Origin of the sequence: Ensifer sp. LBL, assembly GCF_050435225.1 — a bacterium.
In the GTDB taxonomy this organism is placed as follows: domain Bacteria; phylum Pseudomonadota; class Alphaproteobacteria; order Rhizobiales; family Rhizobiaceae; genus Ensifer.
The window spans coordinates 1,289,180-1,396,740 of the sequence record NZ_JBNDJY010000001.1 but is presented as its reverse complement, the minus strand read 5'-3'; the positions used below and the strand labels follow the sequence as shown (position 1 = coordinate 1,396,740).

Below are 107,561 nucleotides of genomic sequence, written 5' to 3'. Positions count from 1 at the left end.
GCCGGATGCATAAGATCCAGGCCTTTGGCGTTGTCGTGGCGCTCTTCGGTCTTGGCTGACGGCATGGGTTGTGTCTCCTCTTGGTCAAATTAATGCCAAAAAAATACCAATTGTCCAGCAGAATTTAAGTTTTGGCGTCTGAAAAAACTAAACAGCTAAATTAGCCCTTAGATTTCAATGTATTGCAACGAAATCGAAACGGTGGGCGGATTCAGGCTTGGATATTGGTATTTTTTTGGTATCCTCAATGGGCGGAGGTGCTCATGACAAATTACCTGATCGGAATCGATGGCGGCGGAACGAGCTGCCGGGCTGCCGTGGCAACGGCGGACGGGCGCATTCTCGGGCGCGGCAAGTCCGGCGCCGCCAATATCCTGACGGATCCGGAAACCGCGCTTGCCAATATCGGTGAGGCCGCACGCGCCGCTTTCGTAGAGGCGGGCCTTGATCCCCAGGGTATTAGCGCCGCCAAGGCGATCGTCGGTGTCGCCGGGCACAATGTCGGTGACGCCGTGCATTATGTGAAGCGCCGCCTGCCGTTCGCCGCCGCCGACATCGAATCCGATGGCTTGATCGCCCTCCAGGGCGCGCTCGGCAATCGTGACGGCGCGGTCGCCATTCTCGGTACCGGCAGCATCTATATCCTGCGCCAGGGCGAAACCGTCAGCTATGTCGGCGGTTGGGGCTTCACAATCGGTGACCATGGCAGCGGCGCCCGCATCGGCCACGCGCTTCTGCAGGAAAGCCTGCTTGCCTTCGACAATATTCATGAAGCCTCGGCGGTGACGGAATCGGTCCTTGCCGAATTCAACAACGACGCGCGGGACGTCGTCGATTTCGCCCGCCTCGCCAAGCCCGGAGAATTCGGTCGCTATGCGCCGCGCGTGTTCGAGGGGGCCGCATCCGGTGATCCGGTTGCCGTGCGCATCCTGAAAGCCGCTGCGCTTACAGTGGACGAGGCACTTGATGTCGTCGTCGCAAGGGGCTGCGACAGATTGTGCCTTCTCGGCGGATTGGCGCCGCTCTATCGCCCCTGGCTTGCCGATCGGCATCAGGCCTTGCTTGTCGAGGCGGAGGCCGACGCACTGACCGGATCAGTCGCCGTTGCCGCCCAGCGTTTCGGCACCCAGGCGAGGGCAGGCGCATGACGCACCAGCTCGCTTCCATTCTGCCGCTCGAGGGCCTGCAGTCCGGAGGGTCGGGGCCGCTCTATCTCAAGCTCAGGCAATCGCTCGAAGACGCGATCCAGTCGGGCAAGCTCAACCACGGCGACGCTCTGCCGCCGGAACGCGACCTTGCCGACTACGCCAACATCAGCCGCGTCACCGTGCGCAAGGCCGTGGACGACCTTGTGCGCGACGGGCTGCTGGTTCGCCGCCACGGCTCCGGCACCTTCGTCGTCAAGCCGGTCTCCAAGGTACAGCAGTCGCTGTCGCGACTGACCTCTTTTACCGAGGACATGGCCCGCCGCGGCTTGAACACCCACGCGCGCTGGCTGGAGCGCGGCCTGTTTCATCCCTCGCCGGACGAAATGATGGCGCTCGGCCTGCCGGCCGACGCGCTGGTCGCGCGCCTTGGGCGCCTGCGTATCGCCGACGACATGCCGCTCGCGATCGAGCGCGCCAGCATCTCGGCGGAGTTCCTGCCGGATCCCCAAGCCGTCACCTCGTCGCTCTATACGGCCCTCGACAAGACACGCTCGCGCCCGGTCCGTGCGGTCCAGCGCATCTCCGCCTGCAACATCAAGGACCCGGATGCCTCGATGCTTGGCGTTGCCGTCGGCTCAGCCGGCCTTTCCATTGAACGCGTCTCCTATCTGGCATCGGGACGCGTCGTCGAATTCACCCGTTCGCTCTACCGGGGCGACGCCTATGACTTTGTCGCGGAACTGACGCTGTCGGAATCCTAAAGCGACGGCTCCGCCAAGAAAGGGAATTGACCATGCAGACCAATATGCGCCGAGAAATCGACGAGATCCCCGAAGCCGCCCAGCGTCTGCTGGAACGCTCCGCCGACCAGCTCAAGGCTGCCGGTGCGGCACTCCGCGCCAAGGATCCGGCCTTCCTCGTCACCATTGCCCGCGGCTCTTCCGACCATGCGGCGCTGTTCCTCAAATATGCGATCGAGCTGCAGGCCGGCGTGCCCGTCGCTTCGCTCGGCCCGTCGCTGGCCTCGATCTACGGCGCCAAGCTGAAGCTCGGCGGCGCGGCAGCGATCGCGATTTCGCAGTCGGGCAAGAGCCCGGACATCGTCGCCATGGCGAAGGCTGCAACCGATGCCGGCGCGGTCTCGATCGCGCTTACCAACACGCTGCCCTCGCCGATTTCCGAGGCTTGCACCAACCCGCTCGACATCCTGGCCGGTCCGGAAATCGCGGTTGCCGCCACCAAGTCTTACGTCAACTCGATCGTCGCCGGCCTTGCCGTGCTCGGCGAATGGACCGGCGACGCAGCCCTTCAGCGCGCGGTCGCCGACCTGCCGAACCAGTTTGCCAAGGCCGTCAAGCTCGACTGGCAGGCCTTTGCCGACGATCTCGGCGAAGCCGAATCGCTCTACGTGCTCGGCCGCGGCCCGGCGCTCGCCATCGCCAGCGAAGCGGCGCTGAAGTTCAAGGAAACCTCCGGCATGCATGCGGAAGCCTATTCGGCGGCCGAAGTGCTGCACGGGCCGGTGGCGCTCGTCGGCGCCAAGTTCCCGGTGCTGACACTTGCCGCCCGTGATGCGGCCGAGACGTCGGTTGCCGGCATAGCCGACGGTATGGCGGAAAAGGGCGCAGTGGTTCATGCTACCTCGAACCTCGCCGCCAAGGCCAAGCGTCTGCCCTTCGTCGAGACCGGTCACCCGATCACCGACGCGCTGACGCTGATCCTGCCGTTCTACGGGTTCGTCGAGGCCTGGTCGCGTTCGCGCGGTCTCAACCCCGATGCGCCGGCAAGCCTCAAGAAGGTAACGGAGACGAGATGAGCGAGAGGAAGGCAATCACCGGCGCCCGCCTGTTCGACGGCGTCGAATGGCACGACGGCTGCGCCCTCGTGATCGAGACCGGCAGGGTCAAGGCGATCGTGGCGTCAGCCGACGTTCCCGCCGATGCCGAGCGGATCGATGCCCACGGCATGCTTTTGGCGCCGGGGTTCATCGACCTGCAGGTCAACGGCGGCGGTGGTGCGCTTCTGAACGAAGAGCCGACGGTTGAAGGCATCCGGCAGATCTGCTCGGCCCATGCCCAGTTCGGCACGACGGCACTTCTGCCGACGCTGATCACCGATACGCGCGAAATTAGAAGCGCCACCATCAAGGCCGGCCTTGAGGCCAAAGCTGCCGGCGTGCCCGGTTTCCTCGGGCTGCATCTCGAAGGCCCGCATCTTTCGGTCGCGCGCAAGGGTGCGCACGATCCGAAACTGATCCGCCCGATGGACGACACCGATCTCGCCGAAATGCTCGATTGCGCCAGGGCGCTCGGCGTCCTGATGGTGACCGTGGCGCCGGAAAACGCCACGAAGGAACAGGTGCGGGCGCTCACCGACGCCGGCGCCGTCGTCAGCCTCGGCCATACGGATGTCGGCTATGAAATTGCGGTCGCCTATGCCAAGGCGGGCGCACGCACGGTAACCCATCTCTTCAACGCCATGAGCGGCCTCGGCCATCGTGAGCCGGGCGTGGTCGGTGCAGCGCTTGCCACCGGCACGCTGCATGCGGGCATGATCGCCGACGGCTATCACGTCGAGCCGGCGTCGATGGGCGTGGCGCTGCGCGCCAAGGTGGGGCCGGGCCAGATCTTCCTGGTCACCGACGCGATGTCGCCGATCGGCACCGACATGAAGAGCTTCCAGCTCAACGGTCGCGAAATCCTGCGCGAGGGCGGCCGCCTGACGCTTGCCGACGGCACGCTCGCCGGCGCCGACATCGACATGCTGTCCTCGGTTCGTTTCGTGCACGAAAAGCTCGGCCTGCCGGTCGAGGAAGCGCTGCGCATGGCCTCCGCCTATCCGGCCGACGCCATGGGCCTCGCCACCCACAAGGGCCGGCTGAAGCCCGGAGCGGATGCCGATTTCGTGCTGCTCACGCCGGAACTCGGCATGGGTTCCACCTGGATCGGCGGCACTCAGGTTTACGCAGCCTGATTGCGACGTCACGGACAACAAAGACCTGACAAAAAGACCCGGAATGCGTTTCGCTCTCCGGGTCTTTTTCTTTGGGGCTTCTTTGTTAGCGCGGGCTATGGGCCGCAAGCTTCGCCTTCATCGCCCGCACCGTGTCCGCATCGGTGCGACGCCGGTCGGCGGAGACGAAGCCCATCTCCACCAGTCGCGGATCCTGAGCCGGCTCACGAACGGAGCAGGAGGAGTGAACCTCGCCGACAGCAAGATTGCCGAGGAGGGCGTCGACCGTGTCCAGCGTCACGCCCGACCCGGGCATGATCGACAATCGCCCGGCTGCGCGCTCGGTGATTTCCGTCAGGCGGTCGATCGCCTGCGGCGCGCTCTTCGCGCCGCCCGAGGTCAGGATGCGTTCGAAGCCGAGTTCCACCGCTGTCTCCATCGCCTCGGCAAAATCCGGCACGAGATCGAACGCCCGGTGCAGCGTCATGCCGAGCCCGGCCGCGTGGCCGGTGAGCTTGATGAGCATCGATGCGTCGAGCCGGCCATCGGCTAGCGACGCGCCGAGCACGACACCGGCCAGACCCGCGTCTCGCGCCGCGTCGATATCGCGGCGCATCACGTCGAGGTCGGCGATCGAGAAGATGAAATCGCCCGGCCGCGGCCGGATCATCGCGTAGACGGGCACGGGCGGCGGGCCAGCCAGCGCCATCAGACCGGGATTGGGCGTGAGGCCGCCGACGGAAAGGGCGGCGCAAAGCTCGATTCGATCGGCACCGCCTTCGATGGCCGCGTAAAGTCCGTCCGCGTCGTCGACGCAGACTTCGAGTTTGATGTCGCTCATACCTTGTCTCCTGAAAGCCCGAGCAGCGCCGCGCCGATCAGGCCGGGCTCGATCCGGCATTCGCCGCGCACGACCAGCGGCCGGTCGAACTGTCTCAGAATCCGGCTACGCACTGCCCTGTCGATCTCGGCTAGCAGCTCCTCGGCATTGGAAAGGCCGCCGCCGACGGGCACGATCGTCGCGCCGGTGATGTTGATGACCAGCGCGAGCGGCGAGCTGACGAGGTCGACGAGAAGGTCGACCGTGCGCTTGGCTTCGGCGTCGCCAGTCTTCCAGGCTTCGATGATCTCGTGGCTCGAAAGCGTCTTGCCGTGGGCGGTCTGGTGCAGGCGTTCCAGCCCGCGGGCACCGCCGACGGTATCGACGCAGCGCTTCTGGCCGCAGCCGCAGGCATAGGCGGGAATGGCGATGGGCGGATCGCCGGCTTCCGACGCGATCGCCGGACCATGGCCCCATTCGCCGGCAAAGCCGCCGTCGGCATTGATCAGCCGGCCGTCGATGACCAGGCCGCCGCCGACGCCGGTGCCGAGGATGGCGCCGAAGACGATGCGGTGGCCGCGTCCGGCACCCGCGCCGGCCTCGGCCAGCGCAAAACAGTCGGCGTCATTGGCGATCTTCACCGGAAGATGCAGCGCTGCCTCCAGCTCGGCGACCAGTTCGCGACCGTCGATGCAGGGGATGTTGGCGCATTTGATGCGCTGCGTCTCGGGATCGATGACGCCCGTGATCGAGATCGCCACGCAGGCCGGATGTCCGCCCGCTTCGTCCAGGACCGATTCGAGCGCCTGCACGAACTGGCGGAAATTGGTAAGTGGCGTGGTTCGGCGCGGCAACGGAAAGATCCGGTCGCGCGAATGCACGATCGCGCCCTTGATTGCCGAGCCACCGATATCGAAACAGACGATCATGCCTCACCCCGGATGATCGCCTCGGCCGAAAGCGCCACCGAAAGCAGCCTGTCGTCCTGATGATGTGGGGCCGCAAGCTGGAAGCCGACCGGCATTTCCGCCGCTCCGAGCCCGCAGGGAATGGAGATGCCGCAGAAATCCAGGAAGTTGCCGATCGACGTGTTACGCAGCGTCTTGCCGTTGATCTTGAAGAACAATTCGTCGTCTTCGAGAAGCGGCGCGATCGGCGGGGCGACATGCGGCAGCGTTGGGTGGGCGATGAGTTCGTTCGGCCTCAGGCTTTCGACCGTCTCGTGGATCAGCTGGTCGCGCGCGTCGAGGAGAGCGATGTAGTCGGGCATGGTGATCTTCTCGCCGAGCCGGGTGCGGGCTACGACGCGCGGATCGATCGCGTTTGCTTCAGGGCCGGCGAGACGCTCGCGGTGCAGCGCATAGGCCTCGGCCGTTACCAGGGCGCCGTGGCGGGCCATCAACCCGAACACCGCCGAGAAGGACGGGAAAGCGCGGCGGCTGACGGCAACGCCCGCCTTTTCGAGCCGCTTGATCGCGTCCTCGAAGGCTTCGACGACCTCCGGTTCCGCATCGTCGAAGACCACCGTTTCCGGGATCACCAGCGCGACGCCCGTAAGATCTGCGCGGCGCACGGTCGGCGCCGTCAGCCCATGCATGGCGGCGTCCACCCAGACGGCATCCTGCACCGTGTGGCAAAGGGGCCCGAGCGAATCCAGGCTTTCCGCCAACGGAAAGATGCCCTTCATCGCATAGCGGCCGCGTGTCGCCTTGTAGCCGACGATGCCGGTGAAGGCTGCGGGAATGCGGACGGAGCCGCCGGTGTCGGTACCGATGGCCGCCGGCACCAGCCCGGCCGCAACCGCGACCGCCGAGCCCGACGACGAGCCGCCGGGAATGCGCTCGACGTCGGTGGCGGCGGGGTTGCGCGGCGTGCCGTAGTGCGGGTTGATGCCAAGGCCGGAGAAGGCGAATTCGCTGAGATTGGTGCGGCCGACACTGACCATGCCGGCGGCGGAGACGGCGGCGACCACGGGCGCGTCGCTTGTTGCCGGCGCGTTCGTGCGTAGCACCGCCGAGCCGGCGTTCGTGACGCTGCCGGCGGTGTCGAACAGATCCTTCCAGGCGACCGGCAGGCCGTCGAGCAGGCCGAGCGACCGCCCGGCCCTCAGGCGCTTGGAGGCAGCCTCCGCATCCCGTGTCGCGCGCTCCGGTGTCAGCTCGACAAAGATGGCGTAATCGCCGTGGGCGTCGATCGCCGCATAGGTTTCCTTGGCGAGTTCCACCGGATCCAGCTTGCCGCTCTGCACCAGCACCGAAAGGCTGGCGAGTGTCTTTTGTTCTGTCATGTCATCCTCCGCGGAGCGCTGCTGCCGGCATCCCATATGTCTACAATATCGCCGCTCCCGGCGTTTTCCATGCTTCCCTTAGATGAGGTGCATGAATCTTGCATAAAGACGGGTGTCTGCCGGAACGATCTTGTCGCCGGTAGCGCCTCTGCCTACATGCACCATCGAACCTTGGCCCATGCTGGAGAGCGATGATGATCCTGGACGCGGCGCGGCTGTCGCTTGCCAACCTGTTTGCACCCGAGACCCGATCGGTCTTCTGGAAGGTGCTGGGCTTGACGATCCTTGCGCTTGTCGCCCTGTGGTTTGCGGTGCGCGAAGTGTTCATCTGGCTGGCCTTGCCGTGGGTCGACACGCTGATGCCGGGCACGCCCGTCTGGGCCGGCTGGCTGACCTTCGTGCTCGGCATCTTCGCAAGCCTTGGCCTGGCCCTTGTGCTCGCCTTGCTTCTTGCCCCCGTCACCGCGCTCATCGCCGGCTTCTTCCTCGACGACGTCGCCGATGTCATCGAGAAGCGTGACTATCCGAACGAGCCCCCGGGCCGGCCGCTGCCGCTCGGCGAGGCGATTGCCGGCTCGCTCAAGTTCCTGGGCGTCGTCATCCTCGGCAACCTCCTGGCGCTCGTGCTGCTGCTCGTTCCGGGCGTCAATCTCGTCGCCTTCTTCCTGGTCAACGGCTATCTGCTCGGCCGCGAATTCTTCGAGTTTGCGGCGATGCGCTATCGCGCGCCGGCGGAGGCGCGGCTCTTCCGGGAAAAGCATCGCTCGACCGTCTTTCTCGCCGGGCTGCTGCTCGCCGGCTTCCTGGCGGTACCCTTCGTCAACCTTTTGACGCCGCTCTTTGCCGCCGGCCTGATGGTGCATCTGCACAAGCGGCTCTCGGCGAAAGATCCCGGGTTCTCGCTGCATGTCGCGGCGAAGGCGTAAGGCTCTTGCTTGACATAAGTCCGGCGGTGGCCAATCTGCCGGCAAACGGCGCCGCGCGCCCATGGAGTTTGCAGGAATGAGCAACACGGACGAACGGATCACCCGCCTCGAGGAGACCGTGGCCCACCAGGCCAAAACTATCGAGGAGCTTTCCGATCAGCTTGCCGAGCAGTGGAAGGTGGTCGAGCAGACCCGCGCCAAGCTCGACCGGCTGACCGAAAGGTTCCTAACGCTCGAAGAGCAGTCGCTCGACGCGCCGGCCATTACGAAGCCGCCGCATTACTGATCGCCACGACAGCGCCAGGACAAACAAAAAGGCCGCCGGTCCAACGAACCGGCGGCCTTTTTCATGACGCAAGCGCTGCTCTTAGTAGGGGCAGGACTCGTCGCTCATGTAGTCGTGGACCTGGACCTTGCCGGCAATGATTTCGGCCTTCACCTTTTCCACTGCGTCGAGCATCTCAGGCGTGATCAGCGCCTTGTTGTTGTCGTCGAGCGCGTAGCCGACGCCATCTTCCTTGAGGCCGAGGTTGGAAATACCGAACTCGAACTTGTCGTTCTTGGCCGCCGTGAAGGCTTCGTAGACGGCGACGTCGACGCGCTTCAGCATCGAGGTCAGGACCTTGCCCGGCTGCAGGGCGTTCTGGTTCGAATCGACGCCGATGCCGAGCTTGCCCGCGTCCGCAGCTGCCTGCAGAACGCCGACACCGGTGCCGCCTGCTGCGTGGTAGACGACATCCGAGCCCTGGTCGATCTGGGACTTGGCAATTTCGCCGCCCTTGACCGGGTCGTTCCAGGCGTCCGGCGTCGTGCCGGTGTAGGCTTCCAGAACCTTGACATCAGCGCCGGTCGACTTGGCGCCGCCAACGTAGCCACAGGCGAACTTGTGGATCAGCGGAACGTCCATGCCGCCGACGAAGCTGACGGTCTTCGACTTGGAAGCGAGACCGGCGAGAACGCCGACGAGGTAGGAGCCTTCCTGTTCCTTGAAGACGACCGACTTGACGTTCGGCTTCTCGACGACCATGTCGATGATCGCGAACTTGATGTCCGGATATTCCGGGGCGATCTTTTCGAGCGAAGCCGCCCAGTTGAAGCCGGCCATGACGATCGGGCTGTTGCCGTCGCTGGCGAAGCGGCGCAGCGCCTGTTCGCGCTGGGCGTCGTTGGCGATTTCGAACTCGCGGTATTCGACACCCGATTCTGTCTTGAACTTCTCGGCGCCGTTAAAGGCAGCCTCGTTGAAGGATTTGTCGAACTTGCCGCCGAGATCGTAGATGATCGCCGGCTTGATGTCGGCGGCCAGTGCCGTCGCGGACATCATCGAAAAGGCAAAGAGACCGAGAATTGTTTTTTTCATCGTGCAGCCCTGTTGTCGCTATTGATCTTATTGGGTCCTCCCGCCGGCTCCCCGAAGGAAGCCTGTCTGCGGAACCCACCCCCTTCTCCTTGGGGCTAGGGTGGCGCATCCTTGCACGGTCACGGCAAAAAAACACTCAAAATTTTTCAGATGGTAAAAATTGAAGCCACGGATACCGGCACCCGTAAGGCACCGGTTCTGTTGCGTTTTTGAGATCCGGGCGAGGTGTCCAGACCGGTCCGGCGCGGCCTCAGGGTTGTGGGTATCGCGACCGCACGCGGGATACCACCCGGGGGGTATGCGTCTAGTGGCCGATCGGGCAGCTGACGCCGGTGCCGCGCAGGCCGCAATAGCCGCTGGGGTTCTTGGCCAGATATTGCTGGTGGTAGTCTTCGGCGAAATAGAACGGGCCTGCCATGCCGATCTCGGTCGTCACCCTGCCGCCGTGGTTGGCGTGCTTCAGCGCGGTCTGGAATGTGGCGCGCGCGGCCTTGGCTTCGGCCAACTGCTCGTCATCATAGGCATAGATCGCCGAGCGGTAGGTGGTGCCGATGTCGTTGCCCTGGCGCATGCCTTGCGTCGGGTCGTGTTCCTCGAAGAAAGTCCTGAGCAGGCTCGCGAGCTTCACCTTTTCCGGATCATAGACGACCAGGACCACTTCGGCATGGCCGGTAAGCCCGGTTGTCGTTTCCTGGTAGGTCGGGTTCGGCGTCAGCCCGCCGGCGTAGCCGACCGCCGTCACGTGGACGCCGGGGATGTTCCACAGCAATCGTTCGGCGCCCCAGAAGCAGCCCATGCCCAGAAGGATGCGCTTGGTGCCATCGGGGTAGGGGCCTTTCAACGGCCGCCCGGAGACGAAATGCGTCTCGGCCGTCGGGATCGCGGCGTCACGGCCCGGCAGCGCCGTCTGCGCGTCCGGCATGATCGTCTTCTTGTTGAACATGTCGATCAGGAACATCAGCATACTCCTTTCGGTGCGAAGGTGGCCCGCGCCGCGTCAGGCGGCGAACCGTCCAGCCGCCGGCCGCTTCTTGTATCCGGCCATCCACAGGATGAGGGCGATCAGCGCCAGCACCGCGAAGGCCGGCTGCTGCAGCAGCCAATGCAGCATCCCGTGCCAGATCGTCGGTGCTGTATCGGAACGTTGGGCAAACTGGACCCAGCTTGCCGTGTCGGCGCCAAGCGCCTCCAGGTCGTCGCCGAGCGACGTCATCACCAGTTCCGATGCGGCGACGGACTGGATCGCGTCGACGGCACCGGCAAGCACGGAGGCAAACAATACGACGGCGCTCGCCAGCCTCAATAGAAATCGCATCGCACGGCATTCCCTTCAATTCGCTGGCTGGCGCCCAGTCATCGGCCCGGCGCGTCAGCCCGCCGCATCTTCTCCGATCGCCCGTGCCTCGGACAAGGCCCGGCAATGAAAATATGCGGCAACCTGGCAGGCCGGAGGATGTGGCCGAGACCGGCCGGACGCATCGGGCGCGCCCTGACGCAAGAGATAAGCCCCTTGCCCGGAGTGCACAATGGGAACCGGAAACCCGCTCGCGTCACAAGATGTCAATAATCTGTCAGAAAGCAGTTGATCCCGGGCAAATCATCGGTATATAGACGCGCGTCCGCCGGTTCTAAGCTGGTTGACGCCGAAGGGCCCCGCCCTTCCCATCCAGCCGGATTGACCGTCGGCTGCTGACGGATGGACAGGTGGCCGAGTGGTTGAAGGCGCACGCCTGGAACGCGTGTATACGTGAAAGCGTATCGAGGGTTCGAATCCCTCTCTGTCCGCCATCTCCCCCTTGTTCTGCTTCCCGTGCCAATGCCTTCACAGCACTACCCATTCCTGTCTGCTGGCAGGTATCGATCTGCGGCGCCTTGACTGCATCTTGCGGCGCGCAAAAGCCCGATCCTTTCCTCCTGCTGAACAGTGCGCTTGTCATTGAGATAAGTACGTGCTTATGTGTTGGTCATGATCGAGAACGAGATATTCCGAGCTCTGGCTGACCCGACGCGCCGCGCCATCTTCGAGAAGCTTGCCGACGGAAGCATGAATGCCAGCGCCTTGCGGGAAGGCATGGACATCAGCCAGCCGGCGATGTCCCAGCACATTTCGGTGTTGCGGAGTGCCGGGTTGGTGAAGGAGCAGCGACAAGGCCGGTTCGTAAACTACGAAGTCGACCCGGACGGACTGGCCCAAATTGCGCAGTGGCTCGCGAAATACCGTGCCTACTGGCCGGCTCGCATCGAAGCGCTCAAGATCTTGCTGAAGGATATGGACCAATGAACCGTGAAAGCAGCGCCCCGAACGGAGACAGCCTCGAGCTGGAATACGAACTCGACGAGGCGCCGCAGAAGGTCTGGCGCGCGATCAGCATCCCGGCATTTCGCGAAAACTGGCTACCGAAGGAGGCCTTGGCTGATCCCGAAGGCGCCGTTGTCGTGCCTGGAGAGGAGGTCCGCTACAGGCTGCGCGAAACCGAGGCTCCGTATCTCGAAAGTACCGTCACCTTCCGGGTCGCGCCGATCGGTGCCGACAGAACCAGGCTGCGGATCGTCCACGAACTCCCGAACGTTCGCAGCGGTCGCGTGACCAGGACGGCCGCGAACAACAACGATACCCTCCTGCTCGCCGCTTAAGCCGACGGGCCTCCCCACAAACTCTGGATAAATGGAGTTCGCCGATGCGCGAAGCGATGCAACTCGTCCCTATGGTCGTTGAGCAGTCGAATGGTGGAGAGCGGTCGTTCGACATCTATTCCCGCCTGCTGCGCGAGCGAATCATCTTTCTCAATGGTGAGGTGAACGACGCGGTCTCCGCGCTGGTCTGCGCCCAGATGCTTCTTCTCGAAGCGGAAAACCCCAAGAAGCCCATCCATCTCTACATCAATTCGCCGGGCGGCGTCGTGACCAGCGGTTTCGCCATGTACGACACCATGCGCTACATCCGGGCACCGGTGCATACCTTATGCATGGGGACCGCACGCTCCATGGGTTCGTTTCTGCTGATGGCCGGTACGCCGGGACAGCGGGCCGCCTTGCCCAATGCCAGCATCCTCGTGCACCAGCCATCGGGCGGTTTTCAGGGTCAGGCATCCGACATGCAGATCCATGCCGAAGAGATCCTTCGCACCAAGCAGCGCATGACGCGCCTCTATGCGGAACATTGCGGACGGACCTACGAGGAGTTCGAGCGCGCCATGGACCGGGACCGTTTCATGACCGCCGAGGAAGCTCTGGAGTGGGGGCTGATCGACACCATCCTCAAGGTTCGCGACGACGGCGAGCCGGTGGACGCAGGCGGCTTTGCTCTCTGACGGTCGGTCTCTGTCGGGCGGGCTATCGGCCGATAACGGATGGTCTCCGCACAAGCCGTCTGGGAACACTGCTCCGTCGAGGGAGTATGTCTGTGTAGAGGGCGCGTGTCCTCTGTGGCCCGCAGATATGTAACATCCCGTATCCAAGATTTGGGTCAGCATCTCTCGGTCGAGGTTAGGCTCCGCCTCAGTTCGAGCTCACTCCGCCTGACAGCATCCCACCATCGCGCAGGCGCGCCCATAGAGCCGGTCCGTTACGTCGAGCCACCAATTGGCCACCGCCAGAACATCCCGTATGGTCTCTAGAAGCGGCCCCTCGATCTTTCCCATCACTTCTGCGAGGAGCGGATTAAGCGCATGGCTGGGGTCGGTCAGAGCCGTTGCAATCAAATCTTGATGTTCGGAGAGATTGATGGCGGCCGCGGCGTTTTCCGGATCAAAGTATGGAATGCCGAGATTCGCCAGAAGGGCTGATACAACGAGCTTGCACAATGCCTTGCAAAGTTTGCAGGAGAACTCTTCCTTGGCCTCGTGAAATGCCTTCTTGAAAAAGCCGACGGTGGCTCGAAATGCCGAGCCGGCATGGGATTTGATCGACAGTTTGAAGCTTTCGATCGCGGGCCCCGCCCGAAGAATATAGAGCTCCACCCTGTCTCGAAGCCGATCGCCCGCCAAATTTTCGGGAGTGTTGCGCGTGTAGACGAGGCCGCGCAGCTTCTCGATCAGGATGACAACGTAGCCGTCATCCTCCGTTATAAGGAGCTCACGGTTGTACAGATATTCCCCCTCGCCCTCGATTTGGATGATCTCAAGCGCGTTTTCCCGGAACGTACTCTCGCTCAGAAACATCGTTCAGCCTCCAATTCTCTCAGAGGTTGAGATTAGCGCATCGCAACTCTGGTCGAAATTCGCCTAAAAGTGGTATGAAGCATGGCTGGGGAAAATTCTTCGCGCGCGCGATCCGTTTCGCCTCTTCGCTTCGTCTTTGCTGCATCTGCAACGAAGGAGAAGCACCATGACCACTGCACCCGTCACTCTCGTCAACGTTCTGAAGGTCGAACCCGGCAAGCAGGCGCAGCTGATCGCGCTTCTGAAGCGCAACATCGACACCGTCATCCGCACGCTCGATGGCTGGCGGACGAGCCGGCTGATTGCCGCCAGGGACGGCACAAGTGTCATCATCTATTCGGAATGGGAGACGCCCGCGGCCGTCGAGGCGATGCGCGCTGATGCCAGGATGAAGGCCTATTTCCCGCAGATCCTCGAACTGGCGAGCCTCGAATCGGTCGTCGGCGAGGTGGTCCTCAGCGATAACAGGTGACGCTGCACGGTAGTCCGCTGCCAGGACCGGTCGCGATCGGTCAGGCAGCGGACATTCTCTTCCGTCCACGCTATCGTCCGAACCGGACGCCTGGAGATATCCCGATGGAACTCGATACCATGAATGCAGAAGACTTCGAGGATCGGCTGAGGGAACTCCGGCCGCGGCTGCACCGCTATTGCGCGCGCATGACCGGCTCGGCCGTGGATGGCGAGGACGTGCTGCAGGACACCTTGATCAAGGCCGTGCAGGCACGGGCGGATGGCGTGAAAGTGGACAATCTCGAAGGCTGGCTGCTGCGCATCGCCCACAACACCAGCCTCGATTTTCTGCGCCGACGGTCCCGGCACAAGATCGTCCCGCTTTTCGATGACATGGAAGACGCGCCGCTGCCCGAGGCGGACATCGTCGCGGTCGGCTTTCAAACCTTCCTGCAGCTGCCGGAACTTCAGCGCTGCGCCGTGATCCTGAAAGATGTCCTCGGCCATTCGATCGAGGAAATCGCCGGTATCGCCGACTGCACGCCGGCGGCGGCCAAGTCGGCGCTGCAGCGCGCCAGGGTGGCGCTCCGGCAGCTGGCCCAACGCCCGGAAGATATGCGGCTGCCGCTGATGTCCGATGCGAACCGGCAAAAAATGGCAAGCTTCGTGCGCTTCTTTCAGGGCGGAGACTTCGATGCCATCCGCGCCATGCTGGCTGATGATGTGAAGCTTGAGCTGGTCAACAGGCTGAAGCTGGAGGGCCGCGAGGGAATCGGCCGCTATTTCACCCGCTACGCGCAGGAGACGCGGTGGCGTTTTGCGCTGGGGGCGATCGAAGGCCGGCCGGCCATGCTGGTTTTCGACAGTGTCGGCCCGATGGAAAAGCCGGTGCACTTTGTCATTCTCGATTGGCGCGGCGACGAGATCGGCGCGATCCGCGATTTTCTCTTCGCCCCCTATGTGCTTGAAACCGTCGATTGGGTTCGGCTGGCTTGAGCTGAGGGAGAGCGGCTCTCTGCCGATTGAGGGGCGGTTCTTCGCCAAGTGTTGACGGTTCCGCGCTACTGCTGAACCTTCGCTGGTGTCGCTAGCCGTTGGGACTCGGCAAGTTTCTCTGGCCGGTGTGGCACCGGCTCCGAGCATCGCGAGGGGAACTGGTTGCGATCTGGGGAGAGGCAGCATGAGTTTGGCGAGCGACGCGCGTTTCTGGGACCGGACGTCGCGGCGATACGCCAAGGGAACGATCGCGGACCCGGCCGCCTATGAACACACGCTCGACCGCACCCGCGCCTTGCTTCTGCCTGACGACCGGGTGCTTGAACTCGGTTGCGGCACGGGAACGACGGCGTTTCGGCTGGCGGGCGATGTGCGCGATTATCTTGCGACCGATTTTTCGACCGAGATGATCGCCATTGCCCGGGAGAGATATGCCGTCGATCTGGTTCCGAACCTCGCCTTTCGCACCGCGACGGCCGAAACGCTTGCGGCCGAACGCGGACAGTTCGATGCGGTGCTGGGCTTCAACTACCTGCATCTCGTGCGCGACCTGCCCGCCACGCTCGACAAAATTCACACCCTGCTTGCCTCCAGGGGGGTGTTCATCTCCAAGACGCCCTGCGTCGGCGACATGAACCCGCTCGTCCGGCTCTTGCTGCTGCCGGCGATGCGGGCGGTCGGCTTGGCGCCCTATGCGGGAGCCTTCAGTGCGGCCGAGCTCAGCCGGCACATTGTCGCCGCCGGCTTCGAACTTCTGTCGGCGGAAAATCACGCATCGGCGAGCAACGACAACCGTCCCTACATCGTCGCCCGCAAGCGCTGAAGACCGGAGCGGCGGTGCGGCCCCGGTCTTGATGCGTCCTAGACGCGCGCAGCCGGTTCGGCGGCATGTGCCCGATGCAGCAGGCTGATAAACGCCTCCGCGTCCGGGATCGCCGTCGAGCCGATGGCGTTGACGGCGATGCCAGGCGTCCAGGAATTGAGCACCGCGGCGCCGGAGAGCGTCTGCAGCCGGTCGAGGGTGATTTCCTCCTGCCGCTGAGGAACACCGAGGCGCTCGAGTTGGCGCTGGACCGTGCCCATCATCGTACCGGTCAGCATCTCGGCTTTGGGCCAGATGACGGTTTCGCCATCCCAGAAGACCAGGTTCCAGATCGTCGCCTCACTGAGGTGCCCTCGACGGTCGATGAAGGCGGCGTCGTCGAAGCCCTGCCTGATCGCCTGATGCAGGTAATAGGTCTTGCCGGATTCTCCGACGTGCTTGATGGTCGCGAGCGGGCGTTCGTGCTCGACGACGGCGAGCCTGAGCGGTCCCTTCGGCCCGTTGGAGGGCGGGCCGCTGCGCACAAGAACCGAGAGGTCTCCCTGCATGCTGTCGGCGGTGAACTCGCCATCCGGCGAATACACCGTGACGGTCAGGGACTGGTCGGCCGGGCCGGCGTCGACCGCGGCCCGGATGCGGGCGCGCAGGGTTTCTTCGGGCACGGCACGGCCGAAAAATTCGATCGAGGCGCCGTGCAGGCGCTTGAGATGCAGGTCCAGGCCCTTGATCCTGTGGTCCCGGACCTGGATCGCCGTGAAGTGCGCGAAGCCGGCGAAGGCGAGCGCTGTCAGCTCCGCCGCGTCGGCCGGGCGGCCGTCGATTGTTGCCGGATAATGGTGGGTTTCGGTCGCCATGATTTTGCTCCTGGGTGCGGTTTGCATAAGGGAGCCATAGCTTTAAGGTCTGACAGCGCTGTCAGAGTCAAGGGTGTGTTGAAGGGTGATTGCATGAAGATCGGCGAGCTGTCGAAACGCACCGGCGTCAGCATCCGGATGCTGCGCTACTACGAGGCGGAAGGTCTGTTGAAGCCGGAGCGCACCGAAAGCGGCTATCGTGATTATGACATGGCGGAGGTGCGCACCGTCGAGCGCATCAAGCTGCTCGGGGCCGGCGGCATGACCCTTCCGACGATCCTGCAGTTCCTGGCCTGCGTGCGCGGCGAGGGGCCGATTTTCGAGCCCTGCGACGAGTTGCGCGTGACGTTGCGCCAGCAGATCCGCCTCGTCGAGGAAAGGACGGAAAAGCTGGCGCAGAACCACAATGTGCTGACGAGCTTCCTGGCCGAGATAGGCGAAGGTTGAGCCGCCCGACGAGCCGTCTTCGTTGACGTTCAACGTTTGCGCGACAGGATCGATACCAGCGCCAGACCGCCGATCACCGAGACGTGCTCCAGCGCCACGGTCATGTCGCGGAAGGCCTCTTCGCCTTGCTTCAGCCAGAAGGGATGGGCGATCGGGACCGTCAGCACCGTGAAGACGGCGAGCGCACCGGCGGCAAGCCAGACCCAGCGGTTGAGGATGATCAGGAGAGAGGCGCCGATCTGCAGGATCAGCGTCGCCGCATTGAACAGCCATCCCGGCGCCAGGCCGAAGCCTTCCATGACCGCGGCGTTGGCGTTGAAGTCGAAGAGCTTGGCAAGGCCGCTCGACCAGAAAACGAGCGTCAGCAGCACGCGGGCGAGGATGCCGAAGGCGCGCGAATCGAGAATGCTTGCGATAGGGCCGGACATCGGATCATTCCTTCCTTGCCGTGAGGAGGGAGGCGTTGCGCGCGCTTGCACTTGGCAATGCCGGCCCGGTGGCGAGGCCTGCGAGCCAGTCGGCGGCGTTCGATGCGCCGCCGGGCTCGGCGATGCCCGCGGATGCGGTGCCGGTCCCGGTATTTTCAGTCCTCATCTGGTTTTTGAATGCCACGTCGGCCCCCTTGTCCTATTGAACCGACGGGGTTTGTAGAAGCTCAACCACGCTTGAGGTCAAGAAAACGGCGATGTGACAAATTGGCTGCCGCCGGTGGCTTCGCGTCGATCAATAGTTAGCTCTTGCGCTAAGTATTTGCGCATGATACTTAGCCTTATGGAACAGTATTCAGACCGATTGGACGTGATCTTTCAGGCGCTCGCCGATCCGACCCGGCGTGCCGTGCTTTCGCGGCTCGGCGGCGGTCCGGCGAGCATCAGCGATCTCGCCAGGCCCTTCGACATGGCCCTGCCTTCTTTCATGAAGCACATCCACTTCCTCGAAGGCAGCGGGCTCATCCGCACGCACAAGCAGGGCCGGGTGCGCACCTGCGCGATCGAGAAGGCGCAATTCGCTGCAGTCGAAACCTGGCTCTCGGCGCAGCGCGCGCTCTGGGAAGGCCGTGCCGACCGGCTGGAAAAATTCGTCACTGAACACGAGGAGGAATGACATGACCCGCTCTCCCGATCCTGAACTCGACCTGACGATGGCCCGCGTCATCAAGGCGCCGCGCGCGACCGTGTGGCGCGCCTGGAGCGATCCCACGCGGCTCGAACAGTGGTGGGTTCCCGAGCCGGCAAGATGCAAGGTGATCGACATGGATCTCAGGCCCGGCGGCAGTTTCGTGACGCGGATCAGCGAAGGCGGCGGCGCATTCGTGCCGCATATCGATGCCTGCTTTCTCGCGGTCGACGAACTCTCGCGCATCGTCTTCACCGACACGCTGCTTGCCGGCTGGCGCCCGGCGGAAAACGCTTTCATGACGGCGATCATCACCCTCAGCGATCATCCTGGCGGTACGGAGTACGCCGCCCATGTGATGCACCGCAGTGGCGCGGACCGGAAGATGCACGAGGAGATGGGCTTTCACGACGGCTGGGGAACGGTCGCCGAGCAACTGGCCCGGTTCGTCGAGCAAACCCACTGAGGAGACGATCCCATGCGCAACATCGTGCTGCAGATGATGACGACGCTGAATGGCCGCCTGGACGATCCGCTTGCCTGGATGGGCACGGTGGTTGAGGAACAATACCGGGCGATCGACCGCCTTTACGCCGGCTACGATACGGTTCTGGTCGGCCGCACGACCTATGAGGAGATGGTCGGCTACTGGCCGGGCGCACTGAACGACGAGGCGGGCGGCGAGACCAACCGGGTGATGGCAGGGCGCATGCACGACTATCGCAAGATCGTGTTCTCCCGCACCGGTGAGCAGGCAATCAGCCCCTGGCACAACGCCGAGCAGGCGGTGGTTCCTGATGATGCGGCGCTCTCGCGCTTCCTGACCGACCTGAAGGCTGAGCCCGGCCGGGATATCCATCTGTCCGGCGGCGCGAGCCTGGCACAGACGGTGATCGGCCTCGGCCTCGTCGATCGCTACCACTTCTTCGTCTACCCGGTCGTATCGCCGGGCGAACCATGGTTCGCCCGGCTGCGCGACAAGAACGAGCTGCGGCTGATCGGCAGCGAACACTACGACAACGGCGTCGTCGGGCTCCACTACGAGACGGTGCGCGACGCAAAGTCGGCGCGACCGAAAAGCTTCTCGGAGCTCATTGCCTAAAAGCAATTCCAGGAAAAGTGCGCAGCGGTTTTCCGTCCGGAATTGCGCCCAGCAAGACAAGCGAATTCCAGGAAAAGTGCGCAGCGGTTTTCCGTCCGGAATTGCGCCAGCCAAACGAGCGAATTCCAGGAAAAGTGCGCAGCGGTTTTCCGTCCGGGACTGCGCGGCTTGTAAGTTCACTCCCCGGCTTGCAGGGCGGCGAGCAGCCGGTCGTAGGTCGGCGCCAGAAGGCGCAGGCTTTCGGCCGCCTCGGCATCCCTGCGCAGGACCAGCGGATACTGCAGCGCGCCGATCAGCCGCGCCTGTTCGCCGGCGATGGCGGCGGATTTCGCAAGGCCTGCCCGCGCCAGGCAGGACGCCGCGTCGCCGGCGCGGCGGGCACCGACACGAACGGCGAAGTGCACGAGGTGAGCCCGCAGGTTCTTGTCGCAATGGTCTTCGATCCGAGCGGCGAGCGCTTCGGCTGCGTCGGCATTGCCAAGGCTGCCCGTCGGCACCAGCCGGTCCGTGGTCATCGAGAGCCAGTGGATCGCGGCCGGCACCGAGGCGCGAATTGCCTCCACCTCGCTCACGTCGGCGACGCGGGAGAATCCCCATCGCATGGTGTAGGGGTCGCCGTAGCTCAGCGTCTCGGCGCCCCAGGCCGTCATGAAATCGTGAAGCGGCAGGGAGGCGTAGGGATATCCTTGCGGGTCGTGCATCAGCACGCGCGTCTCGTCGATCGCGAGGACCACGACGTAGTGATCGGCCTCGATCGGCCCGGTCATGCCGGGCTGGTGCCTCAGATGCCCCATCTCCACCGGGCCGACCCAGACGGGGCCATCCTTCAGCGCCGAACGCAGGCGGGAAAGTGCGTCCTCGGGCTCGCCGCCGCTGCTGACCTGCGACGTCCAGCCGAGCGCCTGCAGCGCGCCGTCGAACCCGGCCTCCGGATCCCAGCCATAGGGGTCGAAGAACGGCAGCGTGCCGCCGACGATCTGCATGCCGAAGGGGCTGCCGGTGGCAAGTTCGATGGTCGAGGTCGAGGGCGCGGCTTCGCCGAACATCATTGCAAACGAGTTGGCGTAGCAATAGGGGCCGGAGCCCACATAGGAAAAGTGCTGCATCGGTTGGTCCTTGAGTGATTGGGGCGTGCGGGGATTGGGTTAGCGCACGATGGGGTAGGCGACATCGAAGCGGGTACCGCCGCTGCCGGGATAGATTTCGTAAGGGCTGCCGAAGCAGCTGAGATCGTCGCTTTGCTCGAACCAGGCTTCGATCGCGTCATAGACGCGCAGCACGGCCGGAAAGGTTTCGAACGGTTCGGCCACGGCCAGGAACGCTTCGCGTCCTGCCGGCTGAAGGCGGATGCGCAGATCACCAGTGGGTTCGAGACTGCCGTCATAGCCGATCGCGACCTCGACGAGACCCTTGCCGTCGTGATTGACCGGCTCGTGGAAATGCAGCGTCATCGGCCCGTCGTCGCTCTTGCCCGATTGCGCAAGATAGCTGCGGATCTCCGTTTCGGCGCTTTGGGTGAAGGCGTCGAGCGCGTCCACCGTTACATGATGCTGGCGATAGACGATTTTCGAAGGCGCGACGTCGCGCACGGCAACGGCCCTAACCAGCGGATCGTCGCCACCGCTCGATTGCCGGATGATTGCCTCCACCAGCTCGCGCTGATCCTCGAGCCGTTTGCTCTGCACCTCCAGCCAGGCGCGCAGCTCCGCGAGGCGAACGTCGGGCTGAAGATCGATCAGCCGCGCGATCCGGGCGATAGGCAGACCCAGCTGCCGCAGCCGGGCAATCAGCCTGGCGCGGCTTGCCTGCGTGGCGGCGTAATAGCGGTAACCGGTCGCGGGATCGACATGGGCAGGCACCAGCAGGCCCTGCTCGGCATAAAGCCTGAGTGCTTTCGGCGACAATCGTGTGGCGGCGCCGAAGCGGCCTGCAAGGAAGTAGGAATCGGTCATGAAGGTAGTCTGGGGCCAGCCCCAGGGGCGAGGTCAAGGGGCACGTTGCCGTCTTTCCTGTTGAAGACCTCCCGGAGCAGGCGACCGCTCCGGGAGGGGCAAGGCTATCGATTTTCGCGCCGGTCGAGAAACGCCAGCGCCAGCAGCGTGATCGCCGCCATGCCGAGGCAATAGCCGACGAGCGGCCAGGCCGTATCGCCACCAAGCAGCAGCACGGCGCCGGTGCCGACAAGGCTGACGATCAGGCTCTGGATCGAGAAGTAGAGCGCGACCGCCGTCCCGGCGATGGCATCGAAGGCCTTGAGCGCTCCATTGGCGGTGACGGAGGCACTCATGACGATGCCGAAGGCGATCACCCACATCGGCAGCACGAAGCTCTGGAACGACGGAGCGGCCAAGACTTCGCCCGCGCCAAGCAGCAGCCCGCCGAGGATGATTAGGGCCATGCCGCGGGTCAGGCAACCGGCGGTCCCGTAGCGGGCGACGAAGCCCCTGGCGAAGCGCGTGGCGATGATCATCACGACGGCAGCGGTGGCGAAGGCCAGGCTGAAACCCAGCTGCGAATAGCCGGCGCGATCGATGAGCAGGCGTGGCGCCGTGGAGAAGAACACGAAAAACGCGCCCATCGCCGTGCTGAATCCAAGCGTGTAGGTCCAGAAGGCGCCACTTGCGAGCATGGGCATGAAGCTCGGCTTCGCGGGTGCGGCAGCGTCGGGCCGGGTTTCGGACCAGCGCGGCAAGGCCTGGCCGAGTGCCGCAAGGCCAAGCACGCCGAGCGTCACGAAGATCGCTTGCCATCCGAAAGCGCCTGATATCAGCGCGCCGGCGATCGGCCCGAGTGCCGGCACGAAGGAGAGCATGGCGCTGAAGAGGCCATAGATGGTCACGCCTTCCGGACGCGCGCCATAGACGTCGCGCACGGTCGCGAAGGTCGCGACCAGCGCGGCCGACGCGCCGGCCGCCTGGACGAGCCGCAAGGCGACGAAGACCGGCGCCGAGGTGGTTGCCGCCAGTCCCAGCGACGACAGGGCAAACAGCGTTGCGCCGCTGAGAAGCACGGGACGGCGGCCGAAGCGGTCGGACAGCGGGCCGAACAGCAGCTGGCCCAGGCCCAAAAGCAGCATGTAAAGGCTGAGCGTGAGCTGGACGACTGCCGGCGATGTGCCGAGAATGGCCGGCATGTCGGGCACGACGGGCAGATAGATGTCCATGGCGAGCGACGCCAGGATGTCGAAGGGCGCCATCAGCAGAAGGGCTGCCGGCAGCGCGTAGGACCAGGTGGGGGAATTACGATTGGGCATGATGAAACATCCGCGCAAATGAAAAACATTCGGCGGCGATCTGCCACTTCATCAATTGTTCTGAGAGTGAGCCGACAGACGCCGCAACAACTTATTCAACCGTTGTTGCGGCTTACCTGGTTGCTGACGGGTCGGTCCTCATCTGCGGCTCCTATGGCGGCTCTCTGGCGGTAACGCCAAGCCTGCCGAAATCTCATGCCGGCATGTCCTATCATCCGGATTTCCGCACGGCAACTGCTCGCTCAGCTATCAGCCTCGCCCGCGCCCGGCGTCACTGCCAGCCGGTTCTCGACGCTGGTGACGCCGATCACCGATGCTGCCGCGTCGCCGGCACAGGCGATGTCGGATGCCTGTGCCACATGGCCGGAAAGCACAACGACCCCGCCGAGCGCCATCACCGAGATGTCGCGCGTATCGATCATCGCCGCATACTGGATGTAGCGCAGCACCTTGTCGGCGAGCGCATCGTCGGTGAGATGCGGATCGTCGTCCCTATGTGCGTATATCGGCTTCTCTGTCGGCATGGCTCGTTCCTCATGCTGTTTCGGAACGCCTGCGGGCTGTGAATGTTCCCCTCTCTCTGCCGGCTGTTCGCGCGCTTGCGGCGCAGGTGCGAACAACGTTATTGCTGGCAGGACCACTCCAGGAGCGGGAAGAGGAAAGCATCTGCGGTCTTCCGCCCGGCTCCCGCTCACCTCATGACAACCGACCTCGAAGATCTTGGATCGATCCGCTCCAAGGCCATCGTGATCCAGGGCCCGCGCATGTCCGATATCTTCCAGAACGTCCTGCCCATCTTCATCCTGATCCTTGCCGGCTGGTTGCTGGTGCGCCTGAAGTACCTGAAACCCGCCGTCGGCGAAGCCTTGGGCGATTTCGTCTTTCGTGTCGCGGTGCCCATCCTGCTGTTTCGCACGATCGCCGACGCGGATTTCAAGGACGGTTCGCCCTGGCCGCTCTGGGTCGCCTATTTCTCGGGCGTTGCGGTCACCTGGACGTTGGGACACGTGGCGACGACGCTCGTCTTCAAGCGGGATGCGCGCATGGGGGTTCTCGCCGGCGTCTCCTCTGCCTTCGCCAACACGGTCTTCATCGGTCTGCCGCTGGTGTCGCGCATCGTCGGCGAGGAGGGCATCGTTGCGATATCGATCCTGCTTTCGGTGCATCTGCCGGTCATGATGATCGCGGGCACGTTGCTGATGGAGCGTGCGGAGCGGCGCGCCGGTGGCAAGCCGGGGCAGAGCCCGCTGCAGCTCCTGGCCGGGGTCGCCCGCAATCTGGTGCGCAACCCGCTGGTGATCGGCCTTGCCTGCGGTGCCGCCTTCCATCTTGTCGGCCAGCCGCTTGGCGGTCCGGTCAAGACCGTCGTCGATCAGCTGGCGTCGATGGCAGCACCGGCGGCGCTGATCTCGATCGGCATGGCGCTGGATAAATACGGCCTTGCCGGCAATCTCGGGCTCGCCTCGGTGACGAGCGCCTTGAAGCTCGTCGTCATGCCGGCGGTTGTCTATGCGAGCTGCCACCTGCTCGGCCTTAACGACAACTGGACGACGGCGCTGGTGCTGACGTCGGCCGTTCCGACGGGTGTGAACGCCTGGCTGATCGCCAATCATTTCAATGTCGGCCATGGGCTGGCGTCCTCGACGATCACGCTGACGACCGCGCTCGGCGTCGTCAGCGTTTCGGTCTGGGCCTATCTGCTGATGTGATTGTCGCACTTTCCGGCAAACTGTTTCGCCGGAGAGGGGGGGATCCGTCCCAACGGTCCGTGCGCACCATCCGTCGCGTCCCCGGATACGAAAAAGGCCCGGCGCGAGCCGGGCCTTTTAGCAAAAGGGTCGTTTCCGACCGCTGAACTTATTGCGCCGGTGCCGGCTGGCCTTCGGCCGGCTTGGTCTCGGTTGCCGGGGCTTCGGCCGGCTTTGCACCTTCGGCGCCAGCAGCCGGAGCTGCTTCGCCGGCAGCCGGAGCTGCTTCGGCAGAACCGGCGGATGCGTCCGGCAGTGCGGCCGGAGCGTCGGCCTGCTCGCGCAGCCAGGCAATCAGGTTGGCGCGCTCGTCGGGCTTCTTGACGCCGGCAAAGCCCATGGCGGTGCCCGGAACGTGCTTCTTCGGTGCTTCGATGAAGTAGCTGAGGTGGTCGTAGTCCCAGACGACCTTGCCGCCTTCGGCAAACGTCTTCATGCCGGCCGAGTAGCTGAAGCCCTCATGCGAAGCGATCGGGCGGTTGACGAGGCCCCAGAGGTTCGGACCGACTTTGTTTGCGCCGCCCTTGTCGGCGGTGTGACAGCTTGCGCATTTCTTGAACACGGCTTCACCAGCGGAAGCATCGGCCTTGAGCAGCAGCGGCTTGATGTCGACTTCGACTTCTGCGGCACCGCCGGCACCGGCTTCAGACGTGCCTTCTTCGGCGACGATCGTAAAGCCTTCCTTTTCGGGAGCTTCGGAATGGAAAATGCCTTCCGATGCAATGGACACGGACATCAGAACGAAGACCGTTCCCAGAAAGGCGCCCACGCCCATGTTCACATATGAATTCATCTGCAAACGCTCCCTTTGCCACCGGCGCAAACAAAAACCCGGCCTATCTTGAAATCGCGCGGAACCTATGTCTTTTGGCTCTGCGTTGCAACAGTGATTATCGGCCCCTAACTGAGACTTATTGACACTTTCGGCGGGGTTTTTGAAGGCCAGATCATGAATCGCGAAAATTCAGGTAAAGTCATCGTGCTCATTCCGGCGCGCATGGCTTCGACACGCCTACCCGGAAAGCCGCTCGCCGACATTTGCAGCCTGCCGATGATCGTCCAGGTAGCGACCCGAGCGCAGGAAGCGGACGTCGGCCGCGTCGTCGTTGCCGTCGACGACCAGCAGGTTTTCGACGTGGTGCGCGAGGCCGGCTTCGAAGCGATCATGACCCGCATCGACCACCAGTCCGGTTCCGATCGGATCTACGAAGCGCTGCAGAAGGCCGATCCGAACGGCGGGGCCGAGATCGTCATCAACGTCCAGGGCGACCTGCCGACGGTCGAGCCAGCATCGATCCGCGCGGCGCTGAACCCGCTCGAAAATGCCGCCACCGATATAGCGACACTGACGGTGGCGATCACCGAAGAGAGCGAGAAGACCAACCCGAACATCGTCAAGGTCGTCGGCTCGCCGCTTTCGGACACGCGCCTGCGCGCGCTCTATTTTACCCGCGCGACCGCGCCCTATGGCGAAGGCCCGCTCTATCACCACATCGGGCTCTATGCCTATCGCCGCCAGGCGCTGGAGCGTTTCGTCTCGCTTCGGCCCTCCGTGCTCGAGCGCCGCGAATCGCTGGAGCAGCTGCGTGCGCTCGAAGCCGGCATGCGCATCGATGTCGAGATCGTCGATTCGGTCCCGCTTGGTGTGGACACCCCGGTGGAGCTGGAAAAGGCCCGCCGCATCCTGTCCGCCCGTAACCGCTGATATCAGAACCTGAGAAGGACGCTACCGTGACCGCCAAGACCAACAGGATTTCCTTCCAGGGCGACTATGGCGCCAATTCCGACATGGCCTGCCGCGACATGTTCCCGTCGATGGAGCCGTTGCCCTGTCAGACCTTCGAGGATGCCTTCGTCGCGGTCGAGAACGGCGACGCAGATCTGGCGATGATCCCGATCGAGAACACGATCGCCGGCCGCGTCGCCGACATCCATCACCTCCTGCCGGAATCGCGGCTGCACATCGTCGGCGAATACTTCATGCCGATCCGCTTCCAGCTGATGGTGCTTCCGGGTGTCACCCGTGATGAGATCCGCACCGTGCACAGCCATATCCATGCGCTTGGTCAATGCCGCAAGATCGTGCGTTCCAACGGCTGGAAGCCAGTCGTCGCCGGCGATACCGCCGGCGCGGCAAAGCTCGTTTCAGAAAAGGGCGACCGCTCGATGGCAGCGCTCGCGCCGCGGCTGGCCGCCGATCTCTATGGCCTCGAAATCATCGCTGAAAATGTCGAGGATACCGAGAGCAACGTCACCCGCTTCGTCGTCTTGTCCCGCGAAGAGCAGCGCATATCCCGGACCAGCGACGAAGAGCTGATCATCACCACCTTCGTTTTCAATGTCCGCAACATCCCGGCAGCGCTCTACAAGGCCATGGGCGGTTTCGCCACCAACGGCATCAACATGACCAAGCTCGAGAGCTACCAGCTCGGCGGCCGGTTCGTGGCGACGCAGTTCTATGCGGATATCGAAGGGCACCCGGACGACGTCGGCGTGCGCCACGCCATGGACGAGCTGCGCTTTTTCTCCGAAAAGGTCCGCATCCTCGGAACCTATAACGCACACCCGATGCGCGGCGTTCTCTGAACAGATCTGCTCCAGCGCCAGACTTCTGAGAGAAAAGCCTGCGCAGGCAGGCTCCAACCGCCTCCGGCAAAGCCGTGGGGCGGTCGCTTTCGTTTGCCCGCAGCTTTGCCCTCAAGCTGGAGGCTGCAGGTCCCGAGTGCGCCTGATTTCTAGTCAAAATAAAGCCTATGGTTGCGGTCTTCTTGCGCCGCATATTCGCGGATCTGCCATCTGGCTAAGATTTTTACAGCATCACGCTTAATTCCTGCGCGTTCCGTCCGCGATGATTCTCCGAGAGAATCATTGGTTTCGCCACGCCCTACGGGGGCGAAAGTGGCAAAAGTTCGTTAACCGGCTACGCGTCTGGCGCATGCCTAGTTTGCAATCGTGGCGCTACACAAATTTTAGGCAAATGCCTATTTGACGCTCGTCAAGTAAGGAGTTTTAAAGATGAAGATCCGTCAGAAGATCATGGAATATGCGAAGACCCGCCGTGCGATCCGCGAGCTGAACGCTCTCGACGATCACGCACTGAGCGACATCGGTCTGTCCCGTTCGCAGATCCAGGCCGCCGTTTACGGCCGCTAATCCGCACCATTCGCGCATCCCGCCGCTTCAGGCTGGCGGGATGCGCGCTGCATACCCTCTCGCTTAAGAATCGTAGAGGCAGACGCGCAGCCGGTGACCATCCGGATCGAGCGCGACGAAAGTCGGACCGAAATCCATCTCGGTCAATTCCTGCGCAATCGGCAGGCCTTTCCCCTTCCAATCCTCGTAATGTGCGCGCACCGCGCTCTCGTCCTCCACCATGAACGCCAGTTCCGATCGGCTGCCCGATGCCGCCGGCTCCGGCGAGACCGTATGTTCGGCCCAGAGCCCGAGGGTGAAACCGCCCGGCAGCTCGAAGGACGAGAAGGTCTGGTAGGCGACCTGCGGTTCCTGCGCGAGAACCGCCCGGTAGAACGTCACGCTTGCGAGCGGATCCTTGACGTAGAGAACGATGAGATTTGCCTTGGCCATGGTTTTCCTCCTTGTTGCGGGAGTGCCAAGGCTAGGACTGGCCGCTGCCAGTTTCTGTCAGCATCAGCGCATGAGCGCCCGTCAGGAGCCGACCGTCTGGCGCTTTGATGCCGCCATGTTCTGGCTCGCGCGCCAATCCTTCATCAGCACCTGCCGGCGGCGGGGATAGCGCGCCTCGGTCACCGCCATCCGCTGCATGCGGTCGGCGCGAAAGTGCCGGAAGTCCAGGCGCAGTTCGCACCAGGCCATGACCATGCGCACGTTCTCGAAGAAGCCAAGTGCAAAGGGCCAGATGGTGCGCTGCGTCGCGCTGCCGTCATTGTCGACGTAGTCGAGTTCCACCTTGCGTTCGTTGCGGATCGCGCGCCGGAGCGCCGCGATGTCGATGCCGTTGGTGGCCGGCGGGCTCGGGCCGACGAGCAGGGTCGAACTGTCAAGTTCCTCGCGAAGCTCGGCGGGCAGCACGGCGGCGATCTTGGCGAGCGCGTTGGCGGCAGCACCGGCGAGATCGTCGTCGGTACGCTTGGAAACCCAGCGCGAGCCGAGCACCAAGGCTTCGATCTCCTCGGCGGAAAACATCATCGGTGGCAGCATGAAACCTGGCTTGAGCACGTAGCCGAGCCCCGGTTCGCCCTCGATATCGGCTCCTTGCGCCTGGAGGCTGGCGATGTCGCGGTAGAGCGTTCGGAGGCTGACGCCTGTTTCTTCCGCCAGCCGCTGACCGCTCACCGGCTGGCGGTAGCGCCGGAGCACTTGGAGGAGGTCGAGCAGCCGTTCGGAGCGGGACAAGGCCGGTCTCCTCTAGAGCGCGCCTACGCCCGCTCGCCCCAGGCGAGCCAGTCGCGCATCAACTGGTGTGCGATTGCGCCCTTGGGTGGCGGAATATGCGCGTCGCCGGTGTCTGCGACCCCGGTCGAGCGTTCGAGCATCGCGGTCGTTTCCTCGCGCGTGAACCAGCGCACGTCCTCCAGCTCCTGTTCGTCGCGCTTGATGACGGTCGATTTCGCCTCGGCATAGCAGCCGATCATCAGCGTGTGCGGCATCGGCCAGGGCTGCGAAGCATGGTAGCGCACCCGGCCGATATGAATGCCGGACTCCTCGAGCGTTTCGCGGCGCACGGCGTTTTCGATCGTCTCGCCCGGCTCGACGAAGCCGGCAAGGCAGGAATACATGCCCGGCGCGAAATGCGGGCTGCGACCGAGCAGGCAGAGGTCGCGCTCAAGGTCGATCGTCATCATGATGACGACAGGGTCGGTCCGCGGGAAGACCATGTGGCCGCAGGCGGTGCAGATCCGGCGGTAGCCGCCGGACTTGCCTTCCATCGGGCCGGCGCAGCGGCCGCAGAAGCGGTTGTTGGCGTTCCAGGTAATCAGGCTCGAGCCTTGCGCGAACTGGCCAAGCAGTTCCTCCGGCAGCATCTGCTGGCGATAGAGGGTGCGGCCATCGGCGATCTTGAAGGGCTCGGTGATCGTCTCTTCGGTGAGACCCGTCGGCACGGCCAGCCGGGGTTCGCCGTTTGCGAGGTAGCCGAGCAGGATCGTCTCGTCGAGAACGGGTTCGAGGCCTTCGAGCTCATAAGGCGCAAACAGCGGGTCGATGATCTTCTCGTCATGCTTGACGATGAGCTTCGGACCGGAGAAGGCGAGGAAGTGCGCACCCGGGTGCTTCAGCGCCACCTCGACGCAATCGTCGGCGCGGTGCTCCGACTGGCGATCCAGATGATTCTCCGAGAAGGCGACGAGGGTGCTTGGCTCTGGATGCGGGCTGCGAAGGTCAAAGATCGATTTCGTCATGTTCAGAGGTTTTCCAGAATGCGGGCTGCGAAGGCCTGATGTTCTTTCTCGTCCCACGGCTCCGCCTTGCCGAAGCCCCAGACCGGCCCAGGCCAGTTCGGGTCGCCGTCGCTGCGGGCGATGATATGCACATGAAGCTGCCGGACGATGTTGCCCAACGCGCCGATATTGATCTTCTCGGCGCCTGTGACCTTCTTCAGCGCCGTCGCCGCCATGGTCGTTTCGAAGGTCAGCATCGTCTGGTCGAGCGGGGTGAGGTCGAAGATCTCCGAAATGCCTTCACGCTGGGGAATGAGCACGAGCCAGGGCCAACGGCGGTCGTTCATCAGCCGCATCTGGCAAAGCCCGATCGAGGCGATCGGAATGCCGTCGCGTTCGAGCCGCTCGTCGAGGGTGAAGGTCGTCAACGGGTTCTCCTCGGCTATTGAGAATGGCGGATTCGCCTTGTTTTGCATATCGATATCAGTTTTTTGATGGCTTGGCTTGCATTTGCTTTCGATATTGCCGATATGGAAGCCGGGAGGTTGGTGGTGGACGAGCCACTCGCCAACCGGGTCAGGTCCGGAAGGAAGCAGCCCCAACGAGCTCCGGCACGGGTCATCGTGCCAGCCTCCCACCTTTTCCGTCCTGTCGGGACAAGAGTTCGAACAGCGGCAGGGTCGATGAGCGACGATACGTCCATTTCATCCGTTGAGAAACCAGCCGCCTACCGTGTTCTGGCGCGCAAATATCGCCCCAAGGATTTCTCCGACCTGATGGTCGGACAGGAACCGATGGTGCGCACGCTCACCAACGCGTTCGAAACCGGTCGCATCGCCCAGGCCTATATGCTGACCGGCGTGCGCGGGGTCGGCAAGACCACCACCGCCCGCATCCTCGCTCGCGCGCTCAATTACAAGACACCGGATATCGATCGGCCGACGATCGACCTGCGTGTTCCCGGCGAACATTGCCAGGCGATCATGGATGGACGTCATGTCGACGTCATCGAAATGGACGCCGCTTCGCACACCGGCATCGACGATATCCGCGAGATCATCGAGCAGGTCCGCTACCGCCCGGTTTCGGCCCGCTATAAAGTCTACATCATCGACGAAGTGCACATGCTCTCGACCCAGGCTTTCAACGGCCTGCTGAAGACGCTCGAAGAGCCGCCGGAGCACGTGAAATTCATCTTCGCCACCACCGAAATCCGCAAAGTGCCGATCACGGTTCTGTCGCGCTGCCAGCGCTTCGACCTGCGCCGCATCAGCGCATCGGATCTCGTCGGCCTGTTTTCGACGATCCTCGGCAAGGAAGGCGTCTCCTTCGATCCGGAGGCGCTCGCCATGGTCGCCCGCGCCGCCGAAGGTTCTGCCCGTGACGGCCTGTCGCTGCTCGACCAGGCGATCGCCCACGGCGGCGGCGCCGTCGAGGTAGAGACCGTGCGCTCGATGCTCGGCCTTGCCGACCGCGCCCGCATCGTCGACCTGTTCGAGCACGTCGTCAAAGGCGATGTCGCCGCGGCCCTCGAGGAATTCACGGCTCAGTATGAGGCCGGCGCCAACCCGACGGTCGTCTTGACCGATCTTGCCGATTTCACCCATCTCGTCACCCGCATGAAATACGTGCCCGAGGCGGTCAACGACCAGTCCTTGAGCGAGATCGAGCGCACCCGCGGTGCTGCTTTCGCCGAAAGCGTCGCGGTCACCGCACTGTCGCGCATCTGGCAGATGCTGCTCAAGGGTATTCCGGAAGCCGAAAGCTCGTCGCGCCCGGCGGGTGCTGCCGAAATGGTGCTGATCCGCCTGGCGCATGCGGCACATCTGCCGGCGCCGGAAGAGGCTGCGCGGCGCTTGCTGGAGCTTTCCGGTAATGAAGGCGGCGGCGCTCGTCCTGGCCCTTCGGGTGGAAACGGCGGCGGCGCTCAGGCCCAGGCTTCCGTGTCCGTGTCGGCCCAGGCATCGCAGCCGATGCCGGTGCAACGCCCGACGAGCAATGGCGCAACCATGCTGCGCGCCGTGCCGGACGTAGCGCCCCAGGCGGTTGCGGTCGGCCGCATCGAAGAACGCCCGATGCCGGCGCCTGCGGCCAAGCCGCAGCCGTCGGTGCCGGTCAATTCGATCGCCGACATCGCCGATCTCTGCGCCAAGAACCGCGACATCAAGCTGAAGACGCTCGTGCGCGGTTTCCTGCGGCTCGTGCGGATCGAGCCCGGTCGTCTCGACGTCAACGTCTCGGACGACGCGCCGAAGACCCTGCTTGGCGAAGTTGCGGTCAAGCTCAAGGAATGGACCGGTATCCACTGGATCGTCAGCTACAGCCGAGAGGCCGGCCAGCCGACATTGATCGAGGCGGAACAGCGGGCGCAGGAGCAGCGCGTCAACGACGCACGCCAGGATCCCGATGTCGCCGCCATTCTCGCCCGGTTCCCGGGCGCCAAGATCACCGACGTGCGCATTCGCGCCGTTGAAGAAGAGGTCGAGAGCCAGGCTCCGGCCACAGCCGAATCCGCCGACGGCGATATCGTCCCTGGCGACGACATCGAATAATCCCGTCTGCGAGCAGAAACAGAAGAACAGGAGACGACGATGCGCGACATCATGGGGATGATGGGCAAGGTCAAGGAAATGCAGGCCAAGATGGAGAAGATGCAGGCGGAAATCGCCGCACTCGAAGTCGACGGCACCTCCGGCGGTGGCCTCGTCACGGTTCGCCTCGACGGCAAGGGCACCCTCAAGAGCCTGAAGATCGACCCCTCACTGTTCAAGGAAGACGACGTCGAGATCCTCGAAGACCTGATCGTCGCCGCCCACAAGGACGCCAAGGACAAGGCCGAGGCCGTGCAGGCGGAAAAGACCCGCGAGCTGACCGCCGGCCTGCCGATCCCGCCCGGCATGAAGCTGCCGTTCTGATCGCTGCCAGGCGTTAAGTTCGGGAAGCGGGCGGTCTCGTCGGCCGCTTCCCTCGCATGCCGGCGGTGAAGGCCGCCGGATGCCGCGTTGACGGCGTTTCGAAGGCGATTCCGTTTCGGGCCGATATGGGCTAAAAGCGCCGCATGGCAAAACGAGTCACCGGCCCCGAAATCGAAAAACTCATCCAGCTCCTGGCGAAGGTCCCGGGGCTTGGGCCACGCTCCGCACGGCGTGCCGCCCTCCATCTCGTCAAGAAGAAGGACCAGTTGCTGGGGCCGCTCGCCGACGCGATGGGCGAAGCGCACCGCAAGGTCCGCATCTGCTCCTGCTGCGGCAATGTCGATACGATCGATCCCTGCACCGTCTGTTCCGACGAGCGTCGCGACCACTCCGTGCTCATCGTTGTCGAGGACGTCTCCGACCTCTGGGCGCTAGAGCGCGCCGGCGCGATGAACGCCGCCTATCACGTGCTTGGCGGCACGCTCTCGCCGCTCGACGGCGTCGGCCCTGACGATCTCAACATCAAGGGCCTGGTGCAACGCGTCGCCAATGGCGGTGTCCGCGAACTGATCATCGCCGTCAACGCCACCGTCGAGGGCCAGACCACGGCGCACTACATCACCGACCAGCTCGAAGGCATGGAGGTGAAGATCACCCGGCTTGCCCATGGCGTGCCCGTCGGTGGCGAGCTCGACTATCTCGACGAGGGCACGCTGGCAGCGGCCCTTCGCGCCCGCACGTCGATCTGAAGGGATGCCGATGCGTTTGAAGTCTCTGGTTCGTTCGCTGTTTTCCGGTCGTGCAGAGGGAGGCAAGCCCCGTGCACACCTCCTCGCCGCCGTCGCAGCGTTCCTCGCTCTCAGCCTCCCCGCCCACGCCGCCACCAAGGCCGATGTCGAGGCGCAGTTCCGCACCTGGTTGCAGAATGACCTCTGGCCGGAAGCGAAGAAGGCGGGCATTTCCGCCGGCTCCTTCAAGGCGGCGTTTTCTGACGTGAAGCTCAACTGGGATCTGCCGGATCTGGCGCCCCCCGGCTTCCCGAAGCCGAAGGAGCAGAAGCAGAGCCAGGCGGAGTTTTCCTCGCCCGGAAACTACTTCTCGGAAAAGCGCCTGCAGGGGCTCGCCGGCACCGGCCGCGGCCTGGCGTCCACCCATGCCTCGACGCTCAAGAAGATCGAGCGCACCTATGGCGTGCCGGGCTCGGTGGTCATTGCGATCTGGGGCCGCGAATCCGGCTTCGGCCGCGCCAAGATCCCCTATCCTGTGGTCGATGTGCTCGCGACCAAGGCCTTCATGTCGACGCGGCCGGACCTCTTTCGCCGCGAGCTGATCGCGGCGCTGCATATTCTCGATAGCGGCGATGTCGACGAGGCGGCGATGCGCGGCTCCTGGGCCGGCGCGATGGGCCAGCCGCAGTTTATGCCGTCGAGCTTCCTGCAATATGCCGTCGATTTCGATGGCGACGGGCGCCGCGACATCTGGAATTCGGTGCCCGACAGCCTGGCGTCGATCGCCAACTATCTCGTCAAGAAGGGGTGGCAGCGCGACCGCGACTGGGGCTTTGAGGTGTCGATCCCGGAAGCCGTCTCCTGTGCGCAGGAAGGCCCGGATCTCGCCCAGCCCCTGTCAAGTTGGGCAAACAAGGGCATTACCCAGATTTCCGGCAAGGCCTTCCCGTCGCACGAACTTTCGGCATCCTCGATGATGCTGGTGCCGGCCGGCCGGCACGGGCCGGAGTTCATCGTCACGCCGAACTTCTACGTGCTCAAGGAATACAACAACTCCGACCTCTACGCGCTGTTCATCGGCAACCTTGCCGACCGCATCGCCACCGGCGGCGGCGCTTTCCGTGGCACGTGGGGCGACGTCGGCAACATGCTGCGTTCGGATGTTCTCAAGATGCAGAAGGCGCTCGTTGCCAAGGGTTACGACGTCGGCAAGGTCGATGGCCTTCCCGGCTACAAGACGCGCCGCTCGCTCGGCGACTGGCAGGCAAAGAGCGGCCTTGCCGCCACCTGCTTCCCGGATGCCTCGCTGAAGGCGAAGCTGCGTTAACGTAATTCCGGCCGGTGCTTGCGTTGTGAACCGGCAAAACGAAAAAGGCCCCGGTGACGGGGCCTTTTTTTTGTCGCATGATCCCCATGTCGGCGCAAGAGCCGGCAACAGCACCTAGTGCATGTCCACATTCACCTGTCGCTTGTAGCGCTCGTAATGCGTCGGGACGATCGTCTGGCGCTCGATCATCCGGTGCACCCGCGGTGGCGTCTTGCCGCTATGCAATGCCGTCAGCCGGTCGCCGACGGCGGCGTCGGCCTGGGTGCGGCGCTGGTTGTGGCGCACATATTCGACCCAGGTCGGCACGTGATAGGTCTCGGTCCAGGTGGTCGGGTTTTCCAGATCGCGCATCAGCGCCCAATGTCCGGCGCCGTCGCGAATGCGGATGCGCCGGCGTTCCGCCATCGTCGTCAGGAACTCCGGGATATCGTCATCGGCGATCTCGTAGTCGATCATGATGACGATCGGGCCGCTGCGCGGCTTCAGGTCCAGTTCGAGCGGCGGCTCGTTGAAGCGGTTGAGCGGATCGAGGTTGAGCGAGGTGAACTCCGGCAAGGGCAGGCGGAAGCCGACCACGACCCCGGCGAACATCAGCAGACAGGAGCCCATCAACGCGTTGGCCGCGCCATATTGCTCGGCGGCCGTACCCCAGAGCCAGCTGCCGCCGGCGATGCCGCCGAAGGTCATGGTCTGGTAGAGCGACAGCGCCCGGCCGACCACCCAGCGCGGTGTCGAAAGCTGCACGGTGGTGTTGAACAACGACAGCGCCAGCACCCAACAGGCGCCGGAGATAAGCAGCACGAGACAGCTCAGCCAGGCATAGGTGCTCCAGGCCGTGATCGCGGCGCTGGCCGCAAAGCCGGTAAAGGCGATGCGCACGATCGCCTCGCTCGAAAGCTTCTCGCGCAGCCGGGCAGAGAGCAGCGCCCCGCCGATCGCGCCGAGGCCGAAGGCGCCGAGCATAAGACCGTAGGTGAGTGGCCCGCCCTGGACGAGGTCGCGGGCGACGAGCGGCAGAAGCGCGAGGATGGCGCTCGCCGAAAGGCCGAAGAGGAAGCCGCGCAAGAGCACCTTGCCGATGTTGGGCGACATCGCGACATAGCGCAGGCCAGCCGAAATGGCGCGACCCAGCGTCTCGCGCGGCAGCGTGTTCGTCGGCACCTCGCGACGCCAGCGCACCAGCGCAAAGAGGATGGCGAAATAGCTGAGCGTGTTGGCAAAGAAGGCCGCCGCCGCGCCGAGTGCCGCAACGATGGCACCGCCGATCGCCGGGCCGACGCTGCGGGTGATGTTGAAGCCCATGCTGTTGAGCGCGACTGCCGCCGGCAGGTCTTCGCGCGGGACCATGTCACCGACCGACGCCTGCCAGGACGGGTTGTTGAGCGCCGTGCCGCAGCCGATGAGGAAGGTGAAGAGCAGGAGCAGCCAGGGTGTGATCAGCCCCACATAGGCAAAGATCGTCAACAGCGCCGAGACGAAGAGCATGAAACACTGCGCCACCAGCATGATCCGCCGCCGGTCGAAATTGTCGGCAAGCGCGCCGGAGACGAGCGAAAAGAGCATGATCGGCAGTGAGGTGGAAGCCTGCACCAGCGCCACCATGTTCGCCGATGAGGAAATGGAGGTCATCAGCCAGGCGGCGCCGACCGATTGAATGAGGCCGCCGAAATTGGAGGCGAGGCTCGCGATCCAGATCGTGCGGAAGATGTCGTGCTTGAAGGGGGCAAGCGGCGAAATACGGGTGGGCACCTCGTCTTCTCTCTTCGTTTCTTGATTGTCGTCTCGAAGCGGTTCGTTACCTGTTATAGGCCGGACAACGCGAAGTGCCACCCGCTGAAACTGACCTTGTTGGCGAAGATGCTCGCCGGCGGACAGTCCGGCCATTTGCGGCGGGCGGCCCAACGCCTTGCAATTTGCGGCGATGGGGCGTATATGAGCCTCAAATTCTTGATCGGTAGATGAAGAGTGGGCCCGTCAGGACCCGCTCTTTTTTATTAGCCGGTCCGATGAGGAGATGATCGTTTGTCCGATACGACAACGGCTGAAAATGCACATGAACCCCGCCTGATCACCGAAACCGGTCTCGACCAGCGCGTCGCCGACATCATCGAGCCGGTCATCGTGCCGATGGGTTACCAGCTCGTGCGCGTGCGCATGTCCGGCCAGAACGGCCTGACGCTGCAGATCATGGCCGAGCGCACCGACGGCACCATGACCGTTGAGGACTGCGAAGAGATCTCCAAGGCCATTTCGCCGGTGCTCGATGTGGAAGATCCGATCGACAAGGCGTATCATCTCGAAGTGTCGTCGCCGGGCATCGACCGCCCGATGGTGCGCAAGTCCGACTTCTTCCGCTGGCAGGGTCACCTGCTGAAATGCGAGACGTCGGTTCTGGTCGACGGCCGCAAGCGGTTCCGCGGCAAGATCGTTTCCGTCGATGACGACGGTTTCCGGCTCGAGCGCGACCAGGTTGCCTATGGCGAGGAGCCCGTCGTCGTGATCCCGTTCACCACGCTTTCCGAAGCGCGGCTGATCCTGACCGACGATCTGATCCGTGATGCGCTGACCGCCGACAAGAAGGCGAAGGCGGCACGCGCTGCGAATGAAAATTTCGAAGACGAAGATTCACCTATTGAGGAATAAGTCGGGCGGAGCGTGAAGCCCCCTGCAACCCAACGGAGACAAGACATGGCAGTCAGTGCTAACCGGCTCGAGCTTCTGCAGATCGCGGATGCTGTCGCGCGTGAAAAGGTGATCGACCGTGAGATCGTTCTGGCCGCGATGGCCGACGCGATCCAGAAGGCCGCCCGCTCGCGCTATGGGTCGGAATCGAACATCCGCGCCGACATCAACTCCAAGACCGGCGAAATCCGCCTGCAGCGTCTTCTGGAAGTGGTCGAGAAGGCTGACGATTACTCCACGCAGATCCCGCTCGAGCTTGCTCGCGATCGCAACCCGGATGCCAAGCTCGGCGACTTCATCGCCGATCCGCTGCCGCCGATGGATTTCGGTCGCATCGCCGCCCAGTCGGCCAAGCAGGTCATCGTGCAGAAGGTTCGTGAAGCCGAACGCGATCGCCAGTTCGACGAGTTCAAGGATCGCGTCGGCGAAATCGTCAACGGCACCGTCAAGCGCGTCGAATACGGCAACGTCATCGTCGACCTTGGCCGTGGCGAAGGCATCATCCGCCGCGACGAGATGATCCCGCGCGAAAACATGCGCTACGGCGACCGCGTCCGCGCCTTCGTCTACGACGTTCGCCGCGAACAGCGCGGCCCGCAGATCTTCCTGTCGCGTACCCATCCGCAGTTCATGGTGAAGCTCTTCACCATGGAAGTGCCTGAGATCTACGACGGCATCATCCAGATCAAGTCGGTTGCCCGTGATCCGGGTTCGCGCGCCAAGATCGCCGTTGTCTCCAACGATAGCTCGATCGATCCGGTCGGCGCCTGCGTCGGTATGCGCGGTTCGCGCGTTCAGGCCGTCGTCGGCGAACTGCAGGGCGAAAAGATCGACATCATTCCGTGGTCGCAGGACCCGGCATCGTTCATCGTCAACGCGCTGCAGCCGGCGGAAGTCGCCAAGGTCGTTCTCGACGAGGATGCAGAGCGCATCGAAGTGGTCGTTCCGGACGAGCAGCTGTCGCTCGCCATCGGTCGTCGCGGCCAGAACGTTCGCCTTGCCTCGCAGCTGACCGGCTGGGATATCGACATCCTCACCGAGCAGGAAGAGAGCGAGCGCCGCCAGAAGGAATTCACCGAGCGCACCAACCTATTCATGGACGCGCTCGACGTCGACGAAATGGTCGGTCAGGTTCTGGCTTCCGAAGGCTTTGCCGCCGTCGAGGAGCTCGCCTATGTCGATCTCGACGAAATCGCCTCGATCGACGGCTTCGACGACGAGACCGCGACCGAAATCCAGACCCGCGCCCGCGAGTTCCTGGAAAAGCTGGAAGCCGAACTGGATGCCAAGCGCAAGGAACTCGGCGTTGCCGACGAACTGCGCTCGATCGACGGCCTGACGAGCCAGATGCTCGTTGCGCTCGGCGAAGAAGGCATCAAGACGGTCGAAGACTTTGCCGGTTGCGCCGCGGACGATCTCGTCGGCTGGAGCGAACGCAAGGACGGCGAGACCAAGCGTTTCGAGGGCACCTTCTCGAAGTTCGAAGTTTCGCGCGCCGAAGCCGAAGCCATGATCGTTCAGGCCCGCCTTGCGGCTGGCTGGATCACGGAAGAGGACCTGGCAAGCGACGAGGTCGAAGGTGAAGAGCCGATCGACGTTGCCGAAGGCGCCGAGCAGGACGCTTAAGGGCGATGACCGTCTCTGATGAGGCCGACAGCCTGTCTTCGGACACCCTGCCTGTAGATGGGGGTCCGAAGGATCGCAGCGGCAGCACGCGGACCTGCATCGTCACCCGCGAAAGCGGATCGCCCGACGAGCTGATCCGCTTCGTGGCCGGGCCCGACGGTCGCGTCGTTCCGGATCTGAAGCGTCAGCTTCCGGGGCGCGGCTGCTGGGTGAAGGCCGAGCGGGCGCTGATCGAGAAGGCGGTGGCGAAGAAGTTCTTCGCCCGCGCACTCAAGGCGGACGTCAAGGCTGACGCGACGCTCGCCGACGATGTCGACCGGCTGCTCGGTGAGCAGCTGGCCGGAATGATGAACTTGGCGCGCAAGGCGGCCCAGTTCATTTCCGGCGCGACGAAGACGGAGCAGGCCGTGCGCGGTCTGGCAGCGCTTGCCGTGTTCCACGCGGCCGATGCTGCCGCCGACGGCGTGCGCAAGATAGACCAGGCCCGCAAGGCGATGAGCTTCGTGGCCGACGACGAAACGGAAATACCTTCGTTCCGTCCCTTCACCGGGGCGGAAATGGAGGGCCTTTTAGGAAGTAATGCTTTTATCCATGCCGCAGCGCTTGCAGGGCAGGCGGGTGAGGGTGTAGTGAAGCGCGCAATCATGCTCGAAAAGTACCGAGGATCCGTCCCGGTCCGGGCCGAAGGCGGCGCTGGCAAGCCACAGCAATGACCCGAGTCACCGGCACAGTCTGGCATCGCGTACATTGTTTGAGACAATTTGGAAGACAGGGTCAGGTGATACGCATCCGGCCCTGATCGCTAGGAACGGAACGGAATGACCGACAACAACGACGACAAGACAGGCAGCGCAGCAGGCAAGAAGACGCTGACCCTGAAGCCCCACGGGGTTTCGCAGGGGACCGTGCGTCAGGACATGGGCCGTGGCCGCACCAAGGCGGTCGTGGTCGAAACCAAGAAACGCCCCTTCCATCGCCCTAAGGACGAGCGCCCGATCACGCCGGTTGCCGCGGCTCCCGCCGCACGCCCGGTCGAGCAGCGTCCGGCTCAGCCGCAGCCTTCCGGCCGCCCGGCCCCGCAGCCGCAGCAGCATTCGACGCGCCAGGAAGCCAACCAGGCCAACCGGCCGCGTGTGGGTGTCGTTCTGAACCAGCTTTCAGCCGGTGAGATCGATGCACGCCGCCGTGCTCTGGCCGAAGCGCAGATCCGCGACGCCGAAGAAGCGGTCATCCGCGCCGAGAACGAAGCGCGCCGCAAGCGCGAGGAAGAAGCCCGTCTCCTTCAGGAGAAGGAAGAAGCTGCACGCCGCGCCGCTGAAGAAGCCGCCCGTCCGGCAGTCGAGCCCGAAGCAAAGGTCGAAGAGGTTGTCGAAGAGCGCCCCGCGGCAGCTCGCGCACCCGCTTCCACCGAGCGTCGCGCCGACGGCCGCCCGCAGGCTGCACGGCCTGCGGAAGCTGCAACTGGACTTCCGACCCCGGCTCCGACCGGCGCTCTGCGCGGCCGCAAGGTCGACAACGAGAAGGATGAGGATCGTGGTCCGCGTCCTGGCGCAGGTCCGGTTCGCGGCAAGGTCGTGCGTCCGGAGCCGGCAAAGGTTCCGGCCCGCCCGAAGGGTGACGATGGTCGCCGCCAGGGCAAGCTGACGCTGAGCACCGCGGGCGATGAGGATGCCGGCCAGCGCGCTCGCTCGCTGTCGGCCATGCGTCGTCGCCAGGAGAAGTTCAAGCGCAGCCAGATGCAGGAAACCCGCGAGAAGATTTCTCGCGAAGTCATCCTGCCCGAAACCATCACCATTCAGGAACTGTCGCAGCGCATGTCTGAACGCGCCGTCGATGTCATCAAGTACCTGATGAAGGAAGGTCAGATGATGAAGCCCGGCGATCTGATCGACGCCGATCTGGCTGAACTCATCGCTGGCGAATTCGGCCACACGGTCAAGCGCGTTTCGGAATCCGACGTCGAGGAAGGCATCTTCAACGTTTCGGACTCGGACGAAGAAATGGAGCCGCGTCCGCCGATCGTTACGATCATGGGTCACGTCGACCACGGCAAGACCTCGCTGCTCGACGCCATCCGTCATGCCAACGTGGTTGCCGGCGAAGCGGGTGGTATCACCCAGCATATCGGCGCCTACCAGGTCGAGCAGAACGGCAACAAGATCACCTTCATCGACACCCCCGGCCACGCGGCGTTCACCGCCATGCGTGCCCGTGGTGCCCAGGCGACCGACATCGCGATCCTGGTGGTTGCGGCTGACGACAGCGTGATGCCGCAGACGATCGAATCGATCAACCACGCCAAGGCGGCGGGTGTTCCGATCATCGTGGCGATCAACAAGGTCGACAAGCCGACGGCAAACCCGCAGAAGGTTCGCACCGAACTGCTGCAGCACGAAGTCTTCGTCGAATCCATGGGCGGTGAAGTTCTCGACGTGGAAGTCTCCGCGAAGAACGGCACCAACCTCGACAAGCTGCTGGAAGCGATCCTGCTCCAGGCGGAAATCCTCGACCTGCGCGCCAATCCGAACCGGACGGCCGAAGGTACGGTGGTCGAAGCCGAGCTTGACCGTGGCCGTGGTGCGGTTGCGACCGTGCTCGTTCAGAAGGGCACGCTGCGTCCGGGCCAGATCATCGTCGCCGGTGATCAGTGGGGCCGTGTGCGCGCGCTCGTCAACGACAAGGGCGAACACGTCAAGGAAGCTGGCCCGTCGATGCCGGTCGAGGTTCTCGGCCTGTCGGGTACGCCGGCTGCCGGTGACAAGTTCGCCGTCGTCGAAAACGAAAGCCGTGCTCGCGAGATCTCCGAATACCGCCAGCGTCTCGCCCGCGAGAAGCAGGTTGCCCGTCAGTCCGGCTCGCGCGGTTCGCTCGAGCAGATGATGACCCAGCTCCAGACCTCCGGTCTCAAGGAGTTCCCGCTGGTCATCAAGGGCGACGTGCAGGGCTCGATCGAAGCGATCGCCGGTGCTCTCGAAAAGCTCGGAACCGACGAAGTGCGTGCACGCATCGTGCATTCGGGTGCCGGTGGTATCACCGAGTCCGATATCTCGCTCGCCGAGGCATCGAACGCCGCGATCATCGGCTTCAACGTCCGCGCCAACTCGCAGGCCCGTTCGGCCGCCGAGCGTGCCGGCATCGAGATCCGCTACTACAACATCATCTACGATCTGGTGGATGACGTGAAGGCGGCGATGTCGGGTCTGCTCTCGCCGGAGCGTCGCGAAACCTTCCTCGGCAACGCCGAGATCCTGGAGGTGTTCAACATCACCAAGGTCGGCAAGGTCGCGGGTTGCCGCGTCACCGAAGGCAAGGTCGAGCGTGGCGTCGGCGTCCGTCTGGTTCGCGACAACGTCGTTATCCACGAAGGCAAGCTCAAGACCCTCAAGCGCTTCAAGGACGAAGTCTCTGAAGTCAACGTCGGTCAGGAATGCGGCATGGCCTTCGAGAACTACGAAGACATCCGCGCCGGCGATACGATCGAGTGCTTCCGCGTCGAGCATATCACCCGGACGCTCTAATGGGGGCTGAAAGCCCGGCAAATCTGCACAACGGCGGCCTTGGCCGCTGTTGTGTCGTTTTGGCGGACGCCGGCTTTCGCGGAAGTCTGCGACAAGATCTATCCCGGATGGGATGGGCAGAATTTCTCGGTTTTCAACGAGGTGGCCGCTTTCCTGACCAATTGGGTCGGCCTGGCGGCGCTTTTCTGTCTGTTTATCGGTTCAGTGGTTTTGCGCCTTCGGGCGCTGCTTTGGGTCGGGAGTCTTCTCGGCGGCCTCCTCCTGATGATGGCCATCACATCCTGGGGAGATGCCGAGCACCAGGTATGGCAGTCGGCTATCAATGAGGGTTGCGCTCATCCGCAGTTCGAACTGATCCATCTGCTGTCCGCGCTCGTGTTGACCGCTACGGGCGTCTTTCTGGGGCTGCGTCAAAGAAAGCGGGCGCAGGCAATCAGGGCTACCCGTGGCTGAGGCAGGGACGCTATATTACGCTTAAGAATAAAACGGATTGCCGCCCCGGGCGGGCGCAATACCTTGGAAAGCCAACGACCATGACCAAAGCCACATCCTCTGCCCCTTCCCAGCGCATGCTGCGTGTCGGTGAACAGGTGCGTGCAGCGATCACGCAGGTTCTGCAGCGCGGCGAAGTTCGCGATCCCGTGATCGAAAAGACCGTCATCGCGATCTCGGAAGTGCGCATGTCGCCGGATCTGAAGATCGCCACCGCCTACGTGACCCCGCTCGGCGTACCCAACCATGACGAAGTCATCGACGCGCTGAACCGCAACGCCAAGTACATTCGCGGCCGCCTCGGCCCGCAGCTTCGGCAGATGAAATACATGCCCGACGTTCGTTTCCGCGACGATACGAGCTTCGACAACTACAAGAAGATCGATGAACTCCTGCGTTCGCCGGAAGTCAGCCGCGATCTCGACCAGACCGAAGACGAAGAATAGTAGATTTCATGTCCAAACCGCGTAAGCCCAAGGGCCGCCCGATCTCGGGCTGGCTGATCCTCGACAAGCCGCTCGACTTCGGCTCCACCGAAGCCGTCTCGAAGATCAAGTGGCTGTTCAAGGCCCAGAAGGCCGGCCACGCCGGCACCCTCGATCCGCTCGCCTCAGGCATGCTGCCGATTGCGCTTGGCGATGCGACGAAGACCGTCCCTTACGTGATGGATGGACGCAAGATCTACGAATTCACCGTCGCCTGGGGCGAGGAGCGCTCCACGGACGACCTCGAAGGTGAGGTCACCCATTCCTCGGCCGAGCGGCCGAACGAAGAGGCGATCCGCGCGCTTCTGCCGAAATATACCGGCGTCATCAGCCAGGTCCCGCCGCAGTTCTCGGCGATCAAGATCGATGGCGAGCGCGCCTATGATCTCGCCCGCGACGGCGAGACGGTCGAGATCCCGGCCCGCGAGGTCGAGGTCCACCGGCTGACGCTGCTGGGGGCTGCACCCAATCTCGCCCATTTCGAAATCGAATGCGGCAAGGGCACCTATGTGCGCTCGCTCGCCCGCGACATGGGCCGCGATCTCGGGTGTTTCGGTCACATCGCGTCGCTGCGCCGTACCTTCGTCGCCCCTTTCGGGGAAGAGGACATGGTGCCGCTTGCCGACCTGGTGGCTTTGGAAAAGATCGAGGACGACCAGGAACGTCTGGCGGCACTCGACGCCTATCTGATCGAGACCGGCGAAGCGCTTTCCAGCCTGCCGCACGTGCCTGTCAACGACGACCAGGCGCACCGTCTCAGAATGGGCAATCCCATCATCCTGCGCGGCCGCGACGCACCGCTGGCGACGCCCGAGGCCTATGCCACGGCGCGCGGCAAGCTGGTCGCTATCGGTGAGATCGCTGAGGGTGAATTCCGTCCCAAGCGTGTCTTCGCCGGAAGCTAAGCGCCCGGAACCATTTGCCTTTGCTTCATCCTTGACGCATGATCCCGGCATGGGTTCCCAGTCCATCCGAGGTGATTCCGTTTCCCTATCGCGTTTCGTTGCCGTTTGGCGGTTGCGCCATTTGCGGCGACGTGCGCCCAAGGCGTTGATGCCGCCAGGGAACGGAAAGGGACGTTGCAGGTGACCGGTGTGACGGAGGAAGGAAAACGCAGGGCAAGCAATGGCCTGGCGGCGATGGTCGATCGCGCCCGCCATGGGCTGACCCGCCCGTTCAGTTTCTATCTGACGTCGTTGCTGCTGGTCGCCATCGTTCCGGCCTTCATCTTTTCGCTCGTCGTGCTGAAGCGCAGCGTCGACGCGCAGGAGCAGGTTATCACCTCGCTGCTGCAGGCCTCGACCGGATCGGTGACGCGCATCGTCGAGCGCGATATCGAGGGGATGCTGACGACGCTGAAGGTGCTGTCGACCTCGCGGGCGATCGAGGACCCCAATTTGCAGGCCTTTTACGAGAGAGCCTCGACAGCGCTGGCCCAGACCGATTCCTACCTGATCGTCATCGATCGCAAGCACGAGCAGCGGCTCAACACCCGCGTTCCCTTCGGCACGCAGCTCGGCAAGGGATCCGACCCGGACTCCATCGAGCGCGCCTTCACCAACAACGGCGCGCCGCTCGTCTCCAATGTCTTCTTCGGCAAGACCGCCGGAAAATGGGTGTTCAACGTCTATCTGCCGGCCAAACTCTCGACCGGTGAGGAATACCTGCTGGCCTTGACGCAAAACGCCGAGAACATGGCCAAGGCCGTCAACCGTGATACGCTGTCGCCCGGCTGGAACGCGGCCCTCGTCGACGGCGCGGGAAAGGTCATCATCTCCTCGGATGCGGCGGTCAAGGCCGGCAAGCCGTTCTTTCTCGACAAGGTTCCAGCGATCAGCATCGGCGTTCGCAACATCAAGGAGAACGGCACGGAATATCGGGTGGCGACCGAATTCTCTGTCATCACCGGCTGGCGGATCATCGCCTGGGCGCCGCGCTCGATCGTCGATGCGCCCGCCGTCTGGTCGTTCCTGTGGCTTTCGCTCGGCGGCATCATCTTTGCCGGCATCGCGATCGCCGGTTCGCTGGCCATCGCGCGGCTCCTGTCGCAGGGTGTGAAGCTCGTGGCGCAGGATGCGCGCCGCCTTGGCGCCGGCGAGCGGATCGAGCCGCGCCCGCACATGATCGCCGAGGTCGAGCAGGTCTCAGCGGCACTGGCGCGGGCGGCAGCCGCACGCACCAAGGCGGAGAGCGAAATCCGGTTCCTGATGCGCGAGGTGGCGCACCGCTCGAAGAACCAGCTGACGGTGATCCAGTCGATGTTGAACCAGTCGGTCTATTCGGCCGAGAGCGCCGCCGATTTCGCCGACAGTTTCCGCAAGCGCATCGCCGGGCTCGCCCGCTCCACCGACCTGATGATCGCCAATGCCGCCCAAGGGGTGGATTTCCGGGAACTGGCCCAGAACCAGCTGCAGCCGTTCACGCCTGACGATCCGAGGCGGGTGATCCTGTCCGGTCCGCCTTTGCGGCTCGAAACCCAGATCGCCCAGACGCTCGGCATGGCGCTGCACGAGCTCGCGACCAATGCCACCAAATACGGCGCGCTCGCCAATACCACCGGCGTCGTCAAGCTGAGCTGGTCGCTGGAGGATGAGGGCATCGCCATTCGCTGGCGGGAGGAGGGGGCCGATCTCGCGGGCAAGCCGTCAGACCCGATCCGCAAGGGTTTTGGCACGCTCGTGCTCGAACGCATGCTCGGCATGGCCCTGAATGCGGTGCTGGAGCGGACGATGCATGCCGACGGTATCGAGTGGCGGATCACCGTGCCGCGACAGGCCGGCGAAGACGACGCGCCATGACCGGCCGCCGGCGGGTTTTCTCCACCGATCCGAGCCGCACAGCTGCCGATCGCGGCCGGATAAAATCGCCCCCGATGAAGCGGTGCCCGACCGGATATTGAGGCCATCCGCCGGCCTTCGCGAGCGCCGGTCCATGACCCTTTCCTTTTTCATCCAATTCGTTTATAGGCACGCCAGCAAAAGGCTAAATGCCCGTTGCATTCACGGCCGCAGCTGGACGACATCCCGGCTGACGGCGTCCCTAAATCCTCGAAATCGAAAGGATCATCCGATGTCGATTGCTGCAGAGCGTAAGGCTCAGCTCATCAAGGAATTTGCAACCGTTGAAGGCGACACCGGCTCTCCGGAAGTCCAGGTTGCTATCCTGACGGAACGGATCAACAACCTGACCGAACACTTCAAGGGCCACAAGAAGGATAACCATTCCCGCCGTGGTCTGCTCGCGATGGTTTCCAGCCGTCGTTCGCTCCTCGACTATCTGAAGAAGAAAGACGAAGCGCGCTACACCAAGCTGATCGGTGCCCTGGGCATCCGTCGCTAAGCGACTTATCCGGCGGGTCTTTGCGGCCCGCCGGCTTTTTTATGGAGCGTTGAACGCTCGACGATTAAACTCTCCAGCCGCATAGGAAACGTGGCTAAACGAGAGCGTCCAGCGAGCCGGATGGGCCGGTATCGCGGATCAACCGATGGCCCGTCATGGGGCAGGATTGCAGGATGCTTCGGCCCCTGCTTGCCGGAAACGCCGCTTCAAAGCGGGTGGACGGGCAAAGCGGAAACCAGCCGATTAAAGCGTGAAGCCTCCCGTTGTCTTGCCCGTGATGCGCCATTTCATGCGGCCCTTCGACCGCCCGCGCTGCAACAGCCGCGGAGAGGTCCGCCGCACACGAAGGACAGAACATGTTCGATACCCACAAGGTTGAAATCGAATGGGCTGGGCGTCCGCTCAAGCTCGAAACCGGCAAGGTCGCCCGTCAGGCTGACGGCGCCGTTCTCGCCACCTACGGCGAAACCGTCGTTCTCGCCACCGTCGTTTCGGCCAAGGCGCCGAAGCCGGGCCAGGACTTCTTCCCGCTGACCGTCAACTACCAGGAAAAGACCTACGCCGCCGGCAAGATCCCGGGTGGCTACTTCAAGCGCGAAGGCCGTCCGAGCGAAAACGAAACACTTGTTTCGCGCCTGATCGACCGCCCGATCCGCCCGCTGTTCCCCGAGGGCTACAAGAACGACACCCAGGTCGTCGTCACGGTCATGCAGCATGACCTCGAAAACAACCCCGACGTCCTGTCGATGGTTGCCGCTTCTGCTGCGCTGACGCTGTCGGGTGTCCCGTTCATGGGCCCGATCGGCGGCGCGCGCGTCGGCTACATCAACGGCCAGTACGTGCTGAACCCGCATCTCGACGAGATGGACGAATCGACCCTCGACCTCGTCGTCGCCGGCACCCAGGAAGCGGTGCTGATGGTTGAATCGGAAGCCAAGGAACTGGCGGAAGACGTCATGCTCGGCGCCGTCGTATTCGGCCAGAAGGGTTTCCAGCCGGTCATCGACGCAATCATCAAGCTCGCTGAAGTTGCCGCCAAGGAGCCGCGCGACTTCCAGCCGGAAGATCATTCCGCGCTCGAAGCCGAAATGCTCGGCATGGCCGAAGCCGAACTGCGCGATGCCTACAAGATCACCGAGAAGGCTGCCCGCTACGCTGCCGTCGACGCCGTCAAGGCAAAGGTGAAGGCACACTTCTTCCCGGAAGGCGCCGAGCCGAAGCACACTGCCGAAGTCATCGGCGCCGTCTTCAAGCACCTGCAGGCCAAGATCGTTCGCTGGAACATCCTCGACACCAAGAGCCGCATCGACGGCCGCGATCTCGAAACCGTTCGGGCGATCGTTTCGGAAGTCGGCCTTCTGCCGCGTACCCACGGTTCGGCCCTGTTCACCCGCGGTGAGACGCAGGCGATCGTCGTTGCCACGCTCGGCACCGGCGAAGACGAACAGTACGTCGACAGCCTGACCGGCATGTACAAAGAACGCTTCATGCTGCACTACAACTTCCCGCCCTACTCGGTCGGCGAAACCGGTCGCATGGGCTCCCCGGGCCGTCGCGAAATCGGTCACGGCAAGCTCGCCTGGCGCGCTATCCGCCCGATGCTGCCGGAAGCCGAGCAGTTCCCCTACACGCTGCGCGTCGTTTCCGAGATCACCGAGTCGAACGGCTCGTCCTCGATGGCTACCGTCTGCGGCACCTCGCTCGCCCTCATGGACGCTGGCGTTCCGCTTGCAAAGCCGGTTGCCGGTATCGCCATGGGCCTGATCAAGGAAGATGAGCGCTTCGCCGTTCTCTCCGACATCCTCGGCGACGAAGACCACCTCGGCGACATGGACTTCAAGGTCGCTGGTACCGACGCCGGTATCACCTCGCTCCAGATGGACATCAAGATCGAGGGCATCACCGAAGAGATCATGGGCATCGCGCTCAACCAGGCCAAGGGCGGCCGTCTCCACATCCTCGGCGAAATGGCCAAGGCCATCTCCGAAAGCCGTGGCCAGCTCGGCGAATTCGCCCCGCGCATCGAAGTCATGAACATCCCGGTCGACAAGATCCGCGAAGTCATCGGTTCGGGCGGCAAGGTCATCCGCGAAATCGTCGAAAAGACCGGCGCCAAGATCAACATCGAAGACGACGGCACCGTGAAGATCGCCTCCTCGTCCGGCAAGGAAATCGAAGCGGCCCGCAAGTGGATCCACTCGATCGTCGCCGAGCCGGAAGTCGGCCAGATCTACGAAGGCACCGTTGTGAAGACCGCCGACTTCGGCGCTTTCGTCAACTTCTTCGGCGCCCGTGACGGCCTCGTCCACATCTCGCAGCTCGCTTCCGAGCGCGTCGCCAAGACGACCGATGTCGTCAAGGAAGGCGACAAGGTCTGGGTCAAGCTCATGGGCTTCGACGAGCGCGGCAAGGTTCGCCTGTCGATGAAGGTCGTCGACCAGGCCACCGGCAAGGAAATTGCTGCCGAGAAGTCCGAGAAGAAGGGCGACGGCGAAGCCGCTGAATAAGCGCGCTTCACCCGAATGCATTCGGGGCGCGGGGCGGTTCGCTCCGCGCCCCTTTCTTGTAAGAAGATGACGGATAGACCGATGAGCCGAGATTCGTTGAAGACCCTGTTTTACCCGTTCGACAGCGGCGTGATCGACCCGCCGGGCGCGGGCGAGCGCGTGCTGTTCCTTGGCGCGGAAGCGGGCTACAGGCTGCCCCAAGGCTTCGAGGCGTCGATCTCTGCCGTGCAGCCGCTGCGGCCGCTCTATCGCGCCCTGGAGGCCGCCCGTGCCGACGTGGCGCCTGAAATCACCGGCGAGGACTACGACGTCACGCTGATCCTGTGCGGCAAGCACAAGGGCGAGAACGAAGACCGGATCGCCGAGGCGCTGAAGCGCACGCGCGAAGGCGGCCTGATCGTCGTTGCCGGCGGTAAGGAAGATGGCATCCAGTCGCTGAAGAAGCGCATCGCCAAGTTCGAATGGGACGGCGACCATCTGCCGAAATACCACGGCGTCGCCTTCTGGTTCACCCGTCCAGAAGATGTCACCGACGCCGTACAAAAGCTCGCCAAGGTGCCGGTGCGCGTCGATGGCCTGTTCGAGGCATCGCCCGGCATGTTCTCGCATGACCGTATCGATGCCGGCTCCGAACTACTGGCCTCGCGTTTGCCGATCGATTTCCACGGTCATGCCGCCGATTTCGGCGCCGGTTGGGGCTATCTCGCAGCCAAGCTCGCAGAAGCGTCGCCGGGCACCAAGGGGGTCGATCTCTTCGAGGCCGATCACGAGGCGCTCGAGGCGGCCCGCGTCAACATGATGGCGAACGCGCCGCGCATGCCGGCGCGCTTCTACTGGTTCGACCTGACGAGCGAAGAGCCGCGCGACAAGTACGACCTCATCGTCATGAACCCGCCCTTCCATGAGGGCCACGCGGCTGAGCCGGCGCTCGGCGTCGCCATCATCAAGACGGCGCTGAAGGCGCTGAAGCAGGGTGGCAAGCTGATGATGGTCGCCAATCGCGGCCTGCCCTACGAGCAGGTTCTGGCCGAAAATTCCAAGGAATATGGCGAGACCTGCCGCAACGCCCGTTTCAAGGTGCTCTGGGCCAAGCGCTAGGCCCAGTAGGGTCCATTTTGCACGAACCGAGAATGGAAAAGCCGGGCGAATGAACCGGCTTTTTTGCATCTGGCCGCACGCCAGACTTTGCCCGTTGCCTTCGCCGCAGATCCGGCTCACCATGTGCCCGGTTTTGCTGCCGGAGGATGAGATCCATGACGTCGGGAGTGAACAGGCCGCCCTTGAGCGAGGATGCGGCCGAAGCTATCGCCAAGGACATCAAGCAGGGCGAGGGACATGGCGCGACCTCCGAGGTGCCCATGTCGTTCCTGCAGAGCCTCTACCGTTCGCCGCTTGACCCCGCACGCCGAACCCATACGGGCTTCGTCGTCGCGGCGGTCATCGTGGCCTTGCTCGTGCTCTTCATCCTGGTTTGAGGCAGCCGGCAGGAAGCAGGCGGACCGGGTCCGTCAGCGGCGGCTTCCCTTGACGATCAACAGCCCAGCGAGGACGGCGCAGAGCAGGCCGAGAGACAGCGGCAGGCCGTGGTGTCCGGTCACTTGCATGGCAAGTCCCGTTGCCGGTGAGCCGACCATACCGCCAAGGCCCCAGGCAAAGGCAAAGGCGGCGTTGCCGGCGATCAGCGCCTGGCCGTTGAAGCGCTCGCCGAGCTGGATCAGCGACAGGGTATAGATCCCGAACGTCACCCCACCCCAGACAAAAACGAGCGGCCAGATGAGCCAGCTGTCGAACAGCCATGGCAGCAGAAGGCATCCGGCCAGGGATGAAAGCACGCAGAACAGCATGGTCCGCCTCGATCCCCTGCGTTCGGAGAGCCGTCCGAGCAGGACCTGCAGCGACGCATTGCCGGCAATGAAGCAGGTGATGAGCGGTTCGACGCGCGCTTCGTCGCTGCCAAGCGCTGCGCCATAGACCGCAAGCAGCGAAAGCAGGGTCTGCTCGAAGGCCGCAGCCGTCGCGACCGCAAACAGCAGCAACGGCGCCAGCGCGAAAAAGCCGGCGACCGAAGTCGCCTCCCCATGCTGCGGCATCTCCGGCAGGCGCGACACCAGGGCAAGCAGGATCAGGCCGCAGGCGAGGAAAGCCACGATGCCGATCAGGAATGGCGACCAGCCGGCCGTTCCGACCATCCCCAGTGACAGCGGCCCGATGGCGAAGCCGGCCGAGACGACGGAGGAATAGAGACCCATGATCCGGCCGCGGCGCGACGCGGGCGTAATCGCCACCAGCCAGGTCTCGCTGATCACGGATAGCGGATTGGCGAAGACGCCCAGCAGAAAGCGCAGAGGCATCCAGGCCCAGACGTCGGCGGTCCAGGCAATGGCGGCAAGCGTGGTGGCGGCCAGCACCGAACACAGGACCGCGAGCCGGGCACCGCCCAGCCGCCGTGAAAGCATCGGGATCAGAGGCGCCGACAGGATGAACCCAAGCGGCGTCATGGCCGCCGACAGGCCGATGAGGGCAGGTTCCGTCCGCTGCCGCTCCAGGATGAAGCTGAGCAGCGGATAGGTGAGCCCCTGCGCCACCGCAAACACGGTGACCGTCGCGATGATGCCCGCCATCGCCGCCCATGGGGCCCGATCTTCCCGGAGCGTTGTGATCGCCTCGCCAAGGGTCGGCGCCGGTGGTGGCTGCTGGTCCGATGTCATTGCGCGGCTCACCTCAAAGCACTTGCCAGAAGGGTCTGGCGAGTTCCTGCTCGACCTGGCGTCTCGTCAGGCCGATATCGTCGATCAAATGCGGATCACCCTTGAGCTTTCGCTCGAGCTCGACGTGAAACTGGTTCCGTTCACGCCAGGCGGCGACCACCCGTCTCAGCGTCTCGACGGGGTAAAGCGAACGCGTCGGGCTCCTCTGCGTCTTTGGCGCCGCTGGCTGAGGGGAAACGATGGGAGAAAAGGGGGCGTTGTTCATGACAACCTCGCTATCGGCTTTGAGGGATCCGGAGATCCTCGATCTGAAGGAGGTTGGATTCTGCGAAATAGGATCGACGCCGTACTTAAGCCCTTCCAAAAAGTTCTCAAAATCTTCCAAACGGGCTATAGATCGCCGCATGCAGGATACGCGTTTTGCCTTTGGTCCATTCGTGCTTGATCCGGGGGCGGGAACGCTCCTGCGGAACGATGATCCGGTTGCGGTCGGGTATCGTGGCGTGAAGCTGCTTGCGGCGTTCGTGGAACGGCCAGGCGAGATTCTTGCCAAGACCGAGCTGATGGACGCCGCCTGGCCGGGCACGGCCGTCGAGGAAGGCAATCTCACCGTACAGATCGCACAGCTCAGGAAGCTGCTCGGCCGGGCTGCCGACGGCGGCGAGTGGATTTCAACGGTTCCGCGCGTCGGATACCGTTTCATGGGCAATATCGAGCGGCTGGCAGGCGGGCGAAAGCCATTGCCGCTACCGGGCCGACCGTCGATCGCTGTGTTGCCCTTCGTCAATCTCAGCAACGATTCCGATCAGGATTCCTTTGCGGACGGGCTGACGGAAGACCTGATCACCGATCTCTCCCGGAGCGGTGGCCTTTTCGTCATCGCCCGCAACTCCACCTTTGCCTACAAGGGCAGGGCGATGGATGTGCGCGCGATCGCGGAGGATCTTGGCGTGCGTTACCTCTTGGAAGGAAGCGCACGGCGGGCCTCCGGACGCGTGCGCATCAATGCCCAGCTGGTCGATGCGCTGAGTGGAGAGCACCTGTGGGCCGAGCGCTTCGATCGCAATCTGGAAGATATCTTTGCCGTTCAGGACGAGGTGACGGCGAAGATCGTCGAGGCGCTGCTTGGCCGGCTGCGCACCCCGCCATCACGCAATCGCCCCAGGAGCCTCGAGGCCTATGATCTCTGCGTGCGGGCGCGCAAGTTGATCGACGATTCTCCACAGACCGCCCGGGAAGCGCATCTGATGCTCACCCGCGCCGTTTCGCTCGACCCCGATTATGCCGAGGCCTATCGCTGGCTCGCCATGAACCACTGGATGGGGTGGGTGCACTGGGGCGCGCCGATCGAACCGACCCGCGGCATCGCTCTGGAATTGGCGCGCAAAGCCGTCGCGATCGATCCTAGCGACGCCGGCTGCCGCTGGGTGCTGGCCAATCTGCTTGCCTACGAGCGCAACTTCGCCGAGGCCGACGCCGAGTTTGCCAGGGCCATCGAGCTTGATCCGAACGAAGCCGACACCTGGGCGACATTGTCCGACATCACGGTGCTGGCGGGCCGGGTCGAGGAAGGGCTGGAACACATTCGCAAGGCGTTCCGGCTGAACCCCTATCCGGCAAGCTGGTACTATCTGACCCTCGGCCAGGCGCAATATGCGGCCGGAGACTACGAAGCCGCGGTCGAGACTTTGCGCAAGGATGAGACCTACCGCACCAGCTCCCGTCGCTTCCTGGCGGCGAGCCTCGCGCAATTGGGGCGGTTCGACGAGGCGCGCGCCGAAGTCGACCTGTTCCTTGTCGCCAATCCCCATTTCACGACCGGTTTCTGGGCGACGACCGAGCCGTTTCGCGACGCAGCGACGCTTGCGCACTTCGTCGACGGCTTCCACAAGGCCGGCCTTCCGGATTGATGTTTCTCGAGCCTTACCGACCCCAAAACAAGAAACCCCGGCGAGATGTCTCGCCGGGGTTTTCGATAGAAGCTGGGTCGTTCGCCGCTGCCGTTACTCGGCGTCGGCGGTCCTGAGCGCATCGAGTGCCGGCATCGACGTAATGTTGTAGCCGGAATCGACATAGTGGATTTCGCCGGTCACGCCGCGCGAAAGGTCCGAAAGAAGATAGAGGGCCGAACTGCCGACATCGTCGATCGTGACGGTACGGCGCAGCGGCGAGTTCTTCTGCTGCCACGAAAGCATCGCCCGGGCGTCGGAAATGCCGGCGCCGGCAAGCGTGCGGATCGGGCCTGCCGAAATCGCGTTTACGCGGATGCCGCGAACGCCGTAGTCGGCGGCGAGGTAGCGCACGGACGCTTCGAGCGCCGCCTTGGCGACACCCATGACGTTGTAGTTCGGCATGACACGCATGGAGCCGCCATAGGTGAGCGTCAGCATCGAGCCGCCCTCATCCATAAGCTCGGCCGCCCGCTTGGCGATCTCGGTGAAGGAGAAGCAGGAGATCACCATCGTGCGGCTGAAATTGTCGCGCGATGTGTCGGCGTAGAGGCCCTTCAGCTCGTTCTTGTCCGAGAAGCCGATGGCATGGACGATGAAGTCGAGCTTGCCCCAGCGTTCCTTGATCGCATCGATGACCGCATCGACCGACGCAATGTCTTCGACATCGCAGGGAAGCAGGAAGTCGGAACCGAGTTCGGCCGCCAGCGGCTTGACGCGCTTGCCCAGCGCTTCGCCCTGATAGGTGAAGGCCAGTTCCGCGCCTTGGGCTGCAAGCGACTTGGCGATGCCCCAGGCAATAGAATGGTTGTTGGCCACACCCATGATGAGGCCACGCTTTCCAGTCATCAGTCCCGTCATGGTGTTATCCGTTGTAGCGCTGGAAGACGAGCGTTGCGTTGGTGCCGCCGAAGCCGAAGGAGTTCGAAAGAACCGTATCGATCTTGGCATTGTCGATGCGCTTGCGAACGATCGGAACGCCATCGAATTCCGGGTCGAGTTCGCTGATATGCGCGCTTTCACCGATGAAGCCGGCCTGCATCATCAGCAGGCCATAGATCGATTCCTGTACGCCGGCCGCACCGAGCGAGTGGCCCGTGAGCGACTTGGTCGACTGGATGTGCGGAATCTTGCTGCCGAACACTTCGCGGATCGCGCCGATTTCCTTGCTGTCGCCAACCGGTGTCGAGGTGCCGTGGGTGTTGATGTAATCGACATCGCCCTTCACGGTCGAGAGCGCCTGACGCATGCAGCGGATCGCGCCTTCGCCCGACGGAGCCACCATGTCGTAGCCGTCGGAGGTCGCGCCGTAGCCGACGATTTCGGCGTAGATCTTCGCGCCGCGGGCCTTGGCGTGCTCCAACTCTTCGAGAACGAGAACGCCTGCGCCGCCGGCAATGACGAAGCCGTCGCGGTTGGCGTCATAGGCGCGCGAAGCCGTCGACGGCGTTTCGTTGTACTTCGACGACATGGCGCCCATGGCGTCGAACAGGTTGGACATGGTCCAGTCGAGGTCTTCGTGACCGCCGGCAAACATCACGTCCTGCTTGCCCCACTGGATCATCTCGGCAGCATTGCCGATGCAATGGGCCGAGGTCGAGCAGGCCGACGAGATCGAATAGTTGACGCCGTGGATCTGGAACCAGGTGGCAAGCGTCGCCGATGCGGTGGACGACATCGCCTTCGGAACGGCGAACGGGCCGATACGCTTCGGGCTGACGTTCTTGCGGGTGATGTCGGCCGCTTCGACGATCGTGCGGGTGGACGGTCCGCCCGAGCCCATGATGATGCCGGTGCGCTCGTTGCGGGCGATGACGGCTTCTTCCAGACCGGAGTCGGCGATTGCCTGCTTCATCGCCACGTGGTTCCAGGCGCCGCCCTGCGACAGGAAGCGCATGGCACGGCGATCGACGAGTTCGGTCGGATCGAGCGACGGCGCGCCCCAGACCTGGCACTTGAAGCCGTTCTCGGCGAAATCGGGAGAAAACGTGATGCCCGACTTGGCATCGCGCAACGACGCCGTGACTTCGTCTGCATTGTTCCCGATCGAGGAAACGATGCCGAGGCCCGTGACAACAACCCGTCTCATGGTACTGACCTTTTCTTTATTTCGTTGGCTGCGGAAAGGCCTGGATCTTACTCGGCCTTATCCTTCGACAGGCCGACGCGGAGGTCGGTCGCCTGATAGATAGTCTCGCCATCGGCTTTCAGCCAGCCGTCGGCCGTGCCGAGCACGAGCCGTCCGCGCATGACGCGCTTGAAGTCGATGCCGTACTCGAGAAGCTTGGTGTGGGGACGCACCATGCCCTTGAACTTCACTTCGCCGGTGGAAAGCGCCATGCCGCGGCCGGGCTCGCCGAGCCAACCGAGGTAGAAGCCGGTCAGCTGCCACATGCCGTCGAGGCCGAGGCAGCCGGGCATGATCGGGTTGCCCTGGAAGTGGCAGGGAAAATACCAGTCGTCCGGCCGCACGTCGTATTCGGCGCGCAGGTAGCCCTTGTCGAAGGCACCGCCGGTTTCGGAGATTTCGGTGATGCGGTGGACCATCAGCATCGGCGGCAGCGGCAGCTGGGCATTGCCGGGGCCAAACAATTCTCCACGGCCGCAGGCCAGGATTTCCTCATAGTTGAAGCTGGATTGTCTGGTCGTCATGAATAGATGTTTCCCCGCGTAACAAATTGTGTTGTCCGACCTGCTTTAGAGCAAGTTTGGCTTGAAATGAAGCGTGGCGACCCGGATCTTGCGGTTTTCCGTCCGGTCTCCATCGCTCCAGATGACGATTTCACTCCGCCGTCGCTTACAGGATCAATGTGGGCGCGACCAGAGTTAATTGCCAGCATTCCCCGAGTTTGACCGGTTTTTCGGGCTTTGCAACGCCTGTCAGGGCTGGAATCTATTGAAAGGCGAGGACGTAAAAGTTATATCGCGGAGGAAGTATTGTGAATTTCGCCGGGATACATGGAACGACCCTTGATGACGAAAGCAACAGAAGTGAGTTCGGAAGAAAGGCTTCGCCACTCAGGCCTGCGTCCGACCCGTCAACGCGTTGCCCTCGCCGATCTGATCTTTGCCAAGGGTGATCGCCACCTGACCGTCGAAGAATTGCACGAAGAGGCCGTCATGGCCGGCGTGCCGGTGTCGCTGGCGACGGTCTACAACACGCTGCACCAGTTTACCGAGGCCGGCATGATCCGCGTGCTGGCGGTGGAAAGCGCCAAGACCTATTTCGACACCAACGTGTCGGACCATCACCACTTCTTCGTCGAGGGCCAGAACGAGGTTCTCGATATTCCGGTCAGCAACATCCACATCGACAATCTGCCGGAGCCGCCCGAGGGCATGGAAATCGCCCATGTCGACGTGGTCATCCGTCTGCGCCGCAAGAACGGCCGCTGATACGGCGGCCACCTTCACGGTGGCCGCGATGGCGATCGATCGCCGCTATTCCGTCACCGTCAGATTGGCGCGCATGCCAGCCTCGTAGTGCCCTTTGATATTGCAAAGGAGCACATAGCTGCCCGGCGCGAGCTTGGCTTTCAGCTGGCCGTCGGCTCCGGGCTTCAGTTCGGAAACCTCGCCGAGGCCCTTGAGCTGCTTTTCGTCGACGCGATGCTTGGCCGCGATGAGATTGATCTTCTGGTCGGCTGATTTCAGCTTCACCAGCACCATCTCGTGCTCTTCGGTCATGGCGTCGTTGTGCACCAGGAAGACCGTCTCTCCGGCCTTTATCGTCGACTGGTCGAGTGTCAGTGTCATCGGGCCGCCCGCTTCACCACCTTCGACGACCTTGACGGTCGTGGCGGCAAATGCCGGCGAGGCCATGCAAAGAAGGGCGAGTGCGGCAAACTTGTTGCTGAAGAAACGCATGCGGTATCCCTTTCGCTGAAGCCGCCCGGGTGCGGCCGACACCGCATCAACTATGATACCGGGGCTGTCCGCCGCCTGTCATAGGCGCACGTGCGAAAGGCTCACATCACGTCGTCCGGATCGCGGCCCGGCAGCGCCTTGCCGGTCGGCAGCGTCCATCCGAACTTGAGCGCACCGGCACGCACGGCAAAGGCCGAGGCCACGCCGAGCGTTGAGGCGGCCACAAGCGGCAGTCCCACCATCGTCGCCAGCACGTAGGCGCTGGCACCAATCAGCGCTGCCGTCACGTAGACTTCCGGCCGTAGCAGCACAGAGGGTTCTCCGGCCAGCAGATCGCGAAGCACGCCGCCGAACGTCGCCGTCAGCATGCCGGTAACGAGCGCGACGCTCGGCGACCCCGTCGCTGCATAGCCTTTCGCCGCACCCATCACGCAATAGGCCGACAGCCCGATCGCATCGAGCCAGACGAGCACCCGGTAGCGGGAATCGAAGAGATGGGCGGTAAAGAACAGGAGAACGGCGACGGTGGCGCAGACCAGCAGATAGGTCGGGTTGGTGACCCAGAAGACGGGCGTAGCGCCGAGCACGACGTCGCGCATCGTGCCGCCGCCAATGCCGGTGACCGAGGCCAGGAACAGATAGCCGATGATATCGAGTTGCTTGCGCGACGCCGACAGCGCCCCGGTGGCGGCAAACACGGCCACGCCGGCATAGTCGAGGATTTCGAGGATCGGCATGGGCGCTCCGTTTCAGCCCGATTGGCTCTCGCAGATCATTAGCGCACCGCCAGGATGAAGTCAGGGGGCGAACTGCCATTTGCAGCAGTGGGTCATGGCTTCCTATTGCGGCAGCACGGCCTGGGTGCGGCCGAGCAGGTAATAGGCAACAAGCCCGGTCCATTCCTTGGCGGCCGTCGTCGTCAGCTGCGCGTTCAGCGAAGGCTGGGTGAAATCGAAGCCAAGGCGCACCTTGCCGCTGGTGCGGTAGTCGGTCGGCCAGGGCAGGACATCGATGTCGTTGGCGCGGAAGAGCCCGACGGAGCGCGGCATATGATAGGCCGAGGTGACGAGCGCGCACTGTGAAAGTCCGTTTGCCGCCAGCAGGTCCTTGGTGTAGCGCGCGTTCTCGAAGGTGGTGCGCGAATCTTCCTCGCGGATCACCCGATCCGCGGCGATCCCGAAGATGTCGAAGAACGCCTTCGAGGCCAGCGCATCGCCCTCGTAGGCGCCGCTGATCGAGCCGTCGCCGCCGGAGACGAGGATCCGCGCTTCGGGATAACGCTTGGCAAGGCTCGCGGTCTCGATGAAGCGGTCTGCCGCCTGGTTGAGTTCCGTGCCGCCACGGCTCGCCATGACTTCGTTTTCGAAGGCGCCGCCGAGCACGATGATGCAGGAGAGCGCCGTCGGCGGTGTCGGGCGCGCAAATCGATCCTCGAGCGCTTGCAGCGCATAGGGGCCTGTGGTGGTGAACAGGCTGACGAAAAGCACCAGCGCGCCGAGGCTTCCGAGAACGGCGCCGATCCGGCGCCAGCCAATGGCCGTCGCAAGCAGCCCGGCGATGACGGCAAGCAGCGAGAACGACAGCGGCTGCGCGATGAGCCAGAAGATTTTCGAGATCAGAAACATGGCACCAGCTTCTGCGTTCCGCTGCTTAACAAATCATGAATGCATGGCGGCGCGCGCGAAACGGCTGTTCGCGTTCGCGCAAGCTAGCGCATGCATCCTGTTCATCCGAACGTTGCGTGGGCGGCTCCGGCCACCACTTTCATTTGAAGCCGAAAGGAGTATCATCCCCGAGATGACCACGATAGCCGGCTTCCGATCGCAGCTGTTTCGTGCCGCCAACGAGGTTCATGACCTCACTCCGCTGCAGGCACAGCGCTTGCTTGAAGGCGCAGTGGCGCTGATCCGCTGCATGCGCGAGCAGACAGGCATGGAGCCGAACACCGAAGCGCCGGACGTAACCAACATCCTTCTGGATATCGCCGGTTCCATCCCCAGCCGGTCCGAACGCGAAATCCGCAACGCCCTGCTTGAGTCGGCCGACATCATTCGGCTCTTGACGATGATCCTGGATTCGCTGGACGAAATGGCAGCGGACGAAGGTCCTTGAAGACCGGGTGCTGATCAATCGAAAGAAGGATTTGGTGGAGCTAAGCGGGATCGAACCGCTGACCTCTTGCATGCCATGCAAGCGCTCTCCCAGCTGAGCTATAGCCCCATATCGGGTTCCGGCTAGGCCGGTCCGGGAAGCTCGTCGGGCTGTTGTGCTCGGCGAGTGGCGGCTTATTACTTCCCCTTTTTGAGGATGGCAAGCCGAAAAATGCGTGGCCTGTGGATTTATTTTTTGTCCGGGCCATTTTTCTCCCGTCCGGGCCACTTTGGCCGAGGACGGGAGCATTTCTTTGTCATTTGAAGCGCTTAGACGTCTTCTTCGTCGTCCGACACGCCGATGAGGTCGCTCATGTCGTCGTCGTCGTCTTCGTCGTCGGTCTGCAGGAAGGTGTCGTCATCGTCGTCGCCGTCGATTTCGACGTCGTCGTCGCCGAGATCCGGCAGGTCGTCGCCGCCGGCTGCCTCATCATCGGCATCCTCGAGCGAAACGAGTTCGACTTCGGTGTTCTCTGCATCGACTTCCGTTACGTCTTCTTCTTCTTCCTTCTCGAGCACCTTGGCGACCGAGGTTTCTTCGAAGAAGGACAGCGGATAGGACTTGCCGGTGTAGGGCGAAACGATCGGATCACTGTTCAGATCGTAGAATTTGCGCCCCGTTTCCGGGTCGATGCGCTTTGTTCCAAGTTCCGGTTTTGCCACAGTCAAAGCCTCTTGAATGGCCGGCCGAGCCGGCGCTTGCCGGAAAGCCGGCGGGTGGAAAGGGTATCAAGCTTATGATGATTAGCCGGTCCCCATAATCGTCTTGACCGCATCTGTCAAAGACAAATCGCCAAAGCCCCGGCGTTGCCGGCTTTCCGGCCCTTGCCGCCTCCTGTGGCGATCTCCCTGCGGCCGCGATTTATGGAACACGCAGCAGGGGTTGTGATAGGAGTGCTGCGGAACGGGCGCGGTTGCGCCTTTCGCCAAGAGCGCCCTTTTTCGGGCCAGAGGATGCCGCATGTCTCATGGATCGGGCCCGAGACCCGCCACCGCCCGAAAGTCCGCCGACCTGCGCGGGTCGATCCGCATTCCCGGCGACAAGTCGATCTCGCACCGGGCGCTGATGCTGGGTGGGCTTGCTGGCGGCGAAACGCGCATTACGGGCCTTTTAGAAGGCGCGGACGTGCTGGCCACCGGCCGCGCGATGCAGGCCATGGGGGCCCGCATCCGCAAGGAGGGCAACACCTTTGTCGTCGATGGCGTCGGCAACGGCGCGCTGCTCGCGCCGGAGGCGCCGCTCGATTTCGGCAATGCCGGCACGGGCTGCCGTCTGGTGATGGGGCTGGCGGGCGTCTATGACTTCGATACGACATTCGTTGGCGATGCCTCGCTCAGCCGCCGGCCGATGGCGCGGGTTCTCGACCCCTTGCGCGAAATGGGCGTGCAGGTGAGGGCGGCCGCAGGCGATCGCCTGCCGGTGACCCTTCGCGGACCGAAGACGCCGACGCCGATCGCCTACCGGGTGCCGGTCGCCTCCGCCCAGGCGAAGTCGGCGGTGCTGCTCGCCGGTCTCAACGCGCCCGGCATCACCACCGTCGTCGAACCGGTCATGACGCGCGATCACACGGAACGGATGCTGCAGGCTTTTGGCGCTGCACTCTCTGTCGAGACCGAGATCAGCGGCGTCCGTACAATCCGCCTCGAAGGTCGAGGCAAGCTTATCGGCCAGGAGATCGACGTGCCCGGCGATCCTTCGTCGGCGGCTTTCCCACTGGTCGCAGCCCTGATCGTTCCGGGCTCCGACATCACGATCACCAGCGTGCTGATGAACCCGACGCGCACGGGCCTGATCCTGACGCTTCAGGAGATGGGCGGGGATATCGAGGTGATCGACAGCAGCCAGGTTGGCGGGGAAGACGTGGCGGATCTGCGCGTACGGCATTCCGAACTGAGCGGCGTCACGGTTCCTGAAGAGCGCGCCGCCTCGATGATCGACGAGTACCCGGCTCTCGCCATCGCCGCCGCCTTTGCCGAAGGTAGGACCGTCATGACCGGCCTCGACGAACTGCGGGTAAAGGAGTCCGATCGTCTCGCCGCCATCGCCGCAGGCCTGACGCTCAATGGCGTCGAATGCGAGGAGAAGGCTTCTTCGCTGCTGGTGCGCGGCCGTCGAGACGGCAAGGGGCTCGGAAACGCAGCCGGTGCATCGGTCAAGACCCATCTCGATCACCGCATCGCCATGAGCTTCCTGGTTCTTGGACTTGCGTCCGAACATCCGGTCACCGTCGATAACGTGTCGATGATCGCGACGAGCTTTCCCGGCTTCATGGACTTGATGGCCGGCCTCGGCGCGAGCATCGCGTGAGTTCGGCGACGTTGGCGACAAGAATGAGATGGCCGCTGACCGTTGCGGTCGTGGTGATTCTTACCCTGCTGACGCAGATCGGCGGCGCCGTCTGGCTCGTCACTAGTGTGCTCTTGCGCCGAAGGAGGGCCGGCGTTGCCGTGTTCCTCGCGCTCTTTCTCGGCCTCTATGCCGCAGGGACCGCGCTCAACTATGCCGTTGCGCCGATCTTCGGCCGCGTTCCTCTGCCCTGTTTCGACGACGGCACGTCGCGGCTGAAGATGCAGTCACCGCTCTTCTGCGTCCTGAACCGCCAATATGTCGTTCCGGAACTGAAGGACGCGGCGGCCGCCCTGTCGCGCCATATGGATCAGGCGTTCCCCGGAACGACCACCTTGGCGCTCGACGCCAACTTTCCGTTCTTCGACGGCTTTCCGCTTTTCCCGCATCTCTCCCATTCGGACGGACGGAAGCTCGATGTCGCATTCTTCTATCAGGACGCCGAGGGCAGCTATAAGGATAGGACGACCCGCTCGCCGATCGGCTATTTCGCCTTCGAGCAGCCGAGAGCGGAGAGCATTCTCCCGTGCCGGGATCGCGAAGACCTCTTGACCTTGCGCTGGGACTTGGACTTCTTGCAGTCGCTGTGGCAGCCCTTGCCGCTGGAGGAAGGCCGAACCGCAGAGGCGCTCCGCTGGCTCTCGGGCGAGGGGAGCGGTTTCGGCATCGAGAAGATTTTCGTGGAGCCGCATCTGGCGCAGCGACTTGGCGTTGAAGCGGAGTCCATTCGGTTTCAGGGTTGCCGGGCGGCCAGGCACGACGACCATATACATATGCAGGTTGGAAAATGACGTTCACCATCGCCATCGACGGACCGGCCGCAGCCGGCAAGGGCACGCTCTCGCGCCGCATCGCTGAGGAATACGGCTTCCATCATCTCGATACGGGGCTGACCTATCGCGCCACCGCCAAGGCACTGCTCGATGCCGGCCTGCCGCTCGACGACGAGGCGGTCGCCGAGAAGGTGGCGCGCGAGGTCGAACTGGCAGGCCTCGATCGCGCGGTGCTTTCCGCCCACGCGATCGGCGAGGCGGCCTCGAAGATTGCGGTCATGCCGGCCGTGCGCCGGGCGCTGGTCGAGGCGCAGCAGGCTTTTTCGCTGCGCGAGCCCGGCACGGTACTCGACGGCCGCGACATCGGCACGGTCGTCTGCCCGGATGCGCCGGTAAAACTCTATGTCACCGCCTCGCCGGAAGTGCGGGCCAGGCGCCGCTACGACGAGATCATCGGCAATGGCCAGCCGGCCGACTACCAGGCGATTTTCGAGGATGTGAAGAAGCGCGACGAGCGCGACATGGGGCGTGCAGACAGTCCTTTGCGCCCGGCCGAGGATGCGCACTTGCTTGATACGTCCGAAATGAGTATAGAGGCGGCGTTTCAGGCCGCGAAGACTTTGATCGAGGCGGCCCTGATCAAGAAGATCTGAAGAAGAGCCCATCCCAGACACTGTCAGGATCGCCCTTCTTGCATAAGCCTGAAATTCCGTCCACGCGCCGGATTGCTCCTTCAAATGGAGCGGACTGGGTTCAGGCCTGTTCAACACCAGCCCCCGGCGCATGTGCGTCTCGAATGAGATGCATGCAGGAGATTCCATGTCTGCTACCAACCCTACCCGTGACGATTTCGCAGCGCTTCTCGAAGAATCCTTCGCGAAGACCGATCTCGCCGAAGGCTATGTCGCCAAGGGCATCGTTACGGCCATCGAAAAGGACGTCGCCGTTGTCGACGTCGGCCTGAAGGTCGAAGGCCGCATCGCTCTGAAGGAATTCGGCGCGAAGGCGAAGGACGGCTCGCTCAAGGTCGGCGACGAAGTCGAAGTCTACGTTGAGCGCATCGAAAACGCGCTCGGCGAAGCTGTTCTGTCGCGCGAAAAGGCTCGCCGCGAAGAAAGCTGGATGCGCCTGGAAGTGAAGTTCGAAGCCGGCGAACGCGTCGAAGGCATCATCTTCAACCAGGTCAAGGGTGGCTTCACCGTCGATCTCGACGGCGCCGTTGCCTTCCTTCCGCGCTCGCAGGTCGACATCCGTCCGATCCGCGACGTGACCCCGCTGATGCACAACCCGCAGCCCTTCGAAATCCTCAAGATGGACAAGCGCCGCGGCAACATCGTCGTTTCGCGTCGTACCGTTCTGGAAGAATCCCGCGCCGAACAGCGTTCTGAAATCGTTCAGAACCTTGAAGAAGGCCAGGTTGTCGAAGGCGTCGTCAAGAACATCACCGACTACGGTGCGTTCGTCGACCTCGGCGGCATCGACGGTCTGCTCCATGTCACCGACATGGCATGGCGTCGCGTGAACCATCCGTCGGAGATCCTGAACATCGGCCAGCAGGTCAAGGTTCAGATCATCCGCATCAACCAGGAAACCCACCGCATCTCGCTCGGCATGAAGCAGCTCGAGTCGGATCCGTGGGATGGCATCGGTGCGAAGTACCCGGTCGGCAAGAAGATTTCCGGTACCGTCACGAACATCACCGACTACGGTGCGTTCGTCGAGCTGGAGCCGGGCATCGAAGGCCTGATCCACATCTCCGAAATGTCCTGGACCAAGAAGAACGTACACCCCGGCAAGATCCTGTCCACGAGCCAGGAAGTCGACGTTGTCGTTCTCGAAGTCGATCCGACCAAGCGTCGTATCTCCCTCGGCCTCAAGCAGACGCTCGAGAACCCGTGGCAGGCATTTGCGCATAGCCATCCGGCTGGCACCGAAGTTGAAGGCGAAGTCAAGAACAAGACCGAATTCGGCCTGTTCATCGGCCTCGACGGCGACGTTGACGGCATGGTTCACCTTTCCGACCTCGACTGGAACCGTCCGGGCGAGCAGGTCATCGAAGAGTTCAACAAGGGCGACGTCGTTCGCGCTGTTGTTCTCGACGTCGACGTTGAGAAGGAGCGCATCTCGCTCGGCATCAAGCAGCTCGGCAAGGATGCAGTCGGCGACGCCGCTGCTTCGGGCGAACTGCGCAAGAACGCCGTTGTTTCGGCCGAAATCATCGCGATCAACGATGGCGGCATCGAAGTGAAGCTCGTCAACCACGAAGACATCACCTCGTTCATCCGCCGCGCTGACCTGTCGCGTGATCGTGACGAACAGCGTCCGGAGCGTTTCTCGGTTGGTCAGGTTGTCGACGCTCGCGTCACCAACTTCTCCAAGAAGGACCGCAAGATCCAGCTGTCGATCAAGGCTCTGGAAATCGCTGAAGAGAAGGAAGCCGTTGCTCAGTTCGGTTCGTCCGACTCGGGCGCTTCGCTCGGCGACATCCTCGGCGCAGCTCTGAAGAACCGCCAGAACAACGAGTAATCGTTGCCTGACGTTTGAATTGAAAAACCCGCGGAGAGCGATCTCCGCGGGTTTTTCTTTGTAAGCCCGAAGTGTGAAATCGGCGCGCAGCTTTGGGCGCGTCCAGGCCCGAGCCCAAGTCCAGGCCCGAGTCCAAGTCCAAGTCTGAGCCGGTGTCCTAACCGAGACCGCCGAGCCTGCGGTAAAGATCATAGGCGTCGGGTGTTTCCGGTGCCTCGTCCTCCGGCATGGCTTCGCCGGTCGGCTCTCCGTCGTCCGGATTTCCGTCGCTGCCCTCTTGTGCCGTTTCTTCCTCGCCCGTTGCCTCTTCGCCGGCGCCTCCAGGCATGCCGCGCGAATGGTCTTCGCCTTCCACCTCACCCGCGTCCGTCGGATAGGGGATCATGGCGAAGGGAATGGCCTCACGCGGCAGGCCGTTTTCCACCAGCCTGGCGATCATCTGCTGCACCGTCTGTTCGTCCGTAGCACGCTGTGGGCGAATGCCTGTGGTTGCGCGCGGCTGAACCGTCTCCTCGGGGCGATCATCCAGGAGCGACGGCAAGCTCGTGTCTGCAGCCGTTGCGGTGTGCTGGCGGGCGGCGGCATCGGCGATGCGCGTGCCGGCGTCCTTGGCGGGCGTCTGGGATTGGGTGGCCGGTTCCTCAATCGGTTGCTGCGCCGCCGATCCGGGATCGCCATCGGCCGCGCCGGCAGGCAAGGCCACGCTGTCACGGATGAGCGTCTTGATCGCCTCGGAAAGCACGCGTGCCGGGCGCACCTCCGGATCGTTGCGACCGGCCGCAGTGGTCCTGTGGCCGTCTTCCTCGTCGGCATCAGGCAGCGGTCCGTAGGTGCCGTCGGGATCCTCGCCTTCGATCGTTTCGGCGGTCTCCGTCCCGTCGGCGCCGTGCGCGTCGAGCGGCGCTGCGGCATTGTCTTCTGCCGGGGCTTCTATCTCTCCATGCCCGGTCTCCCCAGATTCCAGGGCTTCCTCGGCCTCGGCCATGGGGCCGGCCAGCGATGCCGCTTCCGCAATCTCGCCTTCGCCGGCAAGCAGGGCGGCAGCGCTGCCGATCGGCGTATCGCCCGACGAAGCGCTCTTCGCGCCGTTTGCGCGCGCGTCGCCTCGCTCAGCGGGCTTTTCGCTCCGGCCCTTCGACGACGCTTCGGTTCCGACCGTTTCCAGATCCTCGCCCCGCGGCTCGGTCACATCGTTGCCGACGCCAAAGGTCTTGCGCAGCACGGCCTGTAGAAGGGCGACTTCACCGCCGAGCGGCGTGCGTGCGGCAGCCTGGCTCAAAGGCAGCGCCGGCTGGAGCGAAGGGTTGCGCAGAATGACGTCACGCGCCTGCGCCGGCATGGGTGTCGTAGTGCCGCCCGGCGTGTTCGTGCCGTTGCGGATGGCCGGCAGCTCCGCCAGCAGGCCGACGCGGATTGAAAGATTGCGCCCGCCGAGCTGCCGCTCCAAAAGCACCCGGTCGGACGTCGGCATGGATTCGAGGAAGGCGACCAGCCGCCGGACGAAATCGCGCCCACCTTCCTGCGGCAGTGGCGGGAATTTGAGGATGCGCGCCAGATCCTCCATCAGTCGCACCAGCGCGTCCTTCGAAAGGATCTCGCGACCGGACAGATGCCGTGTCAACGCATCGAGGATTTTCTGTATGGCTTCGCCACGCTGGCTGGCGGTCAACGGTGCTGCAGGCTGCAGCGTCCTTGCGGTCGTCTCTTCTGTGCTGGCCGCGGTTCGGGCCGCCTGGATGGGTATCAGCATTCTGGTCTCCATCTCGCATGACCTCGGTTTGACCAATCGTCGTCGAGCGACGAAACGCGCTTGGGCGCGGTCCGACTTTTCGGCTTGCGCGCGACTTTCTGTTCATCACTTGCGGGTTGGCGCCTCATGCGCGTCGTGGCGAATGGCCAGACAGCCGCGGCTCGGCCGCGGATAGGAGAATCGGCATGATGGTTTGAGATTAGGGCAAAGAGGTTTATGAATTCTTAACCATGTTTTGGCGCCCGGCATGTCGCGGCCGGCTTGCGAACGGGTTTGCAAGGCCTATTTTTAAGGATAGCCACTCTGCAGGCTTGAATGGTGTCTGTGCCAGGAGTTTCGGATGACAGTCCGTCCCCCAAAAGCCCTAAGCCCGAGCTTCTCGACGGCTGGCGCCTTCAACGTGCTCGAATACGAATTGATGTCCGAGCGCGCCGATGCGCTCGGCCGGCATGGCCTCAAGGTCGAAAAGGCGCTCGCTGCACTGGCGGCATTAAAGGGAGATGCGGCGGCAGACCTGCGCGAGCGGGTGCTCGACGAGGCGGCCGACGCTGTCTGGGCCTTTCTCATTCAGCGGGAGATCTGCGGCCTGCGCGACAGCCGCGATGTGGTGCGCCGCTACGGCATCCCCAAGGAGGTCATGGCGCGGCTCGGCATCGTGCGCCGAAAGCCGTCAGAGGCCTAGCGCAGCGAGCCTGTAGAGGCCATTGTCGTCGAAGCGAAGCAAGGATGGTGCGCCGGCCGTGCGCTGGTCGGCGACGTCTTCCATCTCGTCCTTGAGCTGGAGCGCCCGCAGCTGCTGCTCCTCTTCGTCGAGCGACAGCTTGTCGGTTCTGCGCGTCGGGTCGCCGCGCAGGCTGTTGAGCTGGGCTTCCTCGGTCGACGCAGGTTCCGTCGCGCTCTTCAGGCGGTCGACGGCATTTGCGGCTTGTGCAGCGCTTTGAGGCCCCTTGTCGCTCGTTTCGCCGAGCGCAACCTTCAGTGTGTCGTTTTCCGGGCCGCGGGGGTTCTTGAGCGCCTCGACCAGCTCCGTAAGCGATAGTCCGAGCTTGTCGAGCCCCAGTTCTTCCTCGATTTTCGCAATGGCGGGCGATTCCAGCTTCTTCAGCTGGTTCTCGATTTCCCTTGCAAAGGCGGAATCGGACTTGAACGTTTCGCGCTCGATGTCGAAAAATTTTCCGACCTCACGGATGAGCACGGCGCGGTTGTTGTTGGCGTCGTTGCGAGCATGATCGAAGAAGTAGCCGTTGATCTTCTCGTTGGCGGCCTTTTGAGCGCCATCGGGCTCGACCTGCGCCCTTAAGAGCCGGCCGTCTTTTGTGCCCTTGGCCTTTTCTTCTTCTTCCGTCTGCCGCTTTTCGATGTCCTTGAGGATCGAGCCGACCAGATTGGTCGTCGCGGTGGCGGCAGATTGCTGGGTCGGAAGCAGCATGATTCATCCTGGCAGCACAGTGGATCGTTTCGAAACGGTAGGCTCTTGCAGTTAATGCCGGTTTAACTGGCGCTGCCGAGATGTTGGGGCACGCAAGTGCCGGTGATGGCGCACAAAACTTCCAACTCCCGCTAATGCGGGGCGGAGAGAAGGTGCGCAGGCGGCACCCCAAGCCTGCCCCCAATCAGGGCGCTAGAGCGTTTCTTGTGCGTTCATGCGGACGCACCGCACTCTAGCGGTAGGGCGAATAGCAGACCTTATAGGCGCCGCCGTAGCTCAAGAACCGGTTGGTTGCCGGATTGTAGGAACGGTAGCGCGACAGGCACCAGCTGACATGGGCATTGCCGCCACCGACATAGCGATCGCGATAGTAGGAGTTGCCGCCGTAGTAACGGCGGGGATAGTCGCGATAGTAGCCGTAACGGGGATAGTAGCCGTAGCGGGGGTAGTAACCTCCGCCATAGTAACCGCCACCGTAGTAGCCGCCGGAGCCGAAATACAAGGTCAGGCCGGAGCCGCCATAATAAGGGCTACCCCATCCGCGTCTGTAGTAGGGGCCTCCCCAACCGCCGCGCCAGCCGTATCCGCCATACCCGCCGTAACGGCGGTGATAATACTGCACATTCTGGACGTCGCCTTGTGCCTTGATCTGAAGGTCGGGCGCCTGAAGCGGCATCGCCTGCACAGGTCCGACGGGGGTGATCAGGGAGGCGGCGGCCAAGCTGCAGCCGATAACGAAATTGCGAAATCCCGTCATTTTGTCCTCGCTTTCGGAAAGCACTGCCTTCCGGTTGTGTCCCTGTCTGTATTACGTTTTCTTTTCTTGGTTTATTCATGGCAACGGGCAAGGAGCGCGTAGCGGAGAGCCACCGGATTTCCGTCCGTGCATCGTCTGGTCCAGAATGCGCCGGTCCGTGCCGCGCGTCACTGTAATATTTTGCCCTGTCTTCTCGGGAGCTGGGCAACGGAGAATGCGATGCAGTTGAAGTTTGGTACCAGCGGCCTGCGTGGCCTTTCAGAGGAACTGAAGGGCGAGCCTTCCGCCCGCTACGCGACCGCGTTTGCGCGCTATCTTCTGACGTCCGGACGCAGCAAACCGGGTGATCCCATCGTGATCGCCCGAGATTTTCGCGATTCGAGCCCGGAGATCGCCGCGGTCTGCGCCTCGGCGCTTGCGCGCGAAGGGCTGCGCGTCTTTGATTGCGGCACGGTGCCGACACCGGCGCTTGCGCTCTATGGCCGCGAATGCGGAGCCGCTGGCCTGATGATTACCGGCTCCCATATCCCGGCTGATCGCAACGGCATCAAGTTTTACCGGCCGGATGGCGAGATCGACAAGGAAGATGAAGTCGCCATCAGCCGGATTGCCGATGAAATCGCCGGGCAGGTCGCACCCGTCGCGGATCAGGGGATCTGTGAGGATCATGAGTCCCGCGCAGCCACGCTTTTCATGGAGCGGAACCGGCAGTTGTTGCCCGCCGGAGCGCTCGTCGGCCTCAAGGTCGGCGTCTACCAGCACAGCACCGTCGCCCGGGACCTTCTCGCCGAGCTGATCGCCTTCTTTGGCGCCGAGGTCGTCGCCCTTGGACGCTCGGAACACTTTATCCCGGTCGACACCGAAGCGGTGTCGACCGAAACGATCGAACGGCTTCAGGAATGGGCCCGCGAACACCGGCTCGATGCGATCGTATCGGCGGACGGTGACGGCGACCGGCCGCTGGTCGCAGACGAGAACGGTGCACCGTTGCGCGGTGATCTTCTCGGGCTGATTGCCTGCGGCTTCCTCGGTGCGACGCTTGCGGTTACGCCGGTCACGTCGAATTCGGGCCTGGAGCGCAGGGAAGGGCTCTCCGTGCTGCGCACCCGCGTCGGGTCGCCCTTCGTGATCGCCGGGATGCAGCAGGCGCTGGACGAAGGTTCGACCAAGGTCGCCGGCTTCGAGGCCAATGGCGGCACGCTGACGGCCAGCTCCTTCCTCGTCAACGGCGCAACCCTCCAGCCGCTACCCACCCGCGACTGTGTCCTGCCGATCGTCGCTGCACTGGCCGCGGCGGCAGAGGCCAAGCTCCCGCTGTCGGCGATGGCCGCATCCTATCGCCTTCCCGTGGCGCTCAGCGACCGGCTTGAAAACTTTCCGGTCGAAACCAGCGCCCGGCTGATGGCCTATCTGCGCGGCGGTGACGAAAACCTCTCGGCGTTTCTGGCGCCGATCGGCCAGCCTGCCGGCGTCAGCGATATCGACGGGCTGCGGGTGACGCTCGTCGACGGTCGGATCATTCACTTCCGCCCCTCCGGAAACGCGCCTGAGATGCGCTGCTATGTCGAGGCGGATACGGTCGAGGCGGCGGAGCGGTTGCTGTCGAGCGGTCTTTCCACAATCCGGCATTGGGCAAAAACCGCCTCGAACTGAGTTTTTTGTCCTCTGACACGAAAACTTCAAAAAGCCTGTTGACACTTCGACTCGAGCCTTTTACACACCCGCTCGTCGCCCAGATGGCGGAATTGGTAGACGCGCCAGCTTCAGGTGCTGGTACTCGAAAGGGTGTGGAGGTTCGAGTCCTCTTCTGGGCACCAAATTCCCAAGCCAAATCTTTGATTTGGTTTTGAAAAACCCCGGTTCGCCGGGGTTTTTTCGTTTCTGGCCTCTGGCCGGATTCCGCGACGATTTCCTGCCTTCCAGTCCGCACTTTTCGACCAGAATGGTTGCATGCTCGGGATATTTTCGCGCGGTGCGCCTTGAAGCTTGGGTCGGCAGCATTGATATTCTATCGGCAATGAAAGGGCAGGCTTTCCGCGTAAGGGCGGCGCCCATGTTATCGTCCGCCGGGGCGGCGGCTTTGAGGAGGACGAAGCGATGTCTGAGACACGTCGCAAGCTGACGACCATATTCTCCGCGGACGTCCAGGACTACACGCGGCTGATGCGCGCCGACGAGGAAGGCACGCTCGCCACGTTGAAGCGCCACCGCGATGCCATGGGACGGCTGATCGAGGCGCATGAGGGCCGTGTCGTCAACACCTGGGGCGATGGGCTGATCGCCGAGTTTCCAAGCGTCGTGGAAGCGCTGCGCACCGCGATCGACGTGCAGAACGAACTTGCGGGCTGCAACGAGAAATGCGCGGCCGACGAGCAGATGCTGTTTCGCATCGGCATCAATCTCGGCGACGTGATCGCCGAGGGCGACGATCTCTATGGCGATGGTGTCAACGTGGCAGCCAGGCTGCAGGCGTCCGCGCCGGCTGGCGGCATCGTCATCTCCAACACCGTATACGACCAGGTGCGCAACAAGGTCGCCGTCGGTTTCGATTTTCTGGGACCTCTTGAGGTCAAGAACATCGATGGCGGTGTGCCGAGCTATGCCGTGCGCATCGGCACGGACGATCCCCGTCCGGCTTTTGCCGCCGAAACCTTCGGCCGTCGCGTTGAAGCCGCCGCTCCGGAAGCAGCCCAACCGCGCCCCGAGCCGAAACCTGTGGGCGTGATTGCGGCGATCAGGAGCGGATCGCTCCCGGTCCTCTGCATCGTCGCTGCGGGATTGGTCGCTCTCAACCTTTTAACCTGGAACGGAACCTTCTGGTCCGTCTGGCCGCTGCTTGGCCTTGCCATCCTGGCCGGCCTTGCCTGGATCAAGGCCAACCCGTGGGTGGATCGCAGCATCGGCACGCTGGTGCTCTCGGGATTGGTGTTACTCAGTATCAATCTCTTGACCTGGCGCGGCGTCTTCTGGGCCGTCTGGCCGCTGCTCGCCTTCGCCGTGGTTGGCGGCATCCGCTGGGTTACGCGGCAAGGCCGCAGGCTCGGCTCCTGACGCCTATCCGCGGCTTTCCGAACCGGCCGGCGAGCTGTCGCGCGTCGTCGACTCGTCATCGAGGGCTTCCGGCTCTTTCGGTTCGGCGCCCAGCACTTCGTAGATCTCCAGGGCCGAAGCGCGGCCCTTGGCTTGTGCTGTGCCAAGCGGCCGGAAGTGGATCGCGCCACCCGTATGGGCGACGACCGCGCCGCTCGCCATGATCGTCGTGCCGTAGTTCTTGTTCATGCCCTCGAGGCGCGAGGCGACGTTCACCGTGTCGCCCATGGCGGTATATTGCAGCCGCTCCTTGGCGCCGACATTGCCGACGACGGCGGTGCCGGTGTGGATGCCGAAGCGTGTGCGGAACTCCGGCAGTCCCTTCTTGCGCTGTGCTTCGTTGAAGACGCTGAGGCGCTGCTGGACCGCGAGCGCGCACCGACAGGCATTCTCGGCGTGTTTGTCGTCCGGTGCAGGCGCGTTCCACATGGCAAAGACCGAATCGCCGAGGAACTGGATGATCGTGCCGTCGTGCTCGCCGACCGTCTCGCTGAAGATGTCGAAATATTCCGACAGCATCGCCACCACCTCCTCGGGCGAATGCCGTTCGCTGAGCGTGGTGAAATCGTAGATGTCGGTGAAGAGCGCGGTGACTTCCTGGCGCCAGGCGGCGCGGCCGCTGAAGTGTCCGGATTCGATGCCCTTGCGCACCAGTTCCTTCGGCACATAGAGCGCAAAGGTGAAGATTGCATCGCGGGCCCGATTCATGGCGCCGCCGAGGGTCGAGATTTCGCTGACATGCGAGGAAACGTCGATCGGGGTGGTGAAGTCGAGGTCCTGCAGCCGGTTGGCGCTGGCGGTCAGCTGGTTGAGCCCCTTGGTGATCAGATGCGCCAGCACCAGCGAGGCGAGTACCGCCAAGGCTACCACGGCGCCGGAAATCGCCAGCCCCTGAACGAGCGTCTTGTTGGCGTCCGCCATCAATTCGTCGAGCGGTGCGGCCACCACGGCGCGGTTGCCGGAGAGAAGCAGCGCGGATTCGAGCGGCGTTACCATGACGAGATAGGTGCGGTCCCCGACCTGGACGAAGTCGGCCTTCCCGGGCGCTGGCGGATGCTGACGGATGCTCTGGATCAGCGGATCGCTGTCGGCCTGCACGATCGGAGCGTCCTTGTCCTTGGCCGCCATGATACGCCGCATCATCACCCTGTCGGAGTGGATGATCGGCCGGCCGACGGCATCGAGGATGAAGGAGACCGAACCGGTCGTCAGCCGCTCGCGGGCGAGGAAATCGGTAATCGTATCGAGCACGACATCGGCGCCGATGACGATCTGCGGATTGCCGCGATGCGCCTGGGAGATCGTCATGCCCAGCGTTTCGGTCGTGGCACTTTCGTAAGGGCCGGTCGAGACCGCGGCCTTGCCGTTGACGGCGGCGCGATACCAGGGCCGGGTGCGCGGGTCGAAGCCCGAAGGAGGCACGATCCGGTCGGAGAATTGCATGCCGTCCTTGTCGAGGAAGAGGACGCGCTGCAGCGGCTTGCCGCTTTCATCGACTTCGATCGAGCGCACCGCGATGGCGGCACCCCGCGGCGCCTCGAGTGCCATGCGCCATGCAACCTGCTTGAGGTCCACCATGTGGAAGAAGGCGCCGTTGGGATAGCCGACATAGACCCCATCGAGATGCGGCGACCGGCTGATGCCTTCGCGCAAGACCGCCACCTTGTCGGCCATGCGTTCGGGCGGCGGCACCAGGAACGAGTTTGCGACCGAGGAGACGAGGCTGACAAGGGCTGAGGTATCGCCCGACAGCACACCCAGCCGATCGACCAGCCGGCTCATGAAGCCGCGCATGTTGGCTTCGGCGTCGGCGATCGCGGCGTTGCGCGAGCGATGGTAGTCGAGCCCGACAAGCGTCGCGGAAACGACGATCAGCATGGCGACCATGACGAGGCTGAACAGCGATCGCAGCGAGCTGTTCCAGCCGTCGCGTGTCTTGCCTTGTCGAGCGCCGGGCGCCGTATCTACCATCGCGTTTCTCTGAATCCGTAACGATGCCTCGGCGACGACCTTAACGTGCAAGGTCGGTCGCATGTGCAAGAAAAGTTAAATGCGAATCCCATAAAACACGTTAACCGGCGGGATGCACGATCCCACCGAGATCAGCAGCGAAAAATCGATGCCTCAGTTCACCGTTACGGGCTTCGAGCGCATACGCGCGACGGTTTCGCGTTCGGCGCGCTTGCAGCGCATCGGCGGCAGACCGCGATCCATCAGGTCCATGTCTTCGAGCACCATGTCGCCCATCTTCTTGAAGGCGCTGTCGAGCGCGCCGGCGCGATGGGCCGAACGCAGGAAGCCCGGCAGGCGGCGAACGGGATGGTCGAGCGGCAGGGGCTCCTCCGGAAAGACGTCGCTCGCCGCCACGATATGGCCGCGCGCGACGGCTGCGATCAGCGCATCGAAATCGACGACGCCGGCACGGCTGAGCAGAATGAAGGCAGCACCCGGACGCATGCGAGCAAACGCCTTCTCGCCAAGGAAGCCTTCATTCTCGCTGGTCACGGAAGCGACGACGAAGACGAAGTCGCTCTCGGCTAGAACGGTGTCGAGCGATGCCGGTTCGACGCCGTTGTCCCGCAGGATCGAAGCCGGCATCCAGGGGTCGAAGACGCGGATCTTCGCCCGGAAACCGGAGAGTACACGGTTCAAGGCCTTGCCGAGATCGCCGAAGCCGATGATGCCGATCTCGGCGCCGGAGAGAAGGCGTGCCGAGCGGTTGCCGTCGCCGCCCCAAAGTTCGCGCCCCTCGCGGAAAGCAAGGTCGGCGTCGACGACGCCGCGGGCGATGTTGAGCGCCATGGCGAGGCCGAGTTCCGCCACCGGCTCGGCAAAGACCTGCCCGGTGGTCACCACATGGATGCCGCGTTCGAACAGCACCTCATAGGGCATGTTGTTGATCAGGTTGCTCTCTACGTTGAGGATCGCCTTCAGCTGGCCCATGCGCTGCAGGGTGGCGTGGTCGAGCGGCGGCTGGCCGATGATGTAGCGGGCGTTGCCGAGCACGTCGTCGCCAAGGCTTGCGATATCCTCCGGGTCCGCTTCGACAATGCGGTAGCGGCGATGTAGGTCCTTGAGGGCATCCGGTGTGAAGATGAGATCGAGCGTGCGCGGTGCGGGTGCACTGATGGCAAGCGGCCGGTTGTCGGGCATGGTTCCTCCCACTGCCTGTTTCCTTTGATCATGTCGATCGAAGGATAAAAACATGCAGCACTTCAAAGCGCTACCGTGACCTTTGCGCGGCGCTGCAGATGGAGGATGCCCCAGGCGCTGGTCGTGAAGTTACGAACCGATGCGCCGCTTGCCAAACGGACGAGCGGGCTTGCCCAGTTTTTGCTTAGTAGCCGAGGCCACGCTTCTGCCGATAGAGCGACGGCGGCAGGTCGCTGCCCTGGAACACCGGCCCGTCACCGCGGCGGCAATTGTAGATCGTGTCGTAGACGGGGCCGCCGCGGGCTGACGATTCGAACGGATAGTTGCGGTCGACAAAGGTCTGCTCGCAGACGGTTTGGTCGCCACCGCCGTTCAACGGGTCCATCTGTCGCACGCCCGGAAGGTCCCGATAGGTCTGTGCCGGTGCCGGAACGGCCGCCAGCCCGATCGCCAGCGCGAGCGTGGAAAGAGCGAGGGCGGGTTGAAAAGACGTCATCGTCAGGACTTTCAAAGGGCAGCCGGCGGGCGGAACGTGACAACGGTATCGCCGACGCCAAACTTGCGCTATAGGCCACGTCACTGCGTTTGATCTGGGGATTTTCGATGGCGAATGCAATACGGTTCCATGAAGGCGATATCTCCGCAGCCGACGCCGACCGCTATCGAGGCGCGATCGCGATCGACACGGAAACGCTCGGCCTCATCCCCCGTCGTGATCGTCTTTGTGTGGTGCAGCTGTCATCAGGCGACGGAACGGCTGACGTGATCCGCATCGCCTCCGGCCAGAAGGAGGCGCCGAACCTCGTCGCCATGCTTGCCGATCCGGCCCGCCAGAAGATCTTCCATTTCGGCCGCTTCGACATTGCCGTCCTCTTCCATACCTTCGGGGTGACGACGACGCCGGTCTTCTGCACCAAGATCGCCTCGCGGCTGGCCCGCACCTACACAGATCGCCACGGCCTCAAGGACAACCTCAAGGAAATGCTCGACGTCGACATTTCCAAGCAGCAGCAATCGTCCGACTGGGCAGCAGAAACCCTGTCTCAGGCACAGCTCGAATATGCCGCCTCCGACGTGCTGCACCTGCACGCGCTGCGCGACAAGCTGACGGCGCGCCTCATCCGCGATGGTCGCATGGAGCATGCCGATGCCTGCTTCGCGTTCCTGCCGACGCGCTCCAAGCTCGACCTGCTCGGCTGGGACGAGACGGATATCTTCGCCCACAGCTGAGCTGCGTTGGGCGGCTACGGTGTCAGGTAGAGGACAACCGCATAACGCGCCGCCTTGCCGATGGCAACGAACAACAGGAACAGCGGCAGCTTCATGCGCAGCAATCCGGCGACCAGCGTTAGCGGGTCGCCGATGACCGGCAGCCAGGAAAGAAGCAGCACCGGTTGGCCGTAGCGGGCAAAGAGCGCCTCTGCCTTTTGCCGATTGGCTGGCGAAACCGGAAACCACCGGCGCCCCTCGAAGCGGATCAGAAAGCGTCCGAGCGCAAAATTGACGACGGCGCCGAGCACGTTGCCTGATGTCGCGGCGATGAAGAGGGCAGGGCGGCTCGTTTCGCCATGCAAGGCGGCGGCCACGATCGCAGCTTCCGACATCCCGAAGAGCAACGTCGCCGAAAGGAAGGCTGCGGAAAAAACCCCGGCAAGAATTCCGAAATCCAGGATCAGCTCCTGTCCGTATGGCCGAGATCGCGCTCCGGCTCGATGATGTCGCGGATGCGCTGCTTCAGTTCCTTCGGCCCCGGGAAACCGCCGTCCCGCTTACGCTCCCAGATGAGCGCGTCATCGACACGGATCTCGAAATTGCCGCCGGTGCCGGGAATGAGCGCCACTTCGCCGAGCGACTGCCCGAATGTCTGCAGCAGTTCCTGCGCCATCCAGCCGGCGCGCAGCAGCCAGTTGCACTGGGTGCAGTAGAGGATGGTGATGCGCGGCTTCTGGTCCATCGGGTGTCTCGGATGTGCTTCGGGCGGCGACCATAGCGGTCGCCTCAGTTGGAAACAACTGCGTTCCGGGAGCTCGTGCTCACGCTGCGCTCACATGATTGTCAACCAATTTAGTCATGTTTTTATCGGCGGATAGCTTGCTTTGCGCGGGCGTCGCGGCGAGACAATGCGGCATTGCACAAATTGTCGCACCCAACCGCCGGAGAGGCCTCTTAATGACCGACGTCACCGTTTCCAGTTCCCGCCCGCGCGCCATCCTGCCGGCGCTGGAAAAGATCTATCTGCCGCTCAATACATCCGCCGAAACGCTGTTGCGTGTGCTCGCCGGCGTTCTGCTCGCGGTTCACGGTTTTGGCAAGATCACCAATCCCTTCGGCGCGATCGGCATGGTCGAGGGCCTCGGGTTTTATCCGGGCGTCTTCTGGTCGCCGCTGCTCGCCGCGACCGAATTCTTCGGCGGCATATTGATCGCGATCGGTCTGCTGACGCGCCCGGCCGCCTTTGCCGGCATGATCGTTCTGCTCGTCACCGTCTACTTCCACGGCATCGTCCAGGGTGAGGGCCTCTTCGGCGCGGAGAAGTCAATCCTCTGGGCAGCGATCCTGTTCTTCTTCGCCATCCGCGGCGCCAACAGCCAGTCTGTCGACGCCAAGCTCGGCAAACAGTTCTGATCGAACGAACGACGGTCGGACAAACGGGGAGGCGGTGAAAACCGGCCTCCCCGTTTTCGTCTGGCTGCCGGCGAGGTTTCTGCCGTCGCTGATCGCTCAGGCGCTTTCCTTGGCCGTGACGCTGCGAATGGTCATCCGGTGTACCTTGCCCGACCGGTCCTGCCAGTCGATCGACTGGCCGACGGAGAGCCCGATCAGCGCGGCGCCGACAGGCGTCAGCACGGAGATGCGGCCGGCCTCGATATCGGCCTCGCCGGGATAGACGAGCGTCACCTGCTTGGCAAAGCCGTTGTCGGCCTCGAAGGCGACGGTGGAGCCCATCTGCACGCTATCGGCGGGCAGCGCGCCGGGCGCGCCGACGCGGGCGCGATCGAGTTCGGAGAGCAGCGCCTCGGCCACATCAGGCACGCGTTCGAGCGCGGAGGAGGCGAGCGCCGTCAGCCGCTTGTGGTCTTCGGCATTGATGATGATCGGGGGAAGTTTCTTGCGGGTTGCCGCCATGATGGGACCTGACACGTTCAATCGAAGCGCACGACAGGGCGCAATCGAATAGGTTTTCTGGAGATTGGCGCTCGTTCAGCCGCGCTCGGAAATTTCTTCTGCCGACGCGAAAGGCTCCCCTGACCCGGAGAGCGCAAGCGTCCGGGCTGGGGTCAGGTTCCTGCGATCGGGCACACCCGGAAGCAGCAATGAGAAGAAATCATCGGCATCATCATGCCCCAAGGGTCGGAAAGTTCGCTCACGAAGTCAAGGCCCGCATGAACCCGTCCGCATCATCGCATCGCCATGTGACCTCTTGAACAGCGGCCGCGCTCGTGGTCATTCTCCATGGTCGATGCGAAGGGAATGCGATGATGCGGGTGCTGGTGGTTGAAAACATGGCGAGGACCGAGCTCGGCCAGGTCGGCACGGCGCTTCGCGAGGCAAAGGCCGAGATCGAGGTCCGCCGCGCCTATCTCGGCGAGGCCGTACCCGAAACACCGGAGGGATACGACGCGCTGGTGGTGCTTGGCGGCGAGCAGAGCGCGCTCGACGATGCCGCCTATCCCTATCTGCCTGATCTTGCCGCGCTGATGCGCCGCTTCGGTGACAGCGACCGTTCGGTGCTCGGCATCTGCCTCGGCAGCCAGCTTCTCGCCCGCGCCTATGGGGGCCGGAACCTGCTGGGCGAGGCCAAGGAGTTCGGCTGGTGCGAGGTACAGGTGCGCGGCGAAGGTGCCGAGGACCCGGTCCTTTCCAGCGTCGGCGACAGCTTCCCGATCTTCCAGTGGCACGGCGACACCTTCACGCTGCCCGAAGGGGCGGTCCATCTCGCCGAAAACGCCGTTACCCGGCACCAGGCCTTCCGCGTCGGCCGCGCCGCCTACGGCACCCAATTCCACTTCGAGGCGGACACGCACCTCGTCGAAGACTGGAACCGCGCCTTCCCGGACACGATCAAGCGGCTCGATCCCACCTGGCTTGCGCGCTACCATGAACACGCCGCGCGCCACGGCCGGCAGGCGGATACCGCGGGCCTGGCTCTTGCCCGCGCCTGGGTCGCGACGATCATCCGCCAGCAGGGCGGCGCGGTGCATGAGGAGCCGGCGTTGGAGGAGATTAGCGGATGAGCGATGCACCAAACGGCGGCTGCTTCTGCGGCAGGATCCGCTATCGGTTGAAGGCAGCGCCGATGTTCGTCAATTGCTGCCATTGCAGCGATTGCCAGCGCCAGGTCGGCAGCGCCTTCGTCGTCAACGGCGTGATCGAGCGTGACAACATCGAACTTACCGGAGGCGAGCCGGTCGTCGTGACGCTTCCGACGGACAGCGGTCGCCCGCATGACGTCTACCGTTGCGCCGAATGCCAGACGGCGCTCTGGAGCGACTACGGCCGGCGCGGCTGGCTTTCGTTCGTCCGGATCGCAAGCCTCGACCACCCGTCGGACTTCCCGCCGGATGCGCATATCTTCACCCGCTCCAAGGTTCAGTGGCTGTCGCTCGAGGGCGGCGCGCCGGCCTTCGAGGTCTACTACGACATGAAGACGATGTGGCCGCCGGAAAGCCTGGCGCGGCGCGCGGTCGCGGAAGCGAAAGCAAAAGCGTGACAGCCAGCGAACGCGACAAGATGGCAGCCGGAGAATGGTACTCCTGCCTCGTCGACGAACTCGACGCGCTGCGGATGACGGCGCGTGTTGCTGTCCATCGGCACAACACCATGCCGCCCGTCGAGCGTGGAACCATGGCGCCGGCGCTGCGGGCGCTGTTCGGTGCCGTTGCCGATGACGTCTTCATAGAGGCGCCGTTCCATTGCTCCTACGGCATCAACATCCACCTTGGCGCCCGCGTCTATCTCAATGCCGGTTGTACCATCCTCGACAGCGGTCGCGTCACGATCGGCGCAGGGGCGATGCTGGGGCCGAACGTGCAGATCTATTGCGCCGAGCACCACAGGGATGCCGTGCTTCGCGGCCAGGGTCTCGAAGTCGCCAAGCCGGTGACGATCGGCGCAGATGTCTGGATCGGCGGTGGGGCGATCCTTCTTGGCGGCGTGACGATCGGCGAGGGCGCGATCGTTGGCGCGGGCTCGGTGGTGACAAAGGACGTGGCGGCTGGCGCCGTGGTCGCCGGCAACCCGGCGCGCCCGCTCCGCCGACGGACCACTTAAGACGATTTTACAAGGATGATTTTTGATGGCGAATGACATGAAGACGATCCGTGTGCGCCCGGCGCGGCCGGACGATGCACTGGCGTTGTGCGCTTTTCTCAACGAGATCATCGCGATCGGCGGCACCACCGCTCATCAGACGCCATTTACGCCTGAGAGCTTCGTTGCGCATTATCTCGCCGGTCCCGGCTTCGTCAGCTGCTTCGTCGCCGAGGACGAGGCGGGTGAGCCCTGCGCCTTCCAGGCGCTCGACCAGTGGGACGGGATACCAGAGGACTGGGCCGATATCGGCACTTTCTCGCGCCCCGGCAACAAGGTGCCCGGCGCCGGTACGGCGCTCTTCAAGGCGACCTGCGACCATGCCCGTTCGATCGGCCTCAGCGCCCTCAACGCCACCATCCGCGCCGACAATACCGGCGGGCTTACCTATTACGGCAAGATGGGCTTCGTCGACTACAAGGTCGACAAGGCCGTGCCGCTTGCGGACGGGAGGCCGGTGGACCGTATCTCGAAACGATTCCTGCTTTCAGAGGGGTGAGGCGGACGCTGCCGCCAGACCTTTCGGTACTCTCCCAATTCCATCCTCGGACTTGATCCGAGGATCCAGGCCCGAACAATCACGAACCGACGTCACGCCGGCCCGACGCTTCGCTCCACTATGGCCAGGATCGTCTCACAAAGTTCGTCCCGCGCCTCGTCGGCCGTGATGTCTCCTGTCGCTGCGGCGTTGGAGAGGCCATCGGCGGCGCCGAGCATCGCCCAGAACGCGGCCGCCGCGATGCGCTTCTCTCCCGTGAACGGGCTCAGCACCTTCCGGCACTTCTCGATGTAAATCAGCTGATAGGTGCGTTTGACGGTCGCAAGCTCGGGCGAGCCGGCGAGCGCTGCCAGCACGCCGGGGATCTCGCGGCCCTGTGCCAGCACGCACTCGACATAGGACGCGGCAATGGTCCTGGCGGTTCCCTGAAGTGTCGGGTCGCTCGCGGCAATAGCGGCATCCATCACCACCGTCTGGCGCGCATCGAAATCCTGGTAGAGCGCTGCGAGCAGGCCGTTGCGGGTACCGAAATGATCGTAGACCACCGGCTTTGCGACCGCTGCCGCCTCGGCCAGGCGCGGCAGGGTCAGCGCGTCCGTGCCTTCGTCGCGAACGAGGCTCCATGCCACGTCGATGAGTTGGTTCAGCCGCTGCTCGCGGCTCAGGCGAACGCGCTTCGCAGCGGTCGGGCTTGTTTCCATTGCACTTGACATCGCTATATACCAAAAGTAACTTACCTTAAGTATATAAGATAACCCCTCCCATCGCAACCAGCCGCCGACCTGACGGCCGGCGGCCGAAGCGGCATGCGCACGCGTGCCGTTGGCAAAGGAATTGTGCCCAATGACTGACGTCTCGTTCCCCCGCTCTCAAGGCCGAAGCGCATGGCTCGGCCTCATCGCCGTGCTGCCGCTGGTCCTCATCGTCGCCATGGATGGCTCCATCCTTTATCTCGCCATGCCGCGCGTGACCTCGGCTCTCATGCCCACCGCCGACCAGGCGCTCTGGATCCTCGATATCTACGGTTTTGTCGTCGGTTCGCTGCTGATTGCCTTCGGCAATATCGGCGATCGCTACGGGCGGTTGAAGCTGATCATGATCGGTGCGGTGATCTTCGGTGCAGGATCGCTCGGTGCGGCCTATGCGCAGTCGCCCATGGCGTTGATTGCTTCCCGGGCGCTGATGGGGCTCGGCGGCGCGACACTGCTGCCCTCGGGGCTGGCAATCGTTAGTGCGCTATTTCCGGATCCGCGACTGCGTGCGCAGGCGATCGGTATCTTCGCCGCCACCTTTGCAGCCGGCTTCGCTATCGGTCCGGTGATCGGCGGCATTTTGTTGCAGCGACTCGAGTGGGGCGTGGTGTTCCTGATCAACGTTCCCGTCGTGCTCGGCTTCCTCATCGCCGCACCCATTCTGCTTCGCGAAGTGCGCTCCACGACCTATGGCCGCATCGACCTGCCAAGCCTCGTCCTGTCTTTTGCCGGAATCCTGCTCACCACCTATTCGCTGAAGACCGCGGCCGCCTACGGCTTCACGTCGCTGCAGACGCTCTCGGGGATCGTCGGCGTCCTCGCCATCGCGCTGTTCCTTCGCCGGCAGACGCAGATCGCCTATCCGCTGCTCGACCTCGGCCTGTTTCGCGACCGCATCTTTTCCATCGCCATTCTCACCGGCCTCCTGCCGCTGATCGTCTGGTCCGCCGTCGGATACCTCTCGGGCATCTATCTGCAATCGGTCCTGGGCTTTGATGTTTTTACCGCGGCACTTTTGACCTTGCCCGGCGCCGTCGTACTGATGGCGACCTGCGTCGGGACGGCGCGCATCGTCGATGTGGTCGGGCGTAAGAAGGCGCTTGTCGCGACGCATTTCCTGATCGCGGCCGGTCTCTTTCTGCTGCTGTTCACGGGCACGGAGGCGGGCGTGGCAGCCCTCATCACCTCGACAGTGGTTGCGGGCATCGGCTACGGCCTCTCCTTCAGCCTCGTCGCCGAGATCGCCGTGTCGGCCGTGCCCGCCGAACGCGCCGGTGCCGCGGGTTCGATCGCCGAGACCAGCAACGAGCTCGGCAATGCGCTCGGTATCACGCTTTTAGGCTCGCTGGCGGCACTCAGCTTCCGGCTGCTCGGCCCAGGCGTGGCCGGCACGCTCAACGAAACCCTCGATAACCCGGGTCTGTCGCCAGAAACGGTGCTGCAGGCCAAGGAAGCCTTCCTCACCGGCCTTCACATCGCGGCCGGCGTTGGTGCACTGTCACTGCTCGCATTGGGCATCATCGCCTGGCTCTGGCTGCCGAAGAAGCTGTCGGAATAGGTGCAGGGCCGATTGCCTAGAGCTTTACGCGATAACGGTCCCGCAGCTCCGGGTGTCGCCTCTCCCTCTCCGCCGTCATCCTCGGGCTTGACCCGAGGATCCACACCCATGCTCTCACCAAAGTTCGAAGTAGAGGTCGCGCCAGTCCGGGTTCATCTTCTCGATAAGCTCGATTTTCCATTGGCGGTACCAGCGTTTGAGAGACTTCTCTCGCTGAATGGCGGTGCCAATTTGAAGATGTTCTTCGTACCAGACGAGCTGGGCGCAGCCGTATTTTGATGCAAACCCCGGCGTCAGTCCCTCCCGGTGCTCGAAGATACGGCGTTCGAGATTGGAGGTGACGCCGATGTAAAGCGTTCCGCGCTTGTGGTTCGTAACGATGTAAACAAATCCGGCGATCACGCACAGGTTGCTCCTGTATGGATCCTCGGGTCAAGCCCGAGGATGACGACCGTAGGGGTGTTTCGACTGGAGAGGGGCGACCCCGGCGCGAAGACGAGCCCCCACGTCATCCGTCGACGGACTGTTTCCGCCGCGCGGGGCTTAATCTCTTAAGCGCGCCGTTTTCCTCCTACGTCATCCTCGGGCTTGACCCGAGGATCCAGTCGCGGAGGCCGTCGCGGGCGTGACGTTTCTTTCCTGCCATCCGCAATTCAGCTTCCCGCCGGGCGGCTCTGGCGTAACTCAATCACGAACCAAAAAGGGCGACCCAAGGGCCGCCCTTTCAAACGTTGAAACATGCGGCGCTGCCGCTTACTCGTCGCCCATCTTGAGCGCGGCGATGAAGGCTTCCTGCGGGATTTCCACCTTGCCGAACTGGCGCATGCGCTTCTTGCCGGCCTTCTGCTTTTCGAGCAGCTTGCGCTTGCGGGTGGCGTCGCCGCCGTAGCACTTGGCCGTCACGTCCTTGCGCAGCGCCGAGATGGTTTCGCGGGCAATGACGTTGCCGCCGATCGCCGCCTGGATCGGGATCTTGAACATGTGCTTCGGGATCAGCTCCTTGAGCTTTTCGCACATTTCGCGGCCGCGCTTTTCGGCAGCCATCCGGTGCACCATCATCGACAGCGCGTCGACCGGCTCGCCGTTGACGAGGATCGACATCTTCACAAGGTTGCCTTCCTTGTGGTCGGTGATCTGGTAGTCGAACGAGGCGTAGCCCTTGGAGATCGACTTCAGGCGGTCGTAGAAATCGAAGACGACTTCGTTGAGCGGCAGGTCGTAGGTCAGCATCGCGCGGGTGCCGACATAGGTCAGCTCGATCTGGATGCCGCGGCGGTCCTGGCAGAGCTTCAGGATGCCGCCGAGATAATCGTCGGGCGTCAGGATCGTCGCGCGGATCCACGGCTCATGGATCTCGGCGATCTTGACGACGTCGGGCATGTCGGCCGGGTTGTGCAGTTCGCGTTCCGAGCCGTCTGTCATGAACAGCTTGTAGACGACCGAAGGCGCGGTTGCGATCAGGTCGAGGTCGAACTCGCGTTCGAGACGCTCCTGGATGATTTCGAGGTGCAGCAGCCCGAGGAAGCCGCAACGGAAGCCGAAGCCGAGTGCCGCCGAGGATTCCATTTCGAACGAGAACGAGGCGTCGTTGAGGCGCAGCTTGCCCATTGCCGAGCGCAGGTCCTCGAAGTCGGCGGCATCGACCGGGAAGAGACCACAGAACACCACCGGCTGCGCCGGCTTGAAGCCCGGCAGCGCGGTTGCGGTCGGGCGCTTGTCCTCGGTGATGGTATCGCCGACGCGGGTATCGGCCACTTCCTTGATCGAAGCGGTGATGAAGCCGATCTCGCCTGGGCCGAGCGCATCCATCGCCACCATCTTCGGCGTCAGCACGCCGACGCGTTCGATCGTGTACTTGGCGTCGGTGCCCATCATGCGGATGGTCATGCCCTTCTTGAGCGTACCGTCGATGATGCGCACGAGAACCATGACGCCGAGATAGGTGTCGTACCAACTGTCGACGAGCAGGGCCTTGAGCGGTGCCGCATCGCCGCCGTCGCTCTTCGGCGCCGGCAGCTTGGTGACGATCGCTTCGAGCACGTCGGGGATGCCCAGGCCCGTCTTGGCCGAAATCAGCACGGCGTCGGACGCGTCGATGCCGATCACTTCCTCGATCTGCTCCTTGATGCGGTCGGGTTCTGCCGCCGGCAGGTCGATCTTGTTGAGCACGGTGACGAGTTCGTGGTTGTTGTCGATCGCCTGATAGACGTTGGCGAGCGTCTGGGCTTCCACGCCCTGCGACGCGTCGACGACCAGCAGCGAGCCTTCGCAGGCCGACAGCGAGCGCGAGACTTCGTAGGCGAAGTCGACGTGGCCGGGGGTGTCGATCAGGTTCAGCACATAGGTCTCGCCATCATTGGCCTTGTAGTGCAGGCGCACCGTCTGGGCCTTGATGGTGATGCCGCGCTCACGCTCGATATCCATGCTGTCGAGCACCTGCTCGGACATCTCGCGCTCGGCGAGGCCACCGGTGGACTGGATCAGCCGGTCGGCAAGCGTCGACTTGCCGTGGTCGATGTGGGCCACGATCGAGAAGTTGCGGATATGCGAAAGGGGCGTCTTCGAAGATGTTGTGCTCATGGGCCGCATATAGCAGTGCCTTCAACCGCCGCAAAGCGGGAAATGAAGGCTTCGTTCACTATAAATCAGGCTATTCGGCCCCCGCCTCCGCATCGACGAGCGCGCCGGCATTCGGCACCTGCGCACTCCTGATCTCGAAGCTCTCGCGCTCGGCCGCCGGCACCTCGTCGCGTTTGCGCAACCTGAGCAGCACGAAGAAGGCATAAAGCGCAGCAACGACCATCGCCGCATAGATGAACGTGCGCTGCCCGAATACCGGTGTCAGCAGCGTTACCAGCATCGGCACGGCGGTCGCGGCAATCGACCAGGCAACCAGCATGGTGCTCGCAAGCGGCACGAAATCGGCGGGATCCGTGCGGTCGTTGGCATGCGCGTTGGCGATCGAATAGACGGTCTCGACCGCCCCGGCGAAGAGCGCAAAAACCAGCATCAGAAGGAGCAGATTGCTGAAGGAGGCCGAAAGCGCGAAGAAGCCGGCAGCAAGGATCAGCAGGCACGTGCCGATCAGCACCAGGCGGCGGTCGATCCGGTCCGACAGCGTTCCCATCGGGTACTGGATGGCGATCAGGCCGAACTGCATGACGAACATCAGATTGGCGACATCGCCCTGGCTGACATTGTTGGCGGCCGCATAGATCGGCGTGAAGCCCTGCACCACCATCGACAGGCCGCCGGCGGCAAGCACGCCGATGAAAGCGACCGGGGAATTGCGCCAGACCATCGGGATGTCGATGCTGACCTTGGCCGGCGGTGGTGGCGTCGGCAGGCGGGTGAGCCCGATCGGCAGAAGGGCAAGGGCGGTGAAGAAGATGGTGACGAGCGGCGGCAGGTTGCCGTCCGCCGGGATCTGCCCGAACAGCCAGGCGCCCGTGCCGAGCCCGATGACATAGGCCATGTAGAACAGCGCCATCGCCTTGCCGCGCCAGTGGTTTTCGCTCGCATGGTTGAGCCAGCTCTGGGCGATGATGAAATTGGTGTTGCCGGATGCGCCATAGAGGCCGCGCGCAAGCACCCACAACAGCGGATGCATGCCGAGCGCAATCGTCAGGGCCGAGAGGATGACGAGCGCCATCGAGCAGGAAAAGGCGCGCGCATGGCCGACACGACGGATCATCGGTCCGGCGATGACGCAGCCGATCAGTCCGCCAAAGGCAATCATCGTGACAGCAGCCCCCGGCACCCAGTCCGGCGCGTCCGAGCGCGTCAGCGCGAAGGGCACATAGGCGAGCATCATGCCGTTGCCGATCGCGACCGCCGTCATCGAGGCGACGATGCTGGCGATCGAGGTCAGCGAGGAGGGCTGCTTTGTCATGTCCAACCTGTCGATGGAGACCGCCCATGCGGGTGCGCCGGCGTGATGGATGAGGGCCGTCTAAAGTATTGAAGCGAAAGCTTTTCTCGTTTCTGCATCCGAAGCAGCCACCATAGCCGAAACACCCGTGTCGCGCTGTCGCCAAAGCGGCATCGCATGCCTGTATTTTCAGTCTTTCGTAGTCTTGACTCCACTATATGAGAAATGCAATCTCAAATAATGGAAAACGTCACCGACCCTCTCGAACATGCCATCGGCGAGCGCATCCGCACGCTGCGGACGCAAAAGAACCTGACGCTCGACGAGCTCGCCTCAAGCTCCGGCGTCAGCCGGGCGATGATCTCGCGCATCGAGCGCGGCGAGGCGAGCCCGACCGCCCAGCTTCTTGCCAAGCTTTGCAGCGCGCTTTCGACTACGCTTTCCGCGCTCTTTGCCTTCGAAGCCGAGGAGGCATCACCGCTTGCCAGGCGCGCCGATCAGCGACTCTGGCGCGATCCGGAATCCGGCTATCTGCGCCGCTCCGTCTCCCCGGACGGTCTTGGCTCGCCGATCGATATCGTCGAGGTCGAGTTTCCGCCCGGTGCCCGCGTCGTCTTCGAGCGGCAACCCTCCGATCGCGGCATCACCCAGCATCTCTGGCTGTTTTCCGGGCGGCTCGAAATGACGACTGCATCCGGCTTCCATTCGCTCGAGCCAGGCGACTGCCTGTTCATGGGGCTGGAGGCGGGCCACATCTTCCACAACCCCCACGATGAGCCGGCTCACTATGCCGTCATCCTCTGCCGCACCAAGGTTTGACCATGTCCGATATTCAGATCCGCCTGCTCGATGAAGCCCAGGCCCGCGACGCCATCCCGGCGCTTGCCGAGGTGCTGTCCGATTGCGTCGAGGGTGGCGCCTCGGTCGGTTTCATGCAGCCCTATCCGCCGGAAGCGGCACTCGCCTACTGGCGCGGCGTCGCCGAGGCGGTTGCCGGCGGTGAGACGCTGCTGATGGTTGCCGAGGTTGCCGGCCGCATCCTTGGCACCGTGCAGGTCGGCGTCGCGCAGATGCCGAACCAGCCGCATCGCGGCGACCTGAAGAAGCTGCTGGTGCATCGCGACGCCCGCGGCAAAGGCCTGGCGCGCCGGCTGATGGACGCGGTCGAGCGCGAAGCCGCCACCCGCGGCAAGACACTGCTGGTGCTCGACACTGCGACCGGCAGCGATGCCGAGGCGATCTACCCGCGCTTGGGCTGGGAGCGCGTTGGAGTCATCCCGGATTATGCCATGTGGCCGGAAGGCGGCCTCTGCGCCACGACGTTCTTTTACAAGCGGATTGCGGCTTAGTGGCATTTGTCGCGGCTCGCGATTGCCCCTCTCCTCGGGTTAAACCCGAGGACTAACCCTCTCCCCGCTCGCGGGGAGAGGGGACATGCGCGAGGTGCGGGCTGACCGTTTCACGCCTGATCGGAGAACCCGCGAGCGTACACTGTGGCCGAGCGGGCGCCGCGCGTCTCCTTCGCCCCGCCTGCGGGGAGAAGGTGGCCGGCAGGCCGGATGAAGGGCTTTGCTCAGCTTGCCAAGTCTGAAGCCTCGGGTAGGGTACGGGGCACCCGTCTGTAGCCTTTTCAGGACATCCCCATGCGCATTTGTTACACCGAAGACCACAAGCTCCGTGACGCCAAGACCGAGCTTTTCGGCGGCGAACTTGTGCCGCCTTTCGAGGCGCCGTTTCGCGCCGAATGGATTCTGGCAGCGGTCAAGGAAGCGGGCTTCCACGATGTCGTGGCACCGGAACGTCACGGTCTCGATGTCGCGCTCAAGCTGCATGCGCCCGATTATCTCGACTTCCTCGAAACCGCCTGGGCGCGTTGGGTCGCCGATGGCTACCGCGGTGAGGCGATCCCGGCCTGCTTTCCGGCGCGGCGCATGCGCCAGCATCCGCCGAGGGACATCGACGGCGCGCTCGGCTACTATTCCTTCGCGGCGGAAACGGCGATCACCGAGGGTACCTATGCGGCCGCGCGCGCCGCGATGGATTGCGCCATCTCGGCCGCCGACCACATCCATGCCGGCAACCGTGCCGCCTTCGCGCTCTGCCGCCCGCCCGGCCATCATGCGGCGATCGATCTCTATGGCGGCTATTCCTTCATCAACAATGCCGCCTGCGCCGCCCAGCGCCTAAGGGATCATGGTGCCCGGAAGGTCGCCGTGCTCGACGTCGATTTCCACCATGGCAACGGCACCCAGGATATTTTCTACGAGCGCGGCGACGTCTACTTCGCCTCGCTGCATGGCGACCCCGTCGAGGCCTTTCCGCATTTCCTCGGCTTTGCCGACGAGGAGGGCGCCGGCGCCGGGCTCGGCACGACGAAGAACTATCCGCTGCCGCGCGGCACGCTGTTTGACGCCTGGTCGGCGGCCATGGCCGATGCGCTCTCGCGCATCGAGGCCTTCGGTGCCGAGGCCCTGGTCGTCTCGCTCGGCGTCGATACCTTCGAGCGCGATCCGATCTCGTTCTTCCGACTGAAATCCGAAGATTATCTGCGCATGGGCGAGGCGCTGCAGCGCACCGGCCTGCCGGTCGTCGTCTGCATGGAGGGCGGCTACGGCGTACCGGAAATCGGCCTCAACGTCGCCAATGTGCTGAAGGGTATTTCTGGCTAAAGGTCAGCATTCGGAAAAATGCGCTTGCCGCTATTGACCTCAACTTTACTTGAGGTCGTACGACTGCTCTCGTTCAAAAGAGATCAGAGGAAAAGAGCTATGAGCAGTCGGTCAAATAGCGTGGCGCCGCTTTACCGCATCAACAAATACACCGTGCCGGCGGAAGCCCGGCCGCAATTCGTCGAACTGGTCGACAAGACGCTGGCCGTCATTCGCAAGCAGGATGGTTATGTGAAAGACCTGTTCCTGGAGCAGCATGCTGGTCCCGGCCAGTTCGATTTCATCACCATGATCGAATTCGCGAGTGCCGACGTCGCGCCCAAGGTCGCAGCCGCGCTGATCGAGTTCGACCGCCAGCTCGGCCTCGATCGCGAGGCGCTGATGAAGACGCTCGGCATCCGTACCGATTTCGCCAGCTACCGCGCCTTCGGCGGGCTGGCTGCCTAGGGCCGTTCCAGCAAACGTTGCAGCGGTTTTCCGTCCGGAATTACGTGTAACAGAGGGCTGGAACGAAAAAGGCCCGGCGGTCAGCCGGGCCGATCCATGCTTCCGATGCGAACGCGCGTCAGGAAACGAAGAACGTCGACAGGCCCTGGCCGGCGGCAAAGGCCATATAGGCAAGCACGGTGAAATAGACCGTCGTCGCGACGAGGAAGAGATAGCCGCCGGCCACCATCAGCCCGTCGCGCTGGATGATACCGAGCGAGAGAAGCAGGATCGCGATCCCCGGCAGCGTGTTCGACAGCGGGATGAGCCCAAGCGGGAACATCAGCAGGATGCCGCCGGCCATGATCATCAGGCCGTTGAAGCGGTTCATCAGCGCGCCCTGCGTCAGGAAGCCGAGACGCGGCCGGACATAGCGGTCGAGCTTGGAAACGATATCCGCGCCTTTTTGCAGGGTCGGCACCAGCTTCTCGGTTTCGATCCGGCGATCGAGAATGCGCTGCGGCATCCATGGCAGTCGGTTGAGCGTGACCGATACGGAAATCAGGATGATCGCCGCGCCGAAGACGGTGCTGACGCCCGGGATCGACACCGGCAGCAGAAACGGCAGCGTCAGCAGGGCGCACAGCAGCAGGAAGCCCTGTTCGCCGATTTCGGTCATCAGTTCGCGCAGCGTGATCGTCTCGCCGCGGATCGAGGCAATCATGCCGTTGAGCGTGTCGCTGAGACTGCGTTGCGTGTCGCCGAACTCGATTGCCATTGGAGCTTGCCTCTCTTTTCTTGGATGCCCGTCCTATCAAGAGCGTGTGAAGGATCGGTTATTGTGTGCCCTGATGGCCACGCCGGCCGCTGGAGAAGCGGGATTTGCCGGCAAACCGTGGCGTGAATGGGACGCCTCTTCATCTTCCTGCCGCAATCGCTAGTATGAAGCAACTTCGAGCACCAATGGGGACAACTGATTCCATGATCAAGAAATGCGCCATTCTGGCTGTCGCGGCCATCTATCTTTCGGGATGCACCACCACCGATCCCTATACGGGCGAGCAGAAGATGTCGAACACCGCCGGTGGCGCGCTGATCGGCGCAGGCCTCGGCGCGGCAACCGGTCTGCTGGTTGGCGGCAGTGCTGCAGGACGGCGTGACTCGGCCCTCGTCGGCGCCGCGATCGGCGGTCTCGGTGGCGGCCTGATCGGCAACTACATGGACAACCAGGAAGCCGAACTGCGCGCCCAGCTGCAGGGCACCGGCGTATCGGTCACCCGCGCCGGCGACCGCATCATCCTCAACATGCCGTCCAACATCACGTTTGCGACCGACCGCGACCAGGTGATTCCGGCCTTCTATGACACGCTGAACTCGGTGGCGATCGTGCTGCGCAAGTTCAACAAGACGATGATCGACGTCGACGGCCACACGGACGCGACCGGCAGCGCCTCGTACAATCAGGGCCTCTCCGAGCGCCGCGCCGCTTCGGTCGCCAACTATCTGGCTGGCCAGGGCGTCGACCAGCGCCGCATGTCGGCTATGGGCTACGGCAAGGAGCGTCCGATCGCGTCCAACGGCAGCGAAGCCGGCCGCGCGCAGAACCGCCGCGTCGAAATCTCGATCGCGCCGATCAAGGCCTGATCGGTCGAAATCGACGGTTTGTAATGAAAGGGCTGCGCCGAAAGGCGCGGCCTTTTTTCATTTTCGTCGAGCTAGAAGCCGTAGCGCAACAGGCGACCCATCCGGCGTAGCATCGGCAGGGCGCTGACGACATGCGCCGCTATGCGCGCCAATGGCGACAGGCGCGCGACCTGAGCGGCATCGTATTCGCTGATCTCGTCGAGCAAGGTCAGGCCGGGCACGTCCCGCTCCAGCGCCCGAGCGTTTTCCAGCCCCCAGCGAAGCTCCGCCCCCGTCGCACGCAGGGACGGGTTCAGTCGCAAAAGTTCGATGCCCAGATGGCTGTAGGCATCGAAGACGATTTCTCCGCCGGCAAGGCAGGAGGTCAGCCGTCGCAAGAGGTCGCGTACCTCCTGTTCGAAAAGATAGGGGAACACGCCCTCGGCGACGACGATCACCGGGCGGTCGCCCGGAACAAGGTCGATCCAACCGCGCTCCGTTATCGAGGAGGCGATCGTCGTGCAGCCCGGGCGCTTCGGGAAAAGCTGTTGCCGCAAGGCGATCACATCGGGAAAGTCGACGTCGAACCAGCCGACGGACGCGGGCGGATCGAGCCGCAGCGCGCGGGTGTCGAGACCGCAGCCGAGATTGAGCACGATGGCGTCCGGGTGGCGCCCGATAAAGTCGCGCGTCCAGCGGTCGAGCATATGGGCGCGCACCGCGATGCCGATGGTCATGTCATGGCTTGCATCGGGTGGTTTCGGCCTGCCGGCAAGCCGCCGCATCAGATCGGCGGCAAAGTGATCGTTGAGCAGGGAATCCGGGAACGCGCTCTCCGCCGCCTTGGCCTGGAGCGTGACCAACAGGGTCTCCCGTACGCCATGAAGGCCGATCTCCTCGGCTTCCATCCTCTCCTCCCAAGGGCGCCCGCACCCCTCGTACAGCTTGCATTTGCTGGCCTTCCACCCCCGGGGAAAGCCAGCAATGCGCCTATTTTGCTACCCGCCGCGCCCGCCAGACGCGTCCGGCTGTCAGCACGGCCAGCGCCGGCATCAGCGCGAACAGCCAGAAGAGCCAGCGCGTCGCCGTTGCTACGCCATCCGTCGACGGCGTTTCGATGCCGGCGAGATTGGCAGTCAGTCCGGCAAGCGCCGCGCCGAGCGCTGCGGCGAAGAGCTGGACCGTGGTAATCGAACTCGAGGCCTTCTCCGCTTCGCCCTCCGGCGCAAATTCGTAGACGGCGGTCACGATGTGCGGCCAGGCAAAGCCCATGCCGAAACCGACCGCCATGATGCCGATGCTGAGCGGCACGGCGATCGTCATGAATTCCGAGCCGGCCATCGGCATGAACAGCGCAATCAATGCCAGGCCGACGAAGCCGAAGGCCGGGCCGGCAAAGATCGTCTGCTTCGCCCTTTCGCCGTGCCAGTGGGCGCTTGTCATCGACCCGGCGGTCCAGCCGATCGACATCAGCGCCGCAATGTAGCCGGCGACCAGCGGCGACAAGCCGTGCAACTCCTGCAAGAGGTACGGCACATAGATTTCCGGCTGCAGGCCGACCATCAGCAGGGTGATCGTAGCATAAAGGGCTGCCAGCGGGGAGGCCGGGGTGAAACTGCCGGAGGGGAGCAATTTGCCGGTCGCCCGCTTCTCGAAGACGAGCAGCGCCAGGATCATGAGGATCGCGGCGCCGACGCAGCCTACCTGCTCCGCCGCCGTGGTCAGCGTGCTGGCGACGGAAAGCGCAAGCACGATGGAGACAAGCAGCGCCAGTTGCACCAAGGGAAGCGGTGTGCGCACGCTCTCGCCGGCAGCCTTGCGCGGCAAGGTCGAGAAGGCGAGCGTCGCCAGCAACGCCGTCAGCGGCAAGAGCGACCAGAAGGCGACGCGCCAGGTGGAAAACTCGGCGAACATGCCGCCGATCGCCGGGCCGACAAGCGTCGCCGTGCCCCAGGTGGCCGAAATCAGGCCGATGGCGCGGGTCCACAGTTCCGGCCGGAAGACCTCGCGGATCACGCCATAGGCAAGCGCATAGAGCAGCCCGCCGCCAAAGCCCTGGATCGCGCGGCCGGCAAGCAGCATCGCCATCGAGGGGGCTGCGGCGCAGAGGAGCGTGCCCAGGCCGAAGACGAGCGCACCGATCGCATAGGCGCCGCCGGCGCCGACGACACCAAGCAGCCGGGCCGACAGGGCCGCGCCGAGGATCGAGGCGGCGACGAAGACGGTCGTGCTCCAGGCGTAATATTCGAGCCCGCCGATCTCGCGCACGATCGACGGCATGATCGTCGTCACGACGTAGATGTTGAGCGCGTGCAGCGCGACGCCGCCGCTGAGCACCAGCGAATGCACGGCGTTCCCGCCGGTCAAAAGCGCGCGCCAGCCGGTTTCCTGATGGGGAGCGGATGTTTTTTCGAGCATGTCAGTACCTCATGCAGCGGTATTGCCGCAAACGTGCGACCGGCCTGGCCGGTGGGGAGGATCACGTTTGCAAGGGCGAATGCCGCCAATATCAGTGGAGCGCAGCCTCGCCGAAATGCGTGAGCTTGTCCGGGTTGCGCATGATGAAGATGTCGTTGACGTTTCCGTCGCCGTCATAGCCGAAGGCGACGGTTGCCGCGATCTCGTTTTTCGCTTCGTCCCGAAGCACGATGCCGCGGCCGCCATTGATGTCGCCGATTTCCCAAACGTAATGCGACCAGTATTCGGTAAGCCGGTCGACGATGAAGGCGAGCACAGTTTCCTTGCCGGCGAGCACGCCGAGCACGGTCGCCACCTTGCCGCCGCCGTCGGCCGTCAGCTTCACATCGGCCGAAAGCAGGGCCGAGAGCCCGGTGACATTGCCGCCGTGGATCGCCGTGTGAAAGGCCGAAAGCAGTTCGTCCTGTCGTTCGCGCGGCGTCTGGTGCCGGGCCTTCTCCAGCCCGATGTTGGTCTTGGCGCGCGACACCAGCTTGCGCGCGGCGGTTTCCTGCATGTCGAGCGTTTCGGCCACTTCGTCATAGGGCTGGCCGAAGATCTCGTGCAGCAGATAGGCGGCGCGCTCCTTCGGCGTCAGCCGTTCGAGCATCAAAAGGAACGCGGTGGTGAGCGAGGAGGTCAGCGCCAGTTTCTCTTCGGCATTGTCGTCGCTCGCCGTATGGATCGGCTCGGGCAGCCATGCGCCGACATAGTCGACGCGCTTGCGGTGCGCCGCTTTCAGGAGGTCGAGGCAGCGGCGGGTGCAGGCCGTCGTCAGCCAGGCCGCCGGCGTGTCGATCGATGCCCGGTCGACCTCCTGCCATTTCAGAAACGTGTCCTGCACCGCATCTTCCGCATCGGCACGCGAGCCGAGAATGCGGTAGGCAAGACCGAGGAGGCGCGGGCGCGCCTCCTCGAAGATCTGCATGTGCTGCCGGTCGTTCATGTCAGTGCCTCGAAATCTGGATGCGGTTCCAAAGGTTGATCATCGCCACCGTCGCGGTGATGACGCTGATCTCCTTTTCGCTGAAATGCTGGCGCAGCTCGGCGCGAAGCGGGCCGAAGTCGGTGCGGGGCTCCAGCTCAGTCAAGGCTTCGGTCCAGGCAAGGGCTGCCTTCTCGCGCGGTGTGAAATCACTGACCTGGTCCCAGACGATGATGCGGTCGAGCCGCTCGTTGCTCTCGCCCTCGGCGCGGGATTCCTTGGTGTGCATCTTCACGCAGAAGCCGCAGCGGTTGATCTGCGAGGCGCGCAGTTGCACGAGATTGTGGATCGTGCGGTCGAGTCCGTGCAGGTCCATGGTCTTGTGCACGTCGGCGAGTGCGCCGAGCACATCGGAGATTTCCTGCTCGTAGCGGACGGCTTTGGTATCGGTCATGGTCTCAACTCCATCGTTGTCGTGTTGCTTATGACCAATTGACGATCGACGCCGGACAGCTGTGACGCGGGCTCGATGATTTTTCTCGCAGGACGCGAAGAAAAATGCATGAGCTGATTATTTTGAAGAAGTTTCAATAATTTGAGAGTCGCGATTTCTCGCGGTCATCAGGCTTTCGGTGGATAGCTGTGCTCGCCGCCGCGAAAATCCGTGACCGTGTAACAGCCGCCGCCCTCGGCCGCGATCGAGGCAGCGCTGATCACCGCCTTGCCGTGCCCGCCGGGGATGTCGAGGATGTAGGTGGGCTGGCAGAGGCCGGAGACCCGGCCGCGCAGGGCGGCGACCAGCGCCTGGCCTTCCTCGATCGTCAGGCGGAAATGGCTGGTACCGGGCGCGAGGTCCGGGTGGTGCAGGTAATAGGGCTTGATCCGCGTCTCGACGAAGGCGCGCATCAGTCTGGCAAGCACCTCCGCATCGTCGTTGACGCCCTTCAAGAGCACCGACTGGCTGACCATGACGATGCCGGCATCGATCAGTCGGGCAGAGGCGGCACGCGCCTCGTCCGTCAGCTCGCGCGGGTGGTTGGCATGCAGCGCCACATAGGTCGCCTTGCCGCTGGCCTTCAGCGCCGCGATCAGGTCGGCGTCGAGACGCGCCGGCTCGACCACCGGAACGCGGGTGTGGAAACGGACGATCTTTACATGCGGGATCGGCTTCAGCCGTTCCATGAGTTCGGTGAGCCGGCGCGGCGACAACACCAGCGGATCACCGCCGGTGAGGATCACCTCCCAGATTTCCTCGTGCGCGGCGATATAGGCGATCGCAGCATCGAGTTCGGCCGGCGTCAGCGTGCCGAGACCCTGCGGCCCGACCATCTCGCGGCGGAAGCAGAAACGGCAATAGACCGGGCAGACATGCACGGCCTTCAGAAGCACCCGGTCCGGATAGCGGTGAACGATGCCGGTGACGGGGCTGTGCGGCTTGTCGCCGATCGGGTCCTCGCGTTCCTCGGGCAGCAGCGTCAGTTCGGCCGCGTCGGGCACGAACTGGCGGGCAATCGGGTCATTGGGGTCGTTGGGATCGATGAGGCCGGCAATCGCAGGGCTGATCGCGACGGCATAACGCTCGGCGACAGCGGCAACCGCCGCCTCCTTGGCGCTGTCGATGAGGCCTGTTTCGACCAACTCGCGTGCGGTCTTGATCGGGCGGTGAACGTTCACGCTCGCGTCTCCGCCACGGGCGCCCAAAGCACCTGGTCGATGCGCGACGCCCCGGTTGAGAGCATCACCAGCCGGTCGAAGCCGAGCGCAATGCCGCTTGCTTCGGGCATAATCGCGAGTGCCGCCAGAAAATCCTCGTCGAGCGGATAGGTCTCGCCATAGACCCGGGCCTTTTCGACCATTTCCATCTCGAAGCGCCGGCGCTGCTCGGCCGCGTCGGTCAGCTCGCCGAAGGCATTCGCAAGTTCGACGCCACAGGCATAGAGCTCGAAGCGTTCGGCAACGCGACGGTCGCGCGCGGCGGGGCGGGCGAGCGCGGCCTCCGCCGTCGGGTATTCGTCGAGGATCGTCGCACGGCCGAAGCCGAGATGCGGCTCGACCTTTTCGACGAGCACGCGGCTGAAAAGGTCGGCCCAGGTGTCGTCATGGGCGACCCGAAGACCGGCCGCGGCCATCGCTGCGGCAAGGGTTTCGCGGTCGGTTTCGCCGTTGGCGGCAATCGAGGCCAACAGGTCGATGCCGGCAAAACGCTCGAAGGCGTCCGCCACGCTGAGGCGCTCCGGCGCGGCAAAGGGATCGCAGGCCTGTCCCTGGTAGCTGAACTGCTTCGTGCCGGTCGTTTCCGCCGCAAGCGCCAGGATCTCGGCGCAGTCGCGCATCAAGGCCTCATAGCTTTCACCAGTGCGATACCATTCGAGCATGGTGAACTCGGGGTGGTGCAGCGGTCCGCGCTCGCGGTTGCGGTAGACATGGGCGAAACAGGCGATGCGCTGTTCGCCGGCCGCCAGCAGCTTCTTGCAGGCAAATTCCGGCGAGGTGTGCAGATAGAGCGGGTGGCTGGAACCGTCGTGGTTGAGCGCCTCTGTGGCGAAGGCATGCAGATGTGCCTCGTTGCCGGGCGAGACCTGCAGGGTCGCAGTGTCGACCTCGATGAAATCGCGCACCTCGAAGAACCGGCGCAATGCCGATTGGATCCGGTTGCGGCCGAGAAGAAACGGGCGCCGGTCGGCATGGACATCGGGCGTCCACCAGGGTGAGGCATGCGGCATGGTCGGTTCAGTCCAGGCTTTCTTTGCGCAGATGCCGGCTCAGGCTGGCTATTTGCACGAAATTAGGGTAGTGGCGGCGCGAAATCCTTATTTTCGCGTCCTTCAGGGCCAGTGTTTCCGGCCCACGGTGTCGCGCATACCTCTGTTACAAGGAAGACTAATGGTCAAGGTCATCGCTTCATCTGTCCGTAAGGGCAACGTACTCGACGTCGACGGCAAGCTCTATGTCGTGCTTACCGCCCAGAACTTCCACCCGGGCAAGGGCACGCCGGTCACCCAGGTCGACATGCGCCGCATTTCCGACGGCGTGAAGGTCTCCGAACGCTACCGCACGACCGAACAGGTCGAGCGCGCCTTCGTCGAAGACCGCGAGCACACCTTCCTTTATGAAGACGCCGAAGGCTTCCACTTCATGAACCCGGAAAGCTATGACCAGCTGGTCATGAGCACGGACGATATCGGCGACCTCAAGGCCTACCTGCAGGAAGGCATGGCCGTCATTCTTTCGATCCACGAAGGCCTGGCGATCGCCATCGACCTGCCGCGCCACGTGACGCTCGAAATCACCGAGACCGAGCCGGTCGTCAAGGGCCAGACGGCTTCGTCGTCCTACAAGCCGGCGGTTCTGTCGAACGGCGTTCGCACGCTCGTTCCGCCGCACATCCAGGCCGGCACCCGCGTCGTCATCGCGACGGAAGACGGTTCCTACGTCGAGCGCGCCAAGGACTGAGGCATCGACCAGGTCAATTTGGACGGGGACGGCAGCGAAGGTTGCCGTCCCCGTTTTCGTTTCCGGCAGGCTGCGTGAGCAACCAGAAATTTAAGGGGCGCATTTCGAAAAACGGGTGCTAGGATGCGGCGCCGATACGACGTGTCACGAGAGGGCCTGCATGTTCCCATTGTCGCATATGATGAAGTCGTTCATTCGCAAGGGTCGCCTGACGGTGATCGATGCCGATGGCAAGAGGCACGTTTATTCCGGGACGCCCGGGCCGGAAGTGACGATGCGTCTCACCGACAGGAAGCTCTATCGCAGCCTCGTCTTCAATGCGGAACTGGCCGCCGGCGAAGCCTATATGGATGGCACCATGCGCTTCGAGGAGGGCTCCACCCTCCGGGATTTCCTGACGCTGTTTTCGATCAACCGCCTGTCGCTCGGCTCCTACCCGATCCAGAAGTTGCTGCGCGCGGTAAAGATGCGCTTCCGCAAGCGCCAGCAGGCCAACCCCAAGGGCAAGGCACAGCAGAACGTCGCGCATCACTACGATCTCGGCAACGCGTTCTACAAGCTGTTCCTCGACGAGAACATGCTCTACTCCTGCGCCTATTTCCGCGAGCCGAACGAGACGCTCGAGACGGCGCAGCGCAACAAGCTGAGGTTGCTTGCCTCCAAGCTTTGCCTGGAGCCCGGCATGAAGGTGCTCGATATCGGCTGCGGCTGGGGCGACCTTGCGATGTATCTCGCGCAGCTCGCCGATGTTCAGGTGCTCGGCGTCACGCTTTCCAAGGAGCAGCAGGCGCTTGCCACCGAAAGGGCGCGTAAGGCTGGCCTGTCGGACCGGGTGCGCTTCGAGCTCAAAGACTATCGCGATGTTGAGGGGCCGTTCGACCGCATCGTCTCGGTCGGCATGTTCGAACATGTCGGAGTCCATCACTATGACGAGTTCTTCAAGAAGCTGAACGCGCTGATGCCGGACGACGGCCTGGCGGTGCTGCATTCGATCGGCCACATGAGCCCGCCCGGCATGGCAAGCTCCTGGCTTCGCAAGTACATCTTCCCGGGCGCCTACTCGCCGGCACTGTCGGAAGTCTTCGAGGTCGTCGAGCGCAACAGCCTCTGGGTCAGCGATCTCGAATTCCTGCGGGTGCACTATGCAACGACGCTAGCCCATTGGGGCGCGCGCTTCGATGCGAACCGCGACAAGGTGATCGCCCTCTATGACGAGCGCTTTGCCCGTATGTGGGAGTTCTATCTGATCAGTGCCGAGATGATGTTCCGCACCGGCAGCCAGCTCGTCTTCCACATGCAGCTGTCGCGCTCCCGCGATGCGGCGCCGATCGTGCGCGACTATATCACCGACCGCCAGCGCGATTTCATGGCCCGCGAACAGGCGCTCGCGCTCCATCTCTAGAAGGGACGCATTTCCGGACGGAAAACCGCTACACACTTTTCCTGGAATTGCTCTCTTCGTCCGCATACCAGCGCAATCGCTTGTAGTCGAAGCCGAACTCCAGCGTCGGCTTGACGATCGCAAAGAACGGCGAGAGGTCGAAATCCCTGGGCGTGTAGAGCGAATGGTGGCGGATGTGGAGGATCTCTTCGCGTGAATAGGTCGAGGTTGCTGCCGCCCGTCCGGGCGCGCGGGTAACCTCCGGCAGGATCGGATAGCGGATCTGCTCGAAGGCGGCCGCAATCAGCGTCGAGCAGATCGCCCGCGTCGGATCGCCGGAACCGAAGGCCAGCAGGCGCCGCCGCCAGCGCACCGGAACCGGCGGTGTCGGCAGGAAGTAGCGCAGCATGTCCAGAATGTTCTTCAGGTCGTATTTCAACCCGAGCCTCGAGATCATGAAGCCGACGAGGGCCGTGCGATCATCCGGCGTCAGCGCGATCGGCCGGCAGATGCGGGTGTTGAACGAGGCGTATTTCTTCAACGGCACGGCGACGCAGCCCTCGCCGATGTTGACCTCGATCAGCTGCGGCCGCTCGATGACCGGCAATGTCGCCTGATCGAGCGTCAGCGGCATCTGGTCGCCGGCAAAGAAGGCGGCATGCGACCAGGTCGATTGCGTCAGGTACTTGATCGCCGCCGAAACCTTCTGGTTGCCCTCGATCAAGAGAATGTCGCCCGGGCGCAGCGTGCGCGCCAGCGTTTCCTGATCGGATGGCGTGTAGGGTTCGTAGCCGGATGTCTGCGCCTGCAGGCGCGCGGCGAGCCTGGCGCCGAGACGATCCAACACTGTGTCTTTGCTTTCGGAAAGCGGATAGATGGTCCTCATCGAGGCGATCGCTCCGGGGAAGGGAATGAGATTCGCGGGTGGCCGGCATCGTGGCCGAGCCGCGACACTCTGTCGAGAGATTGTCGCATGATTGCATGGCTTTGGCCTTGACGGGGTGGTCCCGCATTTCTATTTTAGAATTATTCTAAAGAAGGTTTCCTCCCAATGTTTTCCCGTCTCTTCTCCCGTTCCAAACGCCCGTTTTTGTCCCTGAGCGAACAGGAAATCCTGGCGCTCGCGATCTCCTCCGAAGAGGACGACGGGCGCATTTATCTCGCCTATGCCGATGCGCTTCGGGGGCAATACCCCCACTCGGCAAAAGTGTTCGAGGAGATGGCGGAGGAGGAAAGCCACCACAGGCAATGGTTGATCGATCTGCACGTCCAGCGCTTCGGCAACCGCATCCCTCTGATCCGGCGCGAGCATGTACGCGACTTCCCCGAGCGCAAGCCTGATTGGCTGATTGCCGAAATGCCGATCGAAAAGGCGCGCGAGGAAGCCGAAGCGATGGAGGAGGCGGCGCACCGCTTCTATGTCGAGGCCGCCACCAGATCCCAGGATGCCGCCACCCGCAAACTGCTCGGCGATCTCGCGATCGCTGAAAAGTCGCATGAATCACTCGCCCGTCGGCTTGGCGAAGAGCATACGCCTGAGGACGTGCGTGCCGAGGAGGATCAGACCGCGCGCCGTCAGTTCATCCTCACTTACGTTCAGCCCGGTCTCGCCGGCCTGATGGACGGCTCGGTCTCGACGCTGGCCCCGATCTTCGCCGCGGCCTTCGCGACCCAGGACACCTGGCAGACCTTCCTTGTCGGTCTCTCGGCCTCCGTCGGCGCCGGCATCTCCATGGGCTTCACCGAAGCCGCCCATGATGACGGCAAGCTTTCCGGTCGCGGCTCGCCGATCAAGCGCGGCCTTGCCTCCGGCATCATGACCGCGCTTGGCGGTCTCGGCCATGCGCTGCCCTATCTGATCCCGCACTTCTGGACGGCGACCGCGACGGCGGCCGTGATCGTCTTCGTCGAGCTTTGGGCGATCGCCTTCATCCAGAACCGCTACATGGAAACGCCGTTCCTCAGGGCCGCTTTCCAGGTGGTGCTCGGCGGCGGTCTAGTACTGGCGGCCGGCATCCTGATCGGCAACGCCTGACGGGCGAGCGCAGATACGAAAAAGGGCCGGTTCGACCGGCCCTTTTTTTGAAACTCTTCGTGTTGCCTTGAAGTCAGTTGCCGACCGAGCCGACGACGACTTCTGCGCCGTTCTGGATGGTGACCCAGCGGCCGCTGTGGTTGGACGCCTGGCGCTTCAGGTAGCGGTAGGGCGTATGGGTCCAGAGCTTGACGCCGTTTTCGAGGTTGTCGAGGATGAAGTCGCCCTGCGCGGTGCGCACGGTCAGAACCGCATGGCCTTCGCCGTCGGGCTTGCGCACCACGGTGATCAACAGGTCGCTTGCCGAGAAGCCCTTGCTCATCAGGCGCTTGCGCTTTTCGAGTACGAAGTCTTCGCAGTCGCCGGCGCCGTCCGGATAGGACCAGACTTCGTCCCGGCCGTGCAGTTCCAGGTCGGTCATCGGCGTGATCTCGCGGTTGACGGTCGCGTTCACCTGCCGGATCGTTGCCCAGCCCCGTTCGGTCACGCGTGCAGCGACGATTCCCTTGGAGCGTACGTTGCACTCGCTCTTGTACTTCTGGCAGAATTCGTAGTGGCCGATCGGCTGCGAGGTCGCCGAGCCAGTCTGCATCCAGGGAGACGATCCCGCCTGTGCGGGGATTGCCGTGTTTGCTGAAATGAAAAGTGCGCAGAACGCCGCGATACTTCCCTTAACTCCAGTCCAAGACGCCATACAAGTCCCCTGCGGCGCGGTATGCCGGACGCTCTTTGTCCGGACGCATTCGCGCAATCCTGAGTTGAAGGCAGCTTGTTTAGGTTCGTCCCCGGCGCTGCTCTAATCGTTAATAAAGAGTTAATAACGTCGGGACTGCAGAGTCAATCTCCGGAATCGGGGCATCGGAGTTTATGGTTAAAACCGGAACTGAACGCACGCGAACCGTTGCGCCGCAGGGGATCTGCGGCGCAGGAGCGGTTTTGTCCTTGGGTACCGGTCGAAAGGAAGGGATATTCCGGCGACGGCTCAGGCGAGCATCGTGCCGATCGCCTGTTTCATTTTAGCAATGTCTTCTTCGCGCGAGAGGCGATGATCGCCGTCGCGAATGAGCGTCATCACGACGTCGTCGGCGGGCAGGTGCTCCATCAGCCGCAGGGCGTGGGTATAGGGCACGTCGGGGTCGCGCATGCCCTGCAGGATGTGCACCGGGCAGCCGGTCGAGATCGTGCCGTCGAGCACCCGGTTCTTTCGCCCGTCCTCGATCAGCGCGCGGGTAAAGATGTTCGGTTCGGGGCTATATTCGGAAGGCTCTTCGAAATAGCCGCGTTCGGAGAGCGAGGCCCGCTCCGCATCCGTCAGGTTGGGCTCGATCAGTTCGGCGGTAAAGTCGGGTGCCGGCGCGATCAGCACGAGGCCGGCGACCCGGTTTCCGTCGCCCCGACGCCGGAGTTCCTGGATGACCCGCAAGGCAATCCAGCAGCCCATCGACGAGCCGATCAGCACCACGCGTCCGGGTGCGGCCTGGTCGATGACGGCGAGGCTTTCTTCGAGCCACCGCGAGATCGTGCCGTCGGTGAAGGCACCGCCGGAGGCGCCATGGCCGGAATAATCGAAGCGCACGCAGTCAGCGCCTCGCTCCATCGCATAGCGCTCGACCTCGACCGCCTTGGTGCCGGTCATGTCCGAACGGTAGCCGCCGAGCCAGACCAGCGTCGGCTGCCCGTCCGTCGGCCTGTCGGCATGCCGCACGCGCATTGCGATCCTGCGTCCGGCCTCCGCTGCGCCGACCTCGATGAAGCTGATTTCCGTCTCGGCTGGCGTGTTCTGCATGCAAATTCTCTCCAAAGGCCGGTTTCGTTGGCGATTTTCCTTCTAAAACAGATTCGTCTTGCTATCGACAGGTGGTGATTTTCCTTGCAAGCCGTGCTATTGACTCTCCCGTCGCAATTCACACATAGCCGTCGGTGACAGATTCAGGCGCTTCGTTTGGGATCGCGCCGGCGAACGAATTAAACAACATTTTTCGAAATAGCTCGAGGAGAGTACGACCATTCGCAGACCGTTCAAAGCGGACGCCCCCGTCAAGGAGGGGCCGCGCTCAAACAAGGAAATCCGGGTGCCCCGGGTTCAGCTTATCGACGCCGAAGGCCAGAACATCGGCGCCGTTCCGATCGACCAGGCGCTCCGCATGGCGGAGGAAGCCGGTCTTGATCTGGTAGAAATCGCACCGAACTCCGAACCGCCGGTGTGCAAGATCCTGGATCTGGGCAAGCTGAAATACGCCAACCAGAAGAAGGCGGCTGAAGCGCGCAAGAAGCAGAAGATCGTCGAAATCAAAGAAATCAAGATGCGCCCGAACATCGACACGCATGACTATGACGTGAAGATGAAGGCAATGAACCGGTTCTTCGAGGACGGCGACAAGGTCAAGGTCACGCTGAAGTTCCGCGGCCGCGAAATGGCGCACCAGGAACTGGGCATGAAGCTTCTGCTGCAGGTCAAGGACGACACCCAGGCGATCGCCAAGGTGGAAGCCGAGCCGAAGCTCGAAGGCCGCCAGATGATGATGGTTCTCGCGCCGCGCTAAGCGCTGCCGCCCATCCGTCGAAATGACGAAAGCCGCCTCCGGGCGGCTTTTTTCGTTGCGCGATCCTTCCGGCTTTGCTGACAGAATGCTGACAGTCGCCCTCAGCGAGCTGTCAGGCATCCCGTGCCATTCTCTCCGCATCAAATCGGGAGAAGGAGCCGAGATCATGAATTCAGTGCTGCGAAAGGCCTTGCTCGTTTCTACGGTCGGTATCTGCGGCCTCGTATCGGCGCCGATCGGCGCCTCGCTCGTTGCCACCGGTCCGTCGCATCCTTTCTCGACCATGGCGTTCGCCGACGATGACGACAACGACAACGACGACCGCGGTGGTGGCGATGACGACCGCGACGACGATCGGGGCCATGATCGCGACGACGACGATGACGATGATCGCGGTCCCGGTCATCGTGACGATGACGATGACGATGATGACGACCGCTTTGACGACGACTTCGACGATGCCCGGGATGATCATGAGATTGAGCTACGGGTGACCGATGAAAATCTCCGCGGCCTGCGCAATGGCTCGCTGGTTGCCGTCGACAATCTCGGCCGGCTGCTCGAGGTCGAGGTGGAATACGAACGCGGCGTTCGCGTTGTGACGGTCGAGCCGCATGACAGCGATATCCGCCGCAATCCGGGACCGATCGGCAGCGTCTCCATCCGTCCGGCATTCTGATCCGGTCACGATTTGCCCGGCGCATTAGCCCCACACCATGCGCCGGAGCAATGGTCGGCCGTCACCAGCCCGCCCGGCGGTCCGACCCGGCAAGCGCATGCCCCCTGTGCCCGAGACGGCATTGGGGGCATGCGCGTCGCTGGCGTTCTCGCCAAGGCTGGCATAGGCTCGCCCCGAACGATGTCCGCGGCGTCGCGGTAGAGAAACCACCTGGCGGGCGCATCCGCCAACGCATTTGGAAGGAACCGAAGCTGAGGAGCAGTTGCGACAGGATGAAGCCATGGCGATGACACGACGAGACCTGATCGCGCTCTTCTGCTGCTCGCTCCTGCTTTCGCTCGCGCCGCAGCCTGGCGGCATCGCGGCCCTGGCCAAGGATGACGACGATGATGATGACGGCGGCTCGCATGGCGGCGGCGGTCACGGCAACGACGATGATGGCGATGATGATGACGACGACGAAGACGAAGACGATGATGACGACGAAGACCTCGGGGCGGATGGCGCCGGCGGTGCGCGGCGGAGCGATCAGGAGCGGGCGCGCGACGGCGTCGAAAAGGGCGACATCCTGCCGCTGAAGGAGGTTCTTCGGCTGGTCGACGAAGACAGATACGGCCGGGTCATCGCGGTCGATCTCAAGCGATCCGGCGGCAGCGAGATCTACCGGCTCCGCACCCGCGACCGGCAGGGCACGATCCGCAACCTGCGCATCAATGCTCGAACCGGCAAGTTCGTGAACATTTTCGGGTTCTAGAGGAGCGTCATGCGGATTCTTCTGGCGGAGGACGATCCCAATATTGCAGCCCATGTTGCAAGCCGGCTGGAGGCCGAAGGTTATGGCGTCGATACGCTTTCCCATGGCCCGGATGTCTGGGAGCAGGGAGAGAGCGGCAACTACGCCCTGGTCATCCTCGATCTCGGCCTGCCGGGCATGGACGGGCTGTCGATCCTGAAGCGCTGGCGGCAGGCGGGGCTGGAGACGCCGGTTCTGGTGCTGACGGCGCGCGGCTCCTGGATGGAGCGCGTCGACGGTTTCGATGCCGGGGCGGACGATTACCTGCCGAAACCCTTCCGCGCCGAGGAGCTCCTGGCGCGGCTGCGCGCGCTCCTTCGGCGCGCCGGTCCGCGTGTGACATCGGTGCGTGCTGCCGGGCGCTTTACCCTTGACGAGGCAGGGCGCCGGGTGACCTTCGACGGGCAGCCGCTCGACCTCAGCCCGCTCGAATACCGCATGCTCGCCCTGTTCGTGGAGCGCAAGGGCCAGGTTGTCACGCCGCTTGAGCTGGCAAGCCACGTGCAGGGCCGCGACGACGATGCCGCCAAGAATGCGGTGGAAGCGATGATTGCCCGCCTGCGCAAGAAGACCGAGAGCGGCGCGATCGAAACGCGGCGCGGGTTTGGCTATGTGCTGCCGGACGTTGGCGCATGATCCGCTCGTTGCGGCTGAGGCTGGCAATCGG

The 107,561-nt window shown here is 63.5% G+C and carries 120 protein-coding genes, 3 tRNA genes and 1 other RNA gene (2 of these 124 running past the window's edge); 70 read left to right on the top strand and 54 right to left on the bottom strand.

Annotated features, from left to right (window positions below; genetic code table 11):
- Positions 1-65: the start of an N-acetylmuramic acid 6-phosphate etherase gene (locus OKW20_RS06925; RefSeq protein ID WP_429171041.1), read on the bottom strand. Its footprint begins 832 nt before the window's first position; the window shows 65 of its 897 coding nt (coding positions 1-65); the start codon lies at positions 63-65; its stop codon lies beyond the left edge, outside the window.
- A gap of 198 nt (positions 66-263) precedes the next feature.
- Between OKW20_RS06925 and OKW20_RS06920 the strand changes: the two genes are divergently transcribed.
- The 4 genes from OKW20_RS06920 to nagA are packed head-to-tail and all read left to right on the top strand — an operon-like array spanning position 264 to position 4,121.
- Positions 264-1,148 carry a BadF/BadG/BcrA/BcrD ATPase family protein gene (locus tag OKW20_RS06920; RefSeq protein WP_429171039.1) on the top strand — a complete coding sequence of 295 codons (885 nt, stop codon included), beginning with the start codon at positions 264-266 and terminating at the stop codon, positions 1,146-1,148.
- Complete coding sequence (locus tag OKW20_RS06915) at positions 1,145-1,909, top strand: GntR family transcriptional regulator (protein ID WP_034804855.1); 765 nt, start codon at positions 1,145-1,147, stop codon at positions 1,907-1,909. The genes OKW20_RS06920 and OKW20_RS06915 overlap by 4 nt, the downstream gene beginning before the upstream one ends.
- 32 nt (positions 1,910-1,941) lie before the next feature.
- The gene (locus OKW20_RS06910) at positions 1,942-2,964 is read left to right on the top strand and encodes an SIS domain-containing protein (protein WP_043626593.1); all 1,023 of its coding nucleotides are present in this window, start codon (positions 1,942-1,944) and stop codon (positions 2,962-2,964) included.
- Complete coding sequence (gene nagA / locus OKW20_RS06905) at positions 2,961-4,121, top strand: N-acetylglucosamine-6-phosphate deacetylase (protein WP_429171036.1); 1,161 nt, start codon at positions 2,961-2,963, stop codon at positions 4,119-4,121. Before OKW20_RS06910 ends, nagA begins: the two co-directional genes overlap by 4 nt.
- An 85-nt stretch (positions 4,122-4,206) precedes the next feature.
- Here the strand turns inward: nagA and OKW20_RS06900 are convergent, their stop codons facing one another.
- From OKW20_RS06900 to OKW20_RS06890, 3 genes are read right to left on the bottom strand one after another with little or no spacing between them, the layout of a single operon-like run.
- Positions 4,207-4,941 carry a copper homeostasis protein CutC gene (locus tag OKW20_RS06900; protein WP_429171034.1) on the bottom strand — a complete coding sequence of 245 codons (735 nt, stop codon included), beginning with the start codon at positions 4,939-4,941 and terminating at the stop codon, positions 4,207-4,209.
- Entirely contained in the window at positions 4,938-5,849 is a 912-nt protein-coding gene (locus tag OKW20_RS06895; RefSeq protein ID WP_429171032.1) for an ROK family protein, read from the bottom strand. The genes OKW20_RS06900 and OKW20_RS06895 overlap by 4 nt, the downstream gene beginning before the upstream one ends.
- Complete coding sequence (locus tag OKW20_RS06890) at positions 5,846-7,207, bottom strand: amidase (RefSeq protein WP_429171031.1); 1,362 nt, start codon at positions 7,205-7,207, stop codon at positions 5,846-5,848. Before OKW20_RS06890 ends, OKW20_RS06895 begins: the two co-directional genes overlap by 4 nt.
- A 194-nt stretch (positions 7,208-7,401) precedes the next feature.
- Here OKW20_RS06890 and OKW20_RS06885 point away from each other — a divergent pair, with 194 nt between their 5' ends.
- Together OKW20_RS06885 and OKW20_RS06880 are read left to right on the top strand one after the other, a co-directional pair.
- The gene (locus OKW20_RS06885; RefSeq protein WP_429171174.1) at positions 7,402-8,133 is read left to right on the top strand and encodes a sulfate transporter family protein; all 732 of its coding nucleotides are present in this window, start codon (positions 7,402-7,404) and stop codon (positions 8,131-8,133) included.
- Between the two features lie 76 nt (positions 8,134-8,209).
- Entirely contained in the window at positions 8,210-8,419 is a 210-nt protein-coding gene (locus OKW20_RS06880; RefSeq protein WP_043626575.1) for a SlyX family protein, read from the top strand.
- Between the two features lie 81 nt (positions 8,420-8,500).
- Here the strand turns inward: OKW20_RS06880 and OKW20_RS06875 are convergent, their stop codons facing one another.
- From OKW20_RS06875 to OKW20_RS06865, 3 genes are all read right to left on the bottom strand, one after another.
- Complete coding sequence (locus OKW20_RS06875) at positions 8,501-9,493, bottom strand: BMP family lipoprotein (RefSeq protein WP_034804831.1); 993 nt, start codon at positions 9,491-9,493, stop codon at positions 8,501-8,503.
- A gap of 304 nt (positions 9,494-9,797) precedes the next feature.
- Positions 9,798-10,451 (bottom strand): peptide-methionine (S)-S-oxide reductase MsrA, encoded by a 654-nt coding sequence (gene msrA, locus OKW20_RS06870; protein ID WP_429171029.1) that lies wholly within the window; start codon positions 10,449-10,451, stop codon positions 9,798-9,800.
- Between the two features lie 39 nt (positions 10,452-10,490).
- Positions 10,491-10,808, bottom strand: a complete 318-nt coding sequence (locus tag OKW20_RS06865; RefSeq protein WP_429171027.1) for a hypothetical protein — start codon at positions 10,806-10,808, stop codon at positions 10,491-10,493.
- A 383-nt stretch (positions 10,809-11,191) separates the two neighbouring features.
- On the opposite strand from OKW20_RS06865, the gene OKW20_RS06860 reads away from it, so the two are divergent.
- The 4 genes from OKW20_RS06860 to OKW20_RS06845 all read left to right on the top strand — a co-directional run bounded on the left by OKW20_RS06860 (position 11,192) and on the right by OKW20_RS06845 (position 12,804).
- Positions 11,192-11,281 (top strand) — tRNA-Ser (locus OKW20_RS06860).
- 178 nt (positions 11,282-11,459) lie between these two features.
- Positions 11,460-11,774, top strand: a complete 315-nt coding sequence (locus OKW20_RS06855) for an ArsR/SmtB family transcription factor (RefSeq protein WP_034804822.1) — start codon at positions 11,460-11,462, stop codon at positions 11,772-11,774.
- Positions 11,771-12,127: an SRPBCC family protein gene (locus OKW20_RS06850; protein WP_429111865.1), complete on the top strand. Its 357-nt coding sequence runs from the start codon at positions 11,771-11,773 to the stop codon at positions 12,125-12,127. Before OKW20_RS06855 ends, OKW20_RS06850 begins: the two co-directional genes overlap by 4 nt.
- 44 nt (positions 12,128-12,171) lie before the next feature.
- A complete protein-coding gene (locus OKW20_RS06845) occupies positions 12,172-12,804 on the top strand; it encodes an ATP-dependent Clp protease proteolytic subunit (protein ID WP_429171025.1) in 633 nt (210 codons plus the stop codon).
- A gap of 198 nt (positions 12,805-13,002) precedes the next feature.
- Here OKW20_RS06845 and OKW20_RS06840 read toward each other — a convergent pair whose 3' ends face one another.
- Positions 13,003-13,653: a hypothetical protein gene (locus OKW20_RS06840; protein ID WP_429171023.1), complete on the bottom strand. Its 651-nt coding sequence runs from the start codon at positions 13,651-13,653 to the stop codon at positions 13,003-13,005.
- 166 nt (positions 13,654-13,819) lie between these two features.
- On the opposite strand from OKW20_RS06840, the gene OKW20_RS06835 reads away from it, so the two are divergent.
- From OKW20_RS06835 to OKW20_RS06825, 3 genes are all read left to right on the top strand, one after another.
- A complete protein-coding gene (locus OKW20_RS06835) occupies positions 13,820-14,125 on the top strand; it encodes a putative quinol monooxygenase (RefSeq protein WP_052201559.1) in 306 nt (101 codons plus the stop codon).
- A gap of 104 nt (positions 14,126-14,229) precedes the next feature.
- Positions 14,230-15,102, top strand: a complete 873-nt coding sequence (locus tag OKW20_RS06830; RefSeq protein ID WP_429171021.1) for a sigma-70 family RNA polymerase sigma factor — start codon at positions 14,230-14,232, stop codon at positions 15,100-15,102.
- A 184-nt stretch (positions 15,103-15,286) separates the two neighbouring features.
- Positions 15,287-15,925: a class I SAM-dependent methyltransferase gene (locus OKW20_RS06825; RefSeq protein WP_429171019.1), complete on the top strand. Its 639-nt coding sequence runs from the start codon at positions 15,287-15,289 to the stop codon at positions 15,923-15,925.
- Positions 15,926-15,963: 38 nt separating this feature from the next.
- Here OKW20_RS06825 and OKW20_RS06820 read toward each other — a convergent pair whose 3' ends face one another.
- Entirely contained in the window at positions 15,964-16,779 is an 816-nt protein-coding gene (locus tag OKW20_RS06820) for an aminotransferase class IV family protein (protein WP_429111869.1), read from the bottom strand.
- A 93-nt stretch (positions 16,780-16,872) separates the two neighbouring features.
- Between OKW20_RS06820 and OKW20_RS06815 the strand changes: the two genes are divergently transcribed.
- A complete protein-coding gene (locus OKW20_RS06815; protein ID WP_429111870.1) occupies positions 16,873-17,226 on the top strand; it encodes a MerR family transcriptional regulator in 354 nt (117 codons plus the stop codon).
- A 29-nt stretch (positions 17,227-17,255) separates the two neighbouring features.
- On the opposite strand, the gene OKW20_RS06810 is transcribed toward OKW20_RS06815, so the two are convergent.
- Complete coding sequence (locus tag OKW20_RS06810; RefSeq protein WP_429111872.1) at positions 17,256-17,654, bottom strand: DoxX family protein; 399 nt, start codon at positions 17,652-17,654, stop codon at positions 17,256-17,258.
- Positions 17,655-17,689: 35 nt separating this feature from the next.
- On the opposite strand from OKW20_RS06810, the gene OKW20_RS06805 reads away from it, so the two are divergent.
- From OKW20_RS06805 to OKW20_RS06790, 4 genes are all read left to right on the top strand, one after another.
- A complete protein-coding gene (locus OKW20_RS06805) occupies positions 17,690-17,860 on the top strand; it encodes a hypothetical protein (protein ID WP_429171017.1) in 171 nt (56 codons plus the stop codon).
- A gap of 137 nt (positions 17,861-17,997) precedes the next feature.
- Positions 17,998-18,330, top strand: coding sequence for an ArsR/SmtB family transcription factor (locus OKW20_RS06800; RefSeq protein ID WP_192448197.1), 333 nt, complete (start codon positions 17,998-18,000; stop codon positions 18,328-18,330).
- Position 18,331: 1 nt separating this feature from the next.
- The gene (locus OKW20_RS06795) at positions 18,332-18,808 is read left to right on the top strand and encodes an SRPBCC family protein (protein ID WP_043611790.1); all 477 of its coding nucleotides are present in this window, start codon (positions 18,332-18,334) and stop codon (positions 18,806-18,808) included.
- 12 nt (positions 18,809-18,820) lie between these two features.
- Positions 18,821-19,444, top strand: coding sequence for a dihydrofolate reductase family protein (locus OKW20_RS06790; RefSeq protein ID WP_429171015.1), 624 nt, complete (start codon positions 18,821-18,823; stop codon positions 19,442-19,444).
- Between the two features lie 176 nt (positions 19,445-19,620).
- On the opposite strand, the gene OKW20_RS06785 is transcribed toward OKW20_RS06790, so the two are convergent.
- The 4 genes from OKW20_RS06785 to OKW20_RS06770 all read right to left on the bottom strand — a co-directional run bounded on the left by OKW20_RS06785 (position 19,621) and on the right by OKW20_RS06770 (position 23,221).
- The gene (locus tag OKW20_RS06785) at positions 19,621-20,550 is read right to left on the bottom strand and encodes a hypothetical protein (protein WP_429171013.1); all 930 of its coding nucleotides are present in this window, start codon (positions 20,548-20,550) and stop codon (positions 19,621-19,623) included.
- A gap of 39 nt (positions 20,551-20,589) precedes the next feature.
- Positions 20,590-21,396 (bottom strand): MerR family transcriptional regulator, encoded by an 807-nt coding sequence (locus tag OKW20_RS06780; protein WP_429171011.1) that lies wholly within the window; start codon positions 21,394-21,396, stop codon positions 20,590-20,592.
- A gap of 104 nt (positions 21,397-21,500) precedes the next feature.
- Positions 21,501-22,697, bottom strand: a complete 1,197-nt coding sequence (gene cml, locus OKW20_RS06775; RefSeq protein WP_429171009.1) for a CmlA/FloR family chloramphenicol efflux MFS transporter — start codon at positions 22,695-22,697, stop codon at positions 21,501-21,503.
- Between the two features lie 242 nt (positions 22,698-22,939).
- Positions 22,940-23,221: a BON domain-containing protein gene (locus OKW20_RS06770; protein WP_043611799.1), complete on the bottom strand. Its 282-nt coding sequence runs from the start codon at positions 23,219-23,221 to the stop codon at positions 22,940-22,942.
- A gap of 240 nt (positions 23,222-23,461) precedes the next feature.
- On the opposite strand from OKW20_RS06770, the gene OKW20_RS06765 reads away from it, so the two are divergent.
- Positions 23,462-24,406, top strand: a complete 945-nt coding sequence (locus OKW20_RS06765; protein ID WP_429171172.1) for an AEC family transporter — start codon at positions 23,462-23,464, stop codon at positions 24,404-24,406.
- A gap of 148 nt (positions 24,407-24,554) precedes the next feature.
- On the opposite strand, the gene OKW20_RS06760 is transcribed toward OKW20_RS06765, so the two are convergent.
- Positions 24,555-25,238: a c-type cytochrome gene (locus OKW20_RS06760; RefSeq protein ID WP_192448190.1), complete on the bottom strand. Its 684-nt coding sequence runs from the start codon at positions 25,236-25,238 to the stop codon at positions 24,555-24,557.
- 156 nt (positions 25,239-25,394) lie between these two features.
- Here OKW20_RS06760 and OKW20_RS06755 point away from each other — a divergent pair, with 156 nt between their 5' ends.
- The 3 genes from OKW20_RS06755 (at position 25,395) to OKW20_RS06745 (ending at position 27,598) form a co-directional block, all read left to right on the top strand.
- Positions 25,395-26,150, top strand: a complete 756-nt coding sequence (locus OKW20_RS06755) for a 3-deoxy-manno-octulosonate cytidylyltransferase (protein ID WP_429171007.1) — start codon at positions 25,395-25,397, stop codon at positions 26,148-26,150.
- 26 nt (positions 26,151-26,176) lie between these two features.
- A complete protein-coding gene (locus OKW20_RS06750) occupies positions 26,177-27,031 on the top strand; it encodes a prephenate dehydratase (protein ID WP_043611803.1) in 855 nt (284 codons plus the stop codon).
- Between the two features lie 429 nt (positions 27,032-27,460).
- Positions 27,461-27,598, top strand: a complete 138-nt coding sequence (locus tag OKW20_RS06745) for a DUF1127 domain-containing protein (protein WP_064817013.1) — start codon at positions 27,461-27,463, stop codon at positions 27,596-27,598.
- Between the two features lie 63 nt (positions 27,599-27,661).
- On the opposite strand, the gene OKW20_RS06740 is transcribed toward OKW20_RS06745, so the two are convergent.
- The 4 genes from OKW20_RS06740 to OKW20_RS06725 all read right to left on the bottom strand — a co-directional run bounded on the left by OKW20_RS06740 (position 27,662) and on the right by OKW20_RS06725 (position 30,278).
- On the bottom strand, positions 27,662-28,030 hold the full coding sequence (locus OKW20_RS06740; protein WP_402323650.1) for a VOC family protein: 369 nt from the start codon (positions 28,028-28,030) through the stop codon (positions 27,662-27,664).
- 81 nt (positions 28,031-28,111) lie between these two features.
- Complete coding sequence (locus OKW20_RS06735) at positions 28,112-28,819, bottom strand: helix-turn-helix transcriptional regulator (protein WP_043611807.1); 708 nt, start codon at positions 28,817-28,819, stop codon at positions 28,112-28,114.
- A gap of 23 nt (positions 28,820-28,842) precedes the next feature.
- Entirely contained in the window at positions 28,843-29,823 is a 981-nt protein-coding gene (gene nudC, locus OKW20_RS06730) for an NAD(+) diphosphatase (RefSeq protein WP_429171005.1), read from the bottom strand.
- A 2-nt stretch (positions 29,824-29,825) separates the two neighbouring features.
- Entirely contained in the window at positions 29,826-30,278 is a 453-nt protein-coding gene (locus OKW20_RS06725) for an HIT domain-containing protein (protein WP_052201563.1), read from the bottom strand.
- Positions 30,279-30,342: 64 nt separating this feature from the next.
- Between OKW20_RS06725 and ffs the strand changes: the two genes are divergently transcribed.
- The 5 genes from ffs (at position 30,343) to OKW20_RS06700 (ending at position 34,772) form a co-directional block, all read left to right on the top strand.
- Positions 30,343-30,440, top strand: an RNA gene (ffs, locus tag OKW20_RS06720) — signal recognition particle sRNA small type.
- Between the two features lie 45 nt (positions 30,441-30,485).
- Positions 30,486-32,354, top strand: a complete 1,869-nt coding sequence (locus tag OKW20_RS06715; RefSeq protein ID WP_429171003.1) for a DNA polymerase III subunit gamma/tau — start codon at positions 30,486-30,488, stop codon at positions 32,352-32,354.
- A 39-nt stretch (positions 32,355-32,393) separates the two neighbouring features.
- Complete coding sequence (locus tag OKW20_RS06710; protein WP_029742357.1) at positions 32,394-32,717, top strand: YbaB/EbfC family nucleoid-associated protein; 324 nt, start codon at positions 32,394-32,396, stop codon at positions 32,715-32,717.
- Positions 32,718-32,860: 143 nt separating this feature from the next.
- Positions 32,861-33,466 carry a recombination mediator RecR gene (gene recR / locus OKW20_RS06705; protein ID WP_029742358.1) on the top strand — a complete coding sequence of 202 codons (606 nt, stop codon included), beginning with the start codon at positions 32,861-32,863 and terminating at the stop codon, positions 33,464-33,466.
- A gap of 10 nt (positions 33,467-33,476) precedes the next feature.
- Positions 33,477-34,772 (top strand): lytic murein transglycosylase, encoded by a 1,296-nt coding sequence (locus OKW20_RS06700; protein ID WP_429171002.1) that lies wholly within the window; start codon positions 33,477-33,479, stop codon positions 34,770-34,772.
- A gap of 114 nt (positions 34,773-34,886) precedes the next feature.
- Here the strand turns inward: OKW20_RS06700 and OKW20_RS06695 are convergent, their stop codons facing one another.
- Complete coding sequence (locus tag OKW20_RS06695) at positions 34,887-36,521, bottom strand: MFS transporter (protein WP_192448182.1); 1,635 nt, start codon at positions 36,519-36,521, stop codon at positions 34,887-34,889.
- Between the two features lie 273 nt (positions 36,522-36,794).
- On the opposite strand from OKW20_RS06695, the gene rimP reads away from it, so the two are divergent.
- From rimP to OKW20_RS06635, 12 genes are all read left to right on the top strand, one after another.
- Positions 36,795-37,415, top strand: a complete 621-nt coding sequence (gene rimP / locus OKW20_RS06690) for a ribosome maturation factor RimP (protein WP_043611825.1) — start codon at positions 36,795-36,797, stop codon at positions 37,413-37,415.
- A 45-nt stretch (positions 37,416-37,460) separates the two neighbouring features.
- A complete protein-coding gene (gene nusA, locus OKW20_RS06685; RefSeq protein ID WP_192448181.1) occupies positions 37,461-39,080 on the top strand; it encodes a transcription termination factor NusA in 1,620 nt (539 codons plus the stop codon).
- Positions 39,081-39,085: 5 nt separating this feature from the next.
- Complete coding sequence (locus tag OKW20_RS06680; protein WP_429171000.1) at positions 39,086-39,793, top strand: RNA-binding protein; 708 nt, start codon at positions 39,086-39,088, stop codon at positions 39,791-39,793.
- A gap of 105 nt (positions 39,794-39,898) precedes the next feature.
- Positions 39,899-42,598, top strand: coding sequence for a translation initiation factor IF-2 (gene infB, locus OKW20_RS06675; protein ID WP_043611832.1), 2,700 nt, complete (start codon positions 39,899-39,901; stop codon positions 42,596-42,598).
- A 39-nt stretch (positions 42,599-42,637) separates the two neighbouring features.
- Positions 42,638-43,051: a hypothetical protein gene (locus tag OKW20_RS06670; RefSeq protein WP_429170998.1), complete on the top strand. Its 414-nt coding sequence runs from the start codon at positions 42,638-42,640 to the stop codon at positions 43,049-43,051.
- 80 nt (positions 43,052-43,131) lie between these two features.
- Positions 43,132-43,536, top strand: a complete 405-nt coding sequence (gene rbfA, locus OKW20_RS06665; protein ID WP_043611838.1) for a 30S ribosome-binding factor RbfA — start codon at positions 43,132-43,134, stop codon at positions 43,534-43,536.
- A gap of 8 nt (positions 43,537-43,544) precedes the next feature.
- The gene (gene truB / locus OKW20_RS06660) at positions 43,545-44,480 is read left to right on the top strand and encodes a tRNA pseudouridine(55) synthase TruB (protein ID WP_034804752.1); all 936 of its coding nucleotides are present in this window, start codon (positions 43,545-43,547) and stop codon (positions 44,478-44,480) included.
- Between the two features lie 180 nt (positions 44,481-44,660).
- Positions 44,661-46,373: a sensor histidine kinase gene (locus OKW20_RS06655; RefSeq protein ID WP_429170996.1), complete on the top strand. Its 1,713-nt coding sequence runs from the start codon at positions 44,661-44,663 to the stop codon at positions 46,371-46,373.
- Positions 46,374-46,644: 271 nt separating this feature from the next.
- Positions 46,645-46,914, top strand: a complete 270-nt coding sequence (gene rpsO, locus OKW20_RS06650) for a 30S ribosomal protein S15 (protein WP_029742369.1) — start codon at positions 46,645-46,647, stop codon at positions 46,912-46,914.
- Between the two features lie 356 nt (positions 46,915-47,270).
- The gene (pnp, locus tag OKW20_RS06645) at positions 47,271-49,421 is read left to right on the top strand and encodes a polyribonucleotide nucleotidyltransferase (RefSeq protein WP_043611841.1); all 2,151 of its coding nucleotides are present in this window, start codon (positions 47,271-47,273) and stop codon (positions 49,419-49,421) included.
- A gap of 81 nt (positions 49,422-49,502) precedes the next feature.
- A complete protein-coding gene (locus OKW20_RS06640; RefSeq protein ID WP_043611843.1) occupies positions 49,503-50,519 on the top strand; it encodes a class I SAM-dependent methyltransferase in 1,017 nt (338 codons plus the stop codon).
- 155 nt (positions 50,520-50,674) lie between these two features.
- A complete protein-coding gene (locus tag OKW20_RS06635; RefSeq protein WP_043611846.1) occupies positions 50,675-50,896 on the top strand; it encodes a hypothetical protein in 222 nt (73 codons plus the stop codon).
- A 33-nt stretch (positions 50,897-50,929) separates the two neighbouring features.
- Here OKW20_RS06635 and OKW20_RS06630 read toward each other — a convergent pair whose 3' ends face one another.
- Together OKW20_RS06630 and OKW20_RS06625 are read right to left on the bottom strand one after the other, a co-directional pair.
- Positions 50,930-52,042, bottom strand: a complete 1,113-nt coding sequence (locus OKW20_RS06630) for an MFS transporter (protein WP_429171170.1) — start codon at positions 52,040-52,042, stop codon at positions 50,930-50,932.
- Between the two features lie 100 nt (positions 52,043-52,142).
- Entirely contained in the window at positions 52,143-52,394 is a 252-nt protein-coding gene (locus OKW20_RS06625; RefSeq protein ID WP_429170995.1) for a DUF1127 domain-containing protein, read from the bottom strand.
- 139 nt (positions 52,395-52,533) lie between these two features.
- Between OKW20_RS06625 and OKW20_RS06620 the strand changes: the two genes are divergently transcribed.
- Entirely contained in the window at positions 52,534-54,039 is a 1,506-nt protein-coding gene (locus OKW20_RS06620) for a winged helix-turn-helix domain-containing tetratricopeptide repeat protein (protein WP_429170994.1), read from the top strand.
- A 93-nt stretch (positions 54,040-54,132) separates the two neighbouring features.
- On the opposite strand, the gene fabI is transcribed toward OKW20_RS06620, so the two are convergent.
- From fabI to fabA, 3 genes are read right to left on the bottom strand one after another with little or no spacing between them, the layout of a single operon-like run.
- Positions 54,133-54,939, bottom strand: coding sequence for an enoyl-ACP reductase FabI (gene fabI, locus OKW20_RS06615; protein WP_043611851.1), 807 nt, complete (start codon positions 54,937-54,939; stop codon positions 54,133-54,135).
- Between the two features lie 4 nt (positions 54,940-54,943).
- The gene (fabB, locus tag OKW20_RS06610) at positions 54,944-56,167 is read right to left on the bottom strand and encodes a beta-ketoacyl-ACP synthase I (RefSeq protein WP_043611855.1); all 1,224 of its coding nucleotides are present in this window, start codon (positions 56,165-56,167) and stop codon (positions 54,944-54,946) included.
- Positions 56,168-56,214: 47 nt separating this feature from the next.
- A complete protein-coding gene (gene fabA / locus OKW20_RS06605; RefSeq protein WP_402323633.1) occupies positions 56,215-56,730 on the bottom strand; it encodes a 3-hydroxyacyl-[acyl-carrier-protein] dehydratase FabA in 516 nt (171 codons plus the stop codon).
- Positions 56,731-57,051: 321 nt separating this feature from the next.
- Here fabA and irrA point away from each other — a divergent pair, with 321 nt between their 5' ends.
- On the top strand, positions 57,052-57,474 hold the full coding sequence (gene irrA, locus OKW20_RS06600) for an iron response transcriptional regulator IrrA (protein ID WP_043611882.1): 423 nt from the start codon (positions 57,052-57,054) through the stop codon (positions 57,472-57,474).
- Between the two features lie 45 nt (positions 57,475-57,519).
- Here irrA and OKW20_RS06595 read toward each other — a convergent pair whose 3' ends face one another.
- The 3 genes from OKW20_RS06595 to OKW20_RS06585 all read right to left on the bottom strand — a co-directional run bounded on the left by OKW20_RS06595 (position 57,520) and on the right by OKW20_RS06585 (position 59,570).
- A complete protein-coding gene (locus OKW20_RS06595) occupies positions 57,520-57,945 on the bottom strand; it encodes a plastocyanin/azurin family copper-binding protein (RefSeq protein WP_429170992.1) in 426 nt (141 codons plus the stop codon).
- A gap of 101 nt (positions 57,946-58,046) precedes the next feature.
- Positions 58,047-58,682, bottom strand: coding sequence for a trimeric intracellular cation channel family protein (locus OKW20_RS06590; protein WP_029742382.1), 636 nt, complete (start codon positions 58,680-58,682; stop codon positions 58,047-58,049).
- 102 nt (positions 58,683-58,784) lie between these two features.
- Positions 58,785-59,570, bottom strand: coding sequence for a YdcF family protein (locus OKW20_RS06585; protein WP_429170990.1), 786 nt, complete (start codon positions 59,568-59,570; stop codon positions 58,785-58,787).
- Here OKW20_RS06585 and OKW20_RS06580 point away from each other — a divergent pair.
- Positions 59,539-60,057 carry a hypothetical protein gene (locus OKW20_RS06580; RefSeq protein WP_429170988.1) on the top strand — a complete coding sequence of 173 codons (519 nt, stop codon included), beginning with the start codon at positions 59,539-59,541 and terminating at the stop codon, positions 60,055-60,057. The genes OKW20_RS06585 and OKW20_RS06580 overlap by 32 nt on opposite strands.
- Before the next feature lie 32 nt (positions 60,058-60,089).
- Here the strand turns inward: OKW20_RS06580 and OKW20_RS06575 are convergent.
- Together OKW20_RS06575 and OKW20_RS06570 are read right to left on the bottom strand one after the other, a co-directional pair.
- Positions 60,090-60,165, bottom strand: a tRNA-Ala gene (locus OKW20_RS06575).
- Between the two features lie 200 nt (positions 60,166-60,365).
- The gene (locus tag OKW20_RS06570; RefSeq protein WP_043611865.1) at positions 60,366-60,758 is read right to left on the bottom strand and encodes a TIGR02300 family protein; all 393 of its coding nucleotides are present in this window, start codon (positions 60,756-60,758) and stop codon (positions 60,366-60,368) included.
- A 298-nt stretch (positions 60,759-61,056) separates the two neighbouring features.
- On the opposite strand from OKW20_RS06570, the gene aroA reads away from it, so the two are divergent.
- From aroA to rpsA, 4 genes are all read left to right on the top strand, one after another.
- Positions 61,057-62,403 (top strand): 3-phosphoshikimate 1-carboxyvinyltransferase, encoded by a 1,347-nt coding sequence (gene aroA / locus OKW20_RS06565; protein WP_429170987.1) that lies wholly within the window; start codon positions 61,057-61,059, stop codon positions 62,401-62,403.
- A 23-nt stretch (positions 62,404-62,426) separates the two neighbouring features.
- Positions 62,427-63,233, top strand: a complete 807-nt coding sequence (locus OKW20_RS06560; RefSeq protein ID WP_429170985.1) for a hypothetical protein — start codon at positions 62,427-62,429, stop codon at positions 63,231-63,233.
- The gene (gene cmk, locus OKW20_RS06555) at positions 63,230-63,868 is read left to right on the top strand and encodes a (d)CMP kinase (protein ID WP_429170983.1); all 639 of its coding nucleotides are present in this window, start codon (positions 63,230-63,232) and stop codon (positions 63,866-63,868) included. Before OKW20_RS06560 ends, cmk begins: the two co-directional genes overlap by 4 nt.
- Positions 63,869-64,016: 148 nt before the next feature.
- Entirely contained in the window at positions 64,017-65,741 is a 1,725-nt protein-coding gene (gene rpsA / locus OKW20_RS06550) for a 30S ribosomal protein S1 (RefSeq protein WP_082005877.1), read from the top strand.
- Between the two features lie 157 nt (positions 65,742-65,898).
- Here the strand turns inward: rpsA and OKW20_RS06545 are convergent, their stop codons facing one another.
- Positions 65,899-67,491, bottom strand: coding sequence for a hypothetical protein (locus OKW20_RS06545; RefSeq protein ID WP_429170981.1), 1,593 nt, complete (start codon positions 67,489-67,491; stop codon positions 65,899-65,901).
- Positions 67,492-67,831: 340 nt separating this feature from the next.
- Between OKW20_RS06545 and OKW20_RS06540 the strand changes: the two genes are divergently transcribed.
- Entirely contained in the window at positions 67,832-68,173 is a 342-nt protein-coding gene (locus OKW20_RS06540) for a DUF6665 family protein (RefSeq protein WP_429170980.1), read from the top strand.
- On the opposite strand, the gene OKW20_RS06535 is transcribed toward OKW20_RS06540, so the two are convergent.
- Complete coding sequence (locus tag OKW20_RS06535) at positions 68,162-68,920, bottom strand: hypothetical protein (protein WP_429170978.1); 759 nt, start codon at positions 68,918-68,920, stop codon at positions 68,162-68,164. The genes OKW20_RS06540 and OKW20_RS06535 overlap by 12 nt on opposite strands.
- A 232-nt stretch (positions 68,921-69,152) precedes the next feature.
- Positions 69,153-69,677, bottom strand: a complete 525-nt coding sequence (locus OKW20_RS06530) for a BA14K family protein (RefSeq protein WP_429170977.1) — start codon at positions 69,675-69,677, stop codon at positions 69,153-69,155.
- A gap of 225 nt (positions 69,678-69,902) precedes the next feature.
- Here OKW20_RS06530 and OKW20_RS06525 point away from each other — a divergent pair, with 225 nt between their 5' ends.
- From OKW20_RS06525 to OKW20_RS06515, 3 genes are all read left to right on the top strand, one after another.
- Positions 69,903-71,330: a phosphomannomutase gene (locus OKW20_RS06525; RefSeq protein ID WP_429171168.1), complete on the top strand. Its 1,428-nt coding sequence runs from the start codon at positions 69,903-69,905 to the stop codon at positions 71,328-71,330.
- Between the two features lie 77 nt (positions 71,331-71,407).
- Positions 71,408-71,494: transfer RNA gene (locus tag OKW20_RS06520), tRNA-Leu, on the top strand.
- Between the two features lie 280 nt (positions 71,495-71,774).
- The gene (locus OKW20_RS06515; protein ID WP_429170975.1) at positions 71,775-72,728 is read left to right on the top strand and encodes an adenylate/guanylate cyclase domain-containing protein; all 954 of its coding nucleotides are present in this window, start codon (positions 71,775-71,777) and stop codon (positions 72,726-72,728) included.
- A 3-nt stretch (positions 72,729-72,731) separates the two neighbouring features.
- Here OKW20_RS06515 and OKW20_RS06510 read toward each other — a convergent pair whose 3' ends face one another.
- The 3 genes from OKW20_RS06510 to OKW20_RS06500 all read right to left on the bottom strand — a co-directional run bounded on the left by OKW20_RS06510 (position 72,732) and on the right by OKW20_RS06500 (position 76,416).
- Entirely contained in the window at positions 72,732-74,738 is a 2,007-nt protein-coding gene (locus tag OKW20_RS06510; RefSeq protein WP_429170973.1) for an adenylate/guanylate cyclase domain-containing protein, read from the bottom strand.
- 153 nt (positions 74,739-74,891) lie between these two features.
- Complete coding sequence (locus tag OKW20_RS06505; RefSeq protein ID WP_429170971.1) at positions 74,892-75,920, bottom strand: hydroxyacid dehydrogenase; 1,029 nt, start codon at positions 75,918-75,920, stop codon at positions 74,892-74,894.
- Positions 75,921-76,104: 184 nt separating this feature from the next.
- On the bottom strand, positions 76,105-76,416 hold the full coding sequence (locus OKW20_RS06500) for a hypothetical protein (protein WP_429170969.1): 312 nt from the start codon (positions 76,414-76,416) through the stop codon (positions 76,105-76,107).
- Positions 76,417-76,523: 107 nt separating this feature from the next.
- On the opposite strand from OKW20_RS06500, the gene OKW20_RS06495 reads away from it, so the two are divergent.
- On the top strand, positions 76,524-77,150 hold the full coding sequence (locus tag OKW20_RS06495) for a ribonuclease D (RefSeq protein ID WP_192448157.1): 627 nt from the start codon (positions 76,524-76,526) through the stop codon (positions 77,148-77,150).
- Between the two features lie 14 nt (positions 77,151-77,164).
- Here OKW20_RS06495 and OKW20_RS06490 read toward each other — a convergent pair whose 3' ends face one another.
- Together OKW20_RS06490 and OKW20_RS06485 are read right to left on the bottom strand one after the other, a co-directional pair.
- Positions 77,165-77,509 (bottom strand): YqaA family protein, encoded by a 345-nt coding sequence (locus OKW20_RS06490; protein ID WP_429171167.1) that lies wholly within the window; start codon positions 77,507-77,509, stop codon positions 77,165-77,167.
- Between the two features lie 83 nt (positions 77,510-77,592).
- Positions 77,593-77,874, bottom strand: coding sequence for a SelT/SelW/SelH family protein (locus tag OKW20_RS06485; RefSeq protein WP_029742402.1), 282 nt, complete (start codon positions 77,872-77,874; stop codon positions 77,593-77,595).
- Positions 77,875-78,089: 215 nt separating this feature from the next.
- Between OKW20_RS06485 and OKW20_RS06480 the strand changes: the two genes are divergently transcribed.
- Positions 78,090-78,545 carry a DoxX family protein gene (locus OKW20_RS06480; protein WP_429170967.1) on the top strand — a complete coding sequence of 152 codons (456 nt, stop codon included), beginning with the start codon at positions 78,090-78,092 and terminating at the stop codon, positions 78,543-78,545.
- 96 nt (positions 78,546-78,641) lie between these two features.
- Here OKW20_RS06480 and rnk read toward each other — a convergent pair whose 3' ends face one another.
- A complete protein-coding gene (gene rnk / locus OKW20_RS06475; RefSeq protein WP_043617194.1) occupies positions 78,642-79,046 on the bottom strand; it encodes a nucleoside diphosphate kinase regulator in 405 nt (134 codons plus the stop codon).
- Between the two features lie 353 nt (positions 79,047-79,399).
- Between rnk and OKW20_RS06470 the strand changes: the two genes are divergently transcribed.
- From OKW20_RS06470 to OKW20_RS06455, 4 genes are read left to right on the top strand one after another with little or no spacing between them, the layout of a single operon-like run.
- Positions 79,400-80,155, top strand: coding sequence for a type 1 glutamine amidotransferase (locus tag OKW20_RS06470; protein WP_429171165.1), 756 nt, complete (start codon positions 79,400-79,402; stop codon positions 80,153-80,155).
- Positions 80,152-80,631: a GFA family protein gene (locus tag OKW20_RS06465; RefSeq protein ID WP_429170965.1), complete on the top strand. Its 480-nt coding sequence runs from the start codon at positions 80,152-80,154 to the stop codon at positions 80,629-80,631. Before OKW20_RS06470 ends, OKW20_RS06465 begins: the two co-directional genes overlap by 4 nt.
- Positions 80,628-81,191, top strand: coding sequence for a sugar O-acetyltransferase (locus OKW20_RS06460; protein ID WP_429170964.1), 564 nt, complete (start codon positions 80,628-80,630; stop codon positions 81,189-81,191). The genes OKW20_RS06465 and OKW20_RS06460 overlap by 4 nt, the downstream gene beginning before the upstream one ends.
- Positions 81,192-81,216: 25 nt before the next feature.
- The gene (locus OKW20_RS06455; RefSeq protein ID WP_429170962.1) at positions 81,217-81,729 is read left to right on the top strand and encodes an N-acetyltransferase family protein; all 513 of its coding nucleotides are present in this window, start codon (positions 81,217-81,219) and stop codon (positions 81,727-81,729) included.
- A gap of 92 nt (positions 81,730-81,821) precedes the next feature.
- Here OKW20_RS06455 and OKW20_RS06450 read toward each other — a convergent pair whose 3' ends face one another.
- Entirely contained in the window at positions 81,822-82,442 is a 621-nt protein-coding gene (locus tag OKW20_RS06450; protein WP_429170960.1) for a TetR/AcrR family transcriptional regulator, read from the bottom strand.
- A 130-nt stretch (positions 82,443-82,572) separates the two neighbouring features.
- On the opposite strand from OKW20_RS06450, the gene OKW20_RS06445 reads away from it, so the two are divergent.
- Complete coding sequence (locus OKW20_RS06445; protein WP_429170955.1) at positions 82,573-84,039, top strand: MFS transporter; 1,467 nt, start codon at positions 82,573-82,575, stop codon at positions 84,037-84,039.
- A gap of 114 nt (positions 84,040-84,153) precedes the next feature.
- Here the strand turns inward: OKW20_RS06445 and OKW20_RS06440 are convergent, their stop codons facing one another.
- The 3 genes from OKW20_RS06440 to OKW20_RS06430 form a co-directional block, all read right to left on the bottom strand.
- Positions 84,154-84,438 (bottom strand): GIY-YIG nuclease family protein, encoded by a 285-nt coding sequence (locus OKW20_RS06440; protein ID WP_043617178.1) that lies wholly within the window; start codon positions 84,436-84,438, stop codon positions 84,154-84,156.
- A gap of 354 nt (positions 84,439-84,792) precedes the next feature.
- Entirely contained in the window at positions 84,793-86,619 is a 1,827-nt protein-coding gene (lepA, locus tag OKW20_RS06435) for a translation elongation factor 4 (RefSeq protein ID WP_371742535.1), read from the bottom strand.
- Between the two features lie 70 nt (positions 86,620-86,689).
- Entirely contained in the window at positions 86,690-87,931 is a 1,242-nt protein-coding gene (locus tag OKW20_RS06430; RefSeq protein ID WP_043617171.1) for an MFS transporter, read from the bottom strand.
- Between the two features lie 219 nt (positions 87,932-88,150).
- Between OKW20_RS06430 and OKW20_RS06425 the strand changes: the two genes are divergently transcribed.
- The 4 genes from OKW20_RS06425 (at position 88,151) to OKW20_RS06410 (ending at position 91,026) form a co-directional block, all read left to right on the top strand.
- On the top strand, positions 88,151-88,729 hold the full coding sequence (locus tag OKW20_RS06425) for a helix-turn-helix domain-containing protein (protein ID WP_429171163.1): 579 nt from the start codon (positions 88,151-88,153) through the stop codon (positions 88,727-88,729).
- A gap of 2 nt (positions 88,730-88,731) precedes the next feature.
- Positions 88,732-89,259, top strand: coding sequence for a GNAT family N-acetyltransferase (locus tag OKW20_RS06420; RefSeq protein ID WP_192448147.1), 528 nt, complete (start codon positions 88,732-88,734; stop codon positions 89,257-89,259).
- Positions 89,260-89,553: 294 nt separating this feature from the next.
- Positions 89,554-90,579, top strand: a complete 1,026-nt coding sequence (locus OKW20_RS06415; RefSeq protein WP_429170952.1) for a histone deacetylase family protein — start codon at positions 89,554-89,556, stop codon at positions 90,577-90,579.
- A gap of 99 nt (positions 90,580-90,678) precedes the next feature.
- Positions 90,679-91,026: an antibiotic biosynthesis monooxygenase gene (locus tag OKW20_RS06410; protein ID WP_429111943.1), complete on the top strand. Its 348-nt coding sequence runs from the start codon at positions 90,679-90,681 to the stop codon at positions 91,024-91,026.
- Positions 91,027-91,144: 118 nt separating this feature from the next.
- Here the strand turns inward: OKW20_RS06410 and OKW20_RS06405 are convergent, their stop codons facing one another.
- The gene (locus tag OKW20_RS06405; protein ID WP_192448145.1) at positions 91,145-91,783 is read right to left on the bottom strand and encodes an exopolysaccharide biosynthesis protein; all 639 of its coding nucleotides are present in this window, start codon (positions 91,781-91,783) and stop codon (positions 91,145-91,147) included.
- Positions 91,784-91,986: 203 nt separating this feature from the next.
- Here OKW20_RS06405 and OKW20_RS06400 point away from each other — a divergent pair, with 203 nt between their 5' ends.
- Positions 91,987-92,649, top strand: coding sequence for an OmpA family protein (locus OKW20_RS06400; RefSeq protein WP_029742421.1), 663 nt, complete (start codon positions 91,987-91,989; stop codon positions 92,647-92,649).
- Positions 92,650-92,720: 71 nt separating this feature from the next.
- Here OKW20_RS06400 and OKW20_RS06395 read toward each other — a convergent pair whose 3' ends face one another.
- The 6 genes from OKW20_RS06395 to epmA form a co-directional block, all read right to left on the bottom strand.
- Complete coding sequence (locus OKW20_RS06395; RefSeq protein ID WP_429170950.1) at positions 92,721-93,536, bottom strand: class I SAM-dependent methyltransferase; 816 nt, start codon at positions 93,534-93,536, stop codon at positions 92,721-92,723.
- 82 nt (positions 93,537-93,618) lie between these two features.
- The gene (locus OKW20_RS06390) at positions 93,619-95,046 is read right to left on the bottom strand and encodes an MFS transporter (protein ID WP_429170948.1); all 1,428 of its coding nucleotides are present in this window, start codon (positions 95,044-95,046) and stop codon (positions 93,619-93,621) included.
- A 91-nt stretch (positions 95,047-95,137) separates the two neighbouring features.
- Positions 95,138-96,031 (bottom strand): RNA polymerase sigma factor SigJ, encoded by an 894-nt coding sequence (gene sigJ / locus OKW20_RS06385; protein WP_043617145.1) that lies wholly within the window; start codon positions 96,029-96,031, stop codon positions 95,138-95,140.
- Position 96,032: 1 nt separating this feature from the next.
- Entirely contained in the window at positions 96,033-96,464 is a 432-nt protein-coding gene (locus tag OKW20_RS06380; RefSeq protein ID WP_429170946.1) for a carboxymuconolactone decarboxylase family protein, read from the bottom strand.
- Between the two features lie 167 nt (positions 96,465-96,631).
- Entirely contained in the window at positions 96,632-97,684 is a 1,053-nt protein-coding gene (locus OKW20_RS06375) for a lysine-2,3-aminomutase-like protein (protein WP_429170945.1), read from the bottom strand.
- Entirely contained in the window at positions 97,681-98,733 is a 1,053-nt protein-coding gene (gene epmA, locus OKW20_RS06370) for an EF-P lysine aminoacylase EpmA (protein ID WP_429170943.1), read from the bottom strand. Before epmA ends, OKW20_RS06375 begins: the two co-directional genes overlap by 4 nt.
- Positions 98,734-98,893: 160 nt before the next feature.
- Here epmA and efp point away from each other — a divergent pair, with 160 nt between their 5' ends.
- On the top strand, positions 98,894-99,463 hold the full coding sequence (efp, locus tag OKW20_RS06365) for an elongation factor P (protein ID WP_043617128.1): 570 nt from the start codon (positions 98,894-98,896) through the stop codon (positions 99,461-99,463).
- 160 nt (positions 99,464-99,623) lie between these two features.
- Positions 99,624-100,865, top strand: a complete 1,242-nt coding sequence (locus OKW20_RS06360; protein ID WP_429170941.1) for a class I SAM-dependent methyltransferase — start codon at positions 99,624-99,626, stop codon at positions 100,863-100,865.
- Positions 100,866-100,893: 28 nt separating this feature from the next.
- Here the strand turns inward: OKW20_RS06360 and OKW20_RS06355 are convergent, their stop codons facing one another.
- A complete protein-coding gene (locus OKW20_RS06355) occupies positions 100,894-101,730 on the bottom strand; it encodes a lipo-like protein (RefSeq protein ID WP_429170940.1) in 837 nt (278 codons plus the stop codon).
- Between the two features lie 165 nt (positions 101,731-101,895).
- Here OKW20_RS06355 and mbfA point away from each other — a divergent pair, with 165 nt between their 5' ends.
- Positions 101,896-102,879, top strand: coding sequence for an iron exporter MbfA (gene mbfA, locus OKW20_RS06350; protein ID WP_429170938.1), 984 nt, complete (start codon positions 101,896-101,898; stop codon positions 102,877-102,879).
- 73 nt (positions 102,880-102,952) lie between these two features.
- Here the strand turns inward: mbfA and OKW20_RS06345 are convergent, their stop codons facing one another.
- Entirely contained in the window at positions 102,953-103,573 is a 621-nt protein-coding gene (locus OKW20_RS06345; RefSeq protein ID WP_429170936.1) for a transglutaminase-like cysteine peptidase, read from the bottom strand.
- A 288-nt stretch (positions 103,574-103,861) separates the two neighbouring features.
- On the bottom strand, positions 103,862-104,665 hold the full coding sequence (locus tag OKW20_RS06340; RefSeq protein ID WP_429170934.1) for an alpha/beta hydrolase: 804 nt from the start codon (positions 104,663-104,665) through the stop codon (positions 103,862-103,864).
- Positions 104,666-104,885: 220 nt separating this feature from the next.
- Here OKW20_RS06340 and infC point away from each other — a divergent pair, with 220 nt between their 5' ends.
- Complete coding sequence (gene infC / locus OKW20_RS06335) at positions 104,886-105,422, top strand: translation initiation factor IF-3 (protein ID WP_043617110.1); 537 nt, start codon at positions 104,886-104,888, stop codon at positions 105,420-105,422.
- Between the two features lie 172 nt (positions 105,423-105,594).
- Here the strand turns inward: infC and OKW20_RS06330 are convergent, their stop codons facing one another.
- Positions 105,595-105,897, bottom strand: a complete 303-nt coding sequence (locus OKW20_RS06330; protein WP_429170932.1) for a hypothetical protein — start codon at positions 105,895-105,897, stop codon at positions 105,595-105,597.
- A gap of 15 nt (positions 105,898-105,912) precedes the next feature.
- Here OKW20_RS06330 and OKW20_RS06325 point away from each other — a divergent pair, with 15 nt between their 5' ends.
- The 4 genes from OKW20_RS06325 to OKW20_RS06310 all read left to right on the top strand — a co-directional run.
- Positions 105,913-106,101, top strand: a complete 189-nt coding sequence (locus tag OKW20_RS06325) for a hypothetical protein (protein WP_429170930.1) — start codon at positions 105,913-105,915, stop codon at positions 106,099-106,101.
- 280 nt (positions 106,102-106,381) lie between these two features.
- Positions 106,382-106,855 carry a PepSY domain-containing protein gene (locus OKW20_RS06320; protein WP_429170928.1) on the top strand — a complete coding sequence of 158 codons (474 nt, stop codon included), beginning with the start codon at positions 106,382-106,384 and terminating at the stop codon, positions 106,853-106,855.
- A gap of 9 nt (positions 106,856-106,864) precedes the next feature.
- On the top strand, positions 106,865-107,530 hold the full coding sequence (locus tag OKW20_RS06315) for a response regulator transcription factor (protein WP_043617101.1): 666 nt from the start codon (positions 106,865-106,867) through the stop codon (positions 107,528-107,530).
- A protein-coding gene (locus tag OKW20_RS06310) for a sensor histidine kinase (RefSeq protein WP_429170926.1) crosses the window boundary here: on the top strand, positions 107,527-107,561 show its 5' portion. 1,333 nt of this gene lie beyond the right edge of the window; only the first 35 of its 1,368 coding nucleotides appear in the window; its start codon is at positions 107,527-107,529; the stop codon falls past the right edge of the window. The genes OKW20_RS06315 and OKW20_RS06310 overlap by 4 nt, the downstream gene beginning before the upstream one ends.

Excerpts from the sequence above, each read along its gene's own strand:
- fabI (WP_043611851.1), bottom strand. The coding sequence starts at position 54,939 with ATGACGGGACTGATGACTGGAAAGCGTGGCCTCATCATGGGTGTGGCC.
- OKW20_RS06700 (WP_429171002.1), top strand. The coding sequence starts at position 33,477 with ATGCGTTTGAAGTCTCTGGTTCGTTCGCTGTTTTCCGGTCGTGCAGAG.
- OKW20_RS06900 (WP_429171034.1), bottom strand. The coding sequence starts at position 4,941 with ATGAGCGACATCAAACTCGAAGTCTGCGTCGACGACGCGGACGGACTT.
- OKW20_RS06500 (WP_429170969.1), bottom strand. The coding sequence starts at position 76,416 with ATGACGTCTTTTCAACCCGCCCTCGCTCTTTCCACGCTCGCGCTGGCG.
- OKW20_RS06515 (WP_429170975.1), top strand. The coding sequence starts at position 71,775 with ATGTCTGAGACACGTCGCAAGCTGACGACCATATTCTCCGCGGACGTC.
- OKW20_RS06855 (WP_034804822.1), top strand. The coding sequence starts at position 11,460 with ATGATCGAGAACGAGATATTCCGAGCTCTGGCTGACCCGACGCGCCGC.
- OKW20_RS06725 (WP_052201563.1), bottom strand. The coding sequence starts at position 30,278 with ATGCAAAACAAGGCGAATCCGCCATTCTCAATAGCCGAGGAGAACCCG.
- OKW20_RS06840 (WP_429171023.1), bottom strand. The coding sequence starts at position 13,653 with ATGTTTCTGAGCGAGAGTACGTTCCGGGAAAACGCGCTTGAGATCATC.
- OKW20_RS06410 (WP_429111943.1), top strand. The coding sequence starts at position 90,679 with ATGAGCAGTCGGTCAAATAGCGTGGCGCCGCTTTACCGCATCAACAAA.
- OKW20_RS06740 (WP_402323650.1), bottom strand. The coding sequence starts at position 28,030 with ATGGCCAAGGCAAATCTCATCGTTCTCTACGTCAAGGATCCGCTCGCA.
- recR (WP_029742358.1), top strand. The coding sequence starts at position 32,861 with ATGGCAAAACGAGTCACCGGCCCCGAAATCGAAAAACTCATCCAGCTC.
- OKW20_RS06590 (WP_029742382.1), bottom strand. The coding sequence starts at position 58,682 with ATGCCGATCCTCGAAATCCTCGACTATGCCGGCGTGGCCGTGTTTGCC.
- OKW20_RS06455 (WP_429170962.1), top strand. The coding sequence starts at position 81,217 with ATGGCGAATGACATGAAGACGATCCGTGTGCGCCCGGCGCGGCCGGAC.
- msrA (WP_429171029.1), bottom strand. The coding sequence starts at position 10,451 with ATGTTCCTGATCGACATGTTCAACAAGAAGACGATCATGCCGGACGCG.
- OKW20_RS06330 (WP_429170932.1), bottom strand. The coding sequence starts at position 105,897 with ATGATCATCCCGGGCATCGTCGAAGTCGTCGTCAAAGCGGTCGTCATC.
- OKW20_RS06580 (WP_429170988.1), top strand. The coding sequence starts at position 59,539 with ATGAGCCAGAAGATTTTCGAGATCAGAAACATGGCACCAGCTTCTGCG.
- OKW20_RS06920 (WP_429171039.1), top strand. The coding sequence starts at position 264 with ATGACAAATTACCTGATCGGAATCGATGGCGGCGGAACGAGCTGCCGG.
- fabA (WP_402323633.1), bottom strand. The coding sequence starts at position 56,730 with ATGACGACCAGACAATCCAGCTTCAACTATGAGGAAATCCTGGCCTGC.
- OKW20_RS06880 (WP_043626575.1), top strand. The coding sequence starts at position 8,210 with ATGAGCAACACGGACGAACGGATCACCCGCCTCGAGGAGACCGTGGCC.
- OKW20_RS06845 (WP_429171025.1), top strand. The coding sequence starts at position 12,172 with ATGCGCGAAGCGATGCAACTCGTCCCTATGGTCGTTGAGCAGTCGAAT.
- OKW20_RS06800 (WP_192448197.1), top strand. The coding sequence starts at position 17,998 with ATGGAACAGTATTCAGACCGATTGGACGTGATCTTTCAGGCGCTCGCC.
- OKW20_RS06595 (WP_429170992.1), bottom strand. The coding sequence starts at position 57,945 with ATGCGTTTCTTCAGCAACAAGTTTGCCGCACTCGCCCTTCTTTGCATG.
- OKW20_RS06625 (WP_429170995.1), bottom strand. The coding sequence starts at position 52,394 with ATGAACAACGCCCCCTTTTCTCCCATCGTTTCCCCTCAGCCAGCGGCG.
- OKW20_RS06315 (WP_043617101.1), top strand. The coding sequence starts at position 106,865 with ATGCGGATTCTTCTGGCGGAGGACGATCCCAATATTGCAGCCCATGTT.
- OKW20_RS06445 (WP_429170955.1), top strand. The coding sequence starts at position 82,573 with ATGACTGACGTCTCGTTCCCCCGCTCTCAAGGCCGAAGCGCATGGCTC.
- nudC (WP_429171005.1), bottom strand. The coding sequence starts at position 29,823 with ATGACGAAATCGATCTTTGACCTTCGCAGCCCGCATCCAGAGCCAAGC.
- OKW20_RS06680 (WP_429171000.1), top strand. The coding sequence starts at position 39,086 with ATGACCGTCTCTGATGAGGCCGACAGCCTGTCTTCGGACACCCTGCCT.
- OKW20_RS06815 (WP_429111870.1), top strand. The coding sequence starts at position 16,873 with ATGAAGATCGGCGAGCTGTCGAAACGCACCGGCGTCAGCATCCGGATG.
- OKW20_RS06910 (WP_043626593.1), top strand. The coding sequence starts at position 1,942 with ATGCAGACCAATATGCGCCGAGAAATCGACGAGATCCCCGAAGCCGCC.
- OKW20_RS06640 (WP_043611843.1), top strand. The coding sequence starts at position 49,503 with ATGAGCCGAGATTCGTTGAAGACCCTGTTTTACCCGTTCGACAGCGGC.
- OKW20_RS06425 (WP_429171163.1), top strand. The coding sequence starts at position 88,151 with ATGGAAAACGTCACCGACCCTCTCGAACATGCCATCGGCGAGCGCATC.
- OKW20_RS06360 (WP_429170941.1), top strand. The coding sequence starts at position 99,624 with ATGTTCCCATTGTCGCATATGATGAAGTCGTTCATTCGCAAGGGTCGC.
- OKW20_RS06835 (WP_052201559.1), top strand. The coding sequence starts at position 13,820 with ATGACCACTGCACCCGTCACTCTCGTCAACGTTCTGAAGGTCGAACCC.
- OKW20_RS06560 (WP_429170985.1), top strand. The coding sequence starts at position 62,427 with ATGAGATGGCCGCTGACCGTTGCGGTCGTGGTGATTCTTACCCTGCTG.
- OKW20_RS06825 (WP_429171019.1), top strand. The coding sequence starts at position 15,287 with ATGAGTTTGGCGAGCGACGCGCGTTTCTGGGACCGGACGTCGCGGCGA.
- efp (WP_043617128.1), top strand. The coding sequence starts at position 98,894 with ATGGTCAAGGTCATCGCTTCATCTGTCCGTAAGGGCAACGTACTCGAC.
- OKW20_RS06620 (WP_429170994.1), top strand. The coding sequence starts at position 52,534 with ATGCAGGATACGCGTTTTGCCTTTGGTCCATTCGTGCTTGATCCGGGG.
- rpsO (WP_029742369.1), top strand. The coding sequence starts at position 46,645 with ATGTCGATTGCTGCAGAGCGTAAGGCTCAGCTCATCAAGGAATTTGCA.
- OKW20_RS06770 (WP_043611799.1), bottom strand. The coding sequence starts at position 23,221 with ATGCCGACAGAGAAGCCGATATACGCACATAGGGACGACGATCCGCAT.
- OKW20_RS06915 (WP_034804855.1), top strand. The coding sequence starts at position 1,145 with ATGACGCACCAGCTCGCTTCCATTCTGCCGCTCGAGGGCCTGCAGTCC.
- OKW20_RS06745 (WP_064817013.1), top strand. The coding sequence starts at position 27,461 with ATGAAGATCCGTCAGAAGATCATGGAATATGCGAAGACCCGCCGTGCG.
- OKW20_RS06630 (WP_429171170.1), bottom strand. The coding sequence starts at position 52,042 with ATGGCGGGCATCATCGCGACGGTCACCGTGTTTGCGGTGGCGCAGGGG.
- OKW20_RS06785 (WP_429171013.1), bottom strand. The coding sequence starts at position 20,550 with ATGCAGCACTTTTCCTATGTGGGCTCCGGCCCCTATTGCTACGCCAAC.
- OKW20_RS06755 (WP_429171007.1), top strand. The coding sequence starts at position 25,395 with ATGAATCGCGAAAATTCAGGTAAAGTCATCGTGCTCATTCCGGCGCGC.
- aroA (WP_429170987.1), top strand. The coding sequence starts at position 61,057 with ATGTCTCATGGATCGGGCCCGAGACCCGCCACCGCCCGAAAGTCCGCC.
- OKW20_RS06635 (WP_043611846.1), top strand. The coding sequence starts at position 50,675 with ATGACGTCGGGAGTGAACAGGCCGCCCTTGAGCGAGGATGCGGCCGAA.
- OKW20_RS06510 (WP_429170973.1), bottom strand. The coding sequence starts at position 74,738 with ATGGTAGATACGGCGCCCGGCGCTCGACAAGGCAAGACACGCGACGGC.
- OKW20_RS06430 (WP_043617171.1), bottom strand. The coding sequence starts at position 87,931 with ATGACAAAGCAGCCCTCCTCGCTGACCTCGATCGCCAGCATCGTCGCC.
- infB (WP_043611832.1), top strand. The coding sequence starts at position 39,899 with ATGACCGACAACAACGACGACAAGACAGGCAGCGCAGCAGGCAAGAAG.
- OKW20_RS06495 (WP_192448157.1), top strand. The coding sequence starts at position 76,524 with ATGGCGAATGCAATACGGTTCCATGAAGGCGATATCTCCGCAGCCGAC.
- nagA (WP_429171036.1), top strand. The coding sequence starts at position 2,961 with ATGAGCGAGAGGAAGGCAATCACCGGCGCCCGCCTGTTCGACGGCGTC.
- OKW20_RS06760 (WP_192448190.1), bottom strand. The coding sequence starts at position 25,238 with ATGAATTCATATGTGAACATGGGCGTGGGCGCCTTTCTGGGAACGGTC.
- OKW20_RS06380 (WP_429170946.1), bottom strand. The coding sequence starts at position 96,464 with ATGACCGATACCAAAGCCGTCCGCTACGAGCAGGAAATCTCCGATGTG.
- OKW20_RS06345 (WP_429170936.1), bottom strand. The coding sequence starts at position 103,573 with ATGGCGTCTTGGACTGGAGTTAAGGGAAGTATCGCGGCGTTCTGCGCA.
- OKW20_RS06400 (WP_029742421.1), top strand. The coding sequence starts at position 91,987 with ATGATCAAGAAATGCGCCATTCTGGCTGTCGCGGCCATCTATCTTTCG.
- OKW20_RS06535 (WP_429170978.1), bottom strand. The coding sequence starts at position 68,920 with ATGCTGCTTCCGACCCAGCAATCTGCCGCCACCGCGACGACCAATCTG.
- OKW20_RS06820 (WP_429111869.1), bottom strand. The coding sequence starts at position 16,779 with ATGGCGACCGAAACCCACCATTATCCGGCAACAATCGACGGCCGCCCG.
- OKW20_RS06830 (WP_429171021.1), top strand. The coding sequence starts at position 14,230 with ATGGAACTCGATACCATGAATGCAGAAGACTTCGAGGATCGGCTGAGG.
- OKW20_RS06585 (WP_429170990.1), bottom strand. The coding sequence starts at position 59,570 with ATGTTTCTGATCTCGAAAATCTTCTGGCTCATCGCGCAGCCGCTGTCG.
- OKW20_RS06540 (WP_429170980.1), top strand. The coding sequence starts at position 67,832 with ATGACAGTCCGTCCCCCAAAAGCCCTAAGCCCGAGCTTCTCGACGGCT.
- OKW20_RS06320 (WP_429170928.1), top strand. The coding sequence starts at position 106,382 with ATGGCGATGACACGACGAGACCTGATCGCGCTCTTCTGCTGCTCGCTC.
- OKW20_RS06890 (WP_429171031.1), bottom strand. The coding sequence starts at position 7,207 with ATGACAGAACAAAAGACACTCGCCAGCCTTTCGGTGCTGGTGCAGAGC.
- OKW20_RS06405 (WP_192448145.1), bottom strand. The coding sequence starts at position 91,783 with ATGGCAATCGAGTTCGGCGACACGCAACGCAGTCTCAGCGACACGCTC.
- cml (WP_429171009.1), bottom strand. The coding sequence starts at position 22,697 with ATGCCCAATCGTAATTCCCCCACCTGGTCCTACGCGCTGCCGGCAGCC.
- OKW20_RS06710 (WP_029742357.1), top strand. The coding sequence starts at position 32,394 with ATGCGCGACATCATGGGGATGATGGGCAAGGTCAAGGAAATGCAGGCC.
- OKW20_RS06390 (WP_429170948.1), bottom strand. The coding sequence starts at position 95,046 with ATGCTCGAAAAAACATCCGCTCCCCATCAGGAAACCGGCTGGCGCGCG.
- OKW20_RS06765 (WP_429171172.1), top strand. The coding sequence starts at position 23,462 with ATGTCCGATATCTTCCAGAACGTCCTGCCCATCTTCATCCTGATCCTT.
- fabB (WP_043611855.1), bottom strand. The coding sequence starts at position 56,167 with ATGAGACGGGTTGTTGTCACGGGCCTCGGCATCGTTTCCTCGATCGGG.
- OKW20_RS06450 (WP_429170960.1), bottom strand. The coding sequence starts at position 82,442 with ATGTCAAGTGCAATGGAAACAAGCCCGACCGCTGCGAAGCGCGTTCGC.
- cmk (WP_429170983.1), top strand. The coding sequence starts at position 63,230 with ATGACGTTCACCATCGCCATCGACGGACCGGCCGCAGCCGGCAAGGGC.
- OKW20_RS06420 (WP_192448147.1), top strand. The coding sequence starts at position 88,732 with ATGTCCGATATTCAGATCCGCCTGCTCGATGAAGCCCAGGCCCGCGAC.
- OKW20_RS06715 (WP_429171003.1), top strand. The coding sequence starts at position 30,486 with ATGAGCGACGATACGTCCATTTCATCCGTTGAGAAACCAGCCGCCTAC.
- OKW20_RS06470 (WP_429171165.1), top strand. The coding sequence starts at position 79,400 with ATGCGGGTGCTGGTGGTTGAAAACATGGCGAGGACCGAGCTCGGCCAG.
- nusA (WP_192448181.1), top strand. The coding sequence starts at position 37,461 with ATGGCAGTCAGTGCTAACCGGCTCGAGCTTCTGCAGATCGCGGATGCT.
- OKW20_RS06790 (WP_429171015.1), top strand. The coding sequence starts at position 18,821 with ATGCGCAACATCGTGCTGCAGATGATGACGACGCTGAATGGCCGCCTG.
- OKW20_RS06355 (WP_429170940.1), bottom strand. The coding sequence starts at position 101,730 with ATGAGGACCATCTATCCGCTTTCCGAAAGCAAAGACACAGTGTTGGAT.
- OKW20_RS06545 (WP_429170981.1), bottom strand. The coding sequence starts at position 67,491 with ATGCTGATACCCATCCAGGCGGCCCGAACCGCGGCCAGCACAGAAGAG.
- irrA (WP_043611882.1), top strand. The coding sequence starts at position 57,052 with ATGACGAAAGCAACAGAAGTGAGTTCGGAAGAAAGGCTTCGCCACTCA.
- OKW20_RS06340 (WP_429170934.1), bottom strand. The coding sequence starts at position 104,665 with ATGCAGAACACGCCAGCCGAGACGGAAATCAGCTTCATCGAGGTCGGC.
- lepA (WP_371742535.1), bottom strand. The coding sequence starts at position 86,619 with ATGAGCACAACATCTTCGAAGACGCCCCTTTCGCATATCCGCAACTTC.
- OKW20_RS06530 (WP_429170977.1), bottom strand. The coding sequence starts at position 69,677 with ATGACGGGATTTCGCAATTTCGTTATCGGCTGCAGCTTGGCCGCCGCC.
- OKW20_RS06875 (WP_034804831.1), bottom strand. The coding sequence starts at position 9,493 with ATGAAAAAAACAATTCTCGGTCTCTTTGCCTTTTCGATGATGTCCGCG.
- sigJ (WP_043617145.1), bottom strand. The coding sequence starts at position 96,031 with ATGAACGACCGGCAGCACATGCAGATCTTCGAGGAGGCGCGCCCGCGC.
- OKW20_RS06415 (WP_429170952.1), top strand. The coding sequence starts at position 89,554 with ATGCGCATTTGTTACACCGAAGACCACAAGCTCCGTGACGCCAAGACC.
- OKW20_RS06780 (WP_429171011.1), bottom strand. The coding sequence starts at position 21,396 with ATGACCGATTCCTACTTCCTTGCAGGCCGCTTCGGCGCCGCCACACGA.
- OKW20_RS06485 (WP_029742402.1), bottom strand. The coding sequence starts at position 77,874 with ATGGACCAGAAGCCGCGCATCACCATCCTCTACTGCACCCAGTGCAAC.
- OKW20_RS06810 (WP_429111872.1), bottom strand. The coding sequence starts at position 17,654 with ATGTCCGGCCCTATCGCAAGCATTCTCGATTCGCGCGCCTTCGGCATC.
- OKW20_RS06505 (WP_429170971.1), bottom strand. The coding sequence starts at position 75,920 with ATGCCCGACAACCGGCCGCTTGCCATCAGTGCACCCGCACCGCGCACG.
- epmA (WP_429170943.1), bottom strand. The coding sequence starts at position 98,733 with ATGCCGCATGCCTCACCCTGGTGGACGCCCGATGTCCATGCCGACCGG.
- truB (WP_034804752.1), top strand. The coding sequence starts at position 43,545 with ATGTCCAAACCGCGTAAGCCCAAGGGCCGCCCGATCTCGGGCTGGCTG.
- OKW20_RS06465 (WP_429170965.1), top strand. The coding sequence starts at position 80,152 with ATGAGCGATGCACCAAACGGCGGCTGCTTCTGCGGCAGGATCCGCTAT.
- pnp (WP_043611841.1), top strand. The coding sequence starts at position 47,271 with ATGTTCGATACCCACAAGGTTGAAATCGAATGGGCTGGGCGTCCGCTC.
- OKW20_RS06395 (WP_429170950.1), bottom strand. The coding sequence starts at position 93,536 with ATGGAAGCCGAGGAGATCGGCCTTCATGGCGTACGGGAGACCCTGTTG.
- OKW20_RS06480 (WP_429170967.1), top strand. The coding sequence starts at position 78,090 with ATGACCGACGTCACCGTTTCCAGTTCCCGCCCGCGCGCCATCCTGCCG.
- OKW20_RS06865 (WP_429171027.1), bottom strand. The coding sequence starts at position 10,808 with ATGCGATTTCTATTGAGGCTGGCGAGCGCCGTCGTATTGTTTGCCTCC.
- OKW20_RS06795 (WP_043611790.1), top strand. The coding sequence starts at position 18,332 with ATGACCCGCTCTCCCGATCCTGAACTCGACCTGACGATGGCCCGCGTC.
- OKW20_RS06885 (WP_429171174.1), top strand. The coding sequence starts at position 7,402 with ATGATCCTGGACGCGGCGCGGCTGTCGCTTGCCAACCTGTTTGCACCC.
- rnk (WP_043617194.1), bottom strand. The coding sequence starts at position 79,046 with ATGGCGGCAACCCGCAAGAAACTTCCCCCGATCATCATCAATGCCGAA.
- rbfA (WP_043611838.1), top strand. The coding sequence starts at position 43,132 with ATGACCAAAGCCACATCCTCTGCCCCTTCCCAGCGCATGCTGCGTGTC.
- rpsA (WP_082005877.1), top strand. The coding sequence starts at position 64,017 with ATGCATGCAGGAGATTCCATGTCTGCTACCAACCCTACCCGTGACGAT.
- OKW20_RS06895 (WP_429171032.1), bottom strand. The coding sequence starts at position 5,849 with ATGATCGTCTGTTTCGATATCGGTGGCTCGGCAATCAAGGGCGCGATC.
- OKW20_RS06850 (WP_429111865.1), top strand. The coding sequence starts at position 11,771 with ATGAACCGTGAAAGCAGCGCCCCGAACGGAGACAGCCTCGAGCTGGAA.
- mbfA (WP_429170938.1), top strand. The coding sequence starts at position 101,896 with ATGTTTTCCCGTCTCTTCTCCCGTTCCAAACGCCCGTTTTTGTCCCTG.